The following is a 113,176-nucleotide window of genomic DNA, read 5'->3' as shown; positions in this document are numbered from 1 at the left end:
TTCAGGATCCTCAACGCCCTGTGGACCTACGACGGCCTCGCCCAGCAGGACATCGGCCGGGTCTCCGGCTCCACACGCGCCAGTATCTCCAGCGCGCTGGCGACCCTGGAGAAGAGCGGTCTCGTCACCCGCCGACGGGTCGAGACCGACCGCCGCCAGCTGATCGTCGAACTCACGGAAGAGGGCCGCGAGACGCTGCGGAAGGCCATCGAGGCCCAGACCCTGCGTGAGCGGGCATGGACCGCCGTCCTGCGCGACGACCAGCTCAGTGAGCTGGTTCACCTGCTGCGAACCCTGGTCAACCAGGACACCCCGGCCGCAGACTGACCGCGCCCAACCTGACCGCTCATACCCGAACCCCCACATAGTGACCGCTCGCGGACGCGGAACAGCGTCGGCGACGGCCTCACCGTAGGCGGCGACCTCACAAAAATCGTCAGGGTTCTGACTGTCATACCCCAAACGCCGAAGTGCTTCTCAAAGGAGAGAACCATGGCCCGTCGTGTCGTCACCGGTGTCAGCGCCAGCGGCAAGCCCGTGATCGTCAGCGACGGCGAGCCGCCGCTCACCCACAGTTTCGTCCACACCCCGGGCCACGCCAGGTCCCTGGTATGGAACACGACGGCGCCCGCCACCCCGTCGGCCGACCCGACGGCATCGCTGCAGTCCTTCCTGCCCGCTCCCGGCGAGACGATCGCCCTGACCGTCACCTTCCCGCCGAGCAGTGTCTACGCCGCCCCCGGCTTCGACCCCGCCGCCGCGGCGGCCGAGCAGCTGGCGACCTCCCCCGGACTCGCCGAGCTCTTCGAGCCCGACAACCCCGGTATGCACACCACACCCACCGTCGACTACGGCGTGGTCCTGTCCGGCGAGATCGTCCTCGACCTGGACGGCGGCGAGACGGCGGTCCTGGGGCCCGGCGACATAGTCGTGCAGAACGGCACCCGCCACGCCTGGCGCGTCACCGGCACGGAGCCCGCCACGATGTTCTTCGTCCTGATCGGCGCGGACGGCACCTCATGAACGCCGTCACCACCGCGGCCCCCGGTGCGCCGGTCGTCGAGCTCGACCTCTCCGAGCTGCGCCACGACCCGTACCCCGCCTACGCCGAGCTGCGCCGCTCCGCCCCGCTGGCCTGGGTGCCCTCGGTCGGACGGCACCTGCTGACCCGGTACGACGACATCGTCCACGCGGAGAAGCTGCCCGAGGTGTTCAGCTCCCGCGAGGAGGGCTCGCTGCTCCTGCGCACCGTGGGCCCCAACATGCTTCGCGAGGACGACCCTGAGCACCGGCGGCTGCGTTCCGCCGCCGAGCCGCCCACTCGCCCCCGCCAGGTCCGCGACCTGTGGGCCGGGTCCTTCGAGCGCACCGCGCATGAGTTGCTCGACCGGATCGCCGGACGCGGCGAGGCCGACCTGATCCGCGACTTCGCGGAACCGCTCGTCGCCGCCAACCTGGCCCTGGTCCTCGGCCTGCACAACACGACCGCCGACGACATCGCCGCCTGGTCACGGGCGATGATGGACGGCAACAGCAACTACGCCAACGACCCCGACATCTGGCTCCGCGCCGAGCAGGCAACCCGGGCCATCGAGGAAGCGGTGGCCGAGATCGCCGAGGCGGTCCGCCGCGAGCCCGACGGCTCGGTGATCTCCTCCATGGTCCACGCGGCCGAGCCGGTGGACCTCGCCGAGATCCAGAACAACGTCAAGGTCATCATCGGCGGGGGCGTCAACGAGCCGCGTGACGTCTTCGGCGTGGGCGCCTGGGCGCTGCTGCAACGTCCCGAGGTGCTGGAGCGGGTGCGGGCGGACCCGGCGATGTGGAAGCGCGTCTTCGAGGAGACCGCCCGCTGGATCTCGCCGATCGGCATGTATCCGCGCCAGCTCACCCAGGACTACGAGATCGCCGGCGTCACCCTGCCCGCAGGGAGCCGTGTCGCGCTGGTGATCGCCTCGGGGAACCGGGACGAGTCGGTCTTCGAGCGGGCCGACGAGTTCGACGTCGACCGTCCCCACCACCCGCACCTCGCCTTCGGCGGCGGTCCACACTTCTGCATGGGCGCGTGGGTCGCGCGCCACGAGGTCAGCGCGCTCGCCTGGCCCCTCGTCTTCGGCCGCCTCAAGGGACTCCGCCTCGCCGGAAGCGCGACAGCTTCCAACAGCCGCTCCGCCGCGGGCCGCCTGGAGGGCTGGGTGTTCCGGGGACTCACCTCGCTGAACGTCACCTGGCAGGCCTCCGCCTGAGCCCGGCAAGCCCCCTGAGCCGTCCCCATCGGGAGGACTTCATGCCCATCGTCATCTTCGAGTTGCCCGACGGCACCCAACGCAAGGTCACCGCCGAGTCCGGGACGGTGCTCATGCGGGCGGCCGTGTCCAACGGCGTCGACGGCATCGTCGCGGAGTGCGGCGGAAACGCCTCCTGCGCCACCTGCCACGTCTACGTCGACGACCGGCACGGCGACCTTCTGGGACCGCCGAACGACGTCGAGGACGAGATGCTGGACTTCACCGCCGCCGAACGCCGGCCCACCAGTCGGCTGAGCTGCCAGGTCCAGATCTCCGACGCGCTCGACGGGCTGGTCGTACACGTCCCGGAGGAGCAGGTATGAGCGGCACGAAGACGGCGCGCGTGGTCGTCGTCGGCGGAGGTCAAGCCGGCTTCAGCGTCGCCTCGACACTGCGCGGTGCGGGGTACGAGGGTCCGGTCACCGTTTTCGCCGACGAGCGCCACCTTCCGTACGAGCGGCCGCCGTTGTCCAAGAAGGCCCACACGGACTCCCTCCGTGTCGAGTTGGTGCCGGAGTCCTTCTACAAGGAGCGGGACATCGAGCTGCGGCTCGGCGAGGACGTGGTCGCGATCGACACCGCCGCCTACGCTGTGGTCACGGGAACGGGCACCCGCGTCTCGTACGACCACCTCGTCCTGGCCACCGGCGCGCGCAACCGCCCGCTGCCCGTCCCCGGCACCGAGCTGACCGGCGTCCACGCGCTGCGCTCGCTCGACGACGCCCTCGCCATCGGCCGGGCGCTGACGACGGCCCGTGACGTGGTCGTCGTGGGCGGAGGGTTCATCGGGCTGGAACTCGCCCAGGTCGCCAGGGCACACGGGGCGCGGGTGACGGTGGTCGAGCTGGCCGACCGGCTGCTGAGCCGGGCTGTCTCGCCGCAGTTGCAGGAGCGCCTGCGGGAGAGGCACGAGCGTGGCGGCGTCCGGATCCTCACCGGGACGGCCGTGCAGTCGATCGAGGGCACGGACCACGTGCGACAGGTCGTCACCGACCGCGGCGCGCTCCCTGCCGACCTCGTCGTCTACGGCATCGGAGCCGCCCCCAGGGACGAACTGGCGCGGGACGCGGGTCTCGCCGTGGAGGACGGCGTGATCGTGGACGAACAGCTGCGCTCGATCACCGATCCCCGGATCTCCGCCGTGGGCGACTGCGCCCGGCACCCCCATCCCCACGCGGACGGGCTGGTCCGGCTGGAGTCCGTGCAGAACGCCACCGACCAGGGGGCACTGGTCGGCCGGCGTATCGCCGGGTCCCCGAGTCCGTACGAGAGCCTGCCGTGGTTCTGGAGCGACCAGGGCGACATCAAACTGCAGATCGCCGGGCTGCGCGCGAACACCGATGACGTGCGTCTGGCGTTGGGCGATTCTCCGGAGCGGCTGGCCGCGTACGCGTTCCGCGACGACCGGCTGGTGGCCGTCGAGACGTTGAACTGGCCCGCGGAACACCTGGCCGCCCGCCGGGTGCTGGAGCGCAGCCAGCCCGTCTGTGCGGCCGACCTCGCGGGTTCGACGCTCGGCGCGCTCGTCCGGGCCCGACGTGCCGCGGAGGTGCGGGCATGACCGGAACATCCGCGGACACCTGGTTCGGCGCCCATCTCGTGGCGAGCGCGGCCGAGGTCGGCTCCCGGCTCGCCCTGGTCTTCACGGACCGGACATGGACCTATGCCGAGCTGGACCTGGCCATCCGGCGCACCGTCGCCCGCCTCGACAAGTTCGGCGTGCGCAAGGGTGATCGCGTCGTGATGCAGGGGGCGGCGCGGCCCGAGGCCCTGATCACGCTGTTCGCGGTGACGAGGATGGGGGCCGTCCTCGTACCCGTCCATCCTCAGGTGGCCGGCGGCGAGTTGGCCGTCGTCTGCGAGGACACGGCGCCGCGTACGGTCATCGGCGACGAACGGTTCCTGAGCGCCCGCCCTGCCGACGGCGGTGGCGGTGGTGGTGGCGGCCGGGGCGGTGGTGGTGCCGGTGGTACGAGCTTCCGCCTGACGTGGGAGGACCTGCACCCCGGCGACGAGCCGTCCGCGCCCGCCTCGGAAGGACTGAAGCCGCCGGCCGGCTCCGACGTCGCGGTCATCGCGTTCACGTCCGGAACCTCCGGCCGCCCCAAGGGCGTAGCGCTGACGCACGCCAACCTGTACTGGAGCATGGTCAACGGACTGTCGCGGCTCCCCGTGGGCGAGGACGACACCGCCCTCGTCTCCACGCCGCTGGCCCACGTCGCCGTTCTGGGCGGGCTGCCTCAGTACACCTGGGCGCGTCGCGGGACAGTGGTGCTGGCCCCGAGGTTCGACCCGGACCTGTTCATCGACCTCGTACGCGACCACCGGGTCACCTGCGCCTTCGCCGTACCCGCCATGGCCGCCCTGTTGGCCCGTCATCCCCGCTTCACAAGTGGCGACCTGGACACCTTGCGGTGGATCCTCTCCGGCGGGGCACCGGCCCAGACGGCGATCAGGGCACAGCTGAACGAGCGCGGGGTCGGAGTGGCCGACTCCTACGGCCTTACGGAGACCAGCGCCGGCGTGACGTACTCCGCGCCCGACGCGAACGCGGAACCGGCCACCGTGGCGGGACGTCCCGTGCCGCACGTCGAGCTCCTGGTCGTGGACGAGGCGGGATCGCCCGCCCCGGACGGCGCGGTCGGCGAGATCTGGGTGCGCGGACCGTCGGTCGCGTCGTCGTACTGGACCGCCTCCGGGCCGCGGCCCGCCACCGACGCCGACGGCTGGTTCCACACCGGGGACAGGGGCCGGACCGACACCGAGGGCCGGATCGAAGTCGTCGGCCGGGTCAAGGACACCATCATCACCGGCGGCGAGAACGTCGACCCCGCCGAGGTCGAGAACGCGCTGATCGACCTGCCGGGCGTCGTCGAGGTCGCGGTGTCCGGGACGCCGGATCCGGTCTGGGGCGAGATCGTGACCGCCTTCCTGGTCGCCGACGGCGGTGAACCGTCCCTGGACGACATACGCGCCCACCTCGACGGCCGGCTGGCCCGGCACAAGTGGCCGCGGCGACTGCGCGTCGTACCGGCGCTGCCGCGAGGAGCGACCGGGAAGCTCCAGCGGCAGCGGCTGACGACACTGCTCGACGACTGACCCACTCCCCACAACTCCCACAACTCCGACAACTCGCCCGAGACGACACCACAGTTGGCGCCGTCTCCCCCACCCATACCCGAGGAGACGCCATGAGTGCGACCATGCGAGCCGCCCGGATGCACCACGTCGGCGAGCCCATGAAGATCGAGGACCTCCCCGTTCCCGAGCCGGGCCCCGGCGACGTCCGCGTGGCCGTGCACGCCGTCAACATCGTTCCGAACCTCGCCAACATCCTGAACATGTGGACCACTTGGTTCCCGCACAGCCCCCTGCCGACCCTTCCGGCGATCTTCGGCCTTGACCCGGCGGGCGTGGTCGAGGCGGTCGGCGAGGGTGTCCAGGGATGGGAGGTCGGCGACCGGGTGTACGTCAACCCGGGCCGGAGCTGCGGGGCTTGCCGCTCGTGCCGCAACAACGACTCGATCAACTGCGCCAGTTACGCCTTCGCCGGATATTTCGGCTTTTCGTCGACCGCGATCGACCTGCTGGACCGGTACCAGGGCGGCCTTGCCGAGCACATGGTGGCGCCGGCGTACGCGCTGGTGAAGCTGCCGGACAACCTGTCCTTCGAGGCCGCCGCCCGCTTCGGCTACCTCGGCACCGTGTACTCCGCCCTCCGCAAGGCCGGCGCCGGGCCGGGCAAGACGGTCCTGATCAACGGCATCAGCGGCACTCTGGGCATCGGGGCGGCCCTGCTCGCCCCCGCCTTCGGCCTGACGCACGTCTACGGCACCGGACGCGACCGGCAACTGCTCGACCAGGTCGGCAAGTTGGCGAACGGCCGCCTGCACCTGCACTCCCTGAACGACGGTCCGCTCGACGAGTGGATACGTGAGGAGACCGACGGCTATGGCGCCGACATCTACATCGACGCGCTCGGCCCGGGTGCGCCGCACGAGACGTTCCTGGCCGGGATGCGGGCGATGGCGCGCGGCGGCATCGCGGTGAACATCGGCGCCATGGTCGGTGACCTGCCCGTCGACATCCACCGGATGATGGACCAGCAGCTGCGGCTGATCGGATCCGCCTGGTTCACCTCCGGAGAGGGCCAGGCGATGGCCGACCTGGTGGAGGCCGGCGTGATCGACCTCAGTCCCCTGGAGCACCACGTGTACCCGCTGGAGCAGGTCAACGAGGCCATCAGTGGGATCGCTCAACGCAACGGCGGCTTCAGCAACTTCATCATCAGCCCGACGGCCACGTCGTAAGCAACCCGACGGCCACTGTGGAACCGGGGCCGCCGGCCACTCCCCTAGCCGGCGGCCCCTTCCCCTCCCCTTCCGACTCTGGAGACTCTGATGCACGCTCAGCACGCCGCGCGCCCCGCCGACCCCCTCGACCTCGTGGAACTCGACAGCCTGCTGACCCCGGACGAGCGGGCCGTACGCGACGCCGTCCGCACCTTCTGCGACCGGCGCGTCGAACCGCACATCGCCGAGTGGTTCGAGCGGGGGTCGGTCGAGGACATCCGCGGGCTCACCAAGGAACTCGGCGAACTCGGCCTGCTGGGCATGCACTTGGAGGGCTACGGATGCGCGGGCATGAGCGCCGTCGACTACGGCCTTGCCTGTCTCGAACTGGAGGCGACCGACTCGGGGTTGCGCTCCCTGGTCTCCGTCCAGGGCTCGCTGGCCATGTACGCGATCCACGCGTTCGGGTCCGAGGAGCAGAAGGAGGAGTGGCTGCCCCGCCTCGCGGCGGGCACCGCCATCGGCTGCTTCGGACTCACCGAGCCCGACTCCGGATCCGACCCGGGCAGCATGCGGACCGCCGCCCGCCGCGACGGTGACGACTGGGTCCTGGACGGTCGCAAGATGTGGATCACCAACGGCTCGGTCGCCGACGTGGCGGTGGTCTGGGCCCGTACCGAGGACGGGGTCCGCGGCTTTGTGGTGCCCACCGACACCCCCGGCTTCTCGGCTCCCGCGATCAAGCACAAGATGTCGCTGCGGGCGTCGGTGACCAGCGAGCTCGTCCTCGACTCCGTACGACTTCCCGGTGCGGCCGTCCTGCCGGAGGTGCGGGGACTCAAGGGCCCGCTGTCCTGCCTCAACGAGGCGAGGTACGGCATCGCCTGGGGCGCGATGGGCGCCGCGCGCTCGGCCTTCCGGACGGCGCTGGCCTACGCGGGCGACCGGGTCCAGTTCGGCCGCCCGATCAGCTCCTTCCAGCTGACCCAGGCCAAGCTGACCGACATGGCCCTCGAACTGGCCAAGGGCACACTGCTCGCCTTCCACCTCGGCCGCACCAAGGACGACCGGGGGCTCAGGCCCGAGCAGGTCAGCTTCGGCAAGCTCAACAACACCCGCGCAGCGCTGGAGATCTGCCGTACGGCCCGCACGGTCCTGGGCGCGAACGGCATCTCCCTGGAATACCCGGTCATCCGGCACGCCAACAACCTCGAGTCGATCCTGACCTACGAGGGCACCGTGGAGATGCACACCCTGATGATCGGCCAGGCACTGACGGGGCAGGCAGCCTTCCGATAAGCACAACGCCCCCGATCCGCGCGGTGGGTGTCGTCGGCTGCGGCCTGATGGGCGCGGGCATCGCGGAGGTCTGTGCCCGGGCCGGTTTCGGCGTCGTGGTCCACGAGGTGGGCGAGGACGCGGCCAAGGCCGGCCTGGTCCGCATCACCGCCTCGCTGGACCGCGGCGTACGGCGCGGCAAGCTCACCGGCGCGGAACGCGATGCCGCCCTCGACCGCGTGCGGGTCACCGCCGACCTCGCGGAGTTGTCCGACGGGGAGTCGGGGCGCGGCTTCCACGAGTACGCGGCCGTCCTCGCCGCTCCCTGAGGACAGTGCTCCGCCGGAAAGGCGACCGACCCGGGATATTTGACTCTGTCGGCGAACGCTCCCGGTCGATGAGACTTCTCCCCAGAAGGCACACCTCGGGTCCAACGGCCCCATACGAGGGGGCATTCGGCTGGCCACAGCCAGATCCCGCCCCTGAAATCCAAGGACCCCTGTAGGTGGCACGTTCCGACGCGGCTGACCATGTCGCGGGTCCGTGAGGCGGATCCCATTCGCCACCTCATGCCCGGGGAGCCGCACACTCATGGTCGAACTCTGCTCGGGCCAGACATACGCAAGCCGTCAGCGTCCTTCCCCCCAACTCCGCGGCACCACCCGGTGCCCCGAAAAGGAAGCCGAATGAGCACTTACGCAGTCTCGCCTGCCCAGCGGGCCCCATCGCACCGCCGGCGACGCAATCGCACCCTCCTGCTGGTCACCATCGGCATCACCGCGTTGGCGGTCCTCGCCTACGTGCTGGTCAGGCCCGACTCCGCGAAGGCCGCCGGAGAGGACCTGGAGTACGTCGTGAACGCAGACGGCACGAGCGTCGCCTTCTTCGACCAACTCAACGACTTCGAGGTCCAGATGGACCTCACCGCCCTCAAGCAGGAGACCGGCACAGCGGAAAGGGCCGACGTCGAAGCGGCGTTCGCCGAAGCCAACAAGGTGTCCCAGGAGGTCACCGGCTGGAACCTGGAGAAGGACATCCCGAAGATGAAGGCGGAGGCCAAGCGGTTCCGCGACGAGATCGCCGGCGCGGACTTCGGGAACGTTCCCGAAGAAAACAGGCTCAAGGACATGACCGTCGCGCTGTTCGAGAACAGCAAGAGCAACCTCGGGGCGGAGTGCCGCGACCGCTGCCTTGCCTCCCCGATCGGCACCACGGTGGCCCGAACCGTGTTCCTGGGCGGCATCGCGACAATCGCCGCCCTCACCCTGTCGGCTGTCGGCGTCGCCGGACTCCCCGCCGCCGGGATCATGGTGGGCATCGTGTGGGGCGTCAACCTGATGATCCTGGCCACGGAGCTCTTCGACCGCCAGCGGGCCAACGCCGATGCCGCCCAGCAGGCCGCGGTGCGGCAGCAGGCCAACCACGCCCTGGTCCAGATGATGACCCTCGGCCGGACCGCCGTGGAGCAGGCCGTCGAGCAGGCCGGCGGCGACCGCAACCGAGTCAACGTCCAGGCAGAGCGCACCGCGAGGTCCGCGTACGCCCGCCAGAACGGCGGTGACCCCCAGCCCGAACCCGACCAGGCGTTCATCGACCAGATGGACATGATCCTCGACCAGGTCTGACAGGCCCGTGGACCACTGGAGTCCCGCCTCTGTGCCGACGACGGGCACAGAGGCGGGGCCCTGTCCATTCATGACACTCCTCGGGGCGGACTCCGCCCAGCTCAAGTTCCAGGAGTCGTTGCAACACCCCAGTTCCGCCGATGCGCTGCTCTGCCCGCCGACCCGGTTGCACATCCACCGCGGCCCGCTGCGTCCCTGACGCGCAGCGGGCCGCAATCATTTCCCGTGCTCTGCTGGCGCCGCCCGCCGTTCACCCGCTGCGCCGCGCGCATCAGCCGACCCCGCAGGTGGCCGGATGTCATCGCATGATCCCGGCCACGTGTCCGGATCCGTCCGGAAGAACGGGCAGCAAACGGGCACACACCCGCCGTCGAGCGGGCAGCAGCCTCCCGCCCCGCGGAACCCTCCACCGCATCATCCAGGGGCTCCTCACTCCGAAATACGGGCACATTCGGTCATGAACTGCATTACGACGAACCTGGTCAGTAGGGGCAATCCCCTTGTAGAAATTGGGCCACCGGAGCCCGATCGGGCCGGGCTCCGGGAAACAGCCGGCGCGGGTACAGCGCCCAGAGCCGTGAAACGGAGGTGTCGCCGTGGACGCCGAGGAACGAAGACGCGGAATTCTGGAAACGGCACGCCGTTCCGGATCCGTGGACGTCGGCAAACTCGCCGCCGAACTCGGGGTCTCCAAAGAGACCGTGAGGCGCGATCTGAACCTGCTGGAGGGGCAAGGGCTGGTCCGGCGTACGCACGGCGGTGCCCATCCCGTGGAGAGCGCGGGCTTCGAGACCACGCTCGCCTTCCGTACGACCGAGCACGTCCCCGAGAAGTCCCGGATCGCGGCCGCCGCAGCCGCGCTGCTCGGGGACGCCGAGACCGTCTACATCGACGAGGGCTACACCCCGCAGCTCATCGCCGCCGCCCTCCCCCGCGAGCGTCCACTGACCGTGGTCACCTCCTCGCTGGCCACCGCATCGGACCTGGCCTCCGCCCAGAACATCACCGTGCTGCTGCTCGGCGGCAGGGTGCGTGGCGGGACGCTGGCCACGGTCGACCACTGGGCGACCCGTATGCTCTCCGGCTTCACCATCGACCTGGCGTACGTCGGCGCGAACGGCATCTCCCGCGAATACGGACTCACCACCCCAGATCCTGCGGTCAGCGAGGTGAAGGCCCAGGTGATGCGGGTCGCCAAACGCCGGGTCTTCTCCGGTGTCCATGCGAAGTTCGGCGCCATGAGCTTCTGCCGATTCGCTGACGTGACGGATTTTGAAGCCATCGTCACCGACACCGGGCTGCACAGTTCCGAGGCCCACCGCTACGCACTGCTGGGTCCCCAGGTCATCCAGGCCTGAGCCGCAGTTCATCTCCCCATTACACCCCGTAAGGCCGGGGTCCTGGTTCCCCATGCCCTCGAACACTCCTGGAGTCAGTCATGCGCACACGAAGAATGATCCATGTCATCGCCACGGCCACGGCCGCAGGCTCACTGCTGGTCGCCTGTAGCGGGGCGGGCGGCTCCTCGAGCTCCGGTGACGGCGAGAGCATCAATGTGCTGATGGTCGGCAATCCGCAGATGGAGGACATCGCGAAGCTGACGAAGAGCACGTTCACGAAGGACACCGGGATCAAGGTGAACTTCACGATCCTTCCGGAGAACGAGCTGCGGGACAAAGTCACCCAGGACATCGCCACCCAGGCCGGCCAGTACGACGTGGCCACCATCGGCGCGTACGAGGTGCCGATCTGGGAGGAGAACGGCTGGCTGCAGGACCTGGGCTCCTACGCGGACAAGGACAAGAGTTTCGACAAGGACGATCTGCTCAAGCCGATGGTCAAGTCGCTGTCCGGTGAGGACGGCAAGCTGTATGCGCTGCCGTTCTACGGCGAGTCGTCCTTCCTGATGTACAACAAGGAGGTCATGGCGCAGAAGGGCATCAGCATGCCCGAAAAGCCGACCTGGCAGCAGGTCGCCGACATCGCCGCGAAGGTGGACGGCGCCCGGCCGGGGATGAAGGGCATCTGCCTGCGTGGTCTGGCCGGCTGGGGGGAGCTGGGGGCGCCGCTGACCACCATGGTGAACACCTTCGGCGGTACCTGGTTCACCGAGGACTGGCAGGCGCAGGTCAACAGTCCGAAGTTCAAGGAGGCGACGAAGTTCTACGTCGACCTGGTGCGCAAGCACGGGGAGGCGGGCGCGTCGCAGGCCGGGTTCACCGAGTGCCTGAACGCGATGAGCCAGGGCAAGGTCGCCATGTGGTACGACGCGACCAGTGCGGCCGGGTCGTTGGAGGACCCCAAGTCCAGCAAGGTGGCCGGCAAGGTCGGCTACGCCTACGCCCCGACGGTGGAGACCGCCAACAGTGGCTGGCTGTGGGCCTGGGCGTGGGCGATGCCCAAGACCACCAAGAAGGCGGACGCGGCCTCGAAGTTCATGCTGTGGGCCTCCAGCAAGGAGTACGAGGAGCTGGTCGGCGAGGAGCTGGGCTGGTCGCGGGTGCCGGCCGGCAAGCGGGCCAGCACGTATGCGAACCCCCAGTACGCCAAGGCGTCCGCGGCGTTCGGTGACGTCACCTTGCAGTCCATCCAGCAGGCCAACCCGTCCGACCCGGGTGTGCAGGCCAGGCCCACGGTGGGGATCCAGTTCGTGGCCGTCCCCGAGTTCCAGGACCTGGGCACCAAGGTGACCCAGGAGATCTCCGCGGCCATCGCCGGAAAGACCAGCGTGGACAAGGCGCTGAGCGAGGGCCAGAAGCTCGCCGAGGAAGTCGCCAGGAAGCAGAAGTGACCCTTGGACGCCCGGCCGGCCATGGGGCCGGCCGGGCACGGCACCGTCTCCCCTACCCGGCCGTCACCGGCCAAGGACAGTCCATGACCACGCTCACCGCTGCACCCAAGACCACACCGCCACCCGTGCGTACCCGCAAACCCACCGGCGTCAGCAAGTGGCGGCGGCGCATCCCGCTGCTGCCCGCGCTGATCTTCACCATCGCCGTCACGCAACTGCCCTTCGTGGCCACCCTCGTCATCTCCACCTTCCAGTGGAACATCCTCAGGCCGGGCGAGAGGCGCTTTGTGGGCCTGTCCAACTTCACGTTCGTCTTCTCCGACGAGCGGCTGCGCACAGCGGTGCTCAACACCGTCGTACTCACCGCATCGGTGGTCCTCATCAGCGTGCTGTTCGGCCTGGGCCTGGCGCTGCTGCTGGACCGCAGGTTCGTCGGCCGCGGCCTGGCCCGCACCCTGCTCATCGCCCCGTTCCTGGTCATGCCGGTCGCCGCCTCCCTGCTGTGGAAGCACGCCCTCTACAACCCCGACTACGGCCTGCTCAACGGCACCCTCAACGCCGTCTACCGCCTCTTCGGCGCCGACAACGGCCCCACCATCGACTGGATTTCGTCCTACCCGATGCCGGCCGTGGTGATCTCCCTGGTCTGGCAGTGGACCCCGTTCATGATGCTGATCCTGCTGGCCGGCCTGCAGGCGCAGCCCGGTGACGTCCTGGAAGCCGCCCGCGTGGACGGCGCCTCGGCGCTGCAGACCTTCCGCCACATCACGCTGCCGCATCTGCGGCAGTACCTGGAGCTGGGCATCCTGCTCGGCACCATCTACGTAGTGCAGACCTTCGACGCGGTCTACAGCATCACCCAGGGCGGCCCCGGCAAGCAGACCACCAACCTGCCCTACGAGATCTACCTGACCATGTTCCGCAAGTACGAGTACGGCGAGGCGGCCGCCGCCGGAGTCGTCGTCGTCCTCGGCTCGATCGTGATCGCGACCTTCGCGCTGCGCACCATCGCATCCCTGTTCCGCGAGGAGATAGCCCGATGACCCACGCAGCCCTCCCCGCACCCGGAGCAGGGATCAGGAAACTGATCCGCCGCCGCGACCGGCAGGGCGAGCACGGCGGTGCGCCCAGACTGTCGCCGCTGTGGACGTTCATCGCCTGGCTCACCACCCTGGCGTTCTTCGCCCCGGTGGCCTGGATGGTGCTCACCTCCTTCCACCAGGAGGCCGACGCCGCCACCAACCCGCCCACCCCGCTGGCCGCGCTCACCACCGACCAGTACCAGCTGCTGTTCAGCCGGGACATCGCCCCCTTCCTCCTCAACTCGGCCATGGCCAGCGTGATTTCCACCCTGCTGGTGCTCGCCCTGGCGGTGCCCACCGCCTACGCACTGTCCATCAAGCCGGTCGCCAAGTGGACCGACGTGATGTTCTTCTTCCTGTCCACCAAGTTCCTCCCCGCGATCGCGGCCCTGCTGCCCATCTACATGATCGTCAAAGAGGTCGGAATGCTGGACAACGTCTGGACACTGATCGTCCTGTACACCGCGATGAACCTGCCGATCGCGATCTGGATGATGCGTTCCTTCCTCGCCGAAGTCCCCAAGGAAATCCTGGAGGCCGCCGAGGTCGACGGCGCCGGCCTGCTCACCGTCCTGTGGCGCATCGTCGCACCGGTCGCCATGCCCGGACTGGCCGCCACCTCGCTGATCTGCTTCATCTTCAGCTGGAACGAGTTCATGTTCGCCGTGAACCTCACCGCCACCCAAGCCTCCACCGCCCCCGTGTTCCTGGTCGGCTTCATCACCAACGAAGGCCTGTTCCTGGCCCGCCTGTGCGCCGCGGCCACCCTGGTCTCCCTGCCCGTCCTCATCGCCGGCTTCGCCGCCCAGGACAAACTCGTCCGCGGCCTGTCCCTGGGAGCAGTCAAGTGAAAGCCGTTGTCATCGAAGCCCCCGGCAAGGTCACCGTCACCACGGTGCCCGACCCCACTCCCGGGCCGCGCGAGGTCGTGGTCGATGTGGCGGCCTGCGGGCTGTGCGGGACCGATCTGCACATCCTGCAGGGCGAGTTTGCACCGACCCTGCCGGTCGTTCCGGGCCACGAGTTCGCCGGGGAGGTCGTGGGCCTCGGCAGCGAGGTCACCGAACTCGCGATCGGCGACCGGGTCGCCGTGGACCCCTCGCTGTACTGCAACGAGTGCCGCTCCTGCCGGGCGGGACGCAACAACCTCTGCGACCGGTGGCAGGCGATCGGTGTGAGCGTGGCCGGCGGCGCCGCCGAGTACGCCGTGGCGCCCGTCCCCAACTGCGTACGACTGCCGGACCACGTGGACGTCCAGGACGCGGCGCTGATCGAGCCGCTGTCCTGCGCCGTGCGTGGCTACGACGTGCTCAACAGCAGGCTCGGCTCCCATGTGCTGATCTACGGCAGCGGGACGATGGGCCTGATGATGCTGGAGCTGGCCAAGCGCACCGGTGCCGCCTCGGTGGAAGTCGTCGACGTCAACCCGGAGCGGCTGGCGACGGCCGAGATGCTGGGCTGTTCCCGGGCGGCGTCGTCGGCCGAGGAGTTGGCGCGGCCGGGTGGCTGGGACGTGGTGGTCGACGCGACCGGCAATGCCGCCGCCATCCAGGACGGCCTGGAACGGGTCGCCAAGGCCGGCACCTTTCTGCAGTTCGGGGTCTCCGACTACGCGACCACGGCCACCATTTCGCCGTACCGCATCTACAACCAGGAGATCACCATCACCGGTTCCATGGCCGTCCTGCACAGCTACGAGCGCGCGGCGGAACTGTTCGCCACCGGGGTACTCGATCCCCAGGTCTTCATCAGCCACCGCCTGCCGCTGACGGAGTACCCGCAGGCACTGGACCGGTTCGCAGCCGGCCAGGGACGCAAGATCGTTGTGCTGCCCTGACCCACGACGGCGGCTCGGTGGGACGTGTGGCACGTCCCACCGAGCCGTGAGCGCCCCACCGGCGCCGCCGCCTGAAACCGGGAGAAGCGATCAGGCGACGCCTGCGCCTTCGCAGAGCGGTCCGCGGTTGATCAGCGAGGCGGTCAGGCCACCGGATCGAGGAAGGTCAGCACGGAGGCGTCCTCCTCGATCAGCGGGGTGAGGGCGGCGTTGAACGGGCCGCCGTAGGGGGCGTTCAGGTGCGCCCGGAAGGCGTCCTCGTCCCGGTACACCTCGAAGATCCAGTAGGCGCGCGGGTTGACTGCCTTGGTGTAGACGTCGAAGGCGATGTTGCCTTCTTCCTCGCGCACCTTCATGGCGTAGTCCCCGATCAGGCGGGCGACCTCGTCCTGCGCCCCTTCGCGGGCGGTGAACTCAGCGAGCAGGGTTTTCTTCACGGTCTCGTGTCCTTGTCAGTCGTGGGCGGAGTCGAGGTGCCTGACGACGGCCTTGTCCAGCTTCACCGAGCCGTTCTCGGCGAATACGTGCACTGATCCGGCTGACCACGGATGGCGCCGCTGTAGTCCCAGTTGTTCATCCAGCCGGTCATGTACCGCTTGCCGCCCGGTGTGTTTTCCCAGGACACCGTCGCGAAGTGGTCCTTGCCGTAGTCGGCCCAGTCGGCGCGCTGCACGACGGACTTGGCGTGGGTGTCGGCGACGGTGAACTGTTCGGCCAGGACGTGGCCCCAGCCGGTGGTGTTCATCGGCTCGCCTGCCTTCATACGCCGTCAGCTGTGGCGAGCTGCGCCAACTGGCTCTGCCACGGCGGATTGGGACCGGCAACCGAGCAGGTCAGGGCCGCGACCCGGACGGCGAACCGGCATGCTTCCGCAACGTCGTCGAGACGGAGTTCCGTCAGCCGGCCGCCGAGGAGGCCGCGGGCGCCGAGGTGGTGCAGCAGCCCGGCGGTGAAGGAGTCCCCCGCCCCGACCGTGTCGACGACGTTCGTCGGCACGGCGGGCACCTGGATCCGTTCGCCGTCGAGCGAGGCCATGGCACCCTCGGCACCGCGCGTGATCACGACGAGCCGCGCCCCGGCCGTGTGCCAGATGTCGCACGCCTGCTCGGGTGGCGTGCCCGGCAGCAGCAGTTCCAGGTCGTCCTCGCTCAGCCGGAGCACGTCGGCTAGGGCGCACCAGTGCGCCAGCCTCGCACGGTAGATCTCGGGGTGGACGAGCAGTGGCCGGACGTTGGGGTCGATGCTGATGCTCGCTCGGGATGCGGCCGTCGCCAGGAAGTCCTCCACCACCGCCGCGCCGGGTTCTCGGACCAGGGCCAGGGATCCGGTGTGCACGCAGGCGGTTTCGGACAGGTCCACCCGTGCCAGTTCCTCGTCCGTCCACTGCCAGTCGGCCGTGTTCTGGGCGTGGAAGGAGAACGCGGCCTGCCCCTGGGAGTCCAGTTCCGCCACGGCCAGTGTGCTGGGCTCAGCGGCCTGGACGGCACACGACAGATCCACCCCGGATGCCTCCAGATGGGCGCGGAAGAGGCGGCCGAACACGTCGCCGGACAACCGCGCGAGGAAGCGGGCCGGGGTGCCGAGGCGGGCCAGGGCCACTGCCGTATTCGCAGGTCCGCCGCCGGGCAGTACGCGCAGGGCGAGTTCGTTCGAAGCGCTTGCGGGTTCGGCGAACGCGTCCGCGACGCACTCCCCCAGGACGGTGATCTGACGCAGGCTCATGGGCTGCTCTTCTCTGACGAACGTACGGGCAGACCGGACGCGTCGTGGCGCAGCTACCGGGCGGCTACGGGTGGGTGGCGGCGGCGGGCGTTGCCGATTTGTGACGAGTACAGGGCATTGACGTTTCCGTGAAGCGGAGTCCATCATCCTCGCCATGCAGTGTCAACGATGACATAAGTCAACGATGACACCTCGGGACGGCATGCTCCGATGCCGGCCGCGCCGCTCGTGATCCCGCAGGAGTCGTTCATGTCTCGCACCACTCGTCTCCCCGTTTCCCTCCTCAGAGCCGCCGCGTGCACGGGCATCGCGGCCCTCACCCTGACAGCCTGCGGACCCGGCTCCGGTTCCGGATCGGGTTCCGCAAGCGCCGGTTCGGGCGAGGTCAAGGTCGGTCTGATCACCAAGACCGACACCAACCCGTTCTTCGTGAAGATGAAGGAGGGCGCGGAGAAGGCCGCGAAGGCCGAGGGCGTCAAGCTCATGACCGCGGCAGGCAAGTTCGACGGCGACAACGCCGGTCAGGTCACGGCCATCGAGAACATGGTCGCCTCCGGCGCGAAGGGCATCCTGATCACCCCGAGCGACTCCAAGGCCATCGTGCCCGCGATCGAGAAGGCCAAAGCCAAGGGCGTCCTGGTCATCGCCCTGGACACCCCGACCGAGCCGGAAAGCGCGGTCGACGCGCTCTTCGCCACCGACAATCTCAAGGCCGGCGAGCTGATCGGTGAGTACGCCAAGGCCGCCATGAAGGGCAAGGCCGCCAAGATAGCCACCCTCGACCTGGCGCCGGGCGTGTCCGTCGGCGTCCAGCGGCACAACGGCTTCCTCAAGGGCTTCGGCATCGAGGAGAAGGACCCGTCGGTCGTCTGCTCCCAGGACACCGGAGGCGACCAGGCCAAGGGCCAGACCGCCATGGAGAACTGCCTCCAGAAGGAGCCGGGCATCAACGTCGTCTACACCATCAACGAGCCGGCCGCGCTAGGCGCATACACCGCGCTCAAGGCCAAGGGCCGGGAGAAGGACGTCCTGATCGTCTCCGTCGACGGCGGCTGCACCGGCACCACGGCCGTCAAGGACGGCAAGATCGCCGCCACGTCCCAGCAGTACCCGCTGAAGATGGCCGCCGAGGGCGTCAAGGCGGTCGTGACGTACGCCAAGGACGGCAAGAAGGCGTCCGGTTACACCGACACCGGCGTCACTCTGATCTCCGACAAGCCGCAGGACGGTGTCGCGTCCAAGGACACCGCCTACGGCCTGGAGAACTGCTGGGGCTGAGCCGCCCCCCGAGGACCGTACGACTCCGCATCTCCCCCCAGCGGGGCGGCCGGCCCCCACCCCTCCCCGCCCGGGGGACGGCCGCCCCCTCGTCCTCTTGTCCTTCGACAAGGACTTCTGTTTTCCGACAAGGACTTCGCATGACTGCCACGTCCACGCCCCCGAGCACGTCCTCGCCGTACGCCGAGCTCAAAGCGCCGACCACGGCCCGCAGACTGCTCACGGCACCGACCACCGGCCCGCTGGTCGCTCTCCTCCTGGCCTGCGTCTTCTTCTCCTTCTCGAACGACCAGTTCCTCACGGGCGGCAACTTCTCGCTGATCGTGCAGCAGGTCATGGTCGTCGGCACCCTCGCCATCGGGCAGACCCTGATCATCCTCACGGCGGGCATCGACCTCTCGTGCGGTGCCGTGATGGCGTTCGGCAGCATCGTGATCGCCAGGATGGCGGCCGAGGGCTCGCTGCCCCCGCTCCTCGCCATCGCCCTGGGTCTGGTCGTCTGCGGCGGCTTCGGGCTGCTCAACGGGCTGCTGGTGCAGAAGATCCCACTGCCGCCGTTCATCGTCACCCTCGGCATGCTCAACGTCGCGTTCGCGCTGACCCACATCTACTCCAACGAGCAGACGGTCACCAACCTGCCCGGCCCACTCACGGCCCTCGGGAAGACCTTCCCACTCGGCCGCACCGACATCACGTACGGCTCCCTGGTCACCATCGCCCTGTTCCTCCTCCTCGCGTACGCGCTGAGCAACACCGGCTGGGGCCGGCACGTCTACGCGCTGGGCAACAGCCAGGAAGCGGCGCGGCTGAACGGCATCCGCACCTCCCGGCTGGCCGTCGGCGTCTACACCGTGGCCGGCATCCTCTACGGCATCGCCGCCCTGCTGCTCATCTCCCGCACCGGAGTCGGCGACCCCCAGGCGGGACAGACCGACAACCTCGACAGCATCACCGCCGTGGTCCTCGGCGGCACCAGCCTCTTCGGCGGACGCGGTTCGGTCCTGGGCACCTTCATCGGCGTCCTCATCGTCGGCGTCTTCCGCAACGGCCTGCAGCTGATGGGTGTCGCCTCCATCTACCAGACCCTGATCACCGGTGTCCTGGTGATCCTCGCGGTGACCGTCGACCAGCTCTCCCGGAAGAAGGCCCGATGACCGCCACCTCCTCCCCCACCCCGGTGCTGCAGGCCCGCGGTCTGGTCAAGCGCTACGGCCACGTCACCGCCATCGACGGCGCCGACTTCGACCTGCTGCCGGGCGAGGTCCTGGCCGTCATCGGCGACAACGGAGCCGGCAAGACCAGCATGATCAAGGCTCTCACCGGCGCGGTGGTCCCTGACGCGGGCGAGATACGGCTCAACGGCAAACCCATCGCCTTCTCCGGCCCGCAAAGCGCCCGCGCCCACGGCATCGAGACGGTCTATCAGGACCTCGCCGTGGCCGCCTCCATGGACATCGCCTCGAACATGTTCCTCGGGCGCGAACTGCGCCGCCCCGGCGTCCTCGGCAGTGTCTTCCGCATGCTGGACAAGAAGCGGATGCGCGAGGAAGCCGCCGAGCACATGGCCGACCTGAAGATCGGCCTGCGCTCACTGACACAGTCGGTCGAGACCCTCTCCGGTGGACAGCGGCAGGCCGTCGCGGTCGCCCGTTCCGTCGCCTGGGCCCGCAGCGTCGTCGTCATGGACGAACCCACCGCCGCCCTTGGCGTCAAGGAATCCGGTCAGGTCCTGGACCTCATCCGCCGCGTCCGGGACAAGGGCATGCCGGTCGTCCTGATCAGCCACAACATGCCGCACGTCTTCGAGATCGCCGACCGGATCCACGTCCACCGGCTGGGCCGGCGAGCTGCCGTGATCAAGCCCTCCGACTACTCCATGGCGGAGGTCGTCGCCATCATGACCGGCGCGCTCACCGTCGACGAGGCCGGAGGTACGGTCGTAGCGGATTCCGAGGCGGCGAAAGCCGCAGGCGTCCAGGCCAACTGACGTACAGCTGAAGCTACTCACAGGTTCCGGCCGGGGCCACGGCCGGAACCGACGAGCACAGGAGACCGTTTCCTCTATGGCAGCGAACCGCCGCCCCACCCTGGCAGACGTCGCCCGAGAAGTGGGCGTCAGTGCCAAGACCGTCTCCCGCGTCCTCAACGAGGACGGACCCGCCTCGGCCCAGACCAGGGAGCAGGTGCTCGCCGCAGTGGCCAAGCTCGGCTTCCAGCCGAACCTCATGGCCCGCAACATCCGCGTCGGCGGACCCGACACCACCGTCGGACTGGTCATCCCCGACCTCGCCAACCCCTTCTTCGGAGCCGTGGCGAGGAGCATCGAGGACACTGTCGGCGACCGCGGCCTGACCCTGCTCATGGGCTCCTCCGCGGACGATCCCGACCGCGAACGCGCGCTGACGGACAAGTTCCTCGCCCGCCGTATCAGCATCCTGATGGTCGTGCCGTCCGTCGGCGCCGACCACTCCCACCTCAAGACGCACCGCGCCGCCGGCCTGCCCGTCGTCTTCCTCGACCGTCCGGGCTCGGGCCTGTCCACGGACAACGTCGTCAGCTCCAACCGCGCGGGCGCCCACGACGGCGTCGCCCACCTGATCGCCCACGGCCACCGCCGCATCGGCTTCGTCGGCGACCTGCCCGTCAAGCTGTACACCCGCCGCGAACGCCTGGCCGGATACCGCGCGGCCCTGCAAGAAGCCGACATCCCCTACGATCGCTCGCTGGTCACCAGCGCCCACGACCGGGACGGGGCGTCCGCCGCGACCGCCCAGCTCCTGGGCCTGGCGGATCCCCCCACTGCCCTGTTCGCCGGCAACAACATCGTCGCGCTGGGGATCGTCACCGAACTCGCCCGCAGCAAGCGCAGGGACGTCGCCGTCGTCGCCTTCGACGACGTGGCGCTCGCCGAGGCACTCGAGCCGGCCCTGACCGTCGTCGCCCAGGACGCCGAAGAAATCGGCAGAACCGCAGCGACCACCGCCCTGGCCCGCCTCGACGGCGACCGCTCCCGGGCCCGCACCATCACGGTCCCCACACGACTGATCGTCAGAGGGTCGGGCGAGCGGCCTGCACCGGTGCTGCAGGGGGCTTGATCCTCTCGGCGGATCCTGCCGGGCAGCGGCGCACCGGGGCGGGGATGCAGTGCCGTGCCCGGACCACGGAGCCCTGTCCCGGCGGCGGCACAGCGGATGCCGGCCGCTGCCACTACCAGCGACGTTGTCCCACGTTCGAGGGGCGGCCTCCAAGAGACCGCCCCTGACCAGCCATCAGCCCGATACAGTCCAGCCGCCCGACCTCGTCCCAGGTTGGACAGCAAGATCCTGCTGGAGTACCAGGGGGCCTAGGGGCGCTGCTTCAGGCGGTCGACGATCGCCCAGTCCACCACGTGCGACAGCTGGATGTACGTCTTCTTCCCGGAACGCGAGGTCCGCTCGGCGCGGAAGCCCAGGAATTCATAGGACTCCGGGTCGAAGATGAGGTACTTGCCCTTCTCGGACGCGCGCTCGGGGTAGGAGATCCCCACCCCGGTGCGCCCGGCGGAGTCCTTCATCCCCGGGGTCGCCTTGACCCCGGGCACCAGGGCCAGCGCCTCGTACGCGGCGGGACGCAGTCCCTCGGGCAGCACCGGCCACTTCAGGAGCTCGCCGAGCATGAAGTAGGCGTCGTACCAGTCCCACGCGGTGAAGTCGTCGATCGACTTGTCGGACGTGCCGACGCCGATGATGCCCGAGATGAGCTTCTCCGGGTCGGTGGACAGCTTCTTCAGCTTGCTCCACTCCCGAGGCGGCCACACGCCCTCGTTCTTCCCCATGGGTTTTTCCCAGATCACCCGGCCGAGCTCCATGGTCAAAGATCGCTTGGAGCCGTCCACCGAGTCCCAGTTCACGTCCACATAGGTCTTGACCGCACCGGTCTTCCGCTCCGTCTCCTTGATGATCCGCTTCGAGTAGATGAACTGGTCGTCGCGCGGCGCCACGGGGTTCTCGTGCTTACTCGCCCGCGCTGCCGCCCCGTTCAGCACCGTCACGGCGGCAGCGTTGCGCATCGGCGGGGCGTTCGTGCCCGCGCGGTCGGTGCGGTCGCCCTCGTCGGCGCCGTCCGCGGTGATCAGCACCGCCGTGCCCGTAACCGCCATGGCGACCACCGCGGCTGTCGCGAGGCGCAGCGCGTGGCGGCGGCTGGGTGCGGCGTCGGGGTGCCGCTCCGTGCGCGTAATCGTGTTGAGCAGTCGGTGGCGGGCCCGCGCTCGGGTCGTTTCGGTGAGCGGGGCCGCGTCCGCGTTCCAGTCCCGCAGGAGTTCGAGTTCGTCAGTCATGGCCGGATGCCTCTCGCAGTGTCGTCGGATCGGATCCGCCCAACGCTTCGCGTAGCTTGCCGCGAGCCCGGTGCAGCCGTGATCTGACCGTGCCGATGGGGACACCGAGGGCCTGGGCCACCTCCTCGTAGCCGAGACCGCCCCACGCCACCAGCAGCAGCACGTCCCGGTGCCGCGCGGGCAGTGCGGCCAGTGCCGCCGCCAGCTCGCGGCGTACGGCCTGTGCCCCTACCCGGGCCGCAGCTCGGTCGGCCAGCGGCTCCTCGTGGTCGGCGGGAGCCGGGATACGGGCCATGGCCTTGAACCGGCGGGCCTCGGCCCGCCGGTGCCGGCCGACCAGGTTGGTCGCTATGCCGAACAGCCAGGGCCGGGCGTCGTCGCCCGTGGCCCGCGCAGGGTCGTACCGGTGCCGCTGCTGGAAAGCAGTGGTGAAGGTCTCCGCCACGAGGTCGTCGGCAGGCTCGCCGCCGAGCCTACGGGCCAGATAACGGTGTACCGCATCCGCGTGCCGGTCGAAGAGCACGGCGAATGCCTCGGGCTCATCCCGGGACCGCGCAATTACCAAGGCATCGCTCTCCGCCCCCGTGCGGACGCCTGGCTCGACGGTCATCGGGGCTCCTCTCGTCCTGGGAACGCTTCGAAGGCTTGGGCTTTCATCTCTCCTTCGCCCGTCGCCCCCGGCGAGTTCCCTCGGGGCCCCTGGCCGCTGGTCCCCAGTGCTGCGCCGCGGAAGTTCCTCGGCGCAGCACTAGCGCGCCACGCGGTAGCGGAGGTAGACGACTCTCGAGCTGAAGGTGCGGGTCTCGACGAGTTCGAGATCCACCCGGCGCTACAGCATCGTCTCGTACAGCCGTCGTCCCAACAGGTGGACGCCGACCTCTCGGATCTCGTCGGTGGCGAAGCGAAAGACCTCCTCGTCGGGCGCCGTCCAGTCGAAGTCGCCGTCCGGCCCGACGATGTAGCCGTCAAGTGAGACGCTCATCGAATAGGTCACGCTGCGCATCAGAAGTCCTCCTCGGTAACGGGTTCGACAGTACGGACCGTCGGACGCCGCAGGACTCATCGCGGCTCGCGGGATCCCTCGGACGGAAGATCCCAGGCCGCTGCCGCAGCACCAGGTGCAACTCGTCCCAGAGAGGGAGGCGGCTTCCCCTGGTATGACGCAACGCCGTTCGTAGAAACATTCGATCATCCCGCCGACCCGGCCTTACGCTCAATACCGTTGCTCTGCAAGGGGATTGACGGCGGCCGTGCTGCGACACGTGCCGGAGGGGCGGGTACATGACGCGGGACGAGCTGATCCGGCCGTTGCCGGAACTGCTGAAGGCGCATGCCGAGAGGTCACCGTTGCGCGTGGCGTACGCCGACGACGAACGGGGCGTCACCTACGCCGAGTTGGAGCGGCGCACCGGTCGGCTGGCCGCGTATCTCGCGGGGGCGGGTGTGCGGCGCGGGGACCGGGTCGCGATCTGCCTGGGCAACTGCGTGGAGATGGTGGAGAGCGTCCTCGCCACCGTCCGGGCGGCGGCGGTTGGCGTCCCTCTCAACCCCCGGTCCTCGGACGCCGAACTCGACCACTTCCTGGAGGACAGCGGGGCCTCGGTCGTCGTCACCGACCGCGCGCACCTCGCCCGGCTGCACCGCGCGGGTGCCGTGCCCGGCCGTATGCGCGTCGTGCTCACCGGTACGGATCCGGTCCCGTCGGACGCCCCCGAGGGCACGGTTCTCTTCGAGGAGGTGGCCGAGGCGGAGCCCGCCGTGCCGCCCCGGGACGACCTCGGGCTCGACGAGCCGGCCTGGATGCTCTACACCTCCGGCACCACGCACCGGCCCAAGGGTGTGCTGTCCACGCAGCGCGCGGCCCTGTGGTCGGTGGCTGCCTGTTACGCGCCGATCTTCGGGCTCTCTCCCGAAGACCGGCTGCTCTGGCCGCTCCCGTTGTTCCACAGCTTCGGGCACTCGCTGGCGATCCTGGGGGTCACCGCGGTCGGCGCGAGCGCCCGGATCACCGGCGAACTGCTGCCGCCCGGGGGCCTGTTGAGGGAGTTGCGCACACCTCACGCATCCCTCGGCGGCTCCTACACCGTCCTGGCCGGGGTGCCCGCCGTCTACCACCAGTTGGTGGCGTCGGCGGCCGAGGACACCTCGCCCGTGGCGGGTCTGCGGACGTGCGTCGTGGCCGGCGCCCCGAGTGCGCCGGCCCTGCGGCGGGCGGTGGAGGATCTTCTGGGGGCGCCGCTGCTCGACGCGTACGGCAGTACCGAGACCTGCGGAATGATCGCGGTGAACCGGCCGGACGGGCCGAGGGTCGACGGGTCCTGTGGGCCGCCGGTCCCGGGGATGGACGTACGGCTGGTCGATCCGGGCTCTGGCAACGATGTCGCGGACGGCGACGAGGGCGAGATCTGGGCGCGGGGTCCGAGTCTGATGACGGGCTACCACAACCAGGCCGAGGCGACGGCGGCCGCGCTGCGGGACGGCTGGTACCGCACCGGTGACCTGGGGCGGCGCGTCGCACATGGCCATCTCACCCTTACCGGCCGGGTCAGCGAGCTGATCATCCGGGGCGGGGAGAACATCCACCCCACCGAGATCGAGCAGGCCCTGCTGCACTGTCCCGGCGTGCGGGACGCGGTGGTGGTGGGCAGGCCGCACGACGTCCTCGGGGAGGTCCCGGTGGCCTACGTCGTTCCGGGACCGGACGGGTTCGACCCGCGGCGGGTCCTGGCCGCGTGCCGGGGGCGCCTGGCCGCGTACAAGCTGCCCGTCGAGATCCACGAGATCGCGGCCGTCCCGCGTACGGCGTCCGGCAAGATCGCCCGCCACGCGGTCCTGCCGGACCTGGCCCGGCCGGCGCCCGAGGTCCGCCCCGCCTCCCCGACGGCGGCCGAGGGTGCCCTGCGCCGACGGCTGCTCGCCCTCCCGCAGGAGGGGCGGGAACGCGCCCTGCGCGAGGCGGTGCTCGCGGAGACGGCGGGGGTGTGCGGTGAGGGACCGTACGAACGGCTCGACGCGGACCGCCCGTTCACCGATCTCGGGCTGACGTCCGCGGGAGCCGTCACGTTGATCGACCGGCTCGGCGAGGCGACCGGGCTGCGGCTCCCCTCGACGCTGATCTTCGACCACCCCACTCCGGCCGCCCTGAGCCGGCACGTGCACGGCATTCTCTTCACCCCGGCGCCCACAGCTGTGCCGCACCTCGCCGCGGGAACAGGTGCGGACGACCCCGTGGTGATCGTCGCCATGGGCTGCCGTTACCCCGGCGACGTGCACTCCCCCGACGATCTGTGGCACCTGGTGACGGAGGGCCGGGACGCGATCTCGGGCTTCCCCGCCGACCGGGGCTGGGACCTGCCCGCCCTGTACGACCCCGACCCGGACCGGATCGGCACCTCATACACCCGCAGCGGCGGATTCCTGCACCGGGCCGCGGAGTTCGACGCGGGCCTGTTCGGGATCTCGCCGCGCGAGGCGCTGGCCATGGACCCGCAGCAGCGGCTGCTGCTCGAGACCTCGTGGGAGGTCTGGGAGCGGGCGGGCATAGCCCCGGCGGCGCTGCGCGAGAGCGACACGGGTGTGTTCGTCGGTGTGATGCACGGGGACTACTCCGCCCGCCTGACGCGGAACGAGCTGGAGGCCCATCTGGCCCTGGGCTCGGCGGGCAGCGTGGCCTCCGGCCGGGTCTCGTACGTGTACGGCCTGCGCGGGCCGTCGATCACCCTCGACACCGCGTGCTCGTCCTCGCTGGTGGCACTGCACTGGGCGGCCGGGGCGCTGCGCTCCGGCGAGTGCTCCCTGGCCCTCGCCGGCGGCGTCACCGTGATGGCGACGCCCAAGGCGTTCACGGCCTTCAGCCGACAGCGCGCTCTCTCGCCCGACGGCCGCTGCAAGTCGTTCTCGGCCTCGGCGGACGGCACCGCCTGGGGTGAGGGCGCGGGACTGGTGCTGCTGGAGCGGCTGTCCGACGCCCGCCGCAACGGCCACCCGGTCCTGGCCGTGCTGCGCGGCTCCGCCGTCAACTCCGACGGCGCGTCCAACGGCCTGACGGCACCGAACGGCCAGGCCCAACAGCGCCTGATCACACGGGCGTTGGCCGACGCCGGACTCAGCGCGGACGACGTTGACGTGGTGGAGGCACACGGCACGGGCACCACGCTCGGCGACCCCGTCGAGGCGGGGGCCCTGCTGGCCACCTACGGACAGCAGCGGGCCGAGGACCGGCCGCCGCTGTGGCTCGGCTCGGTCAAGTCCAACCTGGGGCACACCCAGGCGGCCGCCGGTGTCGCCGGGGTCATCAAGATGGTGCAGGCCATGCGGCACGAACAGCTCCCGCGCACGCTGTACGCGGAGGAACCCACCCCGCACGTCGACTGGTCGGCAGGCCGGGTGGAACTACTGGCCGAGTCCCGCCCCTGGCCGGTGACGGCCTCCCGGCCGCGCCGGGCCGGCGTGTCCGCCTTCGGCATCGGCGGGACCAACGCCCACGTGATCCTGGAGGAGGCCCCGCGGCCGCCCGACACCGGACCGGGCACCGCAGAGGTGCCGGTGCCGTGGCTGCTCTCCGGTGCCGACGAGGCCGCCCTGCGGTCCCAGGCCCGCCGTCTCGCCGTCCACTTGGCGGCCCGGCCCCACCTGTCGTCCACCGACGTCGGCTTCTCCCTGGCCGTGTCGAGGTCCCCGCTCGCCCACCGGGGGATGATTCCGGCCGACGACCGGGCGCGGATGCTGACCGCGCTGGAGGCGCTCGCCGACGGCACGGGCGCGGAACGTGCCGTCGCCGATACCGGCGTCCGTACGGCCTTCCTGTTCACCGGCCAGGGCTCTCAACGTGCCCGTATGGGTGCGGAGTTGCGTGCCGCGTTCCCCGCCTTCGGCTCGGCCTTCGACGAGGTCTGCCGGGCACTGGACGGCCGCCTGGAACACCCTCTCGACGTGGTGCTGTCCGCGGAGCCGGGTGCGCCGGAGGCCGCCCTGCTCGACCGTACGGACTTCACCCAGGCCGGTCTGTTCGCGTTCGAGGTGGCGCTGTTCCGGCTGCTGGAGTCCTGGGCAGTGCGCCCCGACTTCCTGGCGGGGCACTCCGTGGGGGAGCTGGCGGCGGCCCATGTCGCCGGAGTGCTGGACCTGGCCGACGCGGCGGAACTCGTCGCGGCCCGGGGCAGGTTGATGCACGCCCTGCCCGACGGCGGTGCGATGGTGGCGCTGCACGCGACGGAGGAGGAAGTTCTCGCCGTACTCCCCACGCTCGGCGACCAGGTGGCGATCGCCTCGGTCAACGGGCCACGTTCGGTGGTGATTTCGGGAGTGGAGGACGCGGTGCTGGCCGTGGCGGCCGAGTTCGAAGCGCGAGGTCGCAGGACCGTACGTCTGCGCGTCGGCCACGCCTTCCACTCGCCACTCGTGGAACCGATGCTCGACGACTTCCGCCGGGTCGCCGAGGGGCTGACCTTCCGGCCGCCGCGGATCCCGGTCGTCTCGGCCGTGTCGGGCCGCCCGGCCGGGGCCGGGGAACTGTGTTCGCCGGAGTACTGGGTGAGGCACGCCCGTCTGCCGGTGCGGTTCGCCGACGCCGTGCGATGGCTCGGGGACAACGGGGTGTCGGCGTTCCTGGAGATCGGCCCGGGTCCCGCGCTGACCGCCGCGGCCGAGGACTGTCTGACCGGCCCGGACGACGAGGGCCCCGACCCGGTGTGTGCCGCCGCCACCCGCGGTGGCGATCCCGAACCGAAGACCCTGCTCGGCGCCGTGGCCCGGCTCCATGTGCGCGGAACGCGCGTCGCCTGGCCCGCCGTGTTCGCGGGCAGCGGTGCACGGCACGTGGACGACCTGCCGACGTACGCCTTCCAGCGGCAGCGGTACTGGCTGGACGCGCCACGCACCACCGTCCCCGCCGTGGATCCGCACGAACACCCGCTGCTGGGCCCGGCGTTCGCCGTGCCGGACACCGACCGGACGGTGCTCTCCGGCCTGCTCTCCACCACCACCCACCCGTGGCTCGCCGACCACGTCATCGGTGGGACGGCCCTGGTCCCCGCGACGGGCTTCGTGGAGATGGCCGTACGGGCGGGCGACGAGGTCGGCTGCGGCACGCTCGACGAACTCGTGGTCCTGGCCCCGCTGATCCTGCCGGCGACCACGGGCGTTCGCGTCCAAGTCGTCGTGGGCCCGGCGGACGACTCCGGCCGGCGCCCGGTCGACTGCTACGCCCGGCCCGCCACGGACGACTCCGAACCCGGCTGGACCCGGCACGCCACAGGGCTCCTCGGCGGCACGGACACCGCCCGGCCGGAGACGGAACCGGCGGTGTGGCCACCGCAGGACGCGACCGAGGTCGACCTCGCCCACGCGTACGACAGCCTCTCGGACGGCGGCCTCGCCTACGGCCCGGCCTTCCGGGGCGTACGCGCGGCCTGGCGGCGCGGCGACGAAACGTTCGCGGAAGTCCGCCTGCCCGACGTCGAGTTGGGGCGCACCGACCGGTTCGGGATCCATCCGGCGCTCCTGGACGCGGCCCTGCACGCCCCGCTCCTCACGGGCTCGGCACCCCACTCCGACACGGTCCGGGTGCCGTTCGCGTGGAACGGCGTACGCCTGTACGCGACGGGTGCGTCGGAGGTACGCGTACGGATCACTCCGGGCGGGACGGACACGGTCTCGGTCACCCTGACCGACCCGTCGGGGCGCCCGGTGGCGCACGTGGACTCCTTGACCACGCGTGCACTCCCCGCCGAGACGGTCGAATCGGCGGCCGACGTCGTGCGCCGGGCCCTGTTGCGCCCCGAGTGGACCGCGGTCGATGAATCGGAGGGCGAGCGGCGGCCCGTGGCGGGCGGACGCTGGGCGCTGGTGGGCCCGGACGAGCTGGACCTGCGCGAGTCGCTCCCCGACGTCGTGGGGACCGACGCACCCGAACCGGACACCGTCGTCGTCACGGCCGTCGGCGGCGGCCCGGTGACGGATGCCGATCCACTGACCGCCGTACACCGGCTGACCGGCAGGGTGCTCCGTACCCTCCAGGACTGGCAGGACGACCCTCGGACGGCGGGCTCCCGGCTGGTGGTGGTGACGCGGGACGCGACCGCACCCGACCCGGATCCGGCCGGGGCTGCTGTGTGGGGGCTGGTGCGTGCGGCACAGGCGGAGCTGCCGGGGCGTGTCGTCCTCGTCGACGTGGACGGGCGGCCGGAATCGCTGCGGCTGCTCCCTGCGGCGGTGGCCGGCGATGAGAGCCAACTCTCTGTTCGCAAGGGGCGCTTGGCGGTGCCGCGCCTGATCGGCACCGGCGACCTCTCCGCCCGGAGCGGCAGCTTCGGGCCGGACGGCACGGTGCTGATCACCGGCGGTACCGGCGCGCTGGGCGCGGAAGTCGCCCGCCATCTCGTGGCCTCCCACGGCGTACGGCACCTGCTGCTCACCGGTCGGCAGGGGCCACAGGCGCCGAATGCCGAGGAACTGCGCGTCATGCTGGAGGAGTTGGGTGCCGAGGTGCGGATCGTGGCCTGTGACGCGGCCGACCGCGCCGCGCTCGCCGAGGTGATCAAGGGGTGCTCGCCCGCGCTGACCGCCGTGGTGCATGCGGCGGGGGTGCTCGACGACGGTGTCCTTGCCGCGCTGACACCCGAGCGGATGGCGGCGGTGCTGCGACCGAAGGCGGACGCGGCCTGGCATCTGCACGAGCTGACCCGGGACCTGGACCTGTCGGCGTTCGTCCTGTTCTCCTCGGTGTCCGGCCTGCTGGGCCGCGCCGGCCAGGGCAACTACGCGGCGGCGAACGTCTTCCTGGACGCCCTGGCCCGGCACCGCTCCCGACTGGGGCTGCCCGCCGTGTCCTTGGCCTGGGGACCGTGGGAGCACGGGGCCGGCATGGCCGGTGGGGACGCAGGGGTCCTGAGCCGGACGGCTGGTGCACGTGCGGGGGCAGGGGTCCCGAACCGGGCGGCCGCTGATGTGCTCCGGGCGCTCTCCGTGGAGCAGGGCCTGGCCCTGTTCGACGCGGCGCTGCGCGCGGGCGAGCCCGTGCTGGCGCCGATCCTGCTGGACCGGGGGGCTCTCAGGTCCGCCCGGGGACCCCTGCCGCCGCTGCTGCGCGGACTGGTGCCGCCACGCAGGCCGGCCGCCGGAACCGGGGATGGTGCCGGTACCGACTCTTCGCCCGGTGCGGAGCAGCTCTCGGAGCCGGGTGCGTGGCGCAAGGTGCTGGCCAGGCTACCCGCCGCCCAACGGGAGGACGCCCTTGCGGAGTTGATGAGCGCCGACGTGGCGACGGTTCTCGGCTACCCGGACGCCGACGCGCTGCCTGCCGGCAAGTCCTTCGCCGAGTTGGGCTTCGACTCCCTGATGGCGGTCCAGGTCCGCAACCGGCTGAGCATGGCCCTGCGGCTGAGGCTGTCCGCCGCCGTGGTGTTCGAGCACCCGACGGCCCGGGGGCTGGCCCGCCACGTACTCGCTCTGCTGGACGACCTGCCGGACGTCGCACCGGAACCGGAGCGCGCGCCTGCGGACGACCGGCCCGCGCAGACGCTCTCCTCGCTCTACCGGCGGGTCTGTGAGGCCGGGCACGTGGTCGCGGCGATGCACATGCTGGTCACGGCCTCCTGGGCGATGCCGACCTTCGGCCCGGACGCCGGCCGGGAGCACGCCCTGCCTCCGCTGCGGCGCGCCGACGGTTCCCATGAGGGACCGGTACTCGTCTTCCTCACCGGGTACCACCCGCCCTTCGCCGCGCCCGGTGGTGAATTCGCCGGATTCCACGCCCACTTCCAGGGCGAACTGGACGTCCTCGAACTCCCGCACCCCGGCATCGGAGCGGGCCGCGCCGTGCCGGCCGACCGGGACACGCTCGCCCGGACGCACGCGGAGACGGTGCTGCGGCACGTCGGCGACCGGCCCTTCGTGATCGTCGGCGTGAGCACCGGAGGCGCGGTCGCCCACGCGGTGACCCGGCGACTCGAGACCATGGGGAGCCCGCCCGTCGGACAGGTGCTGCTCGACACGTACCTCATCAACGACGGCAACAGCGACAAGGACTGGCTGCTGTCCCTGCCCGCTGTGATCGCGCCGCGCCTGGGCGGGAACCAGTTCACCGGGGACGAGGACACCGGGGTGGCGGCGCTGGGCGCGTACACCCGCATGTTCCTGGACTGGGAGCCGGAGCCGGTCGCCACCCCCACCCTGCTGGTTCGGGCCACCCGGCCGACGCCCGCGATGGAGGCGGGCGCGGCCCCGGACGAGTGGCGGACCTCCTGGCCGCTGCCGCACACCCGTGTCGATGTCCCCGGCGACCACTTCTCGTTCATGCGGGAACACACCCGGACCACGGCGGCGGCCGTCCGCACCTGGATCAATTCCCTCGGCCGCACGGAGGCTCCGTCGGCGCCGACCGCAGAAGGAGAGCAGTGAACCCCAACCATGGGACAGGAGAGACCTGGGAGAGCGAGGAGTTCGACGTGATCGTCGTGGGCGGCGGCCCGGCCGGTTCGACCGCCGCCACGGCCGTCGCCCTGCGGGGCCACCGCGTCCTCCTGCTGGAGCAGCAGACGTTCCCCCGGTACCAGATCGGCGAGTCGCTGCTCCCGTCCACCGTGCACGGGGTGTGCCGCATCCTGGGCGTCGAGGAGGAGGTCGCGCGGGCGGGCTTCAAGCCGAAGCGCGGCGGGACCTTCCGTTGGGGCCGGAACCGGGACCCGTGGCAGTTCTCCTTCGCCCTGTCCCCGCGGCTGGCCGACCCGACCTCGTTCGCCTACCAGGTCGAGCGGTCCCGGTTCGACGCGATCCTGCTGGACAACGCCCGCCGGGTCGGCGTCGACGTACGGGAGAGCTGCCGGGTCAAGGGCGTACTCGCCGACGAGGAGCGCGTCAGGGGCGTCAACTGGACGGGCCCCGCCGGGGAGATCCGCGAGGCCCGGGCCCGTTACGTCGTGGACGCGTCCGGCAACGGCAGCCGGATCCACGGCGAGGTCGGCGGCAGGCGGACGTACTCCGACTTCTTCCGGAACATCGCGGTGTTCGGCTACTTCGCCGGCGGCGCGCGGCTCCCGAAGCCGAACGACGGCAACATCTTCTGCGCCGCCTTCGACGAGGGCTGGCTCTGGTACATCCCGCTGAGGGACGACCTCACCAGCGTCGGAGCGGTGGTCGGCCGGGACAACGCCGCCGCGATCCAGCAGGACCCGGTGACGGCCTGGCGCGGGCTGATCGACTCCTGCCCGGAGGTCCAAGACCTCCTGCACGGGGTGCCGCAGGCCACCGAAGCGCCGTACGACCAGGTGCGGGTCCGCAAGGACTGGTCGTACTGGAAGTCACGGTTGTGGCGGCCCGGCATGGTGCTGGTCGGCGACGCGGCGTGCTTCGTCGACCCGGTGCTGTCCTCCGGGGTGCACCTCGCCACGTACGGCGCCCTGCTAGCGGCCCGCTCCATCAACAGCGGCCTCGCCGGAACGCTCGACGAGGGCCGCCTCTTCGACGAGTTCGAGGCCCGCTACCGGCACGAGTACGGCCTGTTCCACGAGTTCCTGGTCTCCTTCTACGACATGCATCAGGACGAACGGTCGTACTTCTGGAAGGCACGCAAGGTCACCCACGTCGACTCGACGGAACTGGAGGCGTTCGTCGACCTGGTGGGCGGACTGGCCTCCGGCGACACGTCCCTCGCCGGGCCCGGACAGGCGGGTGCCCGGCTGACGACCACCGCCTCGGAACTCGACCAGGCCGTCGGCCGGCTCCCGGACTCCGACGGCCTGCGCAATCCGCTCTTCGAGTCCGCCTCGATCCGCCAGGTCTTCCAGGAGGGCACGGTCCTGCAGGAACGGGGCCTCTTCGGCGGCCCGTTGGAGGAGGAGACCCCGCTGCGCCCCGGTGGTCTGGTGGCCTCGGAGGACGGACTCACGTGGGTGGCCGAGTGAACCTTTGCGACCGGGCCGGGAGGCGATCCCGGTCGAGGCCCGGATCGGCGGAATCGACTTCACCACCTCGCAGTTTCCGAAGGACCGCGCCTACCTGTTGCCGCTCAAGAACGCCGTGCGCAAGCCGCGGGGCTTTGCGGCGGACGACTACGTGACCGTGGAGACCGTCCTCCTCGGCACCTGGAGGGCTGACGGCGGACGGCTGTTCGCCCTCGGCCAGCCCCCTGGCTCGTGTTCACAGCAGGTCGGCCCGGGCGGGGCTGTCGTCGAGGAAGCCGCCCGACTGGTGCTGCCACAGCTTCGCGTAGGCGCCGTCCGACGCGAGGAGTTCCTCGTGCGTTCCCTGCTCGACGATCCGTCCGCGGTCCAGGACGACGAGCTGGTCCATGCCCGCGACGGTGCTCAGCCGGTGCGCCACCACGAGCGCCGTGCGCCCCTCCATGAGCCGCCACAGCGCTTCCTGGACGAGGAGTTCGCTCTCGGAGTCCAGCGCGCTGGTCGCCTCGTCGAGCAGCAGGATCGGCGCGTCGCGCAGGATCGCCCTGGCGAGGGCGACCCGTTGGCGCTGTCCGCCGGACAGCTTGATGCCACGCTCGCCCACCATGGTGTCGAAGCCGTGCGGCAGCACGTCGGCGAACTCGGTGACGTGCGCGGCCTCGGCGGCGCGGCGGATCTCGGCGTCGGTGGCGTCCGGCCGGGCGAACGCGATGTTGTCCCGCAGCGTGCGGTGGAACATCGCCGGGTCCTGCGGCACATAGGCGATCAGGCTGCGCAGGTCGGCCTGGCGCAGCCTGCTGATGTCCTGACCCCCGATCAGGATCCGGCCGGCGTCGATGTCCGTCATCCGCAGCAGCAGCCGGGAGAGTGTGGTCTTGCCTCCGCCGGACCGGCCGACGAGACCGATCTTCGTCCCGCTGGGCACGGTCAGGTGGAGGCCCTTGAAGAGCGTCTCCGCTCCCGCGTGCGCGAACGTCACCTTGTCGAAGCAGACGTCGGCGCCGCCGGGCAGCAGCGGCTCCGGCGAGACGGGGTCGAGTACGGTCGGCGGGGTCAGCAGCAGTTCGGTGAACTGCGCGGCCTCCGTCATCGAGCTTTCCAGCCGCCGGTAGATCTGGTTGAACTCGAACATGATCCGGGTCGCGTTGGTGTAGTACGTGAAGGCGACCACGACCGCCTCCACGCCGTTTCCACCCCCGCCGAGCGTGACCGCGAGCAGCAGGCCCAGCACGTTGGTCAGCACGGACAAGGGCGCGACCAGCGTGTCGATGCGCAGGTTGCCGTAGTCCCACGACAACAGTGAGAGCCGCCGTGACTCCGCGACGCGGGAGCGGTGTTCCGCGGCCTCACGTTCCTCAGCGGCGAACGCCCGGACCGTGTCCATGTTCATCAGGCTGTCGGCGACGTGACCCGACACCCGGGCGATCGCCGCCTCGCGCTGACCGACGAGCACCTGGCGGCGCCGGATGAGGGGCGCCACGCACAGCGCCGTCACCGCGATCATCACCAACAGCCCGACGACGAGGAGCGGTTCGTAGCGCCACAGGACCACCGCCCCGAACAGCAGCGGCACGAAGTTGGCCACGACGTTGAACGTCAGCGTGTCGACGAACTGCTCGAAGCGGGAGGCGAAGCTCAGCACCCGCTTGGTCAGCGACCCGGCGAAGTTGTCGTGGAAGAAGGCGGCGTCCTTGGCGAACAGCTCGTCCATGCCGACGATGTACAGGTGCTCGATGCCGAGGGCGTCGAGCCGGTTCAGGCAGTGCAGGCCGATGCGCCACAGCGCCTCCGCGAGCAGCATGACTCCGGCGAAACCGAGGACGTAGGGCAGCGCCGAGCCGACGGTGCTGCCGGCGTCGTCGGCGATACGGCCGACGAGCTTCGCGACGACCAGCGGCGCGATGTAGTAGAGGCCGATGTTGCCCAGTGCGGGCAGCAGCATGCCCGGCACCGTCAGCCGCCGGAGCCGGGCCAGTTCCCGTCCGTAATGACGAAGCGCGAGGAGCACCGGGCCCTTGCCCGGCGGGACCTCGCGCGATGCAGGCGATTCCATCCCCATCCTGTGTTGTCGTACGGCAGCCCGCCAGGTGCTTTCCAGCGGGCAGGTGCCGTGGTCTTCGCCCGCGCACGGCATCGGTTCGCGCGAGTGCATCCGCTCGGGAGTCCTCCGAGAGGAAGGACACAAAGAGTGGCGCCAACGTCACTGTACGAATAGAGCGGACCGGGAAGGGAGTGTCCCGCGACGGCGTACGCGGCGTCCAGGCATTTTTCTCGGCCAGCCCGTGCGCAAAAGGGTCCCCACAGGCTCTCGCCTGCGAAGACCCTTCGCGCTGGCGGGACGACAATGTGGTCGCTCAGGGCGTCGGAATGGGGTGTCTCAGGACATCGGCATGACCTCGCGGGCAGGGTCGGGCGATGCCGAAGAGGCGTCAGGTGATCACTGCTGTCGTCGTTCGTGCGTCGTCAGTCCGCCCTCACTGGATGCGTAAGGTTCGCTCCGGTCGCCGGGTCGAACACGTGAGCCTTGGCCATGGCGACCTGCAGCTCTACCGGTTCGCCCTCGCGGGCACGCGTGGCGGCGTCCAGGCGGGCCACGATTTGCTGGGCGGCCTGGGCGCCGGTGTCACGCAGCCCCGAGTCCGTGGCGAGCTCCTCCAGTTCAGTTGTCGTCGCGGGCCCGCCCTCCGATGTGAAGTAGACGTACACATCGGAGCCCAGTGACTCCAGTACCTCCACGGTGGCGGTGAAGGCCGGGCCCGTCCGGTCCCGGTCGTGCGCCAGGGCAGCGTCCTCGAATGCCTCCGGTCGCAGCCCGATGATGACCTCGCGGGGCGCGTTCTGCCGTTCCAGTGCCTGCCTCATACGGTCGTCGAGGGGCAGATCGCCTACGGGAGAGCGCAGGACGCCGGCCTCCAGGGTGGCGTTCAGGAAGTTCATCGCCGGGGAGCCGATGAAGCCCGCGACGAAGATGTTGCGCGGGGAGTCGTACAGCTCGGCGGGTGCGCCGATCTGCTGGACCAGACCCTGCCGCATGACCACGACCCGGTCGCCGAGCGTCATCGCCTCGGTCTGGTCGTGGGTGACGTACACGGTGGTCGTGCCGAGACTCCGCTGCAGCCGGGAGATCTGAGTGCGCATCTGTACCCGGAGTTTGGCGTCCAGGTTGGACAACGGCTCGTCCATCAGGAACGCCTTGGGGTCACGGACGATCGCCCGCCCCATGGCCACCCGCTGACGCTGGCCGCCCGAGAGGTTGGCGGGCTTGCGGTCCAGGTGCTCGGTGAGGTCGAGGATCTGGGCGGCTTGCTCCACCTTGGCGTTGACGGTGGCCTTGTCCACCTTGGCCAGGCGCAGCGGGAACCCCATGTTCTCCCGGACGTTCATGTGCGGGTACAGGGCGTAGCTCTGGAACACCATGGCGACGTCGCGTTGCTTGGGAGCGAGGTCGTTGACGACTCGGTCTCCGATGCGCAGGGTGCCCTCTGTGATGTCCTCAAGTCCGGCGATCATGTTCAGGGTGGTGGACTTGCCGCATCCGGACGGACCGACCAGGATCACGAACTCGCCGTCGGCGATGTCGAGGTCCACGTCCTTCACGGCGAGGGCCCCGTCGGGAAAACGCTTGGTGACTCCCTCAAGGATGATCTCGGCCATGGGTGGTGCCTCCTTGCCTTCATGCCTTCCGGGTCGGCCCGTTCATCCCTTGACTGCCCCGGAGGTCAGTCCGGCGACGATCCGCCGCTGGAAGAACAGGACGAAAACGATGATCGGGATGGTGATGACCACAGCGGCGGCGGCGATCGACCCGGTGGGCTGCTGGAACTGCGAGCTCCCGGTGAAGAACGCGATCGCGGCGGGCACGGTGCGCGCGGACTCGGTGGACGTCAGCGAGATCGCGAACAGGAAGTCGTTCCAGCAGAAGATGAACACGAGAATGGCGGTGGTGAACACGCCCGGTGCGGCCAGCGGCACGATGACCATCCGGAAGGCCTGTGCGGGGGTCGCCCCGTCGACCTTGGCGGCCTTCTCCAGATCCCAGGGGATCTCCCGGAAGAACGCCGACAGGGTGTAGATCGCCAGCGGCAGGGAGAAGGTCATGTACGGGATGATCAGCCCGACCCAGGTGTCGAAGATCCCGATGATCCGCTCGATGTTGAACAGCGGTGACACCAGGGAGATCGGGGGGAACATGGCGATCAGCAGTGACATGCCGATGAGCACCCTCTTGCCGGGGAAGCGCAGCCTGGCCACCGCGTAGGCGGCCATGGTGCCCAGCGCGACCGCGATCACCGTGGCGATCAGGGCGATACCGATCGAGTTGATCAGTGCGCGGGTGAACTCGGAGGTGTCGAAGATGCCCCGGTAGTTCTCCAGGGTCCAGTCCCTGGGGATGTAGTTGCCGTCCGTGAGGGTGCTGGGATCCTTGAACGACAGCGCGGCGATCCACCACACCGGGAACAGGGCGTACAGCACCACCACCACGTTCATGACGCCCCATCGGGCGGCATGTGTCTTTCCTACTGCGGCCATCAGCGCTTCACCTCCGCGCCCGGTGCGGCGGCGCCGAACAGTTTGACGAAGGTGAAGGCGATGATCGCGACGCAGATGAAGATCAGCACCGAGATCGCCGACCCGATGCCCAGGTTCAGCGCGGTGAACAGGTTGTCGTAGCCGAGGATCGACAAGGAGCCCGTGTCCTGGGCGCCGGCGGTCAGGATGTAGATGTTGTCGAAGATCCGGAACGCGTCCAGGGTGCGGAAGAGCAGTGCCACCAGGATGGCCGGTTTCATCAGCGGCAGCATGATCTTGGTGAAGCGCTGCCAGGCGGTGGCACCGTCCACCATGGCCGCCTTCAGGGTCTCCTCGGGCACCAGCGCGAGGCCCGCGAGCAGCAGCAGGGCCATGAACGGCGTCGTCTTCCACACCTCGGCGAGGATGATCAGCCACAGGGCGGGCCATTGCTCGGTCAGGGGGGCCTCTCCGCTGGGCAACAGCTCGGCGAGGTAGCCGAGCTCCGGGGTCCAGGCGTACTGCCAGGAGAAGGCGGCGACGACGGTGACGATCCCGTACGGGACGAGGACTGAGGTGCGTACGGTGCCGCGCCAGAAGATCGTGCGGTGCATCACCAGGGCGAGCCCCATGCCGAGGACCAGTTCGATCGCCACGGACACGGCGGTGATGAACAGCGTGACCCAGAAGGCGTCCCACCAGAACGGGGAGGACAGCACCGCCCCGTAGTTGCTCAGGCCCACGAACTCCGCCCGTCCGGGGAAGCGCAGGTCGTACCGCTGGAGGGACAGATAGACGGCGTACCCGATGGGGTAGGCGGTCACGGCGATCATGACGACGACGGCGGGCGCGCAGAGCAGCCAGCCGAGCCGCCGCTCCTGCCTGGCGCCCGCCGAGAGTGCCGCCCGGTCCGGCCCTGCCTGCTGCGTCTCCGCCTCGGGGGGCGGCGGAGCTCCGGCCGGTTGCGCCCGCGTGCTCATCTCGGGCCGTCCGAGGACGAGGCCCGCGCACCGCGGCGCCGGCTGACGAAGTGGTGCGGGAGGAGGTGGTTCACGGGATCACACCCTCGGATCGCAGGGCATCGTCGATCTGTTCCCTGATGGTGTCGACCGAGCTCTCCGGTGTGATCCCGGACGGCGGAGACAGCGTGTGGGAGACCGCGATCGACACGTTCTGGTAGGCCGGAGTGAGCGGGCGCACGCTCGCCGATTCCAGGGCGGCCAGCACTTCCCTGGAGAAGGGGTACTCCTTCATGAACGCGGGCTCGTCGTAGAGGGCTCGCAGGGTGGGCGGCAGGCCGCCTTCGAGGGCGGCGGTGAGCTGGTTCTCCCGGTTGCGCAGGCACAGCGCCGCCTCGAAGGCCAGGTCGGGGTGGCGCGAGTAGGCGCTCACCGCCAGATCGATGCCGCCGATGGTGGGCCGTGCCGGGCGGTTCGCGTCGACCCGGGGGTACGGCGCCCAGCGGAAGTTCTTGAACAGTGCGGGGTTGTTCGCCTTCATCGACGGATAGACGAACGGGTAGTTGAGCTCGAATGCCGCCACCCCCGACTCCATGGCGAGGCGGTTCTGGTCCTCCATCTGGTTGGGCAGGGAGGGGTCCGCGGCCGGGGACTTCGCCAGATCACGCATGATCCCGGCGGCCCGCGCGGCAGGAGCACCGAGGGAGGGCTCGGTCGCGCTCGCGTTGAGGATGGAACCGCCCGCACTGTTGATCAGCGTGTTGAACCAGACGGTCAGGCCCTCGTACTGGGCACCCTGGATCTCCACGAAGTGCGGTTTGCCCTGCCGGGCGAGGGCTCCGGCCATGTCCAGCATCTCGGCCCAGGTCCTGGGTGGGGTGGGCACCAGGTCCTTGCGATACCACAGCAGTTGGGTGTTGGTGTTGTACGGGACTGCGTACAGCTTGCCCTTCCAGGTCGAGGTCTGCAGCGGTACGCGCAGCGTGCCCTCGACAGCCTGCTGCTTCGCCGCCCCCGTCCATTCCCGGATCCAGCGCGCCTCGGCGAACTCCGCCGCCCAGGTGACGTCCAGGCCCAGGATGTCGAGCGAGTCGTCCTCGGCAGCGAGTCTGCGTACGAGCTGCTGGCGCTGACCGTCCGCGGCACGCGGAAGCTTGTTGTAGCTGATCGTGTAGCGGCCGCCCGATGCCTGGCTGCACCGGTCGGCCGCCTTCTGCAGCGCACCGGAGTCGTCGGGGAAGTTGTACCAGTTGAGGATGGGTCTGTCGGAGCCCTCGTCACTGCCACAAGCGGCGAGCGCCGACGCCAGCAACGGCAGTACAGCGAACGCCCGCAGCCATCGCGTCCCTCTGGGACGTCCCTTCTGACCCGAAACGGGCCGGCAGCCGCACCTCGCGTGCACGCGCTCCACACCTCGCTTCCGGACGGTGGTACGGGACTCGGACCTCGCAGCGTTTCCCTCCCGGCGAACACTAAAGGCCACATAAGTCACCATCAAGGACATATCGCCCTTAATCACCAACGCGGCCCCACCAGTGGGGCCGACTCGGCGAACCTGCGGACAGGGAAGGGGGACGATCAACTTCGGCAACTTCCGCTGCTCTACGGCAGGGTGCGCGATCTGTTCGTGCGTAGACACCCCAATAGGCCGAAGGTCAGAGCCACCCCAGCCCGCAAGGTGGATCACTCCACAGAGCTCCCGCCGTCCGGCTCCCGGTACCGGCCCAGCTCCGGCCCGGTCGTGATGCACACGGGCACACCAACGCGCGCGGGCACGGATGCGGTCACGACCGTGGAAGCACCATCGGCGCGGACACTCCGCGCCACGCGGCCCTACGGGCCACAGCACGACCGGCCATCGCACGGCCCCATGCCCTCTCCGGGTTCATGGCGCACAGGAGGCAGTGAGGCCGCCGTATTTCGACAGCGTCACCTAATTGTTATGGCGGATGACAAATAGCACCTCCCGCACTCTGGCGCACGGGTTCCGGAGCGCCGTAAGTTCCCGCTCACAACATTCAGCCGGGCGGATCACCCGACACCCGGCAATTCCCCCGAGAGCGCGCTTCTCGCCTTCCTTCTCACCACCCTCGTACGTCCGGTCGTCCGGCCGTAACACCAGAAAGGACCCTGCCCATGCGCAAGGGACTCCTCCTCACAGCCGCCTCGGTGACGCTGGTCAGCTCGCTCACCGCCTGTGGCGGCTCCTCGTCGAGCGACAGTGACTCCGGCTCCGGCTCCGGCTCCGACGCCAAGCCGAAGATCGGTGTGATCCTCCCGGACAGCAAGTCCTCTGCCCGCTGGGAGACCGCGGACCGCAAGTACCTCTCCGAGGCGTTCAAGGCGGCGGGCGTCGAGTACGACATCCAGAACGCGCAGGGCGACAAGCAGGAGTTCCAGACCATCGCGGACCAGATGATCACCAGCGGCGTGAACGTCCTGGTGATCGTGAACCTGGACAGCGGCACGGGTAAGGCGGTTCTGGACAAGGCCAAGGGGCAGGGCGTCGCCACGATCGACTACGACCGGCTCACCCTCGGCGGCTCCGCCCAGTACTACGTGAGCTTCGACAACACCGCAGTCGGCAAGCTGCAGGGCGAGGGCCTCAGCAAGTGCCTGAGCGACATGAAGGCCAAGAAGCCCATCGTCGCCACGCTCAACGGCTCCCCGACAGACAACAACGCCACTCTCTTCGCCGAGGGCTACAACGGCGTACTCGACCCGCAGTACAAGTCGGGCGACTACGTGAAGGGCCCGGACCAGTCCGTCCCGGACTGGGACAACGCCCAGGCCGGCACCATCTTCGAGCAGATGCTCACCAGCGAGCCCAAGATCGGCGGTGTGCTCGCCGCCAACGACGGTCTCGGCAACGCGGCCATCGCCGTCCTGCGCAAGCAGAACCGCAACGGCGAGGTCCCGGTCACCGGCCAGGACGCCACCGTGCAGGGCCTGCAGAACATCCTCGCGGGCGACCAGTGCATGACCGTCTACAAGGCGGTCAAGAAGGAGGCCGACGCCACGGCCAGGCTCGCCATCTCCCTCGCCAAGGGCGAGAAGGGCGAGACGAACGCGACCGTCGAGGACCCCGAGGGCAAGCGCAAGGTCCCGTCCGTGCTGGAGACGCCTGTGGCCATCTACAAGGACAACGTCAAGGACGTCGTGGACGACGGCTTCGTCACCAAGGAAGAGCTGTGCACGGGCAAGTACGCCGCCCTGTGCGCCAAGGCCGGCATCAAGTAGCCCTGACCGGCCGACCGGACCTTTGCCCCTGGTCCGGTCGGCCCGACCGCGGGCCCCGGGGCTCCCACCTCCCCGGGACCCGCGACCTCACGACCGTTAAGGAGCCGTCTTCCATGACAGCGACCCCGATCCTTCGACTGCGCGGGATCGACAAGAGCTTCGGCGCCGTGCAGGTACTGCACGACGTGTCCTTCGACGTCCACCCTGGGGAGGTGACCGCCCTCGTCGGAGACAACGGCGCGGGCAAGTCCACCCTGGTCAAGTGCATCGGCGGGATCCACCCGATCGACGGCGGCGAGTACTGGTTCGAAGGTGAGCAGGTCCAGGTGCACAGCCCGCGTGAGGCGGCGGCCATGGGCGTCGAGATCGTGTACCAGGACCTGGCGCTCTGCGACAACCTCGACATCGTGCAGAACATGTTCCTCGGCCGCGAGAAGCGCCGGGGACTCGTCCTGGACGACGCGACGATGGAGGAGATGGCCGCCCAGACCCTCGAAGGGCTGTCGGTCCGCACCGTCAAGTCCATCCGCCAGCAGGTCTCCAGTCTCTCCGGCGGCCAGCGGCAGACCGTGGCCATCGCCAAGGCCGTGCTGTGGAACAGCAAGGTCGTCATCCTGGACGAGCCGACCGCCGCGCTCGGTGTCGCCCAGACGGCACAGGTTCTCGAACTGGTCCGGCGGCTGGCCGACAACGGTCTCGCCGTGGTCCTGATCTCGCACAACATGAACGACGTCTTCGCGGTGTCCGACCGGATCGCCGCCCTCTACCTGGGCCGGACGGCCGCCCAGGTCAGCACGTCGGACGTGACGTACTCCCAGGTCGTCGAACTCATCACCTCAGGCCGCAGCGGGGACCTCGGCCTCGCCCACAGCAACGGAGCCACCGCATGACCGCCGCAGTCGCCCCCGAGAAGCCGGAGCTGCCGCGCAGTCCCGGGACGTCGAAGAAGAACGGAGCGGCCGGGGCCGCGAGTCTGCGCTCGGTCGCCCGGAACTACGTCGAGCGGGTACGGGGCGGCGAGTTGGGCGCCCTCCCCGCCGTACTCGGCCTGATCGTCCTGTGCGTGTTCTTCGCCGCCCTGCGCCCGGTCTTCCTGTCCGAGCTGAACTTCGCCAACCTGCTGACCCAGGGCGCGGGCAGCATCGCCATCGCCATGGGCCTGGTCTTCGTCCTCCTCCTCGGCGAGATCGACCTGTCCGCGGGGTACGCCAGCGGGGTCTGCGCCGCCGTCCTGGCCATCCTGCTCACCGACCACGGATGGCCCTGGTACGGCGCGGCCGGCGCGGCGATCCTCAGCGGCACGGTCATCGGCCTGCTGCTCGGCCTGCTGGTGGCGAAGGTCGGCATTCCCTCCTTCGTGGTCACCCTGGCCGCCTTCCTCGGGTTCCAGGGCATCGTGCTGATGCTGCTGAAGGAAGGCACCAACATCTCCATCCGGGACCAGACGATCCTGGCCGTCGCCAACAACAACCTCTCCCCCGCGCTGGGTTGGGTACTGCTCTCCGTCAGTGTCGGGGCGTACGCGGCGATCCAGCTCCGGAAGAACCGCAATCGCCGGCGGCGCGGGCTCGCCCCCGCTCCACTCACCCTGCTCGCAGTCAGGATCGGCGGCATGGCGGTGCTCGGTGCGATCGCCGTCCACCTGCTCAACCAGGAGCGCAGCCGCAACGTCATAGTCGACTCGCTCAAGGGCGTGCCCATCGTGGTGCCGGTCATCGCCGTCCTGCTCGTCGCCGGTACGTTCCTGCTCCAGCGCACCTCGTTCGGCCTGCACATCTACGCGGTGGGCGGTAACGCCGAGGCGGCCCGCCGGGCCGGCATCAACGTGGCAGCCATCCGGGTCTCCGCGTTCGTCATCTGCTCGTCCCTGGCCGCGGTCGGCGGCATCATCGCCGCGTCCCGGGGCAACTCGGTCGACCCCAACACCGGTGGCAGCAACGTGCTGCTGCTGGCGGTCGGCGCCGCCGTGATCGGCGGGACGAGCCTGTTCGGCGGGCGGGGCAGGGTCGTTGACGCCGTGCTGGGCGGCATGGTGGTCGCGGTCATCCAGAACGGCATGGGCCTGATGGGGTACAGCTCAGGGGTCAAGTACGCTGTCACGGGTTCGGTTCTGCTGGTGGCCGCAGGCGTGGATGCGCTGTCCCGTCGCCGGGCCGTACAACGATGAGGTCTGGGACTCCATGAAAGCCGGTCCCTCGCAGGAGGAGATTCGCCGGCACAACCTCGGCACCCTGCTCCGTCATGTGCACATCGGCGGATCCATGTCGCGGGCCGTCCTGGCCGAGCGCATGGGACTCAACCGCAGCACCATCCTGGGTCTGGTGAGCGAGCTGGGCTCGGCCGGCCTGGTCCGTGAGGAACTGCCCCGTGAGACCGGCAGGGCCGGCCGGCCGTCCCTGGTCGTACGGCCCGAGTCCGACCGCGTGTACGTCCTCGCCTTCGACGTGGGCGTGGACCGGCTGGCCGCCGCGCGCATCGGCCTGGGCGGGGTCTTCCTCGACCACAGGGAGATCCCCATGCTTCCCGGCCGTCGCGACGCCGGCAAGGTGGCCGAGGTCCTCGCCGGCTCCGCGCTGGAAATGGTGAGCACAGCACGGCACGGCACCTACTGCGTCGGCGTGGCCGCCGCCGTCCGCGGGATGGTGCGCCGACCCGACGGCCTCGTCCGCGCCGCCCCCTACCTCGGATGGGAGGACGAGGAGTTCGGCGACGACCTCATGCGCCGGCTGGGCCTCGGCCTTCCCGTCTCGGTGGGTAACGAGGCCAGTCTCGGTGCGCTCGCGGAGCATCTGCGCGGTGCCGGGACCGGCTGCCAGGACCTCGTGTACCTGCATGGCGACATCGGCATCGGCGGCGGTGTCATCACCGGTGGCCAACTGCTGGGCGGCGACTGCGGATACGGCGGCGAGATAGGGCACATGATCGTCAACCCGCGGGATGGCAGGCCCTGTGGGTGCGGGGCGCGCGGCTGCCTCGAAGCCGAGGCCGGGGAGCGCGCCCTGCTGGAGACCGCGCAGCGCGACCCGTCGGCCACCGGCCGGGAAGCCGTACGCGCCGTCGTCGAAGCGGCCGACCGGGGCGACATCACCGCCCGCGCCGCCCTGCACGACGTAGGCGACTGGCTCGGCATCGGCGTCGCCAACCTGGTCAATGTGCTCAACCCGCGCACGGTCATCTTCGGCGGGACGCTCCGCGAGGTGTTCCTCGGCTCGGCCGCCCGGATCCGCAGCCGTATCAACCGCCTTGCCCTCACGGCCTCCCGCGAGAACCTGCGGCTGCGAGTGGGGGAACTCGGCGACGACGCGGTGCTCGTCGGAGCCGCCGAACTCGCCTTCTCCGAGATCCTGGTCGGCCCTCTGGAGACGCTGGCCCGCGCCGGTGCATAGCCAGTACGGCGACGCGAACGGCACGATGGCCGGACCGCGGCGCGTACCCCGGATCGCGTCCATGACATTCACTACCGCCGGCCAGGCGATCCGGCGCCCGGCGGCCTGGTGACCCGGCGACCCGCTCGACGGCCTGGTGCAGCTTGGTGGCCATGTTCAGCTTGCTGGTCAGGCCGCTGCGGGAGCGACCGAGTCCCGAGTCATTCGGCTCGACGGTGATCCCGCCGGGTGGCTCCTCTTGCAGATCTGCGCTTCATAGGGTGCGTCATCGGAATCACGTAGCACGGTGCCGAGCGTCAAATGAGGTTCACGGCCGTGGTGCGCAGTCTTCCTCGACCGCGCCGTCCGTGATCACGCCACTCTTGAGGTACTCCCGATTCCTGCGGCTGCCGCTGCAGACAGCTGCAGCGGGGCGCCGGTCTTCGCCCGAACCTCCTCCTCGGTGACACCCGGAGCGAGTGCCCTCAGTAGCAGGCCATCCCGGCTCACATCGATGGTGGCGAGATCTGTGATGATGCGGTCGACCACGCCGGCAGCGGTCAGCGGCAGCGTGCAGTCGTCGACGATCTTCGGGCTTCCGTCCTTGGCGACGTGGTCGGTGAGCACCACGATCCGGCGGGCGCCGACCACGAGATCCATGGCGCCGCCCATGCCCTTCACGAGGGCACCGGGGATGGTCCAGTTCGCCAGGTCGCCCTTGGCACTCACCTGCAGGGCACCCAGGATGGCAATGTCGATGTGGCCACCGCGGATCATGCCGAAGGACGTCGCGGAGTCGAAGTAACTCGCACCGGGGTTGACGGTGACCGTCTGCTTGCCCGCGTTGATGACGTCGGCGTCCTCTTCTCCCTCCCAGGGGAACGGGCCGAGACCGAGGATGCCGTTCTCGCTCTGCAAAGTCACCCGGACGCCGTCGGGGATGTGGTTGGCCACGAGGGTCGGAATGCCGATGCCAAGGTTTACATAGTTGCCGTCGTCGAGTTCGGCGGCCGCGATCGCGGCCATCTCGTCACGTGTCCGGGGCACGGGTCGTCACTCCTACGCTTCGACGGTCACGCGGGGGCGGACCGTACGCTGCTCGATTTCCTTGGTCCGCTTGCGTGCGACCACCAGACGGCTCACGTAGATGCCGGGGGTGGTGACCGATTCGGGGTTGATGAACTCCTCAGACAGGTGCTCGGCCTCGGCGACGGTCACCCGGCCACACGTGGCTACGAGGGGGTTGAAGTTGCGTGCGGCGGCCCGGTACGTCAGGTTGCCCGCGTGGTCGGCGGTGTGGGCGTGCACGAGTGCGAGGTCGGCGACGATCGCACGTTCCTGGACATGGACGTGTCCGTCGAACTCGGCGTGCGGCTTGCCCTCGGCGACGGGCGTGCCCACACCGGTCCTCGTGTAGAAGGCCGGAATGCCCGCCCCACCGGCGCGCATGCGCTCGGAGAGCGTGCCCTGCGGGGAGAACTCCACGTCGAGAACCTTGTCCAGGTACTGCTGGGCGAACAGCTTGTTCTCGCCGACGTAGGAGGCGATCACCTTGGCCACCTGGCGGTTCTCCAGCAGCAGGCCGAGACCCTTGCCGTCGACCCCCATGTTGTTGGACACGACCGTCAGCCCCGTGACCCCGCTGTCCCGTACGACCTCGATGAGGTCGTACGGGACACCACAGAGACCGAACCCGCCGACGGCGATCGTCATCCCATCCATCAGCACGCCGGCCAAGGCCTCTTCCGCGATCGCGCGCAGTTTGATCAACTCGCCCACCTCCCACCCAGTGCGTTCACTGTCTGAGCGGCAGAGTCAACTCTCATGCACGCTTGACATGCAAGAAGCAGCGCTTCTGACGGGGAAAACCGATTGCCGGTTGAGCGAGGACGCGCATGGCGTCCACTGAGTGGACGTACAATGGCGGCATGGACTCGACTCCGGCGGCTCACCTCGTCGGCAGGGTCAGCGCACTGCTTCGCGCGCTGTCGGGGGTCAACGAGGCCGGTGCGGGCACCGCGGAGCTGGCGCGGGCGACAAGCCTGCCGAGACCGACCGTGCATCGACTGCTTGCCTCGTTGGCGGAGGAGGGCTTCGTCGACCGCGATCGACGCAGTGGGCGTTGGTTCCTCGGCCCCGAGCTGTATCTGCTCGGCGGGGTTGCCGGCATTCGCTACGACATCACCCGCCATGCACGTGAGAGCGTGCACCGGCTCGCAGCTTTGACGGGAGAGAGCGCGTTCTTCTCAGCCCGGCGGGGTGACGAGACGGTGTGCCTGCTGCGTGAGGACGGAGACTTTCCGATCCGCTCCTTCGTGCTGTACGAGGGCGCGCGCTTCCCCCTCGGTGTCGTCTCGGCGGGCCTGGCGGTGCTGTCGTTCCTTGACGACACCGAGATCGACACCTATCTGGCATCCAGGGACTTGGTCGACCGGTGGGGGCCGGCACATGCGCCGGACGCGGTGCGCGAGCGGATCGCGCAGACCCGGATCGACGGCTACGCCGTGAACCCCGGACTCGTCGTGGAAGGCAGCTGGGGCATGGCGGCGGCTGTGTTTGACCATGCCGGGCAGCCCGCGTGGGCGCTGACCGTGACGGGTGTGGAGACCAGGTTCCGCGCCGAGCGCAGACCTGAACTCGGCGCGCTCCTGCTGCGCGAGGCGCACGCGCTCGGTCGCACGCTGAAGACCGGCGCGGGTGCCCGGCGCTGACCGCTGGCTGTGATGCCGCGCTGGCGGCGGGATCGGCGGGCGTTGTCCAGGCGGACGGCTGCACGTGCGACCAGATCCTCACCGACCGTGAGGCTGTCCTACGTGAAGAGCTCCGCGGTTCCCCGCGTAGCGCGGGAAGGCACGAGGACGGGGAACCGGCATGCTCTGTCCGGGACTTGGCCGGATTTCCACCATCATGTCGCGTCGCTTCTGCACCAGACGGAAGCAGACGGGGACTGCGTGACGAGAACTCACCGCATGAGCGGCGCCTGCCGGACTGCACCGTGGAGTTGCGGCGTGAGGAGCGCGCCCGCACGGTCGGCGAGGACTGCCATCTCGTAACCGATGAGGCCGACGTCGCAACCCTCCTCGGCGAGGACGCCGAGGCAGGAGCCGTCGCGCATGTGGTTGACCAGCATGAAGCCGTCGAGCATTTCGATCATGACGAGTTTCATGCCGCGGAAGCCGTGCGCCTGCGCGGCGTTCTGGGCGAGGGAGGTGATGCCGGACACGACGGCGGCCAGGTGGTCGGCCAGATCGCGGGTGAGGCCGTCGGAGGCGGCGATGAGCAGGCCGTCGGAGGAGACGGCGACCGCGTGGCTGACGCCGTCGGCGGTGCGGGCGAAGTCGGAGACGAGCCAGCCGAGGTTGTGGTGTGCGGAAGTCACGGGTGGTGTGTTCCTATCTGGCCTCGGCGCGCGCGACGCCCGCCCGGAAGCCGTTGAGCATGGAGGAGACGTATTTCCGCCGGTCCGGCGGTGCGGCGGCGTCGTCGTCGGGGGCGAGGAGCCGGGCGGGAAGAGTGACGAGAGCGGACACGCCGCCGCCCGGGGTGTCGGAGAGCAGGACCTCGACGCCGAGGCGGCGGGCGAGACGGCCGACGACGTAGTGGCCGAGGTAACGGGTGGGCGCGACGAGGAAGGCCTCCTCCCCCGCGATGCGGGCGTTGGCACGGGCGAGGTCCTCGGGGGACATGCCGACGCCGTGGTCGACGACGGCGATGTTGAACTCGTCGCGGTCGCCCCAGCCATGAACCTCCACGGGCTGCTCCGGTGCGGAGAACGTGAGGGCGTTCTCGACGAGCTCTGCGAGCAGGTGGGAAAGCTCGGCGACGGCGCGGCCGCTGATCCGGCGGGGCTCGATCTGGGCTATGGCGACCCGTCGGTACTGCTCGACCTCTCCGATGGCGGACTGCACCAGCTCCAGACTGCTGGCCGTCGTGGTTCGGATCTGGGGCGTGCGTTCGTCCACCAGGACGAGCAAGCTCTCCGCGTTCCGGCGCATACGGGTGGCGAGATGGTCGAGTTCGAAGAGTTCGGCCAGCGCCTCGGGGTCGAGCTCCTGCTGTTCCAGGGCGGTGATGAGGGCCAGCTGGCGGCGGACGAGTCCCTGGTTGCGGCGGCCGAGGCTGGTGAGGGACTCGGCGGTGTTGCGGCGCAGGACAGCTTGCTCGGCGGCGAGTCCGAGCGCGGCGTGCTCGACGTTGTGCAGCGCCGCGACGACCCTGGTGATCTCCTGTGCGCTGCGCTGCGGTTGCCTTTCGTCCTCGGCGGGGACGAGTTCACCGGCCTGGATTCGGACCATTGTTTGAGGCAGGCGGCGCTGAGCGACGTCGTCGGCCTCGCGGGCGAGCGCGTCGAGAGGCCTGGTGATGGAGCGGCCGGCCATGACCGCGGCGGCGATGAGGACGGCGAGCACCAGCGCGCCGAGGGCGAGGTAGCCGGCCAAGGACGCGGTGGCCTCGTCGCTGAGGGTCTTGGCACGGGCCTGTACGTCGGAGTCGACCCGGCGCTGTGCCTGGTGGACGGTGGCGTCGACGCGGAGCATGTCGTCGGCGAACCCCGTCCCGTCGACACGGATCCGTGAGCCGTCGGAAGCCTTCAGGGCCGCGTTCTCGATGGTGTCGAGGCGCCGGGTCACCGGCGAGGAGAACATCTTCATGACGGCGTCGCGCTGCGCTGGGGTGGCGAGCTTGAAGAAGCGACTCATGGCTGAAATGCGGGTCGCGCGTCTGTCCACGAAGTCCAGGAAGTTCGTCCCCCGGAAGGACCCCGCGGCCAGAACGCCGCTGAGCAGGCTGCCTTCCTGGCTGCCGGCCTCCTTCGCCTCGGCGAGGGCCTGCAGGGCGGCCAGGTCGTCGCGCAACCGCCGGTCGCCGCGAGTGGCCTTGTCGGCAGTTGGGTCCGCGGCGTTGAGCGCACCGATCACGCCGGTGTAGTAGGTGTGGGTCTTCGTCCGGTCGGCCGAGCCGGAGTCCACGCTGTCGCGGATCGCGCCCAGCTGTTCGAGGCGATTCATCGCCCCGGCCACGACCGGCTCCTCACGCACCTCACGCCGGAAGGCGTCGACCTGGCCGCGGCTGCGGTCGAGCCGGTTGCGGTAGCTCTTGTCGCCGGCGAGCAGGCCGTTGGTGAAGACGTGTTCCGCCTGCAGGTTGTGCACCAGGTCCTGAATGCGCAGCGTCACGTCGATCTGCGCCCTGGTGTCGCGGGCGTCCCGGTAGTCCTGGAGGCGGTCATCGACGGCCAGGCCGACCACCACCAGCAGCATGCATGTGGGTACGGCGAGGATGACCGTCATTCGCCCGCGGATGGTGCGCCAGCTCAATGCGTCGCCCATGGTCTGTGCCCAGTTGCTGCGGACGAGGAACTGCATCTGTGGTTCGTCTCCTCGCGGTGAATCCAGGCATACGGTGACTCGAGTGCGTAGCCGTGGGGGGGAGTCGAGCCGTACCGCCGACCGTTACCGGACAGCGGCGCATGGGTGCACCGACGGGCCATGCCTCAAGCAACGGGCGTCGGCGACTGACCACGATCATGGGCCGGATCGGCCCCGACGCCTAGCCCTCTCACCATTGCGGTGCTGGATCAGGACCATCTGCCCGGTGGATACCACCCGACACCACCCGTCCCTGCCACCGACCCGACCACTGACGGCCCGACCCGCGCGGACGTCTCACAGGATCGGATCAAGCCAGGGCGGATACCTCTTCCGCGGTCCCCCGGGCATTCGCCTCGACCGTCGTCGTGCTCCACGTGAACAGCCTTGTCGTCGTCCATGGGCAGGGGGGACAAGGAGACAGGGGCGAGTGAGCGACATCGAGAAACTGCTCGAAGAGCAGTGCGGCGCCCCACGTCGGTCTCGGCCTGTGGCGCTACCTCGGTGACGGCGGCGGAATCGGGGTGGCCTTTCTTCGTGTTCTGCGGGGCAGTGGCGTCGGTCCGCCCTCCCTGATCACTACGCGGCCCGTACTGCTGTCCGTCGGCTACGGCGTCCTCACCTCTGGTGCGGACTCCTGGCCGCGGTCCAATCCCTCACGGCTCCGACATGCTCTTTCCCGTGACCCCGGGGAGTTTCTGCCTCAGCCTCCTCGGCCACCTCGTCTACGGGGCCGCGCTCGGTCTCTTATGCGCAGGAACAAGCCACCGATTCCTCTGAGTCGAGGGACGGTTCTTGCAGGGGAGCCAGCTTCCGTACGTCCGCAACCCCGAAGGAACCGGACCTCAGCACCATGTTGAGATTGACACTCGTCCACTGGACAGAATCCTGAGTCCACGCTGCTCATGAGAAGGAAGGGGGTTACTTATATGTAAGCATTGACATTTAACTTGGCGCGGTCATAGCGTGCGCTGCGTCACGTCCCAACTCGGACCGCACCCAATGGAGGGCGCCCCGATGGCTGACCGAAAAGTGATCATCACGATCGCCCCAACCGGTGGCATGGCAGACAAGTCGGTCACGCCGCATCTGCCCACCCAGCCGCAGGAGATCGCGGATGACGTGGTGCGCTGCTGGGAGGCGGGGGCGAGCATCGTCGCGGTGCACGCCCGCCGACCGGACGACGGAGCGACCTGCGACCCGGAGATCTACGGCCGCATCAACGAACTGATCCGCTCGCGCAGCGACATCGTCATCAACAACAGCACCGGCGGCGGGATCAGCGGCGACATGATCGCGACCCTCGCCGACGGCCGCCAGGAGATCTCCTTCGAGCAGCGCATCAAGGGCACCCTCGCCGGTGCCGAGATGTGCACCTTCGACCCGCAGATGCAGTGCATGCACCGCGGCGACCTCGAACTGCTCATGGACACCTCCTGGAGCCGGTGCCTGGAACTGGCCCAGGCGATGAAGGACCGCGGCATCAAACCGGAGTGGGAGGTGATGTCGCTGTCCGACCTGGTGTGGGTCAAGGACCTGATCGCGCTGGGCTACGACAAGCCGCCGTACTACATCAACATCGTGCTCGGCACGCACAAGCTGATGTCCGGCGCCACCGCGTACACCCCGAAGGACCTGCAGCGGTTCATCGAGGACCTGCCGGAGAACTCCCTGTTCTGCGTCAGCGGAATCGGCCCCGCCCAGCTGCCGTCCTCGGTGCACAGCCTGATCCTCGGCGGCCAGGCTCGGGTCGGCCTGGAGGACAACATCTACTACGCGCGCGGACGGCTGGCGACCAATGTGGAGCTGGTGGAGCGCATGGTCCGCATCCTGCGTGAGCTGAACCTCGAACCGGCCACCCCGGCCGAGGCACGCGAGATGCTCGGCCTGGACCGGCCGTCCACCGTGCCCACGGTGACTCAGGCAACTGCCGCGACCGCACAGGCCGGGTGAGCGATGTCGCTGAAGTACGCGCTGCTCGGCTTCCTGAGCACCGAACCGGCCTCCGGATTCGACCTGGCCCGCGAGTTCGGCGAGTCGGTGGGCTGGTTCTGGTACGCCTCGCACAGCCAGATCTATCCCGAACTGCGTCGGCTGGAGGCCGAGGGCCTGGTCACGAGCACGTCCTCGCCCGGCAATCCCGGCAAGCAGAAGCGGATCTACCACCTCACCGAGCAAGGCGGCGCGGCGCTGCAGGCCTGGCTGGAGGAGCCCACCGACTACGCCCCGATACGCGATGTCGAGCGGGTCAAGCTCGTCTTCCTGGACGGCGCCCCCGTCGAGGTGATCCGCCGACACCTGGAGGACCACCGCAAGCACCACGAGGACCTGCTGGCCGTCTACACCCAGCAGTTCCGCGAGCTCCACCGGGGCGTCTTCCCCCGGCTGGTCAAGCGGCTGGCGACCCGGCCGCGCAGCTCCCACAAGATGATCAGCGGGCTCAAGGTGCTCGCCATGAAGGGCAACATCGCCCGCGCCCGCACCGAGATCCACTGGGCCGAGGACGCGCTGAGCTGGCTCGAAGGCATGGAGGACCAGACATGAGGTTCCGCGTGGGCACCGATGTCGGTGGCACCTTCACCGACCTGTGGGTGTATGGCGACGACGGCCGCCAGGCCGTCCTCAAGGCACCCAGCACCGCCGACATCATCGGCGGAATCCTGCGGGCCGTGGAGCTCGCCGCAGACCACTTCGAGCTGTCCGTCGAGGCGTTCTGCGCCTCGATCGACCGTTTCGGCCACGGCACGACCGCCGGCCTCAACGCGCTGCTCACCTCCTCGGCCGCCCGTACGGCGCTGATCACCACGGCGGGCTTCCGCGACACCCTGGAAATCGGGCGGCTCAAGCGGCAGTTGGCCGGGCTGACCGAGCTGGAGATCGGCGACTACCGCAACCGCGGCCGATGGCCCGCCATGGTGCCCCGGCAGCTGGTCTTCGAGATCGGCGAACGCGTCGACTCCGCGGGCCAGGTCGTCGTACCGCTGGAGCGGTCGGAGATCGACCGCGTGCTGGATCTCGTCGCCGCCGCAGAGGTCGAGGCCGTCGCCGTGGCCACGCTGTGGTCGGTCGCCAACCCCGAGCACGAGCAGCGGATCGCGGCCGCGCTGCGCGACAGGTTCCCGCAGCTGTTCGTCAGCCTGTCGCACGAGGTCGCGCCCGCGGTCGGTGAGTACGCCCGGATGTCGACCACCGCGGTCAACGCGGCGCTCGGGCCGGTGATGAGCGCGTACCTGCGCCGCCTGGACGAGGCCCTTCGGCAGCGCGGGCTCGCCGTGCCGGTGGTCGTGATGACCAGCGAGGGCGGCGTGGTCTCCGCCGACGTGGTCAGCGACCAGCCGGTGTCGGTCCTGATGTCCGGCCCCGCCGCGGGCGTCATCGCCTGCCGGGAGATCGGTCGGCGCCTCGGCCACGAGAACCTGCTCACCGTCGACGTCGGCGGCACCAGCTTCGACGTGGGCACCGTCGTGCAGGGCGAGCCGCTGATGCGCAGCCGCCTCACCATCGGCGGCGCCGACATCCAGCGGCCCGCGATCGACGTCGGCACCATCGGCGCCGGGGGCGGCAGCATCGCCCGCGTGCGCGACGGCGCGCTGACCGTGGGACCGTTCAGTGCGGGCGCCCGGCCGGGTCCCGTCTGCTACGGGCGCGGCGGCACCGAACCGACGGCCACGGACGCCGACCTGGTCCTCGGCGTTCTCGACGAGGAGGACTTCGCGGGCGGCACTATGCGGCTCGACCGGGCCGCGGCGGCCGCCGCGATCAGGGAACGCGTCGCCGAACCGCTCGGCCTGGGCGTCCTCGAGGCCGCCTGGGGCATCCGTCAGGTGCTGGACAGCAAGATGGCCGACCTGCTGCGCAGCGTCACCATCGAAAAGGGCCACGACCCACGCGAGTTCGTGCTCTTCGCGGGCGGCGGGCAGGGCCCGTCCCATGCCTGGGCGCTCTGCCGCGAACTCGGCATCCGTACGTTCGTCGTCACCCCCACCGCGACCGGGCAGTCCGCGTTCGGCACCGGCACGTGCGAGCTCAAGCGCACGATCAGCCGCCCCCACTACCTGCGGCTGCCCGGCGACGGGGAGATCCGCGCCGAGGACGTCGCACCGCTGGCCGAGAAGCTCGCGGCGATGACCGCCGAGGCGGAGGCGGCTTCCACCGCCGGTCCCGCGCAGGGCGAGCCGGGAGGGCTGACGATCCGGCGGACGGCGGCCATCCGCTACCGCGGCCAAGCCCACCACCTCGACGTGTCCGTGGCCGAGGAGCTCTCCTCACCGGCCGCGCTGGGCAAGACGCTGCGTTGCTTCGAGGAGCAGTACGAGGCCCTGTACGGGGCCGGATCGGCGTTCCGCGAAGCAGGCTTCGAGCTGACCGGCCTGCGGGTCCTGGCCTCCCGGCGGCTCGACGGGCAGGTCCGGCCGGCCGCGCGGGACGAGTTGGTGCCCCACGGCAGCCGCGGCGTCGTCTTCGACGATCCCCTGGAGCCGGTCGACTGCCAGGTCCACCGGACCGCCTTCCCCGCGCCGGGCCAGACGGTGAGCGGGCCCTGTCTGGTGATGTTCCCCGGTCAGACGCTGGTCGTCCCGCCGGGAGCCGTCGCCCGCACCGACGAGCTGGGTGACTTCGTGGTGACCCTCGACGACACAGAAGATGAAGGGGCGAGCAGATGACCGGCACCCCGGCGCCCGTGAAGCACGTGAACGACCAACCGCCGACCACCGGCACCGCACTCGATCCCATCCAGTACGAGATCATCCGCAACCGTCTGCTCGCCGTGACCGAGGAGATGCGGATCGCGCTGCAGAGCGTCTCCGGCTCCCCCACGGTGACCGAGGCCTCCGACTTCTTCACCGGCCTGTATCTGCCGGACGGGGAGTTCGCGACGATGGGGTTCCAGGTCGCGCACGAGGCGCCGCCCGTCGGCTCCCTGATCCGGCACATCAACACCAACCGCCGCGCTCCTCGCGCCGGCGACATGTACATCGGCAACGACCCGTACGTCGGCGCCCTCCACCAGAACGACGTACAGATGACCGGGCCCGTCTTCGACGGCGACCGGCTGGTCGCCTGGGCCGGGGTGATGGCACACGAAACCGACGTGGGCGGGATGAACTTCGCGTCCTGGTGCCCGACGGCCACCGAGGTGTACCAGGAGGGCCTGCGCATCCCCGCCGTCAAACTCGTGGACCAGGGCGAACTGCGCGACGACGTCCTGGAGATGATCGTCTCCGCGAGCCGGCTGCCCGCCTCGCTCGGCCTGGACATCCGCGCGTTCATCGCGACGATCAATGTCGCCACCGAGCGGCTGCACAGCCTGTTCGCGCGGTACGGCTCGGACGTGGTCGCCGAGGTGATGCGGCGGATGATCACCACCACGGAGCGCCAGACCCGCGCCCGGCTCGCCAAGCTCCCGGACGGCCAGGTGCACGTACGGGACTTCCTGGAGCACGACGGCCACGCCAACCGCCTCTACGCGGTCGACCTGGTGGCCACCAAGACCGGTGACCGGCTCACGCTGGACTTCGGCGGTTCCAGCCCCCAGGCCCCCGGTTTCATCAACGCCACGCGCGCCGGACTGCGCGGCGGGGTGACGGGAGCGCTGATCCCGACGCTCGGCTTCGAACTGGCCTGGAACGAGGGCCTGTTGCGGCCGGTCGACATCGTGGCCCCGGACGGGCTGGTGTGCACCGCCCGGCATCCCGCGCCCGTGGGCAGCGCCACCGTCGAGACGATCTGGACCGTCACCAACGTCGTCCAGCGGGCCCTGAATCTGCTGCTCGCCTGCTCGCCCGAGTACGCCGAGCGCGGGCAGGCCGTCAGCTCGGGAACGATGGCCACCTTCAACCTCGGCGGGACCAACCAGTTCGGGGAGCGGTTCGGTCTGCACTCCCTCGATCCGCTGGCCGGCGGTTCCGGGGCGTTCGCGAGCCACGACGGCATCGACGCGGGCGGCCCCGTCGCGGTGCCGGTGCCGGCGATCGCCGACGTGGAGTCCAACGAACAGGTCTCTCCGCTGCTGTACCTGTACCGGCGGCTGCGTCCCGACACCGCGGGAGCGGGCGCGCGCAGCGGCGGCCACTCCGGCGAGATGGGGCTGACGCTGCGCGGGGTGGCCGGAGCGAACGCGCTGGTCATGACGCACGGCGCCGAAGTGCCCAACTCGGTCGGCCTGTTCGGCGGCTGGCCCGGTGCCACCGTGCGCCAGCGCTTCGCGCCCGGTGCGGGCCGCGACGACGAGGACCTGCTGCGAGAGCACCTCGCCGGCGCCCAGCCCACCTGGCAGCAACTCGGTCCCAAACCGGGCGAGTTCCCCATGCGCCCCGGCGATGTGTTCGCCGTGTCCTGGCAGGGCGGCGGCGGGTGGGGGGACCCCCTGTCGCGGGCACCGCAGGACGTGGCGGCCGACGTCGAACGCGGAGTGGTCAGCGCGGCGTACGCCGAGCAGGTGTACGGCGTCGTCCTCGCCGAAGGGGCCGTCGACGAGGAACGCACACGCGAACGCAGGCTGGCCGTGCGCACCGAACGGCTCGGGGCGCCGCCCGTCGCGGAGCCCGGCCCCGGTGCGCCGGGACACCCGCTCGGCCCCGCGCTGCGGCTGGTACGGACGGACGACGGGGACGTCGAGGTGCACACCACCGCCGGTGCTGTGCTCTCCCGCGGCTCCACGCACTGGCGGTCCGGCGCCGTGAGCCGCCGCATCGATCCGGGCGCACACCGCATCAGCCTGCACGACGAACTCTCCATGACCGCGCACTACTGCCCGCTGTCCGGCGAACTCCTCTCCGTGGACGTCCACCTGCGGGACGAGGAACCCCTGGAAGAGCTGTCGCTGGCCCTCTAGCTCCGCTCTCCAGCCGATTCCCTGTCTCCCCGAGCGATCCCTTTGGCGATGACGCCAAGGAGGTAGGTCATGTCCGAACCTGCCACGCCGTCGGCCGGACGGCTCACCACCCTGTTCCGGAGACTGCCGAGTCCTCCGGTGACTGCGATACCCAGGAGGTCCCGATGAAGCGACGCTTGGCCGCAATACTCGTCATAGCCGTCCTCACTCTCAGCGCCTGCGGCTCTGGGGGCACGGCCGGCTCCACCGCCAAGGCGGACGGCTCCGGAAAGGTCTCCGTCTCCGTCTCAGCGATCGCCGTGGCCGCGGCCGCCCCGATCGAGATCGCCGTCCGCGAGGGCTACTTCGCCGACGAGGGTCTGGACGCGAAGATCAGCTACGCAGAGCCGGCGGCCATGATCCCTTCGGTGGTCAGCGGCCAGGCGCAGTTCGCGATGCTCAACGCCCCGGCCGTGCTGACGGCGCGCAGCAACAGCGTTCCGGCGGTGGCCGTCGCCGGGATCAGCGCCCCCGACCCGGACCCGAACAAGTCGTACATCCAGTTGCTCGTCGGCAAGGACAGCAAGCTGCGCGAGCCCGCCGACCTCGAGGGCAAGACGGTCGCCGTGGACACCCTCTACCAGCTGCCGGACCTGTCGCTGCGGCACGCACTGCGCACCAAAGGGGTGGATCCGTCGAAGGTGAAGTTCGTGGAGATCCCGTTCCCGCAGATGGCCGACGCGCTGAAGAAGGGCAAGGTCGACGCCGTCAACGCGGCCGAACCCTTCGTCACCTCTCAACTGGCCGCCGGAGCACGCGCGTTGCTTTCCTCCACCGAGGGACAGAACGGGACGTGGCCGCACACGGTGATGCTGACCTCCGAGCAGTACCTGGGCAAGAACAAGGACGTCGTCGGCCGCTTCAACCGCGCCATCGCCAAGGCCGACGCCTACGCCCAGAAGAACCCGGACAAGGTCCGCACCCTGGTCCCGCAGTTCACCCAGGTTCCCGAGCAGGCGGCCCAGAAGATGCTGCTGCCGGTGTTCACCGCGTCCTTCGAGGCGAAGGGCTGGCAGGCCTGGGCCGACGTACTCACCAAGGAGAAGCTGGCCAAGGGTGAGATCGCCGCGGATGAAGGGTTCTCCACCCCATGACCGGCCTCTCGTCGCTCGGTCCGAAGAGCGCTGACGCAGGGGCGACCAGGCAGACCCGTGCCCGGCGCCCGGCGGGGGCGGGCGCCCGGTGGGCCGGTGCCGTGGCGCGCAGCGCGGTGGGCCTCGCCGCGCTGGTCGCCGCCTATGAGTTGCTGCGGCTCGTCGGTGTGCTGCCCTCGGCGAGCGCGCCCGGCGTGGCGTCCATCGGATCGGCCCTGGCATCGGGGCTGGCCGACGGCACCCTGACCGGCCCGCTGGGCGACACGGCGCAGGCGTGGGCACTGGGACTGGCGCTCGCCACGGCGATCGGTCTCCCGCTGGGTGTGGTCACCGGGCTGTCCCGGTGGGCGGACTCCGTGACCGGAGTGGCCGTGGAGTTCCTGCGGCCGGTGCCCGCCGTGGCACTGATTCCGGTGGGCATCGTGGTGTTCGGGCTGCAGATCGGGCTGCAGGTGTTCCTGGTGGCCTTCGCCACCGTGTGGCCGGTTCTGATCGGCAGCCGGCACGGAGTGCGCACGGTCGATCCGCTGCTGATCGACTCCGCGCGAGCCCTGGGCCAGTCCCGGGCGCGGGTGCTGTACCGGGTGGTCGTACCGGCATCGGTTCCCGCCTTCGCCACGGGCCTGCGCACCGCCGCTGGCATCGGCGTGGTCGTGGCCGTGGCCGTCGAGATCGTCTCCGGCAGCCCGGGCCTGGGCTACCACCTCAACTCCGCCCAGCAGTCCGGGCGCGTGACCGACGCGTTCGCCGCCGTCCTGCTGGCCGGGCTGTTCGGCGTCGTGGTCGACCTGGCGGCGCGGGCGGCGGAGAACCGTCTCGCCGGGTGGCAGCGGCACACCACGGAGGGCAGGCGATGACCACCACGGAAACCAACCGGATCACCGGGCCCGGAGCCGTCAGGGCGAATGCTCGGGGCGGGAGCCGCGGAATCCGGCGACGGGTGACGGCCCTTGCCCTCGGGTGGGGTTTCGCCGCCCTGCTGCTGGGGCTCTGGGAGGTGGCCGGGCGGGCCGACACCACCGCGCTTCTGCCACCGTTCAGCGTCGTCGCCACCGAGCTGGTGGACCTGATCACCGGCGACGCCCTCATGACGGACATCGTGCCCTCCCTGGCGCGGGCTCTGGCAGGCTTCGTCATCGGCTCGCTGGCGGGTGTCGTCCTGGGCGTGGCGCTCGGCTGGTGGCGCGGCCTGGAGCCCTGGTGCCGGGCGGGACTGGAGTTCCTGCGCGCGGTGCCGGCCCCGGCCCTGCTACCGCTGGCGATCCTGGCCTTCGGGGCGAGCGACACCACCCGGATCGGCGTGATCGCACTCGGCGCCGTGTGGCCGGTGCTGCTCAACACCACCGACGGGGTACGCCGGGTGGAGGCCGGATACATCGACAGCGCCCGGGTCTACGCCCGGGGCGGCAGAGCCGAGTTGCTGCGCCGGGTGGTGCTGCCCGCGGCTACGCCGCAGATCATGGCGGGGCTGCGGGTGGGCCTGGCGCTCTCGCTGATCATGATGGTGATCAGCGAGATGATCGCCTCCTCCTCGGGTCTCGGGAACCTCATCCTGCGTGCCCAGCGCCTGTACGCACTCGACCAGATGTACGCCGGTGTGCTGCTGCTCGGAGTGCTGGGCTGGCTGCTGACCCTGCTGTTCTCCGCGGTCGAGCGACGGGCTTTGGCCTGGTTCTACGGATTGAAAGGGCAGGACCGATGACGAAGCAGGCGAAGCAAGCGGTACCCATGAAGGAACGGACGGATCACAAGCTGCTGGAGGTGACCGGTCTCGGCAAGCACTTCTCCCTCGGCACCGGTGCCGCCACGCACGCGATCGGCGATGTCTCCCTCTCGGTCGCCGACGGGGAGTTCGTCGCCATCGTCGGGCCCTCGGGCTGCGGCAAGACGACCCTGCTGCGGTGTCTGTCGGGGCTGCTGCGTCCCGACCAGGGGCAGGTGCGTTACGCCGGGCAGCCCGTCAACCGGGTCCCCAGCGACCTCGCCATCGTCTTCCAGGAGTACAACCGCAGTCTGTTCCCGTGGCTGACAGTGCGGCGCAACGTGGAGTTCGGGCTGTCGGACCTGCCGCGCGCGGTGCGCCGCGAGCGGGCCCGTGAGGCCCTCGAGCGGGTGCGGCTGGAAGGGTTCGCGGACCACTTCCCCTGGCAGCTCTCCGGCGGCATGCAGCAGCGTGTCGCGATCGCGCGCGCCATCGCCCTGCACCCGCGCGTCCTGCTGATGGACGAGCCCTTCGCCTCCGTCGACGCGCAGACCCGCACCGCGCTGGAGGAGATGACCGCGTCGATCAGCGCGGCACTGGGCCTGACGACCCTGCTGATCACCCACGACATCGACGAGGCGATCTTCATGGCCGACCGGGTCGTGGTGCTGTCCGCACGGCCCAGCCGGGTCGTCGCCGAACTGCCGGTCGACATCCCGCGCCCCCGGGACGAACTCGCGGTCAAGGCCCTGCCGGAGTTCTCGGATCTGCGCAGGCGCATCCACGACTTGATCGGCGCTTCGCCCGCTGCGGAGGCATGAGTACCCGCCCCCCTGACAGCGGGCACTCACCGAGGGCCGGGGGGGGGGGGGGGGGGGGGGGGGGGGGCCCCCCCCCCCCCCCCCCCCCCCCGACGCCAGAGCAGCAGCGGGCTTAAGCCGTAGCCGGAGACGGATCCGGGAACTGATCCGATGCTCGATCAATCTATTACAGACTATTGACGTTACGACGGAGAGTTGTAGATGCTGGCGCATCCTTCTCACCCCGGCCCACCTCAGGAGCTGTCATGGGTGCTGTCTCTGTCTTCTCTCTGTCCAGAACCATCGCCGGTCTAGCTCTGGCCGCCCTGGCACTGACGGGCTGCGGGTCGAGCCTCGACGAGTCCAGCGGGAGCAAAGCTGGAGGGGACCAATCCGCTGGCGCCGTCAAGATCGGGCTTCTGGTGCCGCTGTCCGGGGTCTACGCGCCGATCGGCGAAGACCTACGCGCAGGCTTCCAGCTCTACCTCGACCAGCACAACGGCAAACTCGGCCAGCGCAAGGTCGACCTCGTGACCGCCGACGAGGGCGAGGGCCCGCAGACCGGCGTGCCCGCCGCCCAGAAACTCGTCACCCAGGACCAGGTCAGTGCCGTCGCCGGGGTGGTCAACTCGGCCACGGCCCTGGGACTGCGCGACTTCTTCGACGAGTCCAAGAAACCGCTGCTGATCGCCAACGCCGGAGCCGACGACATCACCGGAGCCCGCAAGTCGGAGTACGTGTGGCGGACGAGTTTCAGCAACGGTGACGTGTCCGCCGCCCTGGGACCGGCCGTCGCCAAGGAGGTCAAGGGCAAGGTCTACCTCATCGCAGCCGACTACGCCGCGGGCAAGGAGATGGTCGCGGGGTTCCGCAAGACCTTCGAGGCCGCCGGCGGCAAGGTCGCGGGTGAGAAGTACACCCCCTTCGGCAAGACGCAGGACTTCCAGCCTTACCTTTCGGCGATCCGCAAGTCCGGCGCCGACGCCGTCTTCGCCTTCTACGCGGGCGCCGAGGCGGTCAACTTCGTCAAGCAGTACAAGCAGTTCGGGCTCGCCGGGAAGACATCGCTGTACGGCACCGGCTTCCTCACCGAGGGCGGGGCGCTCGCCGCGCAGGGCACGGCCGCGGTCGGCGTGAAGACGTCCCTGCACTACTCGACAGAACTGGACAGCGCAGCCAACAAGAAGTTCGTGGACGCTTACCAGAAGGCGGCGAAGAAGCCGCCGACGGTCTACGCCGTGCAGGGCTACGACACCGCCGCCGTCCTCGACAAGGCGCTGGCCGAGGCGGGCGGCGACAGCGGTGACGCCCTGGTGAAGGCACTGGCCGAGGTCGGTTCCATCGACAGTCCCCGGGGCGCCTGGAAGTTCGACGCCGACCAGAACGCGGAGCAGCAGTTCTACCTTCGTGAGGTCAAGTCCAGTGGCGGGACGGCCGTCAACGCGGTCGTCCGCGAGCTGGACTGAGCGGGTCCGGCATGGCAACCCATCTGGTGAGCGTCCTCAACGGGCTGGCGATGGGCTCCCTGCTCTTCGCCATCGCGCTGGGACTGTCCCTGGTGTTCGGCATGATGGACGTGCTGAACCTCGCCCACGGCGCGGTCTACCTGGTCGGCGCCTACGTGGCGGTGGCGCTCGTTTCGGACGGCGCGGGAGTGGCCGCCTTCGTCCTGGCGGTCCTGGCGGCCGCCGCGGCCGGAGCCGTCCTCGGGGCACTGCTGGCCGCCTTGACGCGCGCCACCACGCACCACCTCGATCAGGCCCTGCTCACGCTCGGTGTGGCCCTGGTGGTCGCCGAAGCGCTGTCGCTGGCCTTCGGCAACGACGTGCACTCCATCGCCGCCCCCGAGCCGGTCGGCGGCGGTGTCACGGTGCTCGGCGAGACGTACCCGGTCTACAGGCTGCTCGTCATCGGGTTCGGCATCGTGCTGGCGGTGGCCGTCTACGTCCTGGTGGAGCGCAGCCCGCTGGGCTCGGTCATCCGCGCCACCGTCGCCGACCGGGCGATGGTGGCGGCGCTGGGCATCAACACCGGCCGGGTGCTGGTCGGGGTCTTCGCCGCGGGTGCGGCGCTGGCCGCGGTCGGCGGAGTCCTGGCCGGTCCGATCCTGGGGGCCCAGCCCGGCCTGGACGAAAAGGTGCTGCTGCTCGCGCTGGTCGTGGTGGTGATCGGCGGTCTGGGCTCGGTGCGCGGCGCGCTGCTCGGCGCCGTACTGATCGGGCAGGTGCAGGCGCTCGGGACCGCGCTGCTCCCGGAGTACGCGTCGTTCCTGGTCTTCGCGGCGATGGCGCTGGTCCTGCTGCTGCGGCCGGCGGGTCTGCTCCCGGCGCGGACGGGGGTGCACGCATGAAGGCAGAGGCAGAGGCAGAGGCGGAGGCGATGCGCGGCGACACGCCCGCACCGCAGGACACGACGACGCCCGTTCTCGAACGGCTGCGGAGCGGACCCGGCGGCGCGGACCTCCCCGGGCGCCGCCGGGTCGCGGTCGCCGTCGCGGTCGTCGCGCTGCTGGCGGCCGCCCCGCTGGTGCTCAGCCCCTATCCGGTGTCGGCCATGACCCGGATGCTGGCGTTCGCGGTGCTGGTGATCGGCGTCGACCTGCTGACCGGGGTCACAGGGCTGCCCTCGCTGGGGCAGGCGGCCTATTTCGGTGTCGGCGCCTACACGGCGGTGCTGGTCGGGGTCCACATCACCCCGGACGCGATGGTGCAGGCGCTGGCGGGCCTGGTCATGGGCCTGGTGGCGGCCGCGGTCACCGGATGGGTGGCCGTGCGCGCCCGCGGCATCGTGTTCCTCATGCTGACGCTCGCCATCGGCGAGTCGGTGCACCAGGTGGCCGACACCTGGTCGGCCGTGGGCGGCAGCAACGGGCTGGCCGGGATGCCCCCTATCAGCCTGTTCGGCGGTCCGGCGCTGCTCGCCGCGGGGTTCGTGTACTGGTGGGTGCTCGCCGTGGCGGCCCTGGTGTTCGCGGCGGTCGCGCTGGTCGTCCGTTCCCCCTACGGCCGGACGCTGCGGGGCATCCGCGACAACGAGGCCCGGATGCGGGCGCTCGGCTACCGGCCGGCACTCGCCCGGTACGGCGTCTTCTGCCTGGCGGGGGCCGTCGCGGGGGTCGGCGGTGCCCTGTGGGCGCAGCAGGCCCGGTTCTTCTCGCCCGGTGACATGGGGTTCGAAGTGGCGGCGCTGGCTCTGCTCAGCGTGGTCATCGGGGGTGCGGGCAGTCTGTGGGGCCCCTGTCTGGGTGCGGCGCTCGTACTGCTCGTACGCGACAACCTCTCCGCGTCGATCGGCGGTCACGGCCCGCTGGTGCTGGGCGCGGTGTTCATCGCCGTCGTCTTCCTGATGCCGCGCGGCTTGGCGGGCCTCACCGGTACTCGTGCCCGCCTGCGGAACCTCACCAGTGCGCGCCGCCGAAAGGAGAACTCTTCGTGACCGAACCCCTCGTGACCCCCCTTCTGCAACTGCGGGGGCTCACCCGCTCCTACGGCTCGCTCACCGCCGTCGACGATGTGGACCTGGCGATCGCCCGCGGCGAGCGGCACGCGCTGATCGGGCCCAACGGGGCAGGAAAGTCAACGCTGTTCGCAACCGTGGCCGGGACGCTGCGGGCTTCGGGCGGGAGCGTCCTGCTGTCCGGTCAGGACATCACGTCACTGCCGGAAGCGGACCGGGCCCGGCGCGGCATGGTGCGCACGTATCAGCACTCCAGCCTTTTCCTCGACTGCTCCGTCCTGGACAACGTCGCGCTCGCCGTGCAGCGCGTCCACCGCGTGGCCCACCGGTTCGACCGGGCGGCACGACGCTTCCGGCACACCGACGCCGAGGCGCGCCGCCACCTCGACTCGGTCGGACTGTGCGGACGTGCGCGGGACAAGGTGGCCGCACTGTCCCACGGCGAACGGCGCCAGCTCGAGGTCGCGATGGTGCTCGCCACCGAACCCGCTCTGGTGATGTTCGACGAGCCGACCGCGGGCATGTCCGCCGCCGAGACCGAGCGGTTCGTGGCCCTCATGGAGCGCCTCCCCGAGGACCTGACCGTACTCATCGTCGAGCACGACCTGGATGTGGTGTTCCGCCTCGCCGACCGGGTCACCGTGCTGCATCTGGGCAAGGTCCTCGCCTCCGGGCCTCCGGAGGCGATCCGGGCCGACGAGGCCGTACAGCGGGCGTATCTCGGTTCCGCCAGGACCGAGGACCTGTTCACCGATGCCGGAGGACCGCGATGACCGACACGACAGGGATGACGGCGGCGCCCGGGACGACCGGCACCGACCTGCTCAGCGTGCGGGACCTGCGTGCCGGCTACGCGGGTACCACCGTGCTCGACGGCGTCGACTTCACCGTCCCCGCCGGCGCCGTGGTGGCCCTGCTCGGCCGCAACGGCGTCGGCAAGTCCACGTTCGTCCACACCGTGATGGGCATGCTCAAGCCGTACTCCGGCAGCATCCGCGTGGACGGACGCGAACTCGCCGGAGCGGCCGCGCACACCGTTGCCCGCAGCGGCGTCGCGATCGTGCCCCAGGGCCGCCGCGTGTTCGCGCCCCTCACGGTCGAGGAGAACCTGCGCATCGCGGCCCGAGCGTCCAAGGCGTCCAGGGGCACAGGCGGCCCCTGGACCCCGGAGCGCGTCTACGAGCTGATGCCCCGCCTCGCCGAGCGGCGCGCCAACCGGGGCGATCAACTCTCCGGCGGAGAGCAGCAGATGCTGGCCATCGGCCGGGCGCTGCTGAGGAACCCGCGGCTGCTGCTCCTGGACGAGCCGTCGGACGGCCTCGCGCCGGCGGTCATCGACCTGATCGCCGAGTTGCTGGAGGGCCTGCGCGGCGAGGGCATCGCGGCCGTGCTGGTCGAACAGGACCTGCACCTGGCCTTCCGCCTCGCCGACGAGGTGGCGGTGATGCAGAAGGGACGCATCGTGCACAGGAGTTCGACCGCCGACTTCCGCCAGGACCGGGCCCGGGCCCACAGCCTCCTCGGCGTGGGCTGACCCTGCCGGGCCGGAACGGGGAACCCGTCGAGACCGATGTTCTACAGAACCTTGACGCACTGCGGTACTTCTGTAGAAGATTCCCCTATCGGTACCTGCGCTAGCGCGAGGAGGCGCTCGTCATGGTGGTGGCAAGCAAGCCGGACGTGGTCGAAGCCGCGAACGGAGCGCCGGAGTCCACAGGCACGGTGGTGGTGACCTTCGACCGGAGCCCGGACAGGTACCGGCACTGGAAGCTGCGCATCGACGGGCCGGTCGCCTGGCTGGAGATGGACGTCGACGAGCAGGGCGGCCTGGTCCCGGGGTACGAGCTGAAGCTCAACTCCTATGACCTGGGTGTGGACATCGAGTTGTACGACGCACTGCAGCGGCTGCGGTTCGAGCACCCCGAGGTGCGGTCGGTGGTGGTGACCAGCGCGAAGGAGAAAGTCTTCTGCGCCGGGGCGAACATCCGGATGCTCGCGGCCTCCCCGCACCACTGGAAGGTGAACTTCTGCAAGTTCACCAACGAGACCCGCAACAGCATGGAGGACGCCTCACAGCACTCGGGGCTGACCTTCCTCGCCGCGGTCAACGGCTCCTGTGCGGGCGGCGGTTACGAACTCGCGCTGGCCTGCGACCGGATCCTGCTGGTCGACGACAACTCCTCGTCGGTGTCCCTGCCCGAGGTCCCTCTCCTGGGCGTGCTGCCCGGGACCGGCGGGCTGACCCGGGTCACCGACAAGCGCCGCGTACGCAAGGATCTGGCCGATCTCTTCGCCACCCGCAGCGACGGCGTACGAGGCAAGACGGCGGTGGACTGGCGGCTGGTCGACGAGGTCGTCCCGCGCCGGGACTTCCGTACGGTCGTCGAACAGCGCGCCGTGGAAGCGGCCGAGCACAGCACCCGGCCGACGGACGCCGAGGGCGTTGAACTGACACCGCTGGAGCGGGATGTCACCGAGGACGGCATCACGTACCAGTACGTGCGCGCCGAGTACGACCGTCCGCTCGGCCTGGTCCGCATCACCGTACGGGGCCCTGTCGAGGACGCCCCCGCCGACGCCGCCGCGATCCACGACGAGGGCGCCGGCGGCTGGCTGCTTGCCGTCACCCGCGAGCTCGACGACCTGATCCTGCGGCTGCGGGCGAACGAGACCGAGCTGGGCACCTGGGTGCTCCGCACGGAGGGCGATTCCGCGCTCGTACTGGCCCATGAGCAGGCGGTGTTGGGCGCCGCCACCGAGGGCGACTGGCTCAGCAACGAGATCGTTCACTACTACAAGCGCACCCTGAAGCGGCTCGACGTCACCAGCCGCAGCCTGGTCGCACTTATCGAGCCGGGCAGCTGCTTCGCGGGTCTGCTGCTGGAGCTGGCCCTGGCCTGCGATCTGCAGTACATGCTGGACGGCCCGCCCATCGAGGACCCGGACAGCGACGAGCGAGGCCAACTCACCGTTTCCGAGGCGAACTTCGGGACCTTCCCCATGGGCAACGGCCTGTCCCGCCTCCAGTCCCGCTTCTACCAGGACGACGGCCACGTCGAGTGGCTGCGCCGCGAGGCCGGGCAGCCGCTGAGCGCCGCCCAGGCCCGCGAGCTCGGCCTCGTCACCGACGCGCCCGACGACATCGACTGGGAGGACGAGATCCGCATCGTCCTGGAGAGCCGGGCGGCGCTGAGCCCGGACGCCCTGACCGGCATGGAGGCCAACCACCGGTTCGTCGGCCCGGAGACCATCGAGACCAAGATCTTCGGACGGCTCACCGCCTGGCAGAACTGGATCTTCATACGCCCCAACGCCGCCGGCCCCGAGGGCGCGCTGCGCCGCTACGGCACCGGCCAGAAAGCGGTCTACGACCGGAAGCGAGTGTGACCCGATGCCCACGAAGATCGACTACGACTCCAAGATCCCCAACAACGTCGCTCTCGCCGACGACCGCCGTCTGCAGCGGGCGCTTGAGGGCTGGCAGCCCAAGTTCCTCAACTGGTGGGGCGAAATGGGCCCGGAGCTGGAGAACCGAGGCGTCTACCTGCGTACCGCCGTGTCGGTCGGTCGCGACGGCTGGGCCCACTTCGACCACGTGAACGTGCCCGACTACCGCTGGGGCATCTTCCTCGCCGAGCGCGACCCCGACCGCCGCGTCGCCTTCGGCGAGCACAGGGGGCAGCCGGTCTGGCAGCAGGTGCCCGGCGAGTACCGCGCCGACCTGCAACGGCTGATCGTCATCCAGGGCGACACCGAGCCTGCCTCCGTCGAGCAGCAGCGCCTCCTTGGCCTGACCGCCCCGAGCCTGTACGACCTGCGCAATCTCTTCCAGGTCAATGTGGAGGAGGGCCGGCACCTGTGGGCGATGGTCTACCTGCTGCACGCCTACTTCGGCCGGGAGGGCCGCGAGGAGGCCGAGGCGCTGCTCCACCGCAACTCCGGCAGCCCCGACTCGCCGCGCATCCTGGGCGCGTTCAACGAGGAGACCGCCGACTGGCTGGCCTTCTTCATGTTCACGTACTTCACCGACCGGGACGGCAAGTACCAGCTCGGCTCGCTCAAGGAGAGCGCCTTCGATCCGCTGTCGCGGACCTGCACCTTCATGCTGAAGGAGGAGGCGCACCACATGATGGTCGGCACCACCGGCGTCGACCGCGTGGTGACCCGCAGCGCCCAACTGGTCCGCGAGCACGACACGTTGGACATCGCCGCCTGCGGCGGCATCCCCCTGGACATCATCCAGAAGTACATCAACTTCCACTACACGGTCTCCCTGGACCTCTTCGGCAGCGAGACCTCCACCAACGCGGCGAACTACTACACCGCCGGGCTCAAGGGCCGCTGGCAGGAGGAGCGCCGCAAGGACGACCACCGGCTCACGGACCACAGCGCCTTCCTGGACAAGCCGCAGGCGGACGGCACCTGGTCGCAGGACGAGGTCCCCGCGCTGCTCGCCCTCAACCTGGACCTGCGCGACGAGTACATCTCCGACTGCGAGAACGGCCTCAAGCGCTGGAACCGGATTCTTGAGGAGCACGGGATCGGCTTCCGGCTGAGGCTGCCGCACCCTGGCTTCAACCGGAACGTCGGCCTCGCCGCCGGCCACCATGTCACCCCCGACGGCACGATCGTCGACGAGCGGACCTGGGAGGCCGGCCGCCACCACTGGCTGCCCACCGCCGAGGACCTGGCGTTCGTACGGTCGCTGATGCAGCCTGTGTACGAACGCGGCAAGATCGCGAGCTGGGTCGCACCGCCGGTCAATGGCATCAACGGCAAACCGTTCGACTACGAGTACGTCCAACTGGTGTGAGGTGAGCCGGATGCCTGAGGCGTTCAACACGGCGGACTACCTGGTCGACCGGCACGTGCGGGAGGGCAACGGCGCCCGCACGGCGCTCGTCACTCCCACGCGGACGCTGACCTACGAGCAGCTGTCGGCGGAGGTCCGCCGCGTGGCGGCCGGGCTGCGGGCCCTCGGCGTACGTCCGGAGGAGCGCGTCCTGCTGTGCATGGTGGACGACATCGAGCTCTTCACCGGCATCCTCGCCGCCTTCCACATCGGCGCCGTGGCCGTCCCCGCGTCGACCATGCTCACCGGTCCGGAACTGGGCAAGCTGGTGGCCGACGCGCGCTGCCGGGTGGTGCTGGGCTCCGCCGAGTTCGCGCCGGTCGTACGCGCGGCGCTCCAGCAGGCGCCGGAGGTCGAGCACACCGTCCTGACCGGAGAAGACAGCACAGGGCTGCCCGGCCACGTCCAGGGACACACCTGGCAGCAGATGCTGGACGTCGGCACCGGTACGGACGACGGGCCGTATCCGACCTGGCCGGACTCGCCCGCCCTGTGGCTGTACACGTCGGGCACCACGGGTACGCCCAAGGCGGCCATGCACCGCCACGTCGACATCAAATTCGTATCGGAGAACTACGGGCAGCGGGTGCTGGGCATCGGCCCGGAGGACCGCTGCCTGTCGGTCGCGAAGCTCTTCTTCGCGTACGGCATCGGAAACTCGCTGTTCTTCCCGCTGGCGGCGGGCGCCACGGCGCTGCTGGAACCTTCCAGGCCGTCTCCCGCGCTGTTCGCGAAGCGGGCGGCCGGCGACCGGGCCACGGTCCTGTTCGGCACACCCAGCTTCTTCGGGCCGCTGCTCGCGAGCGCCGACATCCCGGACGACGCCTTCGCGACGGTGCGGGTGGGCGTCTCGGCCGGAGAAGCGCTGCCCGCGCGGATGTACGAGGGGATGCTGCAACAGTTCGGTGTGGAGGTGCTCGACGGCATCGGGTCCACCGAGATGCTGCACATCTTCATCTCCAACCGTTCGGGCCGGGTCCACCCGGGCTCCTCCGGCGAACCCGTTCCCGGGTACAAGGTGGAGCTGCGCGACGTCGAGGGCAGCGTGGTGGAGGGCGACGGCACACCGGGCGAACTCCACGTCCGCGGGGAGTCCGCGGCCACCGGCTACTGGTGCCGGGCCGAGACCACACGTCAGGTCTTCCTCGGCGACTGGGTGCGCACCGGCGACACCTACATCCGCAACGCCGACGGCACCTACACGTGCATGGGCCGCACCAACGACCTGCTCAAGGCGGGCGGCATCTGGGTCGCGCCCGCCGAGGTCGAAGAGCGCCTCCTCTCCCATCCGGACGTGGCCGAGGTCGCCGTGGTCGGCGTACCGGACGCGGACGGCCTGGACAAACCGGTCGCCTGCGTGGTGCCCAGGCCCGGACGCGAGGTCGACCCGGACGCCCTCGTCGCCTGGTGCCGGGAGGGCCTGGCCGCCTTCAAACGCCCGCGCGGGGTGATCGGGCTGCCCGAGCTGCCCCGTACGCCCACCGGCAAGATCCGCCGCAACGTGCTGCGCGCCATGGTCCGCGACGGTTCCTGGGCGGAGGCGCCCTCGTCGCCGACATCAAGCTGACGTTCTCCCTGCCACTCGGCAAGTCACTCTCTTCCCCCTGCACCAAGGAGGACGTGCATGTCCCCGTGCCCCGCGGATCACAGCACGGATCTGCTCATCGTGGGAGCCGGCCCCACGGGCCTGTTCGCCGCCTACTACGCCGGTTTTCGCGGTCTGTCGGTGACCGTGCTCGACTCGCTGCCCGAGCCCGGTGGCCAGATCAACGCCATGTACCCCGAGAAGCAGATCTTCGACATCGCCGGATTCCCGGCGGTGCGGGGACGTGAGCTCGTGGACCGGCTCCTGGAGCAGGCCGCACCGTACGACCCGTGCTATCTGCTCGGCCACCGGGCCGAGACGATGGAGCGGATCCCCGGGGCCGGTGGCGGGCCGGACACCTTCACCGTGACCACGCATCAAGGGGCGCGGGTGCGGGCCCGGGCCGTGCTCATCACCGGCGGCATCGGCACCTTCACGCCCCGCCCTCTGCCGGCCGCCGCCGCGTACGAGGGAGCCGGTCTGGCGTACTTCGTGCGCAGGCCGGACGACTACGCGGGCCGGGACGTGGTGATCGTCGGGGGCGGTGACAGCGCCTTCGACTGGGCACTCACCCTGCACCCACTGGCCGCCTCCGTGACCCTGGTCCACCGCCGCGACACCTTCCGTGCGCACCCGGCCACCGTGGCCGCCGTACGGGCCGCGGGCGTGGAGATCCTCACCGAAGCCGAGCTGTCGAAGGTCATCGGCGACGGCGGGGACATCGAGGCCGTGGAGATCACCCGGCGCGACGGGCAGACGTACCGCCTGCCCTGCCGGGGGATCATCGCCGCCCTCGGCTTCACCGCCAATCTCGGCCCGCTGCTCGGCTGGGGCATCGACATCGCCCACCGGCGCCACATCCCGGTCGATTCGGCCATGCGGACCTCTCTCCCGGGGGTCTACGCGGCCGGAGACATCAACGACTACCCCGGCAAGGTGCGGCTGATCGCGGTCGGCTTCGGGGAGGCGGCGACCGCCGTCAACAACGCCGCGCACCACATCGACCCCGAGCAGCCGGTGTTCCCCGGCCACTCCACCGACGTATCCACGGCGACCCCCGCCGTCGCGTAGCACCGAAGAGGACCGATAGCCCATGCCCTACGTGATAGCCGAGCCGTGCATCGACGTCATGGACCGCTCCTGTATGGAGGAGTGCCCCGTCGACTGCATCTACGAAGGCGACCGCAAGCTCTACATCAACCCGATGGAATGCATCGACTGTGGCAACTGTGAGCCCGTATGCCCGGTCGAGGCGATCTCCCAGGACCGCCGGGTGCCGCCGGAGCTGAAGGACTTCGTCGCCGACAACAAGCGGTTCTTCACCGAGTCACTGCCGGGCCGCGACGAGCCGATCGGCCTGCCGGGCGGCGCCGCCGGCCACGGCCCGGTCGGCACGGACACCGAACTCGTCGCCGGGTACGACCCGCGCGGCTGACCCATCGGCGCATCCCGAGGAGGCGCAGTGATCGACGGCGAGATGGTGGTCGACGCGCACGTCCACGCCCCGAGGCTGTCCACACTCAAACCGGCCTGGTTCGAGTGGGCGGACACGTTCTCCGGCGACCACCCGTGGCGCGACGCCTACGACGAGCGGGGCGATCCCGTTCCCGAGCGGCTGGACGCGCTGCTGGAGTCCGAGGGCGTGGACCGTGCGCTGCTGTTCTGCGAGTACAGTCCGCGCGCCACCGGGATCCAGCCGATCGAGGACCTACTGCCGATCGTCGCGTACAACCCGGTCCGCTTCCGCCTGGTGGCAAACGTCAACCCGCACCTGCACCACCCGCTGGTGGCAGAGGCCGAACGCCAGCTGGACCTGGGCGCTGTCGCGCTCAAACTGCACCCCGTGCACGGCGGATTCGACCCGGCCGACAAGGAGTTCTACCCGCTGTACGCGCTCTGCGCCGAGCGCGGCGTCCCGGTCGTCGTGCACTCGGGCACCTCCAGCTTCCCGGGTGCCCGCGCCCGGTACGGTGATCCGCAGCTCCTGCTCGACGCCGTGGAGGACTTCCCGGACGTGCAGTTCGTCTTCGCCCACGGCGGGCGGGGCTGGTGGTACGACACCGCGGCGTTCCTCGCCCTGGCCAGGCCCAACGTCTGGCTGGACCTCGCCGGACTGCCCCCGCGGAAACTGCCCGAGTACTACGCCCGGTTCGGCCTGGCGAGGCTGGCCACCCGGTGCATCTTCGGCACCGACTGGCCGGGGGTGCCCGGCGCCTCCCGCAACATCGCCGCACTGCGTGCGCTGGGCCTGCCCGCGGACACCGTGCGCGCCGTGCTGTCCGGCAACGCGGCCAAGGTCTTCCCGGGCCTCGGAGTGTAAGGACATGACGATGCGTCAGCGGTAAGCCGGGCGGTTCGGTACTGTGCGCCCCGCGATCTCACTTCTCGCCGTGCACCTCGGCCAGCTCCTCCCAGCGCCGCAGCGCCACCGGACTCCACTCGGCGTGCCTGCTGTGGAAGAGTTCGGCCGCCTTGGCGCCGCTCCAGTTGGCGGGCAGCAGCTTCGACGGAAGCCGTGGATCGAGGAAGGGAAAGCGGCGCCACTCGTGCACCAGCATGGTCTGAGCGTGCAGGACGGCGTCACCGTCGGTGGGGCGCAGCCCGGTGAACTCGTCGATGAACGCCTCGTAGCGGTCCTCCACCTCGCTGAGGTCCCAGGCTCGGGCCACCATGGCCGCCTCGCTGCCCACGGCACCGTACGTCGCGCTGAAGGACATCGCGTCGTCGGCGAGCCCGAGTTCCTTCAGGACAGCGAGCGCCTCTGCCTCACGGTCGGCGTGGCGCGTGATCCACACCCCGGGCTCCGGAGAGCCGAAGCCCGCCCAGGTGAGCCGGGTACGCACCCGGTGCCGCAGATCCCGCTTGGACTCCGGCACCGAGACCAACACCACCAGCCAGGTGCCGTCCCAGGTGTGCTCCACGCTGCCGAAGTCGTAAATGCGCTGCGCGCCCTCGGTCAGCAGCCGTCGCCCCGGTGGGGTGAGCGCCCAGCGGACGCGGCGTCCCATCCGCTCGGAGGCCAGCCAGCCCTCTGCCGCGGTCCGGGCGAGCGACTGGCGGGCCGACTTCTCCTCGACACCGAACATCGCCAGCGCATCCACCAGCGCGGAGGTCCACACCGGCGTGCCCTTGGGCAGTACGTACTCACCGAGCATGGTCATCAGCAGCGACCGCGCGCTGACGTCACCGACCTCCCGGCGCCGGCTGACCACCGGCCGTGCGCTCCCCGCTGCGGCCCGGTCGGCACGCTCCCTCCGGCCCGGTCCGCGCGACGCACGATCCACCATCACTTTCCTTTCGAGGGAACCACCGGCTTCAGCCGGTGGGAGAATCGAATCCGTGACTGCGCTGCGGAGCAGCGCAGCATCCGGACCTGGGCCTGAGCTACCGTCAAAAGTGGTAGCGTTTTGGTTGTGGCTAGAGGAGATCGCCGGGAGTCGCTGAACCTGCGTGTCCCCCCGGACTTGAAGCGGCAGGTCGAGGAATACGCCGACGGGGCGGGTATCTCGATCAATGCTGCCGCGTGCGTCCTCCTCGCCGACGCCCTGCGCCGTGAGCGGAGGCGCCAGACGTGATCCGCGCGTACAAGTTTCTCCTGCGCCCCACCATCCGCCAGGAGCAAGCTCTGCGCGCGATTGCCGGCCACGGATGCGGTCATCGGTATTGACCTCGGCGTCACCCACTTTTTGACCACTTCCACCGGCGAGCACATCGCCAACCCCCGCTACCTCCAGAAGGCGGCCGAGGAACTCGCCGCAGCGCAGCGACACCTGGCAACGTTCCCCAAGCGCACCAAACAGCGAACCAAGGCACACCGCGCCGCCGCCCGGAAGGTCGCCAAGATCCACGCGAAGATCCGGCGCCAGCGCCTGGACCACGCCCACAAGACCGCCCTCACCCTGGTACGCGACCACGACGCGATCGCACACGAGAAGCTGAACACCGCGGGCATGACCAAGGCGCCTGCACCCAAGGCCGACCCTGAACAGCCCGGTGTGTTTCTGCCGAACCAGCGGGCCGCGAAGGCCGGGCTCAACCGAAGCATCCTCGACGCGGGTTGGGGGGTGTTCCTTGCGATCCTCGCAGGCAAGGCTGAAAGCGCCGGTCGGACCGTCATCGCGGTGGACCCCCTCAACACCTCCCGCACCTGCCCCTCCTGCGGGCACGTGGCGAAGGAGAACCGCCCCACCCAAGCGACGTTCCAGTGCACGGCGTGCGGCATGACCGCGAACGCCGACCACGTCGGTGCACTGAACATCCTCAACAGGGCCGGGCTGGCCCTCTGCGACGTGGCCTAGCCGGCGACGCAGGAAGCCCGCGCGTTCACGCGTGGGTGGAGTCACGGTCCTTCACTTCCTTTGCTGCCGGCCGATCCGATGTATCACGCCGTCGCGTGACATCGACGTCATCAGCGTATCCAGGGCGCTCCGGCAGTACGGCCCGGAGCCAAGCCCCTCCACAGGGGAGCCCGCTCCTTCTTACACAATATCTTGTCGTTACGGAAATTATCAGTAGAGTGTCAGTCGCGTCGGCGGGCCGCCGACCAGAACGAGCGAGGTGGCAGCCATGCCGGTCTACGCCCTCGGACCCGACGAGCCGGACATCGATCCCAGCGCCTTCGTCCACCCGGACGCCGTCGTGATCGGGTGCGTGTCGATCGGCGCGGAGGCCAGCGTCTGGCCCGGGGCGGTCCTGCGCGGAGACCACGGCGGTCGTATCGAGGTCGGCGCCCGCACCAGCATCCAGGACGGAACCGTGCTGCACACCACCGAGCAGTGGCCGACCGTGATCGGACCCGAGTGCGTGGTCGGCCACAACGCCCACCTGGAAGGCTGCACCGTGGAGCGCCACTGCCTGATCGGGTCCGGTTCCATCGTCCTGAACCGGGCCACCGTGCGTGAGGGCGCGGTGGTCGGCGCCGCCGCACTGGTGCCCGAGGACTTCGAGGTCCCGCCCAAGACCATGGCGCTCGGCGTCCCGGTACGGCTGCGCGGGACACCGGTCGATCCCTCCTGGGTGGAGTACGCCGTACGCACCTACCGGGACGCCGGCGCGCGCTATCGGAGTGATCTCCGGCGCATCGACCGTTGAGAGCCAACGACCCCTGAGAGCACGAAAGGTGGACCCGCCGTGGCCGCGAAACTGCACAGCTACCTCGTCGGTGACTGGTATGAGGCACCCGACGAGGGGCGTCCCCTGCGGGACGCGGCGACCGGCGCCGAGGTGGCCCGGCTCTCGGAGCGAGCCGTCGACGCCGCGGCGGTATTGCGCCACGCGCGGGAGGTGGGCGGCCCGGCACTGCGCGAGCTGACCTTCCACCAGCGCGCCGGCCTGATCAAGTCGTTGGGCAAGCACCTGGCCGCGCACACGGACGAGTTCCACGCACTGTCCACCCGCACCGGAGCGACCCGCCGCGACTCCGCGCTCGACGTCGACGGCGGAATCGCGGTGCTCTTCGTCTACGGCAGCAAGGGCATCAAAGAGCTGCCCGACGGGCATGTCCTGCCCGACGGCGACATGGAACCGATCGGCAAACAGGGCACCTTCGCGATACGCCACGTCCATGTGCCGCGGCAGGGCGCGGCCGTGCAGATCAACGCGTTCAACTTCCCCGTGTGGGGCATGCTGGAAAAGCTCGCGCCGGCTCTGCTGGCGGGCCTGCCGTCCGTGGTGAAACCCGCGGGCCAGACGGCCTACCTGACGGAGCTGGTGTTCCGCCGCATCATCGAGTCCGGCATCCTCCCCGAAGGTGCCGTCCAGCTGATCTGCGCCCCGCCGGACGGCATCCTCGACGCGCTCACGGGACAGGACGTGCTCAGCGTCACCGGGTCCGCCTCGACCGCCCACACCCTGCGCAGCCATCCGGTCGTCGCCGGCCGCGCCGTCCGCTTCAACGCCGAGGCCGACTCGCTGAACTGCGCGGTCCTGGGGCCCGACGCCACCCCCGGCACCCCCGAGTTCGACCTGTTCACGCAGACCCTGGTCACGGAAATGACCGTCAAGGCCGGGCAGAAGTGCACCGCGATCCGCCGCGCTCTGGTGCCCGCCGGCCTCATCGACGACGTACAGGAAGCGGTCTGCGCCGAGCTGGCCGACCTGCGTGTCGGCAATCCCGCCGATCTCTCGGTCACCATGGGCCCGCTGGCAGGACTCGGGCAGCGGGAGGAGGTGCTGCGCGCGCTCAAGGCGCTCACGGCGGCGGCCCGCCTCGTCCACGGCGACCCCGACCGGTTCGAAGTCCTGGACGGTGACCGGGAACGCGGCGCCTTCCTCCCGCCGCTGCTGCTGCGCTGCGACGACCCCGACCGGGCCGAGCCGCACGAGGTCGAGGCGTTCGGTCCCGTCACCACCCTCCTGCCGTACGACGGGACCGCCGCCCACGCGGTCGCGCTGGCCGCACGCGGCGAGGGCAGCCTCGTCGGCTCGGTCGTCACCCACGACCCCGGCTTCGCCCGCGAGGCCGTACTCGGGGCCGCCCCCTGGCACGGTCGCCTGCTGCTCCTCGACCGCACCGACGCCGGGGAGTCCACCGGCCACGGCTCGCCGCTCCCGCACACCGTGCACGGCGGCCCCGGCCGGGCGGGCGGCGGCGAGGAACTCGGCGGCATCCGCAGCGTGCTGCACCACATGCAGCGCACCGCCGTCCAGGGGCCGCCCGCCATCCTCTCGACACTCACCGGGCCCCACCCGGTCACTACCACGGAGCGACAGGGCGAGGCGTGACGCCAGAGCCCGTCTAGCCGCGCGCGCTCCGGGAGCGCACGAAGCCGCCTGCTGCCGCCGGCTGCCGACGGCGAAGCGGGCCGGACGGGGCAGCCGCCTCGTCCAGCGATTGCTGCACCTTCGGCCCCCGCTCAGCAGGGACGGCGTCGGCCATCGGGACCTGCGTGTACCGATGCCCGACGGGACGGTGCTGCTGGAGCTCTGCCGCGAACTCGGGAATCGGCTCAGGGCCGGTGCGGGCATGGCCTCCGGCGGCGAGCAGCTGATGCTCTCACTGGCGCGCGCCCTGTGCCGGTCGCCGCGGCTGCTCCTCGCCGACGAACTGTCGCTCGGGCTCGCCCTGTTGGTGATCGAGCGCCTGCTCGCGCGGTGCGCGAAGCGTCGGCCGACCGGGGCCTCGGGGCGCTGCTGGTCGAGCAGCATGTACGCAAGGTGCTGGACATCGCGAACCGGGTGTACGTGCTGCGCCGGAGCGCATGGAGATGACCGGCACCCCACCGGAGCTCCGCGAGAACCTGGACGCCGTCGAGTTCTCCCACCTCACCCGGCCGGGGAGGACGGCGACCTCGGCGTCCCCGTGAGCGTCACGGGGTCCTTCAGGACAGGCAGCCGACATGCGCGAGGGCCTGCCTGAGGAGGACTCCCTGCCCGCCCGGCATCTCGCTCAGGACCAGTGCCTCAGAGGCTTCCTGCGGGCTGAACCAGACCAGGTCCAGAGCGTCCTGGCGGGGACGGCAGTCGCCGGTCACCGGGACGATGTAGGCGAGCGCGACCGCGTGCTGGCGGGGGTCGTGGAACGGTGTGATCCCCTGCGTCGGGAAGTACTCGGCGACCGTGAAGGGCTGCAGGGAGGCCGGCACCTGGGGCAGTGCCATCGGGCCGAGGTCCTTCTCCAGGTGGCGCAGCAGGGCGTCCCGGACGCGTTCGTGGTGCAGTACGCGGCCGGAGACGAGGTTGCGGCTGACCGTTCCGTCCGACCCGATGCGCAGCAGGAGCCCGATGCTCGTGACCTCGCCGCTGTCGTCGACTCTCACGGGTACGGCCTCGACGTACAGGATCGGCATGCGGTCGCGCGCATACTCGAGTTCGTCGGGACTCAGCCAGCCGGGCGTGGTTTCGGTCATGTCAGACATTCGCTGATCATACTTTCCGCCGCTCAGCTTGCGCTCCCGCACAGTTCTGCGAAGCGCCGGACGTCGATGTTGCCACCGGAGATGATCACGCCGACGCGGGAGGGGAGTCGCTCGACGTGACCGGCCAGCAGGGCGGCCAGTGCGGTGGCGCCGCTGGGCTCGACGATGATCTTCAGTCGCTCGAAGGCGAAACGCATCGCGTCGCGGATCTCGTCGTCGGTGACCAGGAAGATGTCGTCGACCAGACGCTGGTTGACGGAGAACGTCAGCTCGCCGGGGATGTCCGCTGCCTGCCCGTCGGCGATCGTGCGCGGCACCGGGATGGAGACGCGCCGGCCGGCCTCGAGGGACCGCTTGGTGTCGTCTCCGGCCTCCGGCTCGATGCCGATCACCCGGATCCCGCTGAGCAGGCCCTTGGCCGCGGTGGCACTGCCCGCGATCAGCCCGCCACCGCCGACCGGCGCGACCAGGGCGTCCAACTCCCCGGCCTCCTCGATCAGTTCGAGGGCCGCGGTGCCCTGTCCCGCGATCACATGCGGATGCTCGTACGGCGGGATGAGCGCAAGGCCGCGGTCGGCGGCGAGGGCCTCGCCGATGGCGACGCGGTTACCGGTGTAGCGGTCGTACGTGACGATCTCCGCGCCGTAACCCGCGGTGGCGTCCATCTTCGACTGCGGGGTGTCCTCGGGCATGAGGATCACCGCGGTGGTGCCCAGTTCCCGTGCGGCGAGGGCGACGGCCTGGGCGTGGTTGCCCGAGGAGTAGGCGGCGATGCCCTTGGCCAGCTGCTCCGGTGACAGGCGGGAGGCGGTGTTGTAGGCGCCGCGGAACTTGAACGCGCCGATGCGCTGGAAGTTCTCGCACTTCAGGAAGACCTGGGCGCCGACGAGCGCGTCCAGGGTGCGCGAACGCAGTACGGGGGTGCGGTGGGCCACGCCCTTGATCTGCGCGGCCGCGTCGCGGACGTCGTCGAGGGTGACCGGGGGAGTGTGCGTCATGGCTGGGCTCCGTCGGGGTGGGTGGTGCCGGGCGCGGTGCCGTCTCTCGTGGAGGCGTGGAGCGTCGCCCTGGCATCGGACAGGTAGTTGTAGGCGGAGGCGCGGGAGATGCCGAGCCGGGCGGCGACCTGCTCGACCGCGCGTCGTACGGCGAAGACGCCGCGCTCGTCCAGGCTGCGGAACAACTCGAGTCGGTCGGCGCGGTCGAGTTCGGACCAGGTCTTGTTCTGCCGCAGCTGATGGCTGTCGACGATGGCGTCCACCACGGAACCGATGTCGTTGCCGAACGTCGTGGTCGGTACCGCGGCCGGTCCGGCGGCGACCCCCGCGATCTCGCCGATCAGGGCGTGGGCCTGGTTGACGGCCGTGATGTCGAGATTGACGCACAGGGCGCCGAACACCGTGCCGGCGGAGTCGCGCAGGACCATCGTCGACGACTTGACGATCTTCCCCGTCCGGGTGCGGGTGAGGTAGTTCAGCTCGTCGCTCGCCTCGTCACCACGGGCGAGGATGCCCATCCCGATCTCGCTCATCGACCCGCCGACCGCGCGCCCGGTGACCGAGCCCGCGATGGCGACCACGGATTTCTCCGGGCGCCGGAAGTCGTGCACGACCACCTCGCAGAACGAGCCGAGCGTCGCTGCGATGCCGTCGACGACGGGGGTCAGCGCGGCGATGATCGCATCCTGCTCGTCGGTGTCGCTCGACATCGCGTGCTCCAGGGTCTGGATGATTGGATCTGGACTCTTAGTCCAGCGCCTAGATTACATGTCCAGGGCGGACTTTGTACGGTGCTCATCCGGCCGTCCCCCACGTATGGCGGTCGCGGCCGCATGCATGCGCCTACGGTGTGGCGTTGTGGTCCCCGTACGGGACGGTGGACCGGGGGAGAGGTGTCTCGAAATGACCGCAGTGTTCGTACATGGTGTTCCCGAGACCGGTCAGTTGTGGGACCGGCTCCGGGCTCGCCTCTCGACCGACTCGATCGCCTTGGACCTGCCCGGGTTCGGTGTGCCGGTTCCCGACGGTTTCGGCGCGACCATGGACGAGTACAGCCAGTGGCTGGAGCGGGCGTTACGGGAGGTCGACGGACCGGTCGACCTGGTCGGGCACGACTGGGGCGCACTGTTCGTGGCTCGGGTGGCCGCGAACTCCGCTGTTCCCGTGCGGAGTTGGGCCATGGACGTGGCCGGCATCCTGCACCCGGACTACGTCTGGCACGAGATCGCCCAGCTCTGGCAGACGCCGGGAGCTGGGGAACAGTGGGCGAAGGCCGCGGTCGAGGCCGCTCCGGGAAGCCCGGAGAGCCCCGCGGCGCAGCTCAAGGGGGCCGGTGTGCCCGCCGAGGAAGCGGAGGCCTTGGGGGAGAGGCTGGACGCCACCATGGCCGTGTGCATCCTGGCCCTCTACCGCTCGGCGACGCCCAACCCGTATGCCCACGCGGCAGCCCGGCTCTCCGGCCCTGCCTCCGCACCGGGGCTGGTGCTCCAGGCCCTGCTCGACCCCTTCGACGACGCTGCAGCCTCCGACGAGATGGCTGCCCGCCTCGGTGCCCGCACCGAGAGGCTCGAGGGAGTGGGCCATTGGTGGATGTTGGAGGACCCCGGTACCGCGGCTGCCGTGTTGGAACGGTTCTGGGTGGAGGCTGCTGACTGCCGGTCAGTCGAGGACATGCCGTAGATAGGCGTGCGGGTCGGCGAGATAGCGGCGCCAGTGGTCGACCAGGGCGAGTTCGCGCCACTGAACCCGGTGCATGCCGTGCTCGCCGACCTCGACGATGTCCGCACCGGGCAGCGCCGTCAGCAGCGGAGAGTGGGTGGCGCAGATGACCTGGCCGCCCTGCTGCGTCAACTGATCGATATGGCCGAGCAGTTCGAGGCAGGACGAGAACGACAGCGCCGCCTCCGGCTCGTCCATCACATACAGCCCGGGCTGGAGGAACTTCCCCCGGAACGCTGCCAGAAAGCCCTCGCCGTGGCTGACGGAATCCGGTGCGAACCCTTCCCGGTGCAGTGCGTCCATCGCCGTCTCCGCCCGCAGAAAGAACCCCTTGCGGGCGGACCAACTGCCCAGCATGCGCCGTCCGCCCGGCGCCGCGTCGAACCGGATCCGCTCACCCAGCACCGACTTGCCGCGACGGCTCGCATACCGCCAGTCGTGCGAGCCGCCCCAGGAGTCCAGTCCGAAGCCCTCCGCCAAGGCCTCGACCAGTGTCGACTTGCCCGAACCGTTCTCCCCGACCAGGAAGGTCACCGGAGCGGTGAACCGCAGACCGTCCGCGAGAAGCCCACGAACGCAGGGCACGGACCAGGGCCACTTGTCATCCTCGTACGTGGACACGTGTGCATACGCCCGTTCGATGATCACACGCCGAGTTTCCCACGGTGCGCCGACAGCGCGCTGACGCCCTCCGCCGGGCCCATAATTTCGCGGCGAGAAATGCGGCAACCCTTTCGCCCGGAGCGGCAACTGCCTTGCGGCAATGCACGACTTCATGTCACCAGGGCGGTTGGATTAATGGAAGCGAAGCAGCAGAAGGCGCGGCACCGCAGGCGCAGGGTCGGTCTGTCGATCGGGATCCCGGTGGCGGTGGCCGCGGCGGCCGGTATGGCGTACGGCACGGATCTGGGTGTGTTCGGCCAGGACGCACAGCGCAGCGCCTCGGCGGCGACCGCGGCCCCGGCGTGGGCCGATGACGTCGCCGACGGCTTCGCGTCGGTCAACTCGCAGGGGCAGAACGGCACTTACGGCGGTCGGGACGGCAAGACCGTCACCGTGAAGACCCTGGCCGATCTGGAGAAGTACGCGACGGCCAAGGAGCCGTACGTCATCGTCGTGGCCGGCTCGATCAACATGGACCCCAAGGGCACGGAGATCAAGGTCGCCTCGGACAAGACGATCGTCGGCTCGGGCACCTCCGGGCAGATCGTCGGCGGCGGCTTTTTCCTGGGCCAGGGCGTGCACAACGTCATCATCCGGAACCTGACGATCCGGGACTCGTACGCCGGTGAGTGGAACGACAAGGATCACGACTTCGACGCCATCCAGATGGACGGCGCGCACCACGTCTGGATCGACCACAACGACTTGCGGCACATGGCCGACGGTCTGATCGACAGCCGCAAGGACACCACCAACGTGACGGTGTCCTGGAACAAGCTGAGCGACAACAACAAGACGTTCGGCATCGGCTGGACCGAGAACACCACGGCCGACCTCACGATCCACCACAACTGGTTCCGCGAGACCGAGCAGCGCAACCCCTCCACGGACAACGTGGCCCACGCGCACCTCTACAACAACTACCTGCAGGACGTGCCGAACACGGACATCACCACGTCCTACGGCAACTACGCGCGCGGCAAGACGAAGATGGTGCTGGAGAACAGCGTCTTCGAAGGGCTCAAGAACCCCGTCACCAAGGACAGCACCGCGGCGGTGGTCCAGCGCGGCAATGTCTTCACCGGCACCAGCGGCCGTAACGAGAGCGGTGGCACAGCCTTCGACCCGAAGAGCTTCTACAAGTACACCCTCGACAAGGCGGCCGACGTCCCGGCGCTCCTCAAGTCCGGTGCGGGGCCCCGGACTTCCATCGGTACGACGGCGAGTGCGAGCACGAAGGCGAACGCCGCCGCGACCACGCTCACCGTCGCCAAGGACGGCAGCGGGCAGTTCAGCAGCGTCCAGGCCGCCGTCAACGCCGTACCGACGAACAACACTTCACGGGTCGTCATCTCCATCAAGCCCGGCACCTACCGCGAGCTGGTCAAGGTCCCGCGCGACAAGCCGCATGTGACGTTCCAGGGCACGGGAGCCAGCCGCAAGGACACCGTGATCGTCTTCAACAACGCCGCGGGGACGCCGAAGCCGGACGGTTCGGGGAACTACGGCACCAGCGGCAGCGCGACCGTCGCCGTCGAGGCCGACAACTTCCAGGCCCGTAACCTCACCATCTCCAACGACTTCGACGAGGCGAAGAACCAGAGCCTGAACGGACACCAGGCCGTCGCCCTGCGCACCAACGCCGACAAGGTCTTCCTCGACGGGGTCATCGTCACCGGCGACCAGGACACACTGCTGCTGGACACGGCTGCCAAGGACAAGCTCGGCCGGGTCTACGTCAACAACTCCTACATCGTCGGGAACGTCGACTTCATCTTCGGCCGGGCCAGCGCGGTGATCAACAAGTCGGTGATCACGCTGAAGAAGCGGTGGAACGGCGACTCGGCGGGGTACGTCACGGCGCCCAGCACGGCCGCAGGGCGCAAGGGCATCCTGATCGCCAACAGCACCGTCAACGGCGATGTGTCCGCCTCCAGCTTCCACCTGGGACGCCCCTGGCACGCGGGTGGTGACGCCGCTCTCGATCCGCAGACCACGGTCCGTAACACGTCCCTGAGCAGCGCGATCAAGTCCGCTCCGTGGACCGACATGAGCGGCTTCTCGTGGAAGGACGACCGGTTCGCCGAGTACAAGAACACCGGCCCCGGCTCCGGCTCCGCGAGTGGTGACCGGCCCCAGCTGACCGATGCCCAGGCCGCCGACCAGGAGATCGGTGACTGGCTGGGCGACTGGACGCCCAGCGCGTCGTAGGACCAGGGCTCCGGCGTTTGCCTCGGATGTCCGGTTGATCAAGTGATGCTGTAACTGGCGTAGTCGGGGTTGGTGACGGACCGCCGACAGGCGGTCGTCGAAGGTGATGTCGAAGGAGTTCAGCGCGGTCTTCCAGCGCATGGTTCAGCGGGCCTGGCCCTTGCCGGTGAGGTCAAGCGACATGATCGCCATGTCGGCCCGGGCCCGGCCCGCCAACTCGGTGGAGCTCGCGGCCTCGGTGCCGCCGGTGACCGTGAGCATCACGGAGTCCTTGGCGGGGACGGAGACGGTGTAGCTGGTGCCGAAGCTGCCCACGTTGGAGCGCGTCCAGAGGCGGACCGTGGCGGAGGCGCCTGTCAGGCCGAGGTCGGACCAGCGGACGGTCATGTTCTGCGCGCTGGAGGTGCGGTTGAGCAGGACGACGGCCCGCTTGCCGGTGCCGGACAGGACCTTGCCGTAAACCTGCAGTCCGGTGGTGTCCTCGGCGACCTTGACGCCCTGGAGGCCGCGCGGGTCCTGGTCGACCGCGATGACCTCGGGGTTGGTGAGGATGTCACGCGTCTGCGTGCTCATCGTGGCCATGTTGTTGCCGGCCAGGAGCGGGGCGCCCGAGATGGCCCACAGGTTCATATGGCTGCGGTTCTGGGCGGCGGTGAAGCCATCCAGGCCGACCATGAGCATGTCCGGGTCGTTGTAGTAGCCGGTGTGCTGGGCCGAAGGGTGCACGTTCGTGTCGAAGTTGGCGAGCATGCTGTCCCACGACGGCGACTGGCCGTGGAAGATGATGTCGGTGTTGGTACGCCACAGGGCGGCCATGCCGGCGCCCCAGTTCCAGGGGTTCTGCTTGGCATCACATGATCAACCGGAAGATCGACCGGATATCCGAGGCAAACGCCGGGCCCTGGTCGTAGGACAGATTCGATAGTTCTCGGCCAGGCCCTCCGATCGGCTCGATCCCGCTGTTCAATAGGAACTGTTCAATGAGAACGAACGATGCCCGCGAGAGGAGCCGTCCGTGTCCCCAGTGGTCGTGCCGCCCGTCGGTGCGCGCATCCGGCAGGCGCGCACCGCGCGGGGCATGAGCCTGCGCGGTCTGGCGCGGGAGATCGGCGTGTCCGCGAGCCTGATCTCTCAGATCGAGACCGGGAAGAGCCAGCCGTCGGTCAGCACGCTGTACGCGATCACCACCGCGCTCTCCATCCCCGTCGAGTCGCTTTTCGACGGCTTCGACGGCCTCGACGGGGAGGAGACCGCGCCGGTGCCGGCTCCCGCATCGCCCGTCGCCGGTCCGCCCGGCACTGTCCTGCACGCGCTCGCCGCCTTCGCCGCCGACCCGGGTCACCGGATCGGGCCGCTGGTCAGGGCCGAAGAGCGGGAGGTGCTGGAGCTCGACTCGGGCGTCGTATGGGAGCGGCTGGGCCATGTTCCGGGCACGGACGTCGACTTCCTGCTGGTGACCTACCGGCCCGGCGGCGCCTCCTCCGGCACGGGCGGGCTGATGCGGCACCCGGGCACGGAGTACGGCTACCTGATCTCCGGCGAGCTGGTGCTCACCCTCGGCTTCGAGGAGTACACGCTCCGCCCGGGCGACGCGGTCTCCTTCGAGTCCACGACGCCGCACCGCTATCGCAACGACGGCGACGAACCGGCCGTCGGCGTCTGGTTCGTGTTCAGTATGCCTTGACACTCTCCTCGGGCGGTCGTTCACTCGAAGGGGAGGTTCGCCATGGCGATCCGTACGTTCGGTCCCAACGCCGTCGACTGGGAAGAGCGCGTCGACCTCGATCGGCTGCGCAGGGAGCGCCTTGCCCGGCTGAACGCCGCGCTGAACCGTTCCGAGCTGGGCGCCCTGCTCAGCTTCGACTTCTCCAACATCCGCTATATGTCGTCCACCCATATCGGTACCTGGGCGATGGACAAGCTGATCCGTTTCGCGCTGCTCGTCCGCGGCGGCGAACCGGTCGTCTGGGACTTCGGCTCCGCAGCCCGCCACCACCAGCTCTACAACCCCTGGCTCGACTACAGCGACGGCAAGGCCGGCCCGCCCACCGGAGCCCGCGCCGGCATCTCCACCCTGCGGGGCGCCTTCCATCCGGACGCGGGGATCGCCGAGGACGTCGCCGCCAAGATCGCCCAGATGCTGCGCGAACACGGCCTGGCGGGCGAGCCGTTGGGCGTCGACCTGGCCGAGATGCCCGTACTGCACGCCCTCAAGGAGGAGGGCATCGACGTCGTCGACGGCCAGCAGGTCTTCCTGGAGGCCCGCCGCATCAAGACCGGCGACGAGATCTCCCTGCTCACCCAGGCCTGCTCGATGGTCGACGCGGCGTACGAGGAGCTGTACGGCTATCTACGCCCTGGAGTGCGTGAGAACGAGTGCGTCGGACTCGTCAGCAAGGTCCTCTACGACCTGGGCAGCGAGTACGTCGAAGGCGTCAACGCCATCTCGGGAGAGCGCTGTTCACCCCACCCGCACGTCTACAGCGACCGCCTGATCCGCCCCGGCGACCCCGCCTTCTTCGACATCCTGCACAGCCACCTCGGCTACCGCACCTGCTACTACCGCACGTTCGCCGTCGGCAGCGCCTCCGCCGCACAGCGCGACGCGTACGTCCGCTGCCGCGCCTACATGGACGAGGCCATCGCCCTGGTCCGGCCGGGCGCCACCACCGCCGACATCGTCCAGGTCTGGCCGCGCGCCGAGGAGTTCGGCTTCCCCGACGAGACGGCCGCATTCGCCCTGCAGTACGGGCACGGGGTGGGCCTGTCCATCTGGGAGAAGCCCATCTTCAGCCGCCTCGTCTCGCTCGACCATCCCGAAGTCCTCGAAGAGGGCATGGTGTTCGCGCTGGAGACGTACTGGCCGGCCGCCGACGGCTGGTCGGCGGCGCGGATCGAGGAGGAGGTCGTCGTCACCGCCGACGGCTGCGAGGTGATCACCAAGTTCCCCGCGGAGGAACTGCTCGTGGCGGGCCGCAAGTACTGGACGGTCGGCGGCGCACTCAACACCCGGCGTGAGGCCCAGTCCCACCTCAACACTCCCGAGGGCAGGGGCGGGTCATGACAGGCGCGGCTTCGACGAATGCGGGTCAACTCCTCGCGCTCTACGAGCAGATGGCCGTGATCCGGCGTACGGAGAAGGCCGCCCACGATCTGTTCCTGGCCGGCCTCGTCAAGGGCACCACCCACCTCGCCTCCGGCCACGAGGCGATCGCGGTCGGCGCGAGCGCGGCCCTCCGCGACGACGACTACGTGTTCGCTACCTACCGCGGCCACCACCACGCACTGGCCCGCGGCGCCACCCCCGAGGAATGCCTCGCCGAACTGATGAGCCGCGCCACCGGCCTGTGCAAGGCCAAGGGCGGCTCGATGCACCTCACCAAGGCGTCGCGCAACATGCTCGGCTCGTACGCCATCGTCGGCGCCCACCTGCCCATGGCGGTCGGCGCCGCCTGGTCGGCCCGGCTACGCGGCACCGGACAGATCGCCGTGGCGTTCTTCGGCGACGGCGCGACCAACATCGGCGCCTTCCACGAGTCGCTGAACCTGGCCGCCGTATGGAAACTGCCCGTGCTCTTCATCTGCGAGAACAACCTCTATATGGAGTACACGCCGATTGCCGACGTCACCGCGGTGGCGAACCCCGCGGCGGACCGTGCGCCCGCGTACGGCATCCCCGGCGAGATCGTCGACGGCAACGACGTGGTCCTCGTCCACGAGGCGGTGGGACGGCTGGCGGACCGGGCCCGTGCGGGAGACGGGCCCAGCCTGCTGGAGGCGCAGACCTACCGGCACTTCGGCCACAGCCGCTCCGACCCGGCCACCTACCGGCCGGCCGAGGAGGTGGAGCGCTGGCTGAAGCACGACCCGCTGGATCTCGCCCGCGGGCGGCTCGCCGAACTGGGCGTGCCCGAGGAAGCGGTCACGGAGGCCGACGCTCGCGCAACCGACCTCGTGCAGCAGGCAGTCGAGGCAGCGAAGCAGGCGCCCGCGGCCGATCCGCGGGAGGCGCTGACCGACGTATGGGCCGACGGAGGTGTGGCGTGGCGGACGTGATCACCTACCGTGAGGCGGTCGCCGAGGGCATCGCACGCGAGATGCGGCGCGATCCCGCGGTCGTCTGCCTGGGGGAGGACATCGGCGCGGCGGGCGGGGTGTTCAAGACGACCGTCGGGCTGCACAAGGAGTTCGGGCCCGAGCGGGTGTGGGACACGCCGATCTCCGAACAGGCCATCGTCGGGGCGGCGATGGGCGCCGCGATGACCGGGATGCGGCCCGTCGCGGAGATCATGTTCTCCGACTTCCTCGCCTGTTGCTGGGACTACCTCGCCAACGAGATACCCAAGGTCCGGTACATGACGGGCGGTCAGGTCACCGTGCCGCTCGTCGTCCGCACCGCCAACGGCGGCGGTCTCGGCTTCGGCGCCCAGCACTCCCAGGCGACCGAGAACTGGGCGTTCACCGTCCCCGGACTGAAGATCGCGGCGCCCGCCACGCCCGCCGACGTGATCGGCATGATGGCCGCCGCCATCCGCAGTGACGACCCGGTGGTCTTCTTCGAGCACAAGGGACTGTTCGCGGCCAAGGGGCCGCCAGCGCCACCGGACCACATCGTCGAGCTGGGGCAGGCCGCCGTCGTACGCGAAGGCGCCGACGTCACGCTCGTCGCCCTCGCCTCGATGGTGCCCGTGGCGCTGACGGCCGCCGAACGGCTGGCCGAGGAGGACATCGACGCCGAGGTGATCGATCTGCGCTGCCTGGTGCCGCTGGACACGCGGACGGTGCTCGGTTCCCTTGCGAAGACCTCGCGGCTCGTGACCGTCGAGGAGAACCCCTACCAGGGCGGATGGGGCGGCACCCTCGTATCGGTCGTCGCCGATGAGGGATTCGGCCTCCTCGACGCGCCCGTACGCCGGGTCGCGGCCGAGTGCGTGCCGCTGCCCTTCGCGGACGCGCTCGAAGAGCAGGTCATCCCCACCGTCGACAAGGTCGTGACGGCGGTCCGGCGGCTCGCCGCGTACTGAACACAGCATGGGAGGAAGGGCGATGACCAGTCGGATGCTTCTGCGTTCGGGCCACGTGATCTCGATGGACCCCGGCATCGGGGACCTGCCCGAGGGCGATGTACTGATCGAGGACGGGAAGATCGCGGCGGTCGAGCCGCGGATAGACGCCGAAGTCGACGCCGAAGTCCTCGACATGACCGGCCGCATCGTCGTGCCGGGCTTCGTCGACACCCACCGCCACACCTGGGAGGCGCCGATCCGCGGCTGCGCGCCCAATGCCACGCTCGACGACTACTTCGTCGAAGTCCTCGACACCTTCGCACCCGTCTACGGCCCCGAGGACGTGTACGCGGGCAACCTCGCGGGCTCCCTCGAGTGCCTGAACGCCGGGATCACCACGCTCGTCGACTGGTCGCACATCAACAACACACCCGAGCATCCCGACGCCGCCGTGCGGGCGCTGAGCGAGAGCGGGATCCGCGCCCAGTACGCGTACGGCAGCGCCAACACCTCGCTCGCCGACTACTGGTTCGACAGCAAGATCGCCATTCCGGCCGACGACGTACGACGGATCAGGGAGCTTCACTTCGCCTCGGACGACGGCCTGCTGACCATGGCGCTCGCCACCCGCGGCCCGGGTTTCTGCATCAACGACGTCGTCGAGGCCGAGTGGCGCCTCGCGCGCGAACTGGACATCCCGATCACCGTGCACGTCGGCATGGGCCGGCTGGCCGGCCGCTTCGGGATGGTCAAGCAGCTGCACGACCTCGGGTTGCTCGGCTCCGACACCACCTACATCCACTGCTGCTACTTCAGCGAGGAGGAGTGGCGGATGGTCGCCGACAGCGGCGGCACGGTCTCCATCGCGCCGCAGGTGGAGCAGCAGATGGGGCACGGTTGGCCGCCCGTCATGAAGGCGATCGAGTACGGGCTGCGGCCGAGCCTGAGCATCGACGTGGTCACCACCGTGCCCGGCGACATGTTCACCCAGATCCGCGCGGCCTTCGGCGGCGAGCGCGCACGGGTGAACGCCGAGTGCTGGCAGGCCGACACACCCGTCCCCGCAACGATGCTGACCGCACGTCAGATGCTGGAGATCGCCACCGTCAACGGCGCACATGTCGCGGGACTCGAGCAGCGCACCGGCTCACTGACCCCCGGCAAACGCGCCGACATCGTCGCCATCGACGCGACGGCCCTCAACATCGCGCCCCTCATCGACCCGGTCGCCGCTGTGACCCTGTGCGCGGACGTGTCCAACGTCGACACGGTCATCGTCGACGGCACGGTCCGCAAGCGCGACGGCAAGCTGCTCGCCGACACCGCGCGGGCACGGCGCCTGGTCGAGGAATCCCGCGACCGCCTCGCCGCGGCGGTCGAGGTCCGCAAGACGCAGTCGGCATAAGGGAGTTGACGCGGAGGTGGCGGCAGACATGACCCACTTCGTGGTACGGCGGGCGGCGGACGCCACGTTCGCCGCCCCGCCTCGACTGCCATACAGCAGCACGGGATTCCGGCGGCGGACGGTCGTCGACGAGGCGGACGGCGCCGTGCACACCGGTTTCGGCGTCTGCGAGCTGACCCCCGACGGAGCGATCGGCGCGCACGTGCACGCGTACGAGGAGTCCTTCCACGTGCTGTCGGGAAGGGTCATCCTCGATGTGCCGGAGGGCGCGTACCTGCTCGAAGAAGGCGACTACGGACTGCTCCCGACGGGCGTGCCGCACGCCTGGCGCGGTGCCGGGGACACCGTCGCGCGCTGGGCGGACATGCTCGCGCCGGTGCCGCGGGCACGCTATGGGTACGACACCCAGGCGGTACCCGCGCTCCCCGTCCTGCCGGCGCGTGAGCCGGTCCGGATCGACGTACGCGATCCGCGCACCCGCTCGTTCGGCCACTTCGAGGCCGTCCAGATGGACCCCGGCAAGCAGTCCCAGGAACTGCTCGCGGTGTCGGCGAGCATGCGGACCGCGCTGCTCGTCTACAGCGGCATCACCGTGAAGATGATGGTGGACGGCGACCTGGGCGCGGTGGCCTCGACGATGTTCATGGTGCAGTACGCGGCCGAAGGCGCCGTGGGCGGGCACGACCACCCCTTCGAGGAGACCTATCTGATCGTCGAGGGCACCGTGGACGCCACCTTCGACGGCGAACGCCACCGGCTCGGCGTGGGCGACGCCGCCTGGGCGGGCGCCGGTTGCGTGCACAGCTTCGCCAACGCCGGTACGGGACCGGTGCGTTGGCTGGAGACACAGGCGCCGCAACCGCCGTCGCGGCACTCCTACCGGTTCACCAGGGACTGGGACTATCTACGCGCGACCTTGGGAGAGAAGCCATGAGCAGCGTGGTCGTCATCGGCGGTACGTCCGGGATCGGCCGGGAGTTCGCCCGGCACCGCGCGGCGAGCGGCGACGAGGTCGTACTCACCGGGCGCGACGCCGGCCGGGCCGCCACCGTCGCCAAGGAGACCGGCGCCACCCTCGGCCTCGCCCTCGACCTGGCCCGGCCGCACGAGATCGCCGCGGCGCTGACCGATGTCGGGCGCGTCGACCACCTCGTCCTCGTCGGGATCTCCCGTGACCACAACAGCGTCACCGAGTACGACATCGACGCAGCCACCCGCCTGGTCACGCTCAAGCTCGTCGGCTACACGGAGGTCGTGCACACCCTGCGGCCCAGGCTGCACGACGACAGCGCCATCGTGCTGTTCGGCGGACAGGCCAAGGAGCGGCCCTACCCGGGCGCGACCACGGTGGCCACCGTCAACGCGGGCGTCACCGGCCTCGTGCGCACCCTCGCCACCGAGCTCGCCCCGATCCGCGTCAACGCCGTGCACCCCGGGGTCGTCGGCGACAGCCCCTTCTGGTCGGGCAAGCCGCTCGACGCCCTGGTCGCCAGGACGCCCACGGGGCGGCTGGCCACCATGCGGGACGTGGTGGACGCGGTGGACTTCCTGCTCGGCAACCGGTCGGTCAACGGGGTCGACCTGAGCGTCGACGGCGGGTGGCTGCTGCGTTGACGGTGCGGTTGCGTTCGTCAGGAACGGCTGAGCTCAGGACTTGATGCCCACGCCCGCGTACAGCGGGACCGGGGCAGCCCCCTGGACGTCGTCGCCCATCCCGAGCTCGGGATGCCACACGGGCAGTAAGACGATGCCAGGTTCCACCACCTCGAGTCCCTTGAAGAAACGGGCCACTTCGGCGTGTGAGCGGGCCACGAGCGTGACGCCGCCCGCCGCAGCTCGTCTGCCGTCGCGGTGTGCGAGCAATGTGGCGCCGTTGAGCGGACCCCGGAAACCCGTTGCCCGCCCGGCCTTCGAGGCTTTCAGTCCTCGTCCTTCGCGCGTTCCTCCGCGCGCCGCAGAACGTCCTCCACGACCTTCTTGTCGAGCGCGGCGCGCACCAACGCGGCTGCCAGCACGGCCGGTTCGTTGTGACCGGCGAGCTTCACCAAGTGGTCCGGCTCCTTGGGCAGCCCGAGCCGCTCCGCGCCCTGGAGCGCCTTCGCGTCGAGGCAGGGCGCGGCCTCGGGCCAGACCAGCTGCACCTCCCGCAGGAAGATGTCCACGCCGGCCGGACCGAGAGCCGGTACCTCACGCAGCAGAGAACGGAGTTCGTCGAGATCGCCGTCCGCCTCGTCCCGCATACGCCGCAGATCGCCGCCCCAACGCTCCAGCAGCAGCTCGGCGCCCTCACCGAGCATCGTCGCCGTGCGCTCGTCGTAGCGCCGATAGCCGCCCTCGCCCAGCGCGTCGACCCGCTGCTGCCAGCTCGCGTCGGCCATCCGGCGCGGATCGCGCATCCCCGCCTCGTACAGGGCGCGGGTGGCCGCGAGGGCGACGGAGCCGCGGATCCGCGCGCTGAGGAGACAGGCCATGACCAGCGTGCGGTACAGCGGCTGCGGCGTGTTCCGCAGCTTGATGCCCGCCTCCTCGGCGAACGTACGGCCGTGTTCGGCGATCAGCGTCTCGAGGACCCGGCTGTCCCGGTCTGTTCGTCTGGCCACGACTACGGCCTGAGCGGGTCGTGGCCGAGCGTCATCAGCCGGTGACGGCGCTCGGTCTCCTGGGCCGCGGCTTCCCCCGCCGTGGGCTCCAGCGAGGGGTCCGTCTCGGCCTCGACCGTGTCCACGACCTCGTACATGACACTGATGTCGTCCTCGGTGAGGTCCGTGCGACGCTTCTGGAGGATGGCCAGGACATGCTGACCGGTGGGCGAACCCGCGTGCTCCGGCAGCGGTTCGGTCTCCTCGTCGGCGTCACTGACCTTCAGCCAGGCGGCCAGTTCCTGCGAAGTCATGTTCACCACACGGTGGAACTCGTCCCACAGCACGTCGAGTTCTAGGGCGTCGGCCATTGCGTACCCCTTCCGTTCGTACGCTCGTATGCGGCCATGCACTGGGCGGTGGTCAGTCGCGTGGCCAGTCCTCGGCCTGGAACATCCAGCGGTGCTTCTCGAGTTCGGCCGTGAGCGAGATCAGCAGGTCCTGGCTCACGGGGTCGGCTTCGTCCGTCGCGTTGATCCGCTCCCGAAGCTGCCCGATGGTCGTGTCCAGGGACTCGATGAGCAGGCCGACGACCTCGGTGTCCTGCACCCAGCCTTCCTTCGGGCTCTGGTGGGCGCAGGTCGCGGCGATGGTCTCCGGCCGCCCGTCGGGCGGGATGCCGAGTGCCGCGGCGCGTTCGGCCACGGTGTCGGCGTACGAACGTGCCGTGGCGACGACCTCGTCGAGCTGGAAGTGAATCGTGCGGAACCGGGGGCCCACGACATTCCAGTGGACCTGTTTGCCGATGAGTGACAGCCCCAGCAGGTCCACCAGAGTGCCCTGCAGGGCGTCCGCGACCACCTGACGTGCAGGGTCGGGAAGGGTGCTCTTCACCACAGTCATGACGCGTTTCTCCTTGTGGTTTCGCGGCTTCTGGTCTCGCGGCTCGTGGCTTCGGCGCTTGTGGTCTGACGTCGGACAAGACGAAGCAGCCCTGCGCGTTCCTCCTCACACATCCCGCCCCACACACCCGAGGTCTGTCCGGTTTCGAGCGCCCAGGACAGGCACTGGTAGGACACCGGGCAGCGGGCGCAGACCTCCTTGGCGGCCTCGACATCCTGCAGGGCCGGGCCGGTCGTGCCCACGGGGAAGAACAGTTCGGGATCCTCATCCGCGCAGGCTGCTCTGAGCAACCACTCCATGCGGGCGCGAGTGCCCAAGGCGGATCTGCGGAAACACACGCCTTTCAGGTCCCCGTTTCCCGAGTACGCGGTCCGGTCAGCTCGCCGTTTCCCGGGTACGCGGTCCGGTCCGTTTCCCGAATCGACCGTCCGGTCAGCTCCCGAGCACGCGGTCCACGAAGCCGGTCACGTCCGCGAGGACCGCGGCCTTGTCCGTCTCGTTGAACACCTCGTGCTGTGCGCCCGGGTAGACGCGCTCGGTCCAGTCGGCTCCGCGCAGTTCCTCGACACCCGCGCGGCTGGCCGGCAGCGGCACGATGCGGTCCTCGTCGCCGTGCAGCCACAGCAGCGGGAGTGGGCCGACGCCGCCGCTCTTGGAGACGGTCTCCAGCGTGCGGACGAAGGCTTCCAGCGTCGGGCGCTTGAACGGGCCGTGCCAGACGAGGGGATCCGCCGCGTACGCATCGCCCACCGCCGAGTCGTGCGAAAGCGTCGCCGGGTCGATGGGGACCTCGGGGATCGGGTCGTGCGCCAGCAGCTGCCGGGGAACGCGCCAGTCACCGATCACCGGCCCGGACAGCACGAGCGCGGCCAGACCGCCGCCGTACCGCTGTGCGTAGCGCGCCGCGATGAGCCCGCCCATGGAGTGGCCGATCAGCACGACGGGCACGCCGGGGTGCGCGGCGCGAGCCAGCCGCTCCACCGCATGGACGTCGGTCACCACGTCCTCGAAGTCCTCGATCAGCACCGGCTCGCCCGCCGACTTCCCGTGACCCATGTGGTCCGGCCCGAAGACCGCGGCGCCATGCCCGTTCAGTACGTCCGCCACATACTCGTACCGGCCGATGTGCTCCCCGTAGCCATGGACCAGGAGCGCGACATACCGCGGCCGCTCCCGTGGCCACTCGCGGGCGGTGATGCTGCCCCTGGTGCCGGTGAGGGTGTGCTCGCGGGAGTCGGCCATCAGTTTCCTTTCGAGGGGACCGCCGGCTTCAGCCGGTGGGGGAATCGAATTCGCGAGTGCGCTGCGGAGCAGCGCAGCATCCAGACCTGGGCCTGAGGCACCGTCAAGAGTGGTAGCATTTTGGTTGTGGCTAGAGGAGATCGCCGGGAGTCGCTGAACCTGCGTGTCCCCCCGGACTTGAAGCGACAGGTCGAGGAATACGCCCACGGGGCGGGTATCTCGATCAATGCTGCCGCGTGCGTCCTCCTCGCGGACGCCCTGCGCCGTGAGCGGAGGCGCCGGACGTGATCCGCGCGTACAAGTTCCTCCTGCGCCCCACCATCCGCCAGGAGCAAGCTCTGCGCGCGATGCTGGCCGACCACTGCTCGCTGTACAACGGGGCGCTGCAGGAGCGACGGGACGCCTGGCGGCACAGCTCGAAGACGAGCATCAACTACGGCGACCAGTCCGCGCAGCTCAAGGAGATCCGGGCGTTCGACCCAGAGCGTCAAGGGCGCTGGTCGTTCAGCTCGCAGCAGGCCACCCTGCGCCGCCTGGACAAGGCGTTTCAGGCGTTCTTCCGTCGCGTACGCACGGGCGACCAGCCTGGCTACCCGCGTTTCAAGGGCGCCGGGCACTTCGACACCGTCGTCTTCCCCAAGGACGGCGACGGCTGCCGCTGGGACTCCACCCCGCACGACCGGCAGACCCGCGCCCGGCTGCAGGGCGTCGGGCACATCCGCGTGCACCAGCACCGGCTGGTCAAGGGCCGGGTGAAGACGGTCTCGGTCAAGCGGGAGGGCAGCCGCTGGTACGTGGTCCTGTCCTGCGACGAGGTGCCCGCCGAGCCGCTGCCGACCACTGGTGCCGTCGTCGGCATCGACCTTGGCGTCACCCACTTTTTGACCACTTCCACCGGCGAGCACATCGCCAACCCCCGCTTCCTCCAGGAGGCGGCCGAGGAACTCGCCGAAGCTCAGCGGCACCTGGCAACGTTCCCGAAGCGCACCAAGCGGCGCACCAAGGCGCACCGTGCCGCCGCCCGCAAGGTCGCCAAGATCCACACCAGGATCCGGCGCCAGCGCCTGGACCACGCCCACAAGACCGCCCTCACCCTGGTGCGCGACCACGACACGATCGCGCACGAGAAGCTGAACACCGCGGGCATGACCCGCACCCCCAAGCCCAAACCGGACCCCGAGCAGCCCGGTGTGTTCCTGCCCAACCAGCGGGCCGCGAAGGCCGGACTCAACCGAACCATCCTCGACGCGGGTTGGGGGGTGTTCCTCGCGATCCTCACAGGCAAGGCTGAAAGCGCTGGTCGGAGTGTCATCGCGGTGGACCCCCGCAACACCTCCCGCACCTGCCCGGCCTGCGGGCACACCGCGCAGGAGAACCGCACCACCCAAGCGAAGTTCCAATGCACGGCGTGCGGCATGTCCGCGAACGCGGACCACATCGGTGCATTGAACGTCCTCAACAGGGCCGGGCTGGTCCTCTGCGATGCTGCTTAGCCAGCGACGCAGGAAGCCCGCGCGTTCACGCGTGGGTGGAGTCACGGCTCGCTCCTCCATCGACGTCGGCGAAGGTTCCGGACGATCTTCCCAGGCAGCGGGGCGGCGGTCCACAGTGCCCGACCATGGGCCCTGTGTCCCTGTCGGCAAGGGGCCACCTGGCGAGACGGTCCTGACACGGAGAGATGGCTGCGCATAGCATCAGTCTCCGCATGAACACGATGACGCTCTGGCACATCTCTGTCTGGGAGTTCGCCGCACTCGCCGCCGCGGCCATGCTCGTCGGCTTCTCGAAGACCGCCGTGAGCGGAGCCAACACGGTCAGCCTCGCGATCTTCGCCGCCGTCCTGCCCGCCCGCGCCTCCACCGGCGTACTACTGCCCGTGCTCATCGTCGGGGACGTACTCGCCGTGCTCACCTATCGCCGGCACGCCCACTGGCCCACGCTGTGGCGGCTCTTCCCGGCGGTGGCGGGCGGCGTGGTCGTCGGCACGGTGTTCCTGATGTGGGCGGACGACCAGATCGTACGGATGTCGATCGGCGCGATTCTGCTGCTGATGGCCGGGGTCACGGTGTGGCGCCGCCGGAAGGCCACGGCGGAGGAGGAGCCGGAGGCGGTCACGTCGCCGGCGGGCCGGATCAAGGCACGTTCGTACGGTGTGCTCGGCGGCTTCACGACGATGGTCGCCAATGCGGGCGGTCCCGTCATGTCGATGTATCTCCTCTCCGCGGGCTTCCGCAAGCTCGGCTTCCTGGGGACCTCGGCCTTCTTCTTCCTGATCGTCAACGTGTCCAAGGTGCCCTTCAGCGTGGGCCTCGGCCTGATCGACGGCCGCTCACTGCTGCTGGACGCCGCCCTCGCCGCCTTCGTCGTCCCGGGGGCCGTGATCGGGAAGCTCGCCGTGGACCGCATCAACCAGCGGCTCTTCGAGCAGTTGGTGATCGCGGCGACGGTGGTGGGCGGGGCGCAGCTGCTGCTTCGCTGAGCCTGGCGTTTTGCTGATTCCCGTGGCCCGTACGCTCGACGCCATGTCCCCGCATGTCCATGTCCTGGTCCTGGGTGGCACGGCCGAGGCCCGCGAACTCGCCGCGGCCCTCGCCGCCCGGCCCGGCGTGCGCGTGACCACCTCGCTCGCGGGCCGGGTGTCCCGGCCGGGGGCGCTCGAAGGGGACGTACGCGTCGGGGGATTCGGCGGGGCGGAAGGGCTCGCCCGGTGGCTGCGCACGGAGCGTGTGGACGCACTGGTCGACGCCACGCATCCTTTCGCCTCGGGCATCACGGTGAACGCGGCGCAGGCCGCGAGGGCCGAGGGCGTCCCGGCCGTGGTCCTGCGCCGCCCCGGCTGGCAGGCAGGGCCCGGCGACCGCTGGCACTCGACGACGTCTCTCGCGCAAGCCGCCGACCTGCTCCCGTCGCTGGGCCGCCGCGTCTTCCTGACGACGGGCCGCCTGGGCCTGGCAGCCTTCGCCCGGCTCTCCGAGCTCCACTTCCTCGTACGCTCGGTGGAGCCCCCCGAGCCGCCGCTGCCACGCCACACGGAAGTCCTGCTGGCCCGTGGCCCGTTCACGGTGGAAGACGAGACGACCCTCCTGCGAGAGCACGCAATCGACGTCCTGGTGACGAAGGACAGCGGCGGCGCCTCGACGTCAGCGAAGCTGACGGCCGCCCGCGCCCTGGCCGTCCCGGTGGTGGTGGTACGCCGTCCTCCGCTGCCGGAGGGAGTGGTGCCTGCCGCCGATGTCGCCGAGGTACTGGCCTGGCTGGAGGGCGGCCTTTCGGGGACGGGGCCTTGGGCCGCCGCAGGTGGGTGATCGAGCGGGTCCCTGATGGGGTGCCGGTGCGGTGAGTTGTTGCCGGCTGAGCCTGGGTGTGGGTCTGGGGCGAGCCCAGGGGATGGGGCCGGGTAGGGGTGGGTGAAGGGGGAGAAGTCCGGTGGCCGGCGCTGCGGTACCGCGCCCCTCAAGGGGGCGCGGGGCTGTGACATATGCGGCTCCGCCGCGATAGGGGGTCCCCCCGCTCGAGCGAAGCCGAGAGTGGGGGAGCGACCAGCCGCGACGCACCCGCAGCTTCGAACCGCCTTTCCCGCGGAGCGCCTGGCCCCGCGGGATGCGGGGCCTCGTGGCGGGGCCCGGTGCAACGGCCCCGCCCTACCCCCGCGGCCGCCTGCGCAGCAAGTACGTGTCCATGATCCAGCCCTTCCGCTCACGAGCCTCCGAGCGGAGCTCGGCGATGCGAGGCGCCGTGTCCGCGAGCGGGCCCGAGGCGAGGATCTCGTCCGGGGTGCCTATGTAGGCGCCCCAGTAGATGTCGATGTCCTGGTCGGCGTACTGCTGGAAGGCCTGGTGGGCGTCGAGCATGACGACGACATCGTCGACGCCCTCGGGGAAGCCTTCGGCAAGGCGTCGGCCCGTCGTGATCTGCACTGGTCCGGCGACCCGATTGAGGCCCGTGCGATGGCGGGCGACAAGGGCGGAGACGCTGCTGATGCCGGGTACGACGTCGTAGTCGAAGGCCACGGCGCCCCGCTCGAGGATCTCCTCCAGGATCCCGAGCGTGCTGTCGTACAACGCGGGATCACCCCAGACCAGGAACGCCCCGCTTTCCTCCTCGCCCAACTCCTCGCCGATCAACCGCTCGTAGATGTCGGCGCGGGCCCGGCGCCAGTCCCCGACGGCGGGGGAGTAGCCCGCACCACCGGCGGCCCGGTCCCGCTCCGGATCGCGGGCCTCCACCAGCCGGTACGTCCCCGCCGGTATGTGCGCGTCGAGAATGTCACGGCGCAGCTGAACGAGGTCCGACTTCACCTCGCCCTTGTCCAGGATGAAGAACACGTCCGTGCTCCGCAGGGCCTTGACCGCCTGAAGGGTCAGTTGGTCGGGGTCGCCCGCCCCGATGCCGATGACATGAATCTTTCGCACACCCCGAGTCTGCCCCACGCCACTGACACTCGGATCACCGCACCTGACCGGAACGGGCGGCAGGCCTTCAGGCCTGCGCCGCTACGCCTTACTCCCGCGCAGCTGAGGAGCCCACGCCCCCGCGTCCACCGCGGCCTCGTCCCGCTCCACGACCCCGGCCAACTCACGTGCCCAGGCGATGAGTTCCGGCAGTTCCATTCCGTACGGCCGCTCCTGCCCGGCCTGCGCCCCCCACTCCTCGACCGCCCCGGCCCCCCGCCGCAACAGCCGCGCTCCACCCGTGAGGTTCCCGCGAGCCGCATGCGTGAGCCCCACCGCGAGCTGGGCCAGTCCGCGCCACAGGGCCCGTTCCTCCTCCGGCCCCGACTTCCAGGCGTCCTCGAAGACCTCGTGCGCATGGAACGGCTTCCCCGTCTCCAACAGCGCCTGCGCCTCGTCGACGGTCTCCTCGGGCGTGCGTACGACCCCTTCAGGCTGCCGCTCCACCCCGTCGGCCCCGTAAGGCAGCGGCCGCCCGAGCCCGTCCCGCGGCCGCGCACTGCGCGCCCGCCCCTCGGCATCTCGGTCCCGTCCGTCGTCAGAAGCACTACCCATACCCCGATTGTCCCCCGCCCCACGCCCACTTCGGAGCACGCCGCGACGTGAGGTAAAGTGCTCTACGCGCGATCACGCGGTTCACCGCGACGGTCGCATCGGGACGTGGCGCAGCTTGGTAGCGCACTTGACTGGGGGTCAAGGGGTCGCAGGTTCAAATCCTGTCGTCCCGACGGTGTGAAGGGTCTTCGCAGGCGAGAGCTTGTGGGGGCCCTTTTCGTATGGGTCGCCTTCGGGCTTCGAGGTTGAGCATGCCGCTCATCGGCACCTTTACTCGGAGGTCGGCGAAGATGCCGCTCTCGAGTCGAAGCCTGGGTTCGGTGAGGCGGCGGCAGGCACGGACGTCCGTAGGGGGCAGTGGACTCGACACCCACATGATCTTGGAAGTTCGTGCCTGTCCTGCGTCCGACGGCCGGGCTATGTGCCGCGGTACTCCGCCGCGATGATCTTCTCCGGGTCGCCGGCCCAGTCGCCGTTGAGGTTGAGGGCGAGTGAGTGCCTGCCGTTGGTCGTGGTGAACGCCACGGAGTTGGAGCCGTGGATGCCGCCGCTGTGGCCCCAGATCCGGATGCCGCAGCTCAGCTCGCTCTCGATGAGGCCGAGCCCATAGCGGCCGCCCACCGCCTCGGCCGGGACGGTCTTCTTCATCTCGGCGAGCTGCTTCGCGGGCAGCACCTGGCCGGCCAGTACGCGAGGTGGCGGTACAGGTAGGGCGTGGTGGCCTCGGGCGCGTTCCACGGTGTGGTGGCGCCTGGTGGACGGCGGGCCGTGGTGGGGGCCGGTGTCGTGGCGCAAGCCGGTCGCGTTCGGGTTGTCCTTCGGCGTCTTCGTGTGGACCGTGGTGTGGATCGTGCGGCAGCTGCCCGCGTGCTGGTGGGTCCGCGTACCGGCGGGACTGGCCGTCTTCAGCTCGCTCTTCGAGGTCGTACTGATCACGATGCAGCGCCGGCGCGGTGTCGCGTCCCACTTCAACCAGGCGACCAGCACCGATTCGGGCATCTGGTCCGCGATCGGCACGCTCACGCTGCCGCTGATCCTCGGCGTGGCACTGCTGCTGGTCGCGGCGCTGGTGCAGTTCGAGGCGAGCCCCGCGGCCCGCAAGGGGGCGCGCACCGGGGCGGTGGCCGGCACCGGTGCCCGCCCCCATCGCGGTCGTGACGGGGCTCGGGGGCGTGCTGGTCGGCGGGTTCATCGGGCGGGACATGGCGGTGATCGGGGAGGCCGCGTTCGACGCGACCGGACACGCAAGGCCCACGCGAAACCTTCGGATGCCCTGCCCTTCGGCGCCGATATCGCCCACACCGGTGAGTGCCCCGCTGAGTCACCATGGCGCTGGTCGGCTGTCCCTGGGCCGCAGGGTCTTCGAACATGGGCGAGGGTTCAGTTCTCCTGGATCACGGCCAGGACGTTGCCCGCCGGGTCCGTGAACCAGGCGATCGCCGTTGGGCCCTCGGGGCCCCGGACGATGCCTTTGGCGTCGGACCCGAACTCCGGGTAGCGCTCCATGCTCACGCCGCGCTGTGTCAGCCCGTCGACGGCTGTCTCGATGTCGTCCACGGGGAAGTTCAGGATCGTGAAGCTCGCGGGTGTGTGGTTGTCTTTGGGGTAGACAAAGACGCTTGCGCCAGTGCCCAGCTTGATCGTGAGCATCCTCATGTCGCCTTGCCCGCTCTCCTCGACCTGGAGGCCGAGGGTCTCGCCGTAGAACTGGCGGGCCTTGCCGAGGTCGTCGACCGAGAAGCCGCTGAACGCCTTCGACTGTCCGAACATGCCGTTGTCTCCTTCGCGTGTCCCGTCCCGGATTTCCGAGGTCACCCCCAGCGGATCACCACCCGGACACCCGCCTCGCGGGCTCGCGTCCGGATGGTCGCCGCGCGTCACCCTCAGGGAGCGATCGGCAGCCGGCGTTCGTGATCGGTGAGCTCCTCCCGGCAGACGTGCGACGCGCTGCCGGCGCTCCTGACGGCCGGCTGTGCGGCGGGGCATCGTGGCTGGCTTGAAGTCGGTGAGACGCCCTTCCAGTGGTTGACCACGGTGTTCGCGCGGGGTCCTGGCTCGGGCGGCTCCGATGGGGAGTCGCTTGCGCGACTCCCTTCCGGGCGGGCGGCTGTCAGGCCTCGTCACGTCGTGCGGTGGGGCGCAGCGTGTGCGGGGGCGAGCGCGCCGCGTCGGCGATGACGAACACCTGACGATCACCCGGAAGGTCTTCGTCCGTTGTAGTGCTGGGCGTACTCGTCCAGCACGTAGCGCAAGTGGCGCCGGTTGAAGATGAGCATCCGGTCGGTGACCTCCGAGCGGACGGTGCGCACGAACCGCTCCGCATACGCATTCGCTTGAGGGCACCGCGGAGGGATCTTCACGACTTTGATGTCCTCGCCGGCGAGGACCATGTCGAAGGAACTGCTGAACTGGCCGGCCCGGTCGCGTATGAGGACGCGAACTGGGATGCTCGGTGGCCGAGGTTCATCAGGAGACTGCGGGCCTGTTGCGTGGTCCACGGCCCGTCCGGATGGCTGGTCACGCCGAGGACGTACACGTAGCGGGTGCCAACTTCTATCCCGGCGCGTGGTTCTCTATTGGTCACCGGGCCAGGCCGAGTTCTGGAACCCGACACGGCTCGCTGCTGGTGCCCATGGCGAACGGGCCGCCGGGAACCATCACCGGTCCTGGTCCGACCACACCCTCAGGATGCCGTCATGGTCCTCGGTGGCGACGCGGGTGCCGTCGGGAGACCAGCCGACGGACTCGACTGCAGCTCCCTGGCGGTCGAAGGCATCGTCCTGGCCTGGTGGACGATGCGGAACACGCTGTGGCTGGTGCTGATGGCCAGGCGGTCGTCGACTGGTGACGAGGCGGTGCTCCACACCCGGTGCGTTTGTTCGATCACGTGGTTGGGAGAGGCGCCGGCCGTGGCGCCCCATACTCGGACCGTTCCGTCGTCCGAAGACCTGGAGTGTCGTGCCGCCGAGGTCGACGCCGATCCTAAGGTCGTTGGTCTGCATGGTGACTTGCCGCGTTCCGCGGACTCGACGGGCCCTGGCCCGTTCGGACTTGGTCCAGGTGAGACACGCAGGCTCGCAAAGGCGCAACAACGGGTTCATATAGGCTGCTCGCTTCGGTTACCACCGTCCGAGACTGCCTGGGAGAGCCCCTGTGACCGCAGCGTTCGCTCCATCCGAAGGGGCCGTTACACCCGTCGACGCGACATCCGCTGACGAGGCAACCGTCGAGGGGAAGTCCGGCGAGGGGAAGCTCGTTGCCGGGACGGCGGGGGAGGAGTCGGTCGTGGAGCAGACGGACGTGGCAGGGACGCCTGCCGAAGAGACGCCCGTCGGCGAGTCGTCCCTCGAAGTGGCTGTCGGCGCGGGGGAGTTCTGGGTCGAGCCGGGCGCATCCACTGGCGCGGAGGATCTGTCGCTGGGCGAGTCGGCGGCTGTCCCGGCGCCCGATGTCCCGGCGTCCGGTGACGCTGTGACAGTCCCGCCGCCGGTTGGGACGGTACTCGCCCCGTTGTCCGATCCTGCGCCTGTGCCCGTCCCCCGCCGGGACATGACCGCCCCTTCGCACGGCCTTCCCGAGGCCGTGGTTCGAGACGCGCGCGAGTTCGGGGAGTACGCGCGGACGGGCGGCTGGGCGTTCGCGCTCAAGGTGGCGCGCAGTGTGCGGCCCGGCGGGCAGCCCGCCGGGGAGACGCCGAAAGTCTCCGCAAAGCGGTTCGCCGAGCTGGCGGGGTGCTCACCCGAGCGGGTCATGCGCTACTACAAGGCGTGGGACATGGCGGCCGACGATGCTCTCGTGCCGCACCTGGAGGCCCTGGCCCCCGGCGAGGACATCGAACTGCCGGACGCCGACGTGTGGCTGTCGTACTACAACTCCCGCAACAGCGCTTCCTCGGTGCGTGGTACGGCGATCGCAGCGGCAGCCGAGGCGGAGGGCATCCGGCCGACCAAGGCGCTCGAGGTTGCCGAGAACCCCACCGCGCTGCGCGCCGCGATCCTCGCGGACCCCTCGACCGCGCAGGCGGCGCGGGCTGCGCTCCTGGACCGGCTGAAGGAGGACCCGGCGCTGCAGACGGAGCTGGCCCGTGACATCGCCCGCACCGATGAGCTGAAGAAGGCGGTGGCGACTGAGACCCAGGTGGCCGGCCGGATCGGTTATGTGCGCCAGATTGTCGAGAACGGCCAGGTGAAGACGCCGGCCGGGCAGACGATCGAGGCCTCGGCCGAGCTGCGGAACGAGGCCGAGCGCCATCTGTCGCTCATCGACGAGCTGGACGATGACGAAGAGGCCGGCCAGTGGGCGGCGGAGGCGTACGGCGCAGTGAAGGACCTCGTCGTCCAGAGCGTCGAGGCTGACCCGGAACTGCGCCTCCAGGAGCGCCGTACGAAGTTTTACAGCAGCCTCCAGAAGGCGACGAAGGTCTTCCAGGAGCTGACCTTCGACGACGTGGACGACCTCGACACGATCTACGAGGACGACATGGTCCAGCGTCTGGAGGAACTCCAGCAGGCGATCGCCACCTGCGTCACGGCCCTGCGCAGGGCGGCCCCGGCACAGCCGTGACCCGGCGGACGGCGCCCGCGGCCGACGCGGGCCCGGGCGCCATTCCGAGGTGCGGTCGGCGTGCCGCCGGTGTCCCGCCAACGCCCATACGGAATATGCGAGTTCTGCGACGTTCCCGGGCCACGGATCCCGCTCCGGCGCGCGCAGCGTCGTCCAGTGTCCAGGTGGGTGGCGGAGTTCCCGGTGCCGGTTTCGGAGCGAGCAACGAGAGCAACTTCCCAAGGCCCGCAGCGCGTTCACACCGCGGGGCAGCGTGACCCGAACGGGCGGTCGGCGTGCGTGCGGGGGGTGTGGGGGAGGGCGAGATCGACCGGTCGCCGATGGAGCGGGTCCGACAGCCGAGGATGCCGCAGAGGCTGGTCCCGGTCATCCGGGATGACGAGACCTCGAAGGTCCTCGGCACCTGCCGGGGCAAGCAGTTCGTCCAGCTGCGGGATGAGGCGGGCCACCTGGGTGGGATGCAGCGTCATCGTTGATCAGCTCATCGATGCGCCGAAGAACGCCCTCGGCGCTATTCGAGGGCTGTGACTGCGCAAAAACTCCCACCGTGCGAGTCCTGAGTTCAGCCTCCCGACTTCGAGCTGGACATCGGGATGCGAGCAGACTCATTCCCCCACGGCCTTCGTACTGGTCAGGTGCCTCTTTGGCCGTAACACAGGATCAGCCGAAGGCCACCCTCACGTCCGACGGATGCACTTCCGAGTGATCATGTTCGGGGGGGCCGTTCGAGCCGGGTCCCAGACCAAATTCAGCGTGCCCCGGCCGGGTTGGCGTCCTCGCCGAGGTAGGTGCCGTATCCCTCGGCAACCAGCGGGCCTTCGAAGATCAGCACCTCGTTGACCAGTCCGCCCCTCTGGTTGCGGTAGTTGATGATCAGGCAGTCCACGCCGACGTAGCATCCGACCACTTCGAACTGCAGGTCCGGGATGCGCCGCAGGCCCTCCGCCCAGTAGGCACGCAGCGCGTCCTTGCCGCGAATGACCCCGTCACTGCCGAGCAGTTGTGCGGCCACCGGCGACCGGAACGTCACGTCGTCGGCGAAGTGCGTCAACAGAGCGTCCAAGTCGTGCGTGTTCCACGCCGTCAGCCACGAGTCGACGAACGCCCGCGCTCTTCCATGATCCATGGGCGCATTATGCCGTTCCACACCAGGCCCTGGCAGACCGCTCGGTTCGAAGAACAAGCGGCCCGCCACCCGCTACGACGTGGGGAAGACCGTCAAAGGGCCTGGGACAATCACCGAGCGCAACCAGGCCAGACCATAAAGCACAAGCTTGGACCGTGTCCTATGTGGTGAGGCGGCATCCGGCCACGGAGCCTCCGCAAAAATCCGTTGGCGGACCACGGCGACCGTTGCTAATCTCCCGGAGGCCGTGCGAGAGAACGAGGAGGTGGTACCCGTGAACGCAGTATCGACATGGGTGCTCCCCTCCGGGGTTACGGTCGGGCGATAGGTCGTCCGGGAGCGCCGCTCAAGAGCACTCCCGAAAGGCACGACCGTGCAATTCACTTCTGAACAGCGCCTCGACGACGGCGTCCTCGAGCGCGAATTCACCCTCGGCGAGATCCCCGGCACCCTGTGGACGCCCGGATCCGCACCGGCCCCGCTGGTCCTGATGGCCCACAACAACGGCTTGCCCAAGGCGGAACCCCGGCTGGTGGCCCGGGCCCGGTACACCGCGGCGCGCGGCTACGCGGTGGCCACCATCGACGCCGCCGGGTGCGGTGACCGTCCCCGTCCCGCCGCCGACGAGCAGGCCCGTGCCGACCTCCGGCGGGCGATGCAGGCCGGCGAGCCGGTCGACGAGATCTTCGAGTCCTTCATCGGCCCGCTGGTCGAACACGCGGTCCCGGAATGGCAGACCACTCTGGACGCCCTCCTTGAGCTGTCCGAGATCGGCGGCCCGGTCGGGTACTCCGGGGGGTGGACCGCCCTCGGCATTCGGCTGGCAGTGGTCGAGCCGCGCATCGCGGCCGCAGGCTTCTTCGCCGGGGGGTACGTGCCCCGTGCCCAGCGTGAGGAGGCCCGACAGGTCACCATTCCGCTGCTGTTCTTGCTGCAGTGGGACGACGAGGGGAACCCCCGGCAACGGGCCCTGGACCTGTTCGACGCCTTCGGCAGCAAGGAGAAGACGCTGCACGCCAATCTGGGAGGGCACACCGGCACCCCGTGGTTCGAGCTGGAGGACGGGTGCCGGTTCTTGGGCCGACACCTGAAGTGAGGCCGGGCCGTCTGGCGGGCAGCAGACGGTAGGCGGTGTCGGCCAGGATGCCGTCATCGAGGACAGGGCCGGGCCCTCCTCGATGGCGGTGGCCGGCAGATGCACACCGCCCCGATCGCGGCAGTACCGGCCATCGGCGGTACCGGCCGGTCGGGCCGGCGCTCGGCCGCCAGCGCCGCCATCAGCTGGGACGATGCCGTGAGGCACTCGACCCGTACCGTACGGATCGCCGGGCAGGCGACCGACTCGACCACCAGCGCCCGGGCCGGGCCGGTGTTGGCGGCCAGCAGCCGGCAGTAGGTACGCATCGCGGCGTTCAGCATTCCGCGGGGGCCGTCGCTGGGCTCGGTGATCCGGCTGACCTCGGTGACGGCCCGGTACGCGGCGACCCAGGGCGGGCCGAATTGAGCCTGGTGCCCGAACGAATCACCCGTCACTTCAGCAAGGAAAGCGGGCACGGTCGTAGTGGATCTCGCCCTCGAACCGGGCGTGCTGGTCGAGACCCTGTGGTGGCACCCTCTGCACGAACGGGACCCCGCCCACATCTGGCTGCGCCAGACAGCGGCGCTGGCAGGCAGACTGCTTACCACCGACGCCATGAGGACGGGCGGCACCTGACATTGGGACCCAGACGACACCTACCGGCATGGGGCGGCTCGCTTCTGCCTGATGGTCGTTGGTCATGCGGTGCGGGCACGGGACCCAGGGCGACTGCGGGGCGGTGCTTCTCTGGCATCGGAGGGCTGCACCAGTTGCTGGAGGCCGGGGCCGTAGCGGGCGCGCAGTTCGTCGGGGAAGTCGGCGTAGATCTGCTGGACGTAGAGGTCGTGGCGGACGTAGCCCTTGACGACGGCGGTGAACAGCGGGTCGTTGATGACGGCGGCGTTCCAGTCGTGGCCGTCCGGCGCGAGGGCCCAGAGCGTGTCGTGGTTGTCGGCGACGACGGCGAGGTGCCGTGCCTGGTGGTGGCGGTAGAGGATGCCTTCTGTGCTGGTGTGCTGCACGGTGCGGCCGTTGCGGACCGTCACCGGGCTTGTGCCGAAGCACAGGACGTCGAAGCGGACACCGCGGTCCTGGGCGTCACTGATGTCGGCCTCCAGCGGGGTGAGCTGGTCGGCATGGGCGGAGAGGTAGACGTGCTGTATGGCGCGGCGGAGGATACCGGAGGCTGTGGCCGCGACGGATTCCCAGTCGGACAGCGACGGCAGCACGTGGGCGCGCTGGTTCGCCTGCCCCTGGCTGAGCTCTGCGAGGCTCCTCCGGGACTCGGCGACACGGGCACGGAACCCGGCGTCGACCTGGGCGAGGAGCTGGTCCGAGGGCACGGCGAGGAAGCGCGCCGGATTGTCGCCCACGCGGACCACCGCGGCCTTCTCCTCCAGTCTGCGCAGGGTCTCGTAGACCTTGGGCTGCGGGATGCCGGTGCGGTTGGCCAGGGCGTACCCGGTCATCGGCTCGGAGCCGAGCAGACCGACGTAGGCCCTGGCCTCGTACTGCGAGAATCCCAGTTCGGTCAGCTGCTCGACGGCCTTGGCCGTGGCATCCCCGGACACCTTTCCAGACACCTCCTGGATCGTCACCACTGCGGTAGTGATGACAGTATCGCGCGTGCCGTCGGCCGGTCAGCTGATCAGAGTCCCAGGATCCGCTCGGCGTTTTTGTGGAATACGTCGGCGAGGACGTCGTCCGCGTAGCCGATCTCCTCCCACTCCCGGAAGATCCGCTCGTAGGGGAGGCTGGGGTGGTCACTACCGAACATGATCTTGTGGCGGAGCCGGCCGCGGATGTCCTTCTTGAGCTGGTCCGGGAAGTACTTCGGTGCCCAGCCGGACAGTTCCCAGAAGACGTTGCCCTTGTGCAGGGCGACGGCTGTCATCTCGTCGATCCAGGGCCAGCCGGGGTGGGAGGCGATGATGGTCATGTCGGGGAAGTCGGCGGCGAGGTGGTCCACCGCGAGGGGGTGGGCGTGCTCGATGCGGGAGCCCAGACCGCCCGGCATGCCGGCGCCCATGCCGGTGGTTCCGACGTCGATCATCACCGGCACGCCCAGGCCGGAGATGGTCTCGAACAGTGGGTACAGTTCGCGGTCGTCGACCCGGTAGCGGCCCATGATCGGGTGGAAGTGGAAGCCGAGGACGCCGAGTTCGGTCACCGCGCGCTTCGCCTCGGCGATCGCCGCGTCTCCCTTGAACGGGTCCACCGCGCCCCAGGTGTGGATGACGCGCTCCGGGTACTTCGCGCGCAGCTCGGTGACGTAGTCGTTGGTGCAGGGCGGCGCCCCGATGACGGACTCGATGTCGAAGGCGACCAGCACCACCTCGACGCCGGCCTCGGTGAACTTGTCCATGACCTTTTCCTCGGACTCAGCCGACCAGGCGCGGCCCCAGTACTTTCCGAGTGCCTCGACGAAGACGCCCTGCGAGTCGATCCAGGGCTGGGTGCCGGGATAGGCGTGGAGATCGATACGGCGCACAATGCCTCCTTCAGGGGCGAGGGCCCGTGCGGCGACGCGCACGGGCCCCTTCCAGGGCTTCGGTGAATGCGGGCTGGTGCAGGGAGCGCACCTGGCGGTCGAACTCGGTGTCGACCATCCGTGGGAAGTCCGGTTCCGCGCCGCTTTCGCGCAGAGTCTGCTTGATCGTCCGCAGCAGGGCCGGATCGGTGCCGGCCGCCCGCCCGCCGAGCGTGACCGCCGCGTCGACGAGTTCGGGTCCCGGCAGGCAGCGCAGGGCCAGTCCGGCGTCGGCTGCCGCGTGCCCGGTCAGGGGCTGGGCGAACAGGAGCATGGCGGTGGCGACCTGGTGGCCGACGGCACGGGTGAGCATCCAGGTGTGGCCACCGCCCGGGTGCAGGCCGAGCCGGGCGAACCGGCAGTCGAACAGGGCTTCTTCGGAGGCCAGTCGTACGTCGCAGGCCAGGGCGAGGTTCAGACCGGCTCCCACGGCGGGGCCGTTGACGGCGGCGATGGTCGGCAGTAGGCAGGAGGCCACGCGCAGGAAGCCCGCGTACACCTCACGCAGCCGGTGCTCCTCGCCCTTGGCGGCGGCCAGCAGGTTGTCCAGTTCCGCTCCGGCGCAGAACGCGGGGCCGGTGCCGGTCAGCACGATCGCGCTGACGGTGCCGTCCTGCTCGCACGCGTCGACGGCGTCGACCAGACCCTGCACCATGCGCGATGACAGGACGTTCCTGCGGTCCGGGTCGTCGAGGTGCAGGACGGCCACCGTGCCGCGGTCCTCCCGGCGGACGAGGGGGCGGTCCGCCCGGGGTTCGTGTTCGTTGTTCATGGGGTGCCTTCCTGGCGGGCGGCGGGCGGCGGGCGGCGGGCCGATCGAGGCCGATCGGGAAGGCCGCCTTCGCCACGGTCAGGTCGTGGCCGTGTAGCCGCCGTCGATGACGACCGTCTCGCCGTTGACGAACGGGTTGCTCGTCGCCAGGTTGAGGATCGTGGTGGCCACGTCGTCGGCGGTGACGCATTTCCGCAGCGGCGTACGCCTGGCCCGGCGCGCCATGAGCCCCTCGTAGTTGTCGCCGAGGGCCTGTTCCATCCACTCGCCCTCCATCCAGCCGGGGGCGACGGCGTTGACCCGGATGTCCGGGCCCAGGGCTCCGGCCAGCGTCCGGGTCAGATTGACGATCGCGGCCTTGCTCGCCGCGTACGGGAACGGCTGCGGGCCGGGGCGTACGCCGACCACGCTCGCCAGGTTCACCACGGCGGCCGGTGCGGACCTTCTCAGGAGCGGTACGCAGGCCCTGGTCACCTGGAAAGTGCCCCGGACGTTGACGGCGAAGACACGGTCCCAGTCCTCCATGGACAGGCCGTCCAGATCGGACGGCGGGGTGTCGGTCGTCGTACCGGCGTTGTTCACCAGCACGTCCAGCCGGCCGAAGTGCACCTCCACCGCGTCGGCCATGGCCCGCACCGCCGCCTCGTCGGCCACGTCCGCCTTCACCAGGAGCGTCTTGGCGCCGGCCTGCTCGGCCTCGTCGGCGACGGCCCGGGCCGCGTCCTGGCTGCGGCTGTAGTTCACCGCCACATCGAAGCCGGCCCGGGCGAAGGCCAGGACCGAGGAGCGGCCGATGCCGCGCCCGCCACCGGTGACAAGGACGGTACGGCGTACCGGGGAATCCGCTGCTGTCATTGCAAACCTCCAGGTCGAGGACTAGTACCTACCGTAGTAGGTAGTATTCTTTCAGGCAAGCAGCCAGGGAGGCTGAAGTGCTAAGGAGGCCGATATGAGTGCCACAGCTCGGGAAGCGTTCGTCGTCACCGGAGTGCGTTCTCCCATCGGGCGGCACGGCGGCGCCCTGTCCGGCATGCGGCCGGACGATCTCGCCGCCGAGGTGATCGGCGACCTGATGGAGCGGGTGCCGGCGATTCCGGCCCAGGCGATCGACGACGTGACCTTCGGTTGCGTGAACCAGGCCGGTGATGACAACCGCAACGTGGCCCGCATGGCGGCGCTGCTGGCCGGGCTGCCCGAATCCGTCCCCGGCGCAACGGTCAACCGCCTGTGCGCCTCCGGTCTCGACGCGGTCGCCACCGCGGCGAAGTCGATCCGGTGCGGTGAGGCGGAGCTGGTGATCGCCGGGGGAGTGGAGAGCATGAGCCGGGCGCCGTACGTCATGGCGAAGCCGGACACCGCGTTCTCCCGCACCCCGGAGGTACACGACTCGACGATCGGCTGGCGTTTCGTCAACCCGCGGATGGCCGAGCTGTACGGCGTCGACTCGATGCCGCAGACGGCCGAGAACGTGGCCGCCGAGTGCGGCATCTCCCGCGAGGACCAGGACGCCTTCGCGCTGCGCTCCCAGGAGCGGACGGCGGCCGCGATGGACCGGGGCCGGTTCGACACCGAGATCGCGACCATCAAGGTCCCACGGCGGCGGGCCCAACCGTTCGAGGTCGCCCGCGACGAGCACCCGCGGGCGACGTCCGCGGACGCACTCGCCTCACTGCGTCCCCTCGTGACCGGGAGCGGAACCGTCACCGCCGGCAACTCCTCGGGCGTCAACGACGGGGCGGCCGCGCTCCTGCTCGCCTCCGGTGACGCCGTACGGTGGTATGGCCTCACTCCGCTCGCCCGGGTGGTCGGCGGAGCGGTGGCCGGAGTGGCGCCGCGCGTCATGGGACTCGGCCCCGTCCCCGCGACCCGCGCGCTCCTGGAGCGCACCGGGCTGTCCGTCGCGGACCTGGACGTGATCGAACTCAACGAGGCGTTCGCCGCCCAGGCGCTGGCCTGCCTGCGGGAGCTCGGACTTCCCGACGATGCCGAGCACGTCAATCCCAACGGCGGCGCGATCGCCCTGGGCCACCCGCTGGGTATGAGCGGGGCCCGGCTCGTCCTCACCGCGGCCCTGGAGCTCTCCGAGCGCGGGGCCCGGCGGGCGCTGTGCACGATGTGCATCGGCGTCGGGCAGGGCATGAGCGTGCTCCTCGAACGGGTGTGATGAGGGCCGGGGGGGGGCCCCCCCCCGGGGGCCGCCCCGCCCCCCGGGGGGGGCCGGCGGGGGGGGGGGGGGGGCAAATGCGACACCCCCCGGCCCAGCCCCGATCAATACCGGTGGTTGCGCGAGCCGGGCCCCCCACAC

At 70.0% G+C, this 113,176-nt stretch carries 102 protein-coding genes, 1 tRNA gene and 4 pseudogenes (1 of these 107 cut by a window edge); 68 read left to right on the top strand and 39 right to left on the bottom strand.

The window, feature by feature from the left end; all coding sequences use genetic code 11:
* From ACGFNK_RS16830 to ACGFNK_RS16755, 16 genes are all read left to right on the top strand, one after another.
* A protein-coding gene (locus ACGFNK_RS16830) for a MarR family winged helix-turn-helix transcriptional regulator (protein ID WP_393416483.1) crosses the window boundary here: on the top strand, positions 1–327 show its 3' portion. It extends 216 nt beyond the left edge of the window; only the last 327 of its 543 coding nucleotides appear in the window; the start codon falls outside the window, past its left edge; its stop codon occupies positions 325–327.
* A 165-nt stretch (positions 328–492) separates the two neighbouring features.
* Positions 493–1,023, top strand: a complete 531-nt coding sequence (locus tag ACGFNK_RS16825; RefSeq protein ID WP_393416481.1) for a cupin domain-containing protein — start codon at positions 493–495, stop codon at positions 1,021–1,023.
* Positions 1,020–2,246, top strand: a complete 1,227-nt coding sequence (locus ACGFNK_RS16820) for a cytochrome P450 (RefSeq protein ID WP_393416479.1) — start codon at positions 1,020–1,022, stop codon at positions 2,244–2,246. Before ACGFNK_RS16825 ends, ACGFNK_RS16820 begins: the two co-directional genes overlap by 4 nt.
* 41 nt (positions 2,247–2,287) lie before the next feature.
* Complete coding sequence (locus tag ACGFNK_RS16815; RefSeq protein WP_393416478.1) at positions 2,288–2,611, top strand: 2Fe-2S iron-sulfur cluster-binding protein; 324 nt, start codon at positions 2,288–2,290, stop codon at positions 2,609–2,611.
* Entirely contained in the window at positions 2,608–3,849 is a 1,242-nt protein-coding gene (locus ACGFNK_RS16810) for an NAD(P)/FAD-dependent oxidoreductase (RefSeq protein WP_393416476.1), read from the top strand. The genes ACGFNK_RS16815 and ACGFNK_RS16810 overlap by 4 nt, the downstream gene beginning before the upstream one ends.
* Positions 3,846–5,387 (top strand): class I adenylate-forming enzyme family protein, encoded by a 1,542-nt coding sequence (locus ACGFNK_RS16805; protein ID WP_393416474.1) that lies wholly within the window; start codon positions 3,846–3,848, stop codon positions 5,385–5,387. The genes ACGFNK_RS16810 and ACGFNK_RS16805 overlap by 4 nt, the downstream gene beginning before the upstream one ends.
* A 92-nt stretch (positions 5,388–5,479) precedes the next feature.
* A complete protein-coding gene (locus tag ACGFNK_RS16800) occupies positions 5,480–6,598 on the top strand; it encodes an alcohol dehydrogenase catalytic domain-containing protein (RefSeq protein WP_393416472.1) in 1,119 nt (372 codons plus the stop codon).
* 90 nt (positions 6,599–6,688) lie between these two features.
* Positions 6,689–7,879, top strand: a complete 1,191-nt coding sequence (locus ACGFNK_RS16795; protein WP_393416471.1) for an acyl-CoA dehydrogenase family protein — start codon at positions 6,689–6,691, stop codon at positions 7,877–7,879.
* Between the two features lie 23 nt (positions 7,880–7,902).
* On the top strand, positions 7,903–8,187 hold the full coding sequence (locus ACGFNK_RS16790; RefSeq protein WP_393416469.1) for a 3-hydroxyacyl-CoA dehydrogenase NAD-binding domain-containing protein: 285 nt from the start codon (positions 7,903–7,905) through the stop codon (positions 8,185–8,187).
* A gap of 357 nt (positions 8,188–8,544) precedes the next feature.
* A complete protein-coding gene (locus ACGFNK_RS16785) occupies positions 8,545–9,483 on the top strand; it encodes a hypothetical protein (protein WP_393416467.1) in 939 nt (312 codons plus the stop codon).
* A gap of 70 nt (positions 9,484–9,553) precedes the next feature.
* A complete protein-coding gene (locus tag ACGFNK_RS16780; protein WP_393416465.1) occupies positions 9,554–9,682 on the top strand; it encodes a hypothetical protein in 129 nt (42 codons plus the stop codon).
* Between the two features lie 397 nt (positions 9,683–10,079).
* Positions 10,080–10,841 (top strand): DeoR/GlpR family DNA-binding transcription regulator, encoded by a 762-nt coding sequence (locus tag ACGFNK_RS16775; protein ID WP_393416463.1) that lies wholly within the window; start codon positions 10,080–10,082, stop codon positions 10,839–10,841.
* Between the two features lie 80 nt (positions 10,842–10,921).
* Complete coding sequence (locus ACGFNK_RS16770; RefSeq protein WP_393416461.1) at positions 10,922–12,274, top strand: ABC transporter substrate-binding protein; 1,353 nt, start codon at positions 10,922–10,924, stop codon at positions 12,272–12,274.
* A gap of 83 nt (positions 12,275–12,357) precedes the next feature.
* Positions 12,358–13,317 carry a carbohydrate ABC transporter permease gene (locus ACGFNK_RS16765; protein ID WP_393416459.1) on the top strand — a complete coding sequence of 320 codons (960 nt, stop codon included), beginning with the start codon at positions 12,358–12,360 and terminating at the stop codon, positions 13,315–13,317.
* Positions 13,314–14,207, top strand: coding sequence for a carbohydrate ABC transporter permease (locus ACGFNK_RS16760; RefSeq protein WP_393416457.1), 894 nt, complete (start codon positions 13,314–13,316; stop codon positions 14,205–14,207). The genes ACGFNK_RS16765 and ACGFNK_RS16760 overlap by 4 nt, the downstream gene beginning before the upstream one ends.
* Positions 14,204–15,193 (top strand): zinc-dependent alcohol dehydrogenase family protein, encoded by a 990-nt coding sequence (locus tag ACGFNK_RS16755; RefSeq protein ID WP_393416455.1) that lies wholly within the window; start codon positions 14,204–14,206, stop codon positions 15,191–15,193. Before ACGFNK_RS16760 ends, ACGFNK_RS16755 begins: the two co-directional genes overlap by 4 nt.
* Before the next feature lie 143 nt (positions 15,194–15,336).
* On the opposite strand, the gene ACGFNK_RS16750 is transcribed toward ACGFNK_RS16755, so the two are convergent.
* From ACGFNK_RS16750 to ACGFNK_RS16740, 3 genes are all read right to left on the bottom strand, one after another.
* Positions 15,337–15,630: a putative quinol monooxygenase gene (locus ACGFNK_RS16750; protein ID WP_393416453.1), complete on the bottom strand. Its 294-nt coding sequence runs from the start codon at positions 15,628–15,630 to the stop codon at positions 15,337–15,339.
* Between the two features lie 62 nt (positions 15,631–15,692).
* The gene (locus tag ACGFNK_RS16745; RefSeq protein ID WP_393416451.1) at positions 15,693–15,938 is read right to left on the bottom strand and encodes a hypothetical protein; all 246 of its coding nucleotides are present in this window, start codon (positions 15,936–15,938) and stop codon (positions 15,693–15,695) included.
* A 14-nt stretch (positions 15,939–15,952) separates the two neighbouring features.
* The gene (locus ACGFNK_RS16740; protein ID WP_393416449.1) at positions 15,953–16,915 is read right to left on the bottom strand and encodes a carbohydrate kinase; all 963 of its coding nucleotides are present in this window, start codon (positions 16,913–16,915) and stop codon (positions 15,953–15,955) included.
* A 249-nt stretch (positions 16,916–17,164) separates the two neighbouring features.
* Here ACGFNK_RS16740 and ACGFNK_RS16735 point away from each other — a divergent pair, with 249 nt between their 5' ends.
* The 4 genes from ACGFNK_RS16735 to ACGFNK_RS16720 all read left to right on the top strand — a co-directional run bounded on the left by ACGFNK_RS16735 (position 17,165) and on the right by ACGFNK_RS16720 (position 21,288).
* Positions 17,165–18,193, top strand: a complete 1,029-nt coding sequence (locus ACGFNK_RS16735) for a sugar ABC transporter substrate-binding protein (RefSeq protein ID WP_393416447.1) — start codon at positions 17,165–17,167, stop codon at positions 18,191–18,193.
* A gap of 140 nt (positions 18,194–18,333) precedes the next feature.
* The gene (locus ACGFNK_RS16730; RefSeq protein WP_393416445.1) at positions 18,334–19,347 is read left to right on the top strand and encodes an ABC transporter permease; all 1,014 of its coding nucleotides are present in this window, start codon (positions 18,334–18,336) and stop codon (positions 19,345–19,347) included.
* The gene (locus tag ACGFNK_RS16725; protein WP_393416443.1) at positions 19,344–20,180 is read left to right on the top strand and encodes an ATP-binding cassette domain-containing protein; all 837 of its coding nucleotides are present in this window, start codon (positions 19,344–19,346) and stop codon (positions 20,178–20,180) included. The genes ACGFNK_RS16730 and ACGFNK_RS16725 overlap by 4 nt, the downstream gene beginning before the upstream one ends.
* A 76-nt stretch (positions 20,181–20,256) precedes the next feature.
* Positions 20,257–21,288 carry a LacI family DNA-binding transcriptional regulator gene (locus ACGFNK_RS16720; RefSeq protein ID WP_386336018.1) on the top strand — a complete coding sequence of 344 codons (1,032 nt, stop codon included), beginning with the start codon at positions 20,257–20,259 and terminating at the stop codon, positions 21,286–21,288.
* 248 nt (positions 21,289–21,536) lie between these two features.
* On the opposite strand, the gene ACGFNK_RS16715 is transcribed toward ACGFNK_RS16720, so the two are convergent.
* From ACGFNK_RS16715 to ACGFNK_RS16705, 3 genes and pseudogenes are all read right to left on the bottom strand, one after another.
* Complete coding sequence (locus ACGFNK_RS16715; RefSeq protein WP_393416441.1) at positions 21,537–22,511, bottom strand: CU044_5270 family protein; 975 nt, start codon at positions 22,509–22,511, stop codon at positions 21,537–21,539.
* Complete coding sequence (locus ACGFNK_RS16710) at positions 22,504–23,121, bottom strand: RNA polymerase sigma factor (protein WP_386336021.1); 618 nt, start codon at positions 23,119–23,121, stop codon at positions 22,504–22,506. The genes ACGFNK_RS16715 and ACGFNK_RS16710 overlap by 8 nt, the downstream gene beginning before the upstream one ends.
* Positions 23,122–23,343: 222 nt before the next feature.
* Positions 23,344–23,514: pseudogene (locus tag ACGFNK_RS16705) on the bottom strand (dihydrofolate reductase family protein); the annotation flags it as partial.
* 278 nt (positions 23,515–23,792) lie between these two features.
* Between ACGFNK_RS16705 and ACGFNK_RS16700 the strand changes: the two are divergent.
* The 3 genes and pseudogenes from ACGFNK_RS16700 to ACGFNK_RS16690 all read left to right on the top strand — a co-directional run.
* Positions 23,793–31,910, top strand: a complete 8,118-nt coding sequence (locus ACGFNK_RS16700; RefSeq protein WP_393416439.1) for a type I polyketide synthase — start codon at positions 23,793–23,795, stop codon at positions 31,908–31,910.
* Entirely contained in the window at positions 31,907–33,412 is a 1,506-nt protein-coding gene (locus tag ACGFNK_RS16695; protein ID WP_393416437.1) for a tryptophan 7-halogenase, read from the top strand. Before ACGFNK_RS16700 ends, ACGFNK_RS16695 begins: the two co-directional genes overlap by 4 nt.
* Positions 33,366–33,563, top strand: a pseudogene (locus ACGFNK_RS16690) (DUF1905 domain-containing protein); the annotation flags it as partial. The gene ACGFNK_RS16695 and the pseudogene ACGFNK_RS16690, both read left to right, overlap by 47 nt.
* A gap of 84 nt (positions 33,564–33,647) precedes the next feature.
* On the opposite strand, the gene ACGFNK_RS16685 reads toward ACGFNK_RS16690, so the two are convergent.
* From ACGFNK_RS16685 to ACGFNK_RS16665, 5 genes are all read right to left on the bottom strand, one after another.
* Positions 33,648–35,462 (bottom strand): ABC transporter ATP-binding protein, encoded by a 1,815-nt coding sequence (locus ACGFNK_RS16685; protein ID WP_393416435.1) that lies wholly within the window; start codon positions 35,460–35,462, stop codon positions 33,648–33,650.
* 410 nt (positions 35,463–35,872) lie between these two features.
* A complete protein-coding gene (locus ACGFNK_RS16680) occupies positions 35,873–37,063 on the bottom strand; it encodes an ABC transporter ATP-binding protein (protein WP_393416433.1) in 1,191 nt (396 codons plus the stop codon).
* Between the two features lie 42 nt (positions 37,064–37,105).
* Positions 37,106–37,939 (bottom strand): carbohydrate ABC transporter permease, encoded by an 834-nt coding sequence (locus ACGFNK_RS16675; RefSeq protein WP_393416431.1) that lies wholly within the window; start codon positions 37,937–37,939, stop codon positions 37,106–37,108.
* Positions 37,939–38,898 carry a sugar ABC transporter permease gene (locus ACGFNK_RS16670; protein ID WP_328766685.1) on the bottom strand — a complete coding sequence of 320 codons (960 nt, stop codon included), beginning with the start codon at positions 38,896–38,898 and terminating at the stop codon, positions 37,939–37,941. The genes ACGFNK_RS16675 and ACGFNK_RS16670 overlap by 1 nt, the downstream gene beginning before the upstream one ends.
* A gap of 70 nt (positions 38,899–38,968) precedes the next feature.
* Entirely contained in the window at positions 38,969–40,189 is a 1,221-nt protein-coding gene (locus tag ACGFNK_RS16665) for an ABC transporter substrate-binding protein (RefSeq protein WP_386336034.1), read from the bottom strand.
* A gap of 824 nt (positions 40,190–41,013) precedes the next feature.
* Here ACGFNK_RS16665 and ACGFNK_RS16660 point away from each other — a divergent pair.
* The 4 genes from ACGFNK_RS16660 to ACGFNK_RS16645 all read left to right on the top strand — a co-directional run bounded on the left by ACGFNK_RS16660 (position 41,014) and on the right by ACGFNK_RS16645 (position 45,503).
* On the top strand, positions 41,014–42,117 hold the full coding sequence (locus ACGFNK_RS16660; RefSeq protein WP_393416428.1) for a sugar ABC transporter substrate-binding protein: 1,104 nt from the start codon (positions 41,014–41,016) through the stop codon (positions 42,115–42,117).
* Positions 42,118–42,230: 113 nt separating this feature from the next.
* Positions 42,231–43,007 (top strand): ATP-binding cassette domain-containing protein, encoded by a 777-nt coding sequence (locus ACGFNK_RS16655; RefSeq protein WP_386336037.1) that lies wholly within the window; start codon positions 42,231–42,233, stop codon positions 43,005–43,007.
* The gene (locus ACGFNK_RS16650; RefSeq protein WP_393416425.1) at positions 43,004–44,284 is read left to right on the top strand and encodes a sugar ABC transporter permease; all 1,281 of its coding nucleotides are present in this window, start codon (positions 43,004–43,006) and stop codon (positions 44,282–44,284) included. The genes ACGFNK_RS16655 and ACGFNK_RS16650 overlap by 4 nt, the downstream gene beginning before the upstream one ends.
* 13 nt (positions 44,285–44,297) lie before the next feature.
* Entirely contained in the window at positions 44,298–45,503 is a 1,206-nt protein-coding gene (locus tag ACGFNK_RS16645) for an ROK family protein (protein ID WP_393416423.1), read from the top strand.
* Positions 45,504–45,854: 351 nt separating this feature from the next.
* On the opposite strand, the gene ACGFNK_RS16640 is transcribed toward ACGFNK_RS16645, so the two are convergent.
* The gene (locus tag ACGFNK_RS16640; RefSeq protein ID WP_393416982.1) at positions 45,855–46,508 is read right to left on the bottom strand and encodes a 3-oxoacid CoA-transferase subunit B; all 654 of its coding nucleotides are present in this window, start codon (positions 46,506–46,508) and stop codon (positions 45,855–45,857) included.
* 33 nt (positions 46,509–46,541) lie between these two features.
* On the bottom strand, positions 46,542–47,252 hold the full coding sequence (locus tag ACGFNK_RS16635) for a CoA transferase subunit A (RefSeq protein ID WP_393416421.1): 711 nt from the start codon (positions 47,250–47,252) through the stop codon (positions 46,542–46,544).
* A 158-nt stretch (positions 47,253–47,410) separates the two neighbouring features.
* Here ACGFNK_RS16635 and ACGFNK_RS16630 point away from each other — a divergent pair, with 158 nt between their 5' ends.
* Positions 47,411–48,193 (top strand): IclR family transcriptional regulator, encoded by a 783-nt coding sequence (locus ACGFNK_RS16630; protein WP_393416419.1) that lies wholly within the window; start codon positions 47,411–47,413, stop codon positions 48,191–48,193.
* Between the two features lie 251 nt (positions 48,194–48,444).
* On the opposite strand, the gene ACGFNK_RS16625 is transcribed toward ACGFNK_RS16630, so the two are convergent.
* Positions 48,445–48,861, bottom strand: a complete 417-nt coding sequence (locus tag ACGFNK_RS16625; protein WP_393416417.1) for a roadblock/LC7 domain-containing protein — start codon at positions 48,859–48,861, stop codon at positions 48,445–48,447.
* 13 nt (positions 48,862–48,874) lie between these two features.
* Positions 48,875–50,848, bottom strand: a complete 1,974-nt coding sequence (locus ACGFNK_RS16620; RefSeq protein WP_393416415.1) for a nitrate- and nitrite sensing domain-containing protein — start codon at positions 50,846–50,848, stop codon at positions 48,875–48,877.
* A gap of 1,020 nt (positions 50,849–51,868) precedes the next feature.
* On the opposite strand from ACGFNK_RS16620, the gene ACGFNK_RS16615 reads away from it, so the two are divergent.
* From ACGFNK_RS16615 to ACGFNK_RS16525, 19 genes are all read left to right on the top strand, one after another.
* Positions 51,869–52,804, top strand: coding sequence for a 3-keto-5-aminohexanoate cleavage protein (locus ACGFNK_RS16615; protein WP_393416413.1), 936 nt, complete (start codon positions 51,869–51,871; stop codon positions 52,802–52,804).
* Positions 52,805–52,807: 3 nt separating this feature from the next.
* A complete protein-coding gene (locus ACGFNK_RS16610; RefSeq protein ID WP_393416411.1) occupies positions 52,808–53,395 on the top strand; it encodes a PadR family transcriptional regulator in 588 nt (195 codons plus the stop codon).
* On the top strand, positions 53,392–55,515 hold the full coding sequence (locus tag ACGFNK_RS16605) for a hydantoinase/oxoprolinase family protein (protein ID WP_393416409.1): 2,124 nt from the start codon (positions 53,392–53,394) through the stop codon (positions 55,513–55,515). Before ACGFNK_RS16610 ends, ACGFNK_RS16605 begins: the two co-directional genes overlap by 4 nt.
* The gene (locus ACGFNK_RS16600) at positions 55,512–57,686 is read left to right on the top strand and encodes a hydantoinase B/oxoprolinase family protein (protein WP_393416407.1); all 2,175 of its coding nucleotides are present in this window, start codon (positions 55,512–55,514) and stop codon (positions 57,684–57,686) included. Before ACGFNK_RS16605 ends, ACGFNK_RS16600 begins: the two co-directional genes overlap by 4 nt.
* A gap of 164 nt (positions 57,687–57,850) precedes the next feature.
* A complete protein-coding gene (locus ACGFNK_RS16595; RefSeq protein ID WP_393416405.1) occupies positions 57,851–58,819 on the top strand; it encodes an ABC transporter substrate-binding protein in 969 nt (322 codons plus the stop codon).
* On the top strand, positions 58,816–59,676 hold the full coding sequence (locus tag ACGFNK_RS16590; RefSeq protein WP_393416403.1) for an ABC transporter permease: 861 nt from the start codon (positions 58,816–58,818) through the stop codon (positions 59,674–59,676). The genes ACGFNK_RS16595 and ACGFNK_RS16590 overlap by 4 nt, the downstream gene beginning before the upstream one ends.
* Positions 59,673–60,521, top strand: a complete 849-nt coding sequence (locus ACGFNK_RS16585) for an ABC transporter permease (protein ID WP_393416401.1) — start codon at positions 59,673–59,675, stop codon at positions 60,519–60,521. Before ACGFNK_RS16590 ends, ACGFNK_RS16585 begins: the two co-directional genes overlap by 4 nt.
* Complete coding sequence (locus ACGFNK_RS16580) at positions 60,518–61,342, top strand: ABC transporter ATP-binding protein (protein WP_393416399.1); 825 nt, start codon at positions 60,518–60,520, stop codon at positions 61,340–61,342. Before ACGFNK_RS16585 ends, ACGFNK_RS16580 begins: the two co-directional genes overlap by 4 nt.
* Before the next feature lie 245 nt (positions 61,343–61,587).
* Positions 61,588–62,787 carry an ABC transporter substrate-binding protein gene (locus tag ACGFNK_RS16575; RefSeq protein WP_393416397.1) on the top strand — a complete coding sequence of 400 codons (1,200 nt, stop codon included), beginning with the start codon at positions 61,588–61,590 and terminating at the stop codon, positions 62,785–62,787.
* 11 nt (positions 62,788–62,798) lie between these two features.
* Positions 62,799–63,671, top strand: a complete 873-nt coding sequence (locus tag ACGFNK_RS16570; RefSeq protein WP_386336150.1) for a branched-chain amino acid ABC transporter permease — start codon at positions 62,799–62,801, stop codon at positions 63,669–63,671.
* A complete protein-coding gene (locus ACGFNK_RS16565) occupies positions 63,668–64,756 on the top strand; it encodes a branched-chain amino acid ABC transporter permease (RefSeq protein WP_393416395.1) in 1,089 nt (362 codons plus the stop codon). The genes ACGFNK_RS16570 and ACGFNK_RS16565 overlap by 4 nt, the downstream gene beginning before the upstream one ends.
* Positions 64,753–65,550, top strand: a complete 798-nt coding sequence (locus ACGFNK_RS16560) for an ABC transporter ATP-binding protein (protein WP_393416393.1) — start codon at positions 64,753–64,755, stop codon at positions 65,548–65,550. The genes ACGFNK_RS16565 and ACGFNK_RS16560 overlap by 4 nt, the downstream gene beginning before the upstream one ends.
* 47 nt (positions 65,551–65,597) lie before the next feature.
* Positions 65,598–66,311: an ABC transporter ATP-binding protein gene (locus tag ACGFNK_RS16555; RefSeq protein ID WP_393416980.1), complete on the top strand. Its 714-nt coding sequence runs from the start codon at positions 65,598–65,600 to the stop codon at positions 66,309–66,311.
* Positions 66,312–66,433: 122 nt separating this feature from the next.
* On the top strand, positions 66,434–68,164 hold the full coding sequence (gene boxC, locus ACGFNK_RS16550) for a 2,3-epoxybenzoyl-CoA dihydrolase (RefSeq protein WP_393416391.1): 1,731 nt from the start codon (positions 66,434–66,436) through the stop codon (positions 68,162–68,164).
* Positions 68,165–68,168: 4 nt separating this feature from the next.
* A complete protein-coding gene (boxB, locus tag ACGFNK_RS16545; protein WP_393416389.1) occupies positions 68,169–69,590 on the top strand; it encodes a benzoyl-CoA 2,3-epoxidase subunit BoxB in 1,422 nt (473 codons plus the stop codon).
* Positions 69,591–69,600: 10 nt separating this feature from the next.
* Positions 69,601–71,196, top strand: coding sequence for a benzoate-CoA ligase family protein (locus tag ACGFNK_RS16540; protein ID WP_393416387.1), 1,596 nt, complete (start codon positions 69,601–69,603; stop codon positions 71,194–71,196).
* 57 nt (positions 71,197–71,253) lie between these two features.
* Complete coding sequence (locus tag ACGFNK_RS16535) at positions 71,254–72,285, top strand: NAD(P)/FAD-dependent oxidoreductase (RefSeq protein WP_393416385.1); 1,032 nt, start codon at positions 71,254–71,256, stop codon at positions 72,283–72,285.
* 22 nt (positions 72,286–72,307) lie between these two features.
* Positions 72,308–72,649, top strand: coding sequence for a ferredoxin (fdxA, locus tag ACGFNK_RS16530; RefSeq protein ID WP_393416383.1), 342 nt, complete (start codon positions 72,308–72,310; stop codon positions 72,647–72,649).
* A gap of 27 nt (positions 72,650–72,676) precedes the next feature.
* Complete coding sequence (locus ACGFNK_RS16525; protein WP_393416381.1) at positions 72,677–73,534, top strand: amidohydrolase family protein; 858 nt, start codon at positions 72,677–72,679, stop codon at positions 73,532–73,534.
* Between the two features lie 58 nt (positions 73,535–73,592).
* Here the strand turns inward: ACGFNK_RS16525 and ACGFNK_RS16520 are convergent, their stop codons facing one another.
* Positions 73,593–74,501, bottom strand: a complete 909-nt coding sequence (locus ACGFNK_RS16520) for a PaaX family transcriptional regulator C-terminal domain-containing protein (RefSeq protein ID WP_393416379.1) — start codon at positions 74,499–74,501, stop codon at positions 73,593–73,595.
* A 126-nt stretch (positions 74,502–74,627) separates the two neighbouring features.
* Here ACGFNK_RS16520 and ACGFNK_RS16515 point away from each other — a divergent pair, with 126 nt between their 5' ends.
* The 4 genes and pseudogenes from ACGFNK_RS16515 to paaZ all read left to right on the top strand — a co-directional run bounded on the left by ACGFNK_RS16515 (position 74,628) and on the right by paaZ (position 77,937).
* Positions 74,628–74,789, top strand: coding sequence for a toxin-antitoxin system HicB family antitoxin (locus ACGFNK_RS16515; protein ID WP_393416377.1), 162 nt, complete (start codon positions 74,628–74,630; stop codon positions 74,787–74,789).
* 60 nt (positions 74,790–74,849) lie between these two features.
* A pseudogene (locus ACGFNK_RS16510) lies at positions 74,850–75,512 on the top strand (RNA-guided endonuclease InsQ/TnpB family protein); the annotation flags it as partial.
* 268 nt (positions 75,513–75,780) lie between these two features.
* Positions 75,781–76,305: a gamma carbonic anhydrase family protein gene (locus ACGFNK_RS16505; protein WP_393416375.1), complete on the top strand. Its 525-nt coding sequence runs from the start codon at positions 75,781–75,783 to the stop codon at positions 76,303–76,305.
* 39 nt (positions 76,306–76,344) lie between these two features.
* Positions 76,345–77,937, top strand: coding sequence for a phenylacetic acid degradation bifunctional protein PaaZ (paaZ, locus tag ACGFNK_RS16500; protein ID WP_393416373.1), 1,593 nt, complete (start codon positions 76,345–76,347; stop codon positions 77,935–77,937).
* Positions 77,938–78,533: 596 nt separating this feature from the next.
* On the opposite strand, the gene ACGFNK_RS16495 is transcribed toward paaZ, so the two are convergent.
* The 3 genes from ACGFNK_RS16495 to ACGFNK_RS16485 are packed head-to-tail and all read right to left on the bottom strand — an operon-like array spanning position 78,534 to position 80,778.
* Positions 78,534–79,061 (bottom strand): NUDIX hydrolase family protein, encoded by a 528-nt coding sequence (locus ACGFNK_RS16495; RefSeq protein ID WP_386336203.1) that lies wholly within the window; start codon positions 79,059–79,061, stop codon positions 78,534–78,536.
* Positions 79,062–79,093: 32 nt separating this feature from the next.
* A complete protein-coding gene (locus tag ACGFNK_RS16490) occupies positions 79,094–80,068 on the bottom strand; it encodes a threo-3-hydroxy-L-aspartate ammonia-lyase (RefSeq protein ID WP_393416371.1) in 975 nt (324 codons plus the stop codon).
* Positions 80,065–80,778, bottom strand: coding sequence for a transcriptional regulator (locus ACGFNK_RS16485; protein ID WP_393416369.1), 714 nt, complete (start codon positions 80,776–80,778; stop codon positions 80,065–80,067). The genes ACGFNK_RS16490 and ACGFNK_RS16485 overlap by 4 nt, the downstream gene beginning before the upstream one ends.
* A gap of 193 nt (positions 80,779–80,971) precedes the next feature.
* Here ACGFNK_RS16485 and ACGFNK_RS16480 point away from each other — a divergent pair, with 193 nt between their 5' ends.
* Positions 80,972–81,748, top strand: a complete 777-nt coding sequence (locus ACGFNK_RS16480; protein WP_393416367.1) for an alpha/beta fold hydrolase — start codon at positions 80,972–80,974, stop codon at positions 81,746–81,748.
* On the opposite strand, the gene ACGFNK_RS16475 is transcribed toward ACGFNK_RS16480, so the two are convergent.
* Entirely contained in the window at positions 81,728–82,435 is a 708-nt protein-coding gene (locus tag ACGFNK_RS16475) for an AAA family ATPase (protein WP_393416365.1), read from the bottom strand. The two genes, ACGFNK_RS16480 and ACGFNK_RS16475, sit on opposite strands and share 21 nt — an antisense overlap.
* Before the next feature lie 150 nt (positions 82,436–82,585).
* On the opposite strand from ACGFNK_RS16475, the gene ACGFNK_RS16470 reads away from it, so the two are divergent.
* Positions 82,586–84,661, top strand: a complete 2,076-nt coding sequence (locus ACGFNK_RS16470; RefSeq protein ID WP_393416363.1) for a pectinesterase family protein — start codon at positions 82,586–82,588, stop codon at positions 84,659–84,661.
* Positions 84,662–84,880: 219 nt separating this feature from the next.
* Here the strand turns inward: ACGFNK_RS16470 and ACGFNK_RS16465 are convergent.
* Positions 84,881–85,504: pseudogene (locus ACGFNK_RS16465) on the bottom strand (alpha-galactosidase); the annotation flags it as partial.
* Between the two features lie 172 nt (positions 85,505–85,676).
* Here ACGFNK_RS16465 and ACGFNK_RS16460 point away from each other — a divergent pair.
* From ACGFNK_RS16460 to ACGFNK_RS16430, 7 genes are read left to right on the top strand one after another with little or no spacing between them, the layout of a single operon-like run.
* On the top strand, positions 85,677–86,345 hold the full coding sequence (locus ACGFNK_RS16460) for a helix-turn-helix domain-containing protein (RefSeq protein WP_393416361.1): 669 nt from the start codon (positions 85,677–85,679) through the stop codon (positions 86,343–86,345).
* A gap of 42 nt (positions 86,346–86,387) precedes the next feature.
* Positions 86,388–87,725 carry a M24 family metallopeptidase gene (locus tag ACGFNK_RS16455; RefSeq protein ID WP_393416359.1) on the top strand — a complete coding sequence of 446 codons (1,338 nt, stop codon included), beginning with the start codon at positions 86,388–86,390 and terminating at the stop codon, positions 87,723–87,725.
* Positions 87,722–88,717 carry a thiamine pyrophosphate-dependent dehydrogenase E1 component subunit alpha gene (locus ACGFNK_RS16450; RefSeq protein WP_393416357.1) on the top strand — a complete coding sequence of 332 codons (996 nt, stop codon included), beginning with the start codon at positions 87,722–87,724 and terminating at the stop codon, positions 88,715–88,717. The genes ACGFNK_RS16455 and ACGFNK_RS16450 overlap by 4 nt, the downstream gene beginning before the upstream one ends.
* Positions 88,705–89,685 (top strand): alpha-ketoacid dehydrogenase subunit beta, encoded by a 981-nt coding sequence (locus tag ACGFNK_RS16445; RefSeq protein ID WP_393416355.1) that lies wholly within the window; start codon positions 88,705–88,707, stop codon positions 89,683–89,685. The genes ACGFNK_RS16450 and ACGFNK_RS16445 overlap by 13 nt, the downstream gene beginning before the upstream one ends.
* Positions 89,686–89,707: 22 nt before the next feature.
* Positions 89,708–91,072, top strand: coding sequence for an amidohydrolase family protein (locus ACGFNK_RS16440; RefSeq protein ID WP_393416353.1), 1,365 nt, complete (start codon positions 89,708–89,710; stop codon positions 91,070–91,072).
* A 28-nt stretch (positions 91,073–91,100) separates the two neighbouring features.
* Entirely contained in the window at positions 91,101–92,006 is a 906-nt protein-coding gene (locus ACGFNK_RS16435; RefSeq protein ID WP_393416351.1) for a cupin domain-containing protein, read from the top strand.
* Positions 92,003–92,686, top strand: coding sequence for an SDR family NAD(P)-dependent oxidoreductase (locus ACGFNK_RS16430; protein WP_393416349.1), 684 nt, complete (start codon positions 92,003–92,005; stop codon positions 92,684–92,686). Before ACGFNK_RS16435 ends, ACGFNK_RS16430 begins: the two co-directional genes overlap by 4 nt.
* A 33-nt stretch (positions 92,687–92,719) precedes the next feature.
* Here ACGFNK_RS16430 and ACGFNK_RS16425 read toward each other — a convergent pair whose 3' ends face one another.
* From ACGFNK_RS16425 to ACGFNK_RS16400, 6 genes are all read right to left on the bottom strand, one after another.
* Positions 92,720–92,935 (bottom strand): SAM-dependent methyltransferase, encoded by a 216-nt coding sequence (locus ACGFNK_RS16425; protein WP_393416347.1) that lies wholly within the window; start codon positions 92,933–92,935, stop codon positions 92,720–92,722.
* 56 nt (positions 92,936–92,991) lie between these two features.
* Positions 92,992–93,672 carry an endonuclease gene (locus tag ACGFNK_RS16420; RefSeq protein WP_393416345.1) on the bottom strand — a complete coding sequence of 227 codons (681 nt, stop codon included), beginning with the start codon at positions 93,670–93,672 and terminating at the stop codon, positions 92,992–92,994.
* Positions 93,673–93,674: 2 nt separating this feature from the next.
* Positions 93,675–94,022: a DUF3140 domain-containing protein gene (locus ACGFNK_RS16415; RefSeq protein ID WP_386336077.1), complete on the bottom strand. Its 348-nt coding sequence runs from the start codon at positions 94,020–94,022 to the stop codon at positions 93,675–93,677.
* A gap of 52 nt (positions 94,023–94,074) precedes the next feature.
* Positions 94,075–94,554 (bottom strand): Dps family protein, encoded by a 480-nt coding sequence (locus ACGFNK_RS16410; RefSeq protein WP_393416343.1) that lies wholly within the window; start codon positions 94,552–94,554, stop codon positions 94,075–94,077.
* Positions 94,551–94,853: a WhiB family transcriptional regulator gene (locus ACGFNK_RS16405; RefSeq protein WP_393416341.1), complete on the bottom strand. Its 303-nt coding sequence runs from the start codon at positions 94,851–94,853 to the stop codon at positions 94,551–94,553. Before ACGFNK_RS16405 ends, ACGFNK_RS16410 begins: the two co-directional genes overlap by 4 nt.
* A 133-nt stretch (positions 94,854–94,986) precedes the next feature.
* The gene (locus ACGFNK_RS16400) at positions 94,987–95,796 is read right to left on the bottom strand and encodes an alpha/beta hydrolase (RefSeq protein WP_393416339.1); all 810 of its coding nucleotides are present in this window, start codon (positions 95,794–95,796) and stop codon (positions 94,987–94,989) included.
* Between the two features lie 284 nt (positions 95,797–96,080).
* On the opposite strand from ACGFNK_RS16400, the gene ACGFNK_RS16395 reads away from it, so the two are divergent.
* The 3 genes from ACGFNK_RS16395 to ACGFNK_RS16385 all read left to right on the top strand — a co-directional run bounded on the left by ACGFNK_RS16395 (position 96,081) and on the right by ACGFNK_RS16385 (position 99,101).
* Positions 96,081–97,289, top strand: a complete 1,209-nt coding sequence (locus tag ACGFNK_RS16395; protein ID WP_393416337.1) for an RNA-guided endonuclease InsQ/TnpB family protein — start codon at positions 96,081–96,083, stop codon at positions 97,287–97,289.
* A 212-nt stretch (positions 97,290–97,501) separates the two neighbouring features.
* The gene (locus tag ACGFNK_RS16390) at positions 97,502–98,275 is read left to right on the top strand and encodes a sulfite exporter TauE/SafE family protein (protein WP_344389300.1); all 774 of its coding nucleotides are present in this window, start codon (positions 97,502–97,504) and stop codon (positions 98,273–98,275) included.
* 43 nt (positions 98,276–98,318) lie between these two features.
* Positions 98,319–99,101: a cobalt-precorrin-6A reductase gene (locus tag ACGFNK_RS16385; protein WP_393416334.1), complete on the top strand. Its 783-nt coding sequence runs from the start codon at positions 98,319–98,321 to the stop codon at positions 99,099–99,101.
* A gap of 336 nt (positions 99,102–99,437) precedes the next feature.
* On the opposite strand, the gene cobF is transcribed toward ACGFNK_RS16385, so the two are convergent.
* Entirely contained in the window at positions 99,438–100,208 is a 771-nt protein-coding gene (gene cobF, locus ACGFNK_RS16380; protein ID WP_393416332.1) for a precorrin-6A synthase (deacetylating), read from the bottom strand.
* A gap of 81 nt (positions 100,209–100,289) precedes the next feature.
* Positions 100,290–100,802, bottom strand: coding sequence for a DUF309 domain-containing protein (locus ACGFNK_RS16375; protein ID WP_393416331.1), 513 nt, complete (start codon positions 100,800–100,802; stop codon positions 100,290–100,292).
* A gap of 99 nt (positions 100,803–100,901) precedes the next feature.
* Here ACGFNK_RS16375 and ACGFNK_RS16370 point away from each other — a divergent pair.
* A tRNA-Pro gene (locus tag ACGFNK_RS16370) sits at positions 100,902–100,975 on the top strand.
* A 244-nt stretch (positions 100,976–101,219) separates the two neighbouring features.
* Here the strand turns inward: ACGFNK_RS16370 and ACGFNK_RS16365 are convergent.
* The 3 genes from ACGFNK_RS16365 to ACGFNK_RS16355 all read right to left on the bottom strand — a co-directional run bounded on the left by ACGFNK_RS16365 (position 101,220) and on the right by ACGFNK_RS16355 (position 103,192).
* Positions 101,220–101,933: a hypothetical protein gene (locus tag ACGFNK_RS16365; protein WP_393416329.1), complete on the bottom strand. Its 714-nt coding sequence runs from the start codon at positions 101,931–101,933 to the stop codon at positions 101,220–101,222.
* A gap of 249 nt (positions 101,934–102,182) precedes the next feature.
* Positions 102,183–102,572 (bottom strand): VOC family protein, encoded by a 390-nt coding sequence (locus ACGFNK_RS16360; RefSeq protein ID WP_393416327.1) that lies wholly within the window; start codon positions 102,570–102,572, stop codon positions 102,183–102,185.
* 422 nt (positions 102,573–102,994) lie between these two features.
* Positions 102,995–103,192 carry an integrase core domain-containing protein gene (locus ACGFNK_RS16355; protein WP_393416325.1) on the bottom strand — a complete coding sequence of 66 codons (198 nt, stop codon included), beginning with the start codon at positions 103,190–103,192 and terminating at the stop codon, positions 102,995–102,997.
* Between the two features lie 1,159 nt (positions 103,193–104,351).
* Between ACGFNK_RS16355 and ACGFNK_RS16350 the strand changes: the two genes are divergently transcribed.
* Positions 104,352–105,365, top strand: a complete 1,014-nt coding sequence (locus ACGFNK_RS16350; RefSeq protein WP_393416978.1) for a hypothetical protein — start codon at positions 104,352–104,354, stop codon at positions 105,363–105,365.
* Between the two features lie 236 nt (positions 105,366–105,601).
* On the opposite strand, the gene ACGFNK_RS16345 is transcribed toward ACGFNK_RS16350, so the two are convergent.
* Positions 105,602–105,835, bottom strand: a complete 234-nt coding sequence (locus tag ACGFNK_RS16345; RefSeq protein ID WP_393416323.1) for a hypothetical protein — start codon at positions 105,833–105,835, stop codon at positions 105,602–105,604.
* A 278-nt stretch (positions 105,836–106,113) separates the two neighbouring features.
* Positions 106,114–106,491 carry a nuclear transport factor 2 family protein gene (locus tag ACGFNK_RS16340; protein WP_393416321.1) on the bottom strand — a complete coding sequence of 126 codons (378 nt, stop codon included), beginning with the start codon at positions 106,489–106,491 and terminating at the stop codon, positions 106,114–106,116.
* 373 nt (positions 106,492–106,864) lie between these two features.
* Here ACGFNK_RS16340 and ACGFNK_RS16335 point away from each other — a divergent pair, with 373 nt between their 5' ends.
* Positions 106,865–107,587: a dienelactone hydrolase family protein gene (locus ACGFNK_RS16335; RefSeq protein WP_393416319.1), complete on the top strand. Its 723-nt coding sequence runs from the start codon at positions 106,865–106,867 to the stop codon at positions 107,585–107,587.
* Positions 107,588–107,640: 53 nt separating this feature from the next.
* Here the strand turns inward: ACGFNK_RS16335 and ACGFNK_RS16330 are convergent, their stop codons facing one another.
* Positions 107,641–108,024 (bottom strand): hypothetical protein, encoded by a 384-nt coding sequence (locus tag ACGFNK_RS16330; RefSeq protein ID WP_393416317.1) that lies wholly within the window; start codon positions 108,022–108,024, stop codon positions 107,641–107,643.
* 28 nt (positions 108,025–108,052) lie between these two features.
* Here ACGFNK_RS16330 and ACGFNK_RS16325 point away from each other — a divergent pair, with 28 nt between their 5' ends.
* Positions 108,053–108,205 (top strand): hypothetical protein, encoded by a 153-nt coding sequence (locus tag ACGFNK_RS16325; protein ID WP_393416315.1) that lies wholly within the window; start codon positions 108,053–108,055, stop codon positions 108,203–108,205.
* 62 nt (positions 108,206–108,267) lie between these two features.
* On the opposite strand, the gene ACGFNK_RS16320 is transcribed toward ACGFNK_RS16325, so the two are convergent.
* From ACGFNK_RS16320 to ACGFNK_RS16305, 4 genes are all read right to left on the bottom strand, one after another.
* Positions 108,268–109,152, bottom strand: coding sequence for a TrmB family transcriptional regulator (locus ACGFNK_RS16320; RefSeq protein ID WP_393416313.1), 885 nt, complete (start codon positions 109,150–109,152; stop codon positions 108,268–108,270).
* 65 nt (positions 109,153–109,217) lie between these two features.
* Entirely contained in the window at positions 109,218–110,060 is an 843-nt protein-coding gene (locus ACGFNK_RS16315; protein ID WP_393416311.1) for an amidohydrolase family protein, read from the bottom strand.
* 10 nt (positions 110,061–110,070) lie between these two features.
* Entirely contained in the window at positions 110,071–110,871 is an 801-nt protein-coding gene (locus ACGFNK_RS16310; protein WP_393416309.1) for an enoyl-CoA hydratase, read from the bottom strand.
* Between the two features lie 78 nt (positions 110,872–110,949).
* Positions 110,950–111,726 carry an SDR family NAD(P)-dependent oxidoreductase gene (locus ACGFNK_RS16305; protein WP_393416307.1) on the bottom strand — a complete coding sequence of 259 codons (777 nt, stop codon included), beginning with the start codon at positions 111,724–111,726 and terminating at the stop codon, positions 110,950–110,952.
* Positions 111,727–111,820: 94 nt separating this feature from the next.
* Here ACGFNK_RS16305 and pcaF point away from each other — a divergent pair, with 94 nt between their 5' ends.
* Positions 111,821–113,035 (top strand): 3-oxoadipyl-CoA thiolase, encoded by a 1,215-nt coding sequence (gene pcaF, locus ACGFNK_RS16300; protein ID WP_393416305.1) that lies wholly within the window; start codon positions 111,821–111,823, stop codon positions 113,033–113,035.
* The last annotated feature ends 141 nt before the right edge of the window (positions 113,036–113,176 follow it).

It is taken from the genome of Streptomyces sp. NPDC048825 (assembly GCF_043198355.1).
Lineage (GTDB): Bacteria > Actinomycetota > Actinomycetes > Streptomycetales > Streptomycetaceae > Streptomyces > Streptomyces xiangluensis.
The sequence above is the reverse complement of the archived record's forward strand: the minus strand, read 5'-3'. Positions and strand labels throughout refer to the sequence as shown.

Bases quoted from the DNA above. Each gene is read 5' to 3' on its own strand.
- ACGFNK_RS16825 (WP_393416481.1), top strand. From the start codon at position 493: ATGGCCCGTCGTGTCGTCACCGGTGTCAGCGCCAGCGGCAAGCCCGTG.
- ACGFNK_RS16820 (WP_393416479.1), top strand. From the start codon at position 1,020: ATGAACGCCGTCACCACCGCGGCCCCCGGTGCGCCGGTCGTCGAGCTC.
- ACGFNK_RS16815 (WP_393416478.1), top strand. From the start codon at position 2,288: ATGCCCATCGTCATCTTCGAGTTGCCCGACGGCACCCAACGCAAGGTC.
- ACGFNK_RS16810 (WP_393416476.1), top strand. From the start codon at position 2,608: ATGAGCGGCACGAAGACGGCGCGCGTGGTCGTCGTCGGCGGAGGTCAA.
- ACGFNK_RS16805 (WP_393416474.1), top strand. From the start codon at position 3,846: ATGACCGGAACATCCGCGGACACCTGGTTCGGCGCCCATCTCGTGGCG.
- ACGFNK_RS16800 (WP_393416472.1), top strand. From the start codon at position 5,480: ATGAGTGCGACCATGCGAGCCGCCCGGATGCACCACGTCGGCGAGCCC.
- ACGFNK_RS16795 (WP_393416471.1), top strand. From the start codon at position 6,689: ATGCACGCTCAGCACGCCGCGCGCCCCGCCGACCCCCTCGACCTCGTG.
- ACGFNK_RS16785 (WP_393416467.1), top strand. From the start codon at position 8,545: ATGAGCACTTACGCAGTCTCGCCTGCCCAGCGGGCCCCATCGCACCGC.
- ACGFNK_RS16780 (WP_393416465.1), top strand. From the start codon at position 9,554: ATGACACTCCTCGGGGCGGACTCCGCCCAGCTCAAGTTCCAGGAGTCG.
- ACGFNK_RS16770 (WP_393416461.1), top strand. From the start codon at position 10,922: ATGCGCACACGAAGAATGATCCATGTCATCGCCACGGCCACGGCCGCA.
- ACGFNK_RS16765 (WP_393416459.1), top strand. From the start codon at position 12,358: ATGACCACGCTCACCGCTGCACCCAAGACCACACCGCCACCCGTGCGT.
- ACGFNK_RS16760 (WP_393416457.1), top strand. From the start codon at position 13,314: ATGACCCACGCAGCCCTCCCCGCACCCGGAGCAGGGATCAGGAAACTG.
- ACGFNK_RS16745 (WP_393416451.1), bottom strand. From the start codon at position 15,938: ATGAACACCACCGGCTGGGGCCACGTCCTGGCCGAACAGTTCACCGTC.
- ACGFNK_RS16740 (WP_393416449.1), bottom strand. From the start codon at position 16,915: ATGAGCCTGCGTCAGATCACCGTCCTGGGGGAGTGCGTCGCGGACGCG.
- ACGFNK_RS16735 (WP_393416447.1), top strand. From the start codon at position 17,165: ATGTCTCGCACCACTCGTCTCCCCGTTTCCCTCCTCAGAGCCGCCGCG.
- ACGFNK_RS16730 (WP_393416445.1), top strand. From the start codon at position 18,334: ATGACTGCCACGTCCACGCCCCCGAGCACGTCCTCGCCGTACGCCGAG.
- ACGFNK_RS16725 (WP_393416443.1), top strand. From the start codon at position 19,344: ATGACCGCCACCTCCTCCCCCACCCCGGTGCTGCAGGCCCGCGGTCTG.
- ACGFNK_RS16720 (WP_386336018.1), top strand. From the start codon at position 20,257: ATGGCAGCGAACCGCCGCCCCACCCTGGCAGACGTCGCCCGAGAAGTG.
- ACGFNK_RS16715 (WP_393416441.1), bottom strand. From the start codon at position 22,511: ATGACTGACGAACTCGAACTCCTGCGGGACTGGAACGCGGACGCGGCC.
- ACGFNK_RS16710 (WP_386336021.1), bottom strand. From the start codon at position 23,121: ATGACCGTCGAGCCAGGCGTCCGCACGGGGGCGGAGAGCGATGCCTTG.
- ACGFNK_RS16700 (WP_393416439.1), top strand. From the start codon at position 23,793: ATGACGCGGGACGAGCTGATCCGGCCGTTGCCGGAACTGCTGAAGGCG.
- ACGFNK_RS16685 (WP_393416435.1), bottom strand. From the start codon at position 35,462: ATGGAATCGCCTGCATCGCGCGAGGTCCCGCCGGGCAAGGGCCCGGTG.
- ACGFNK_RS16680 (WP_393416433.1), bottom strand. From the start codon at position 37,063: ATGGCCGAGATCATCCTTGAGGGAGTCACCAAGCGTTTTCCCGACGGG.
- ACGFNK_RS16675 (WP_393416431.1), bottom strand. From the start codon at position 37,939: ATGGCCGCAGTAGGAAAGACACATGCCGCCCGATGGGGCGTCATGAAC.
- ACGFNK_RS16670 (WP_328766685.1), bottom strand. From the start codon at position 38,898: ATGAGCACGCGGGCGCAACCGGCCGGAGCTCCGCCGCCCCCCGAGGCG.
- ACGFNK_RS16660 (WP_393416428.1), top strand. From the start codon at position 41,014: ATGCGCAAGGGACTCCTCCTCACAGCCGCCTCGGTGACGCTGGTCAGC.
- ACGFNK_RS16655 (WP_386336037.1), top strand. From the start codon at position 42,231: ATGACAGCGACCCCGATCCTTCGACTGCGCGGGATCGACAAGAGCTTC.
- ACGFNK_RS16650 (WP_393416425.1), top strand. From the start codon at position 43,004: ATGACCGCCGCAGTCGCCCCCGAGAAGCCGGAGCTGCCGCGCAGTCCC.
- ACGFNK_RS16645 (WP_393416423.1), top strand. From the start codon at position 44,298: ATGAAAGCCGGTCCCTCGCAGGAGGAGATTCGCCGGCACAACCTCGGC.
- ACGFNK_RS16640 (WP_393416982.1), bottom strand. From the start codon at position 46,508: ATGGCCGCGATCGCGGCCGCCGAACTCGACGACGGCAACTATGTAAAC.
- ACGFNK_RS16630 (WP_393416419.1), top strand. From the start codon at position 47,411: ATGGACTCGACTCCGGCGGCTCACCTCGTCGGCAGGGTCAGCGCACTG.
- ACGFNK_RS16620 (WP_393416415.1), bottom strand. From the start codon at position 50,848: ATGCAGTTCCTCGTCCGCAGCAACTGGGCACAGACCATGGGCGACGCA.
- ACGFNK_RS16615 (WP_393416413.1), top strand. From the start codon at position 51,869: ATGGCTGACCGAAAAGTGATCATCACGATCGCCCCAACCGGTGGCATG.
- ACGFNK_RS16610 (WP_393416411.1), top strand. From the start codon at position 52,808: ATGTCGCTGAAGTACGCGCTGCTCGGCTTCCTGAGCACCGAACCGGCC.
- ACGFNK_RS16605 (WP_393416409.1), top strand. From the start codon at position 53,392: ATGAGGTTCCGCGTGGGCACCGATGTCGGTGGCACCTTCACCGACCTG.
- ACGFNK_RS16600 (WP_393416407.1), top strand. From the start codon at position 55,512: ATGACCGGCACCCCGGCGCCCGTGAAGCACGTGAACGACCAACCGCCG.
- ACGFNK_RS16595 (WP_393416405.1), top strand. From the start codon at position 57,851: ATGAAGCGACGCTTGGCCGCAATACTCGTCATAGCCGTCCTCACTCTC.
- ACGFNK_RS16590 (WP_393416403.1), top strand. From the start codon at position 58,816: ATGACCGGCCTCTCGTCGCTCGGTCCGAAGAGCGCTGACGCAGGGGCG.
- ACGFNK_RS16585 (WP_393416401.1), top strand. From the start codon at position 59,673: ATGACCACCACGGAAACCAACCGGATCACCGGGCCCGGAGCCGTCAGG.
- ACGFNK_RS16580 (WP_393416399.1), top strand. From the start codon at position 60,518: ATGACGAAGCAGGCGAAGCAAGCGGTACCCATGAAGGAACGGACGGAT.
- ACGFNK_RS16575 (WP_393416397.1), top strand. From the start codon at position 61,588: ATGGGTGCTGTCTCTGTCTTCTCTCTGTCCAGAACCATCGCCGGTCTA.
- ACGFNK_RS16570 (WP_386336150.1), top strand. From the start codon at position 62,799: ATGGCAACCCATCTGGTGAGCGTCCTCAACGGGCTGGCGATGGGCTCC.
- ACGFNK_RS16565 (WP_393416395.1), top strand. From the start codon at position 63,668: ATGAAGGCAGAGGCAGAGGCAGAGGCGGAGGCGATGCGCGGCGACACG.
- boxC (WP_393416391.1), top strand. From the start codon at position 66,434: ATGGTGGTGGCAAGCAAGCCGGACGTGGTCGAAGCCGCGAACGGAGCG.
- boxB (WP_393416389.1), top strand. From the start codon at position 68,169: ATGCCCACGAAGATCGACTACGACTCCAAGATCCCCAACAACGTCGCT.
- ACGFNK_RS16540 (WP_393416387.1), top strand. From the start codon at position 69,601: ATGCCTGAGGCGTTCAACACGGCGGACTACCTGGTCGACCGGCACGTG.
- ACGFNK_RS16535 (WP_393416385.1), top strand. From the start codon at position 71,254: ATGTCCCCGTGCCCCGCGGATCACAGCACGGATCTGCTCATCGTGGGA.
- fdxA (WP_393416383.1), top strand. From the start codon at position 72,308: ATGCCCTACGTGATAGCCGAGCCGTGCATCGACGTCATGGACCGCTCC.
- ACGFNK_RS16520 (WP_393416379.1), bottom strand. From the start codon at position 74,501: ATGGTGGATCGTGCGTCGCGCGGACCGGGCCGGAGGGAGCGTGCCGAC.
- ACGFNK_RS16505 (WP_393416375.1), top strand. From the start codon at position 75,781: ATGCCGGTCTACGCCCTCGGACCCGACGAGCCGGACATCGATCCCAGC.
- ACGFNK_RS16495 (WP_386336203.1), bottom strand. From the start codon at position 79,061: ATGACCGAAACCACGCCCGGCTGGCTGAGTCCCGACGAACTCGAGTAT.
- ACGFNK_RS16490 (WP_393416371.1), bottom strand. From the start codon at position 80,068: ATGACGCACACTCCCCCGGTCACCCTCGACGACGTCCGCGACGCGGCC.
- ACGFNK_RS16485 (WP_393416369.1), bottom strand. From the start codon at position 80,778: ATGTCGAGCGACACCGACGAGCAGGATGCGATCATCGCCGCGCTGACC.
- ACGFNK_RS16480 (WP_393416367.1), top strand. From the start codon at position 80,972: ATGACCGCAGTGTTCGTACATGGTGTTCCCGAGACCGGTCAGTTGTGG.
- ACGFNK_RS16470 (WP_393416363.1), top strand. From the start codon at position 82,586: ATGGAAGCGAAGCAGCAGAAGGCGCGGCACCGCAGGCGCAGGGTCGGT.
- ACGFNK_RS16455 (WP_393416359.1), top strand. From the start codon at position 86,388: ATGGCGATCCGTACGTTCGGTCCCAACGCCGTCGACTGGGAAGAGCGC.
- ACGFNK_RS16450 (WP_393416357.1), top strand. From the start codon at position 87,722: ATGACAGGCGCGGCTTCGACGAATGCGGGTCAACTCCTCGCGCTCTAC.
- ACGFNK_RS16440 (WP_393416353.1), top strand. From the start codon at position 89,708: ATGACCAGTCGGATGCTTCTGCGTTCGGGCCACGTGATCTCGATGGAC.
- ACGFNK_RS16435 (WP_393416351.1), top strand. From the start codon at position 91,101: ATGACCCACTTCGTGGTACGGCGGGCGGCGGACGCCACGTTCGCCGCC.
- ACGFNK_RS16430 (WP_393416349.1), top strand. From the start codon at position 92,003: ATGAGCAGCGTGGTCGTCATCGGCGGTACGTCCGGGATCGGCCGGGAG.
- ACGFNK_RS16415 (WP_386336077.1), bottom strand. From the start codon at position 94,022: ATGGCCGACGCCCTAGAACTCGACGTGCTGTGGGACGAGTTCCACCGT.
- ACGFNK_RS16410 (WP_393416343.1), bottom strand. From the start codon at position 94,554: ATGACTGTGGTGAAGAGCACCCTTCCCGACCCTGCACGTCAGGTGGTC.
- ACGFNK_RS16405 (WP_393416341.1), bottom strand. From the start codon at position 94,853: ATGGAGTGGTTGCTCAGAGCAGCCTGCGCGGATGAGGATCCCGAACTG.
- ACGFNK_RS16400 (WP_393416339.1), bottom strand. From the start codon at position 95,796: ATGGCCGACTCCCGCGAGCACACCCTCACCGGCACCAGGGGCAGCATC.
- ACGFNK_RS16390 (WP_344389300.1), top strand. From the start codon at position 97,502: ATGAACACGATGACGCTCTGGCACATCTCTGTCTGGGAGTTCGCCGCA.
- ACGFNK_RS16385 (WP_393416334.1), top strand. From the start codon at position 98,319: ATGTCCCCGCATGTCCATGTCCTGGTCCTGGGTGGCACGGCCGAGGCC.
- ACGFNK_RS16375 (WP_393416331.1), bottom strand. From the start codon at position 100,802: ATGGGTAGTGCTTCTGACGACGGACGGGACCGAGATGCCGAGGGGCGG.
- ACGFNK_RS16360 (WP_393416327.1), bottom strand. From the start codon at position 102,572: ATGTTCGGACAGTCGAAGGCGTTCAGCGGCTTCTCGGTCGACGACCTC.
- ACGFNK_RS16355 (WP_393416325.1), bottom strand. From the start codon at position 103,192: ATGGTCCTCGCCGGCGAGGACATCAAAGTCGTGAAGATCCCTCCGCGG.
- ACGFNK_RS16350 (WP_393416978.1), top strand. From the start codon at position 104,352: ATGACCGCCCCTTCGCACGGCCTTCCCGAGGCCGTGGTTCGAGACGCG.
- ACGFNK_RS16345 (WP_393416323.1), bottom strand. From the start codon at position 105,835: ATGACGCTGCATCCCACCCAGGTGGCCCGCCTCATCCCGCAGCTGGAC.
- ACGFNK_RS16340 (WP_393416321.1), bottom strand. From the start codon at position 106,491: ATGGATCATGGAAGAGCGCGGGCGTTCGTCGACTCGTGGCTGACGGCG.
- ACGFNK_RS16310 (WP_393416309.1), bottom strand. From the start codon at position 110,871: ATGAACAACGAACACGAACCCCGGGCGGACCGCCCCCTCGTCCGCCGG.
- ACGFNK_RS16305 (WP_393416307.1), bottom strand. From the start codon at position 111,726: ATGACAGCAGCGGATTCCCCGGTACGCCGTACCGTCCTTGTCACCGGT.
- pcaF (WP_393416305.1), top strand. From the start codon at position 111,821: ATGAGTGCCACAGCTCGGGAAGCGTTCGTCGTCACCGGAGTGCGTTCT.